The sequence below is a fragment of the Thiomonas sp. FB-Cd genome, assembly GCF_000733775.1.
Taxonomy (GTDB): Bacteria; Pseudomonadota; Gammaproteobacteria; order Burkholderiales; family Burkholderiaceae_C; genus Thiomonas_A.
The window spans coordinates 626948-739538 of sequence record NZ_JPOE01000002.1; the positions used below are offsets into that span (position 1 = coordinate 626948).

General features: G+C 64.2%; 115 protein-coding genes and 5 pseudogenes (2 of these 120 cut by a window edge). 40 read left to right on the forward strand and 80 right to left on the reverse strand.

What is annotated here, in order from left to right; translation table 11 throughout:
• The 4 genes from CD04_RS0103045 to CD04_RS0103060 form a co-directional block, all read left to right on the forward strand.
• Window positions 1-182 carry the final stretch of an alpha-ketoacid dehydrogenase subunit beta gene (locus CD04_RS0103045; RefSeq protein WP_031404326.1) on the forward strand. 859 nt of this gene lie to the left of the window's left edge, so only the last 182 of its 1041 coding nucleotides appear in the window; its start codon lies beyond the left edge, outside the window; the stop codon is at window positions 180-182.
• The gene (locus CD04_RS0103050; protein WP_031404327.1) at window positions 179-430 is read left to right on the forward strand and encodes a lipoyl domain-containing protein; all 252 of its coding nucleotides are present in this window, start codon (window positions 179-181) and stop codon (window positions 428-430) included. Before CD04_RS0103045 ends, CD04_RS0103050 begins: the two co-directional genes overlap by 4 nt.
• Before the next feature lie 70 nt (window positions 431-500).
• Entirely contained in the window at window positions 501-1229 is a 729-nt protein-coding gene (locus CD04_RS0103055; protein ID WP_031404328.1) for a hypothetical protein, read from the forward strand.
• 110 nt (window positions 1230-1339) lie between these two features.
• Window positions 1340-3316 carry a sigma-54-dependent Fis family transcriptional regulator gene (locus CD04_RS0103060; RefSeq protein ID WP_081857770.1) on the forward strand — a complete coding sequence of 659 codons (1977 nt, stop codon included), beginning with the start codon at window positions 1340-1342 and terminating at the stop codon, window positions 3314-3316.
• A 507-nt stretch (window positions 3317-3823) separates the two neighbouring features.
• On the opposite strand, the gene CD04_RS0103070 is transcribed toward CD04_RS0103060, so the two are convergent.
• The 8 genes from CD04_RS0103070 to CD04_RS0103105 all read right to left on the reverse strand — a co-directional run bounded on the left by CD04_RS0103070 (window position 3824) and on the right by CD04_RS0103105 (window position 12675).
• The gene (locus CD04_RS0103070) at window positions 3824-4807 is read right to left on the reverse strand and encodes a zinc-dependent alcohol dehydrogenase family protein (protein ID WP_031404330.1); all 984 of its coding nucleotides are present in this window, start codon (window positions 4805-4807) and stop codon (window positions 3824-3826) included.
• 77 nt (window positions 4808-4884) lie between these two features.
• A complete protein-coding gene (locus CD04_RS0103075; protein WP_031404331.1) occupies window positions 4885-5349 on the reverse strand; it encodes a cyclic nucleotide-binding/CBS domain-containing protein in 465 nt (154 codons plus the stop codon).
• Window positions 5350-5448: 99 nt separating this feature from the next.
• Window positions 5449-6105, reverse strand: coding sequence for a dienelactone hydrolase family protein (locus CD04_RS0103080; protein WP_031404332.1), 657 nt, complete (start codon window positions 6103-6105; stop codon window positions 5449-5451).
• A gap of 41 nt (window positions 6106-6146) precedes the next feature.
• On the reverse strand, window positions 6147-7466 hold the full coding sequence (locus CD04_RS0103085; protein WP_031404333.1) for an erythromycin esterase family protein: 1320 nt from the start codon (window positions 7464-7466) through the stop codon (window positions 6147-6149).
• The gene (locus tag CD04_RS0103090; RefSeq protein ID WP_031404334.1) at window positions 7466-8119 is read right to left on the reverse strand and encodes a phosphoribosyltransferase; all 654 of its coding nucleotides are present in this window, start codon (window positions 8117-8119) and stop codon (window positions 7466-7468) included. The genes CD04_RS0103085 and CD04_RS0103090 overlap by 1 nt, the downstream gene beginning before the upstream one ends.
• 187 nt (window positions 8120-8306) lie before the next feature.
• Window positions 8307-8795: a YcbK family protein gene (locus CD04_RS0103095; protein WP_231480445.1), complete on the reverse strand. Its 489-nt coding sequence runs from the start codon at window positions 8793-8795 to the stop codon at window positions 8307-8309.
• Window positions 8796-8895: 100 nt separating this feature from the next.
• A complete protein-coding gene (locus tag CD04_RS0103100) occupies window positions 8896-9825 on the reverse strand; it encodes a L,D-transpeptidase family protein (protein ID WP_081857772.1) in 930 nt (309 codons plus the stop codon).
• Between the two features lie 30 nt (window positions 9826-9855).
• Complete coding sequence (locus CD04_RS0103105; protein WP_081857956.1) at window positions 9856-12675, reverse strand: AMP-binding protein; 2820 nt, start codon at window positions 12673-12675, stop codon at window positions 9856-9858.
• Between the two features lie 566 nt (window positions 12676-13241).
• Between CD04_RS0103105 and CD04_RS0103110 the strand changes: the two genes are divergently transcribed.
• The 3 genes from CD04_RS0103110 (at window position 13242) to CD04_RS0103120 (ending at window position 16467) form a co-directional block, all read left to right on the forward strand.
• Window positions 13242-14429: an aminoacetone oxidase family FAD-binding enzyme gene (locus CD04_RS0103110; protein ID WP_031404338.1), complete on the forward strand. Its 1188-nt coding sequence runs from the start codon at window positions 13242-13244 to the stop codon at window positions 14427-14429.
• Window positions 14430-14562: 133 nt separating this feature from the next.
• Complete coding sequence (locus tag CD04_RS0103115) at window positions 14563-15561, forward strand: alpha/beta hydrolase (RefSeq protein ID WP_031404339.1); 999 nt, start codon at window positions 14563-14565, stop codon at window positions 15559-15561.
• Between the two features lie 24 nt (window positions 15562-15585).
• On the forward strand, window positions 15586-16467 hold the full coding sequence (locus CD04_RS0103120) for a YbgC/FadM family acyl-CoA thioesterase (RefSeq protein WP_031404340.1): 882 nt from the start codon (window positions 15586-15588) through the stop codon (window positions 16465-16467).
• A gap of 12 nt (window positions 16468-16479) precedes the next feature.
• On the opposite strand, the gene CD04_RS0103125 is transcribed toward CD04_RS0103120, so the two are convergent.
• The 3 genes from CD04_RS0103125 to CD04_RS24335 are packed head-to-tail and all read right to left on the reverse strand — an operon-like array spanning window position 16480 to window position 18264.
• On the reverse strand, window positions 16480-17307 hold the full coding sequence (locus CD04_RS0103125) for an NRDE family protein (protein ID WP_051848881.1): 828 nt from the start codon (window positions 17305-17307) through the stop codon (window positions 16480-16482).
• Window positions 17308-17317: 10 nt separating this feature from the next.
• Window positions 17318-17662, reverse strand: coding sequence for a folate-binding protein YgfZ (locus CD04_RS24330; protein ID WP_051848882.1), 345 nt, complete (start codon window positions 17660-17662; stop codon window positions 17318-17320).
• On the reverse strand, window positions 17656-18264 hold the full coding sequence (locus CD04_RS24335; RefSeq protein ID WP_051848883.1) for a folate-binding protein YgfZ: 609 nt from the start codon (window positions 18262-18264) through the stop codon (window positions 17656-17658). Before CD04_RS24335 ends, CD04_RS24330 begins: the two co-directional genes overlap by 7 nt.
• A gap of 121 nt (window positions 18265-18385) precedes the next feature.
• Here CD04_RS24335 and mltG point away from each other — a divergent pair, with 121 nt between their 5' ends.
• From mltG to CD04_RS0103160, 6 genes are all read left to right on the forward strand, one after another.
• Entirely contained in the window at window positions 18386-19405 is a 1020-nt protein-coding gene (gene mltG, locus CD04_RS0103135) for an endolytic transglycosylase MltG (protein ID WP_031404342.1), read from the forward strand.
• The gene (tmk, locus tag CD04_RS0103140; RefSeq protein WP_031404343.1) at window positions 19402-20040 is read left to right on the forward strand and encodes a dTMP kinase; all 639 of its coding nucleotides are present in this window, start codon (window positions 19402-19404) and stop codon (window positions 20038-20040) included. Before mltG ends, tmk begins: the two co-directional genes overlap by 4 nt.
• Window positions 20033-21043, forward strand: a complete 1011-nt coding sequence (locus CD04_RS0103145) for a hypothetical protein (protein WP_051848884.1) — start codon at window positions 20033-20035, stop codon at window positions 21041-21043. The genes tmk and CD04_RS0103145 overlap by 8 nt, the downstream gene beginning before the upstream one ends.
• A 1-nt stretch (window position 21044) precedes the next feature.
• A complete protein-coding gene (locus CD04_RS0103150) occupies window positions 21045-21428 on the forward strand; it encodes a PilZ domain-containing protein (protein WP_031404345.1) in 384 nt (127 codons plus the stop codon).
• Window positions 21429-21547: 119 nt separating this feature from the next.
• Window positions 21548-22342 (forward strand): TatD family hydrolase, encoded by a 795-nt coding sequence (locus tag CD04_RS0103155; RefSeq protein WP_031404346.1) that lies wholly within the window; start codon window positions 21548-21550, stop codon window positions 22340-22342.
• Between the two features lie 32 nt (window positions 22343-22374).
• A complete protein-coding gene (locus CD04_RS0103160; RefSeq protein WP_231480447.1) occupies window positions 22375-23070 on the forward strand; it encodes an ankyrin repeat domain-containing protein in 696 nt (231 codons plus the stop codon).
• A 205-nt stretch (window positions 23071-23275) separates the two neighbouring features.
• Here the strand turns inward: CD04_RS0103160 and CD04_RS0103165 are convergent, their stop codons facing one another.
• The 3 genes from CD04_RS0103165 to CD04_RS22935 form a co-directional block, all read right to left on the reverse strand.
• A complete protein-coding gene (locus CD04_RS0103165) occupies window positions 23276-23578 on the reverse strand; it encodes a hypothetical protein (RefSeq protein WP_156030058.1) in 303 nt (100 codons plus the stop codon).
• Between the two features lie 237 nt (window positions 23579-23815).
• Window positions 23816-24187, reverse strand: a complete 372-nt coding sequence (locus CD04_RS0103170; RefSeq protein WP_031404349.1) for a hypothetical protein — start codon at window positions 24185-24187, stop codon at window positions 23816-23818.
• Complete coding sequence (locus CD04_RS22935) at window positions 24136-24813, reverse strand: DNA-binding protein (RefSeq protein ID WP_081857958.1); 678 nt, start codon at window positions 24811-24813, stop codon at window positions 24136-24138. Before CD04_RS22935 ends, CD04_RS0103170 begins: the two co-directional genes overlap by 52 nt.
• A gap of 122 nt (window positions 24814-24935) precedes the next feature.
• On the opposite strand from CD04_RS22935, the gene CD04_RS0103180 reads away from it, so the two are divergent.
• Entirely contained in the window at window positions 24936-26108 is a 1173-nt protein-coding gene (locus tag CD04_RS0103180) for a site-specific integrase (RefSeq protein ID WP_051848887.1), read from the forward strand.
• 32 nt (window positions 26109-26140) lie between these two features.
• Here CD04_RS0103180 and merR read toward each other — a convergent pair whose 3' ends face one another.
• Entirely contained in the window at window positions 26141-26557 is a 417-nt protein-coding gene (gene merR / locus CD04_RS0103185; protein ID WP_031404351.1) for an Hg(II)-responsive transcriptional regulator, read from the reverse strand.
• A 94-nt stretch (window positions 26558-26651) separates the two neighbouring features.
• Here merR and CD04_RS0103190 point away from each other — a divergent pair, with 94 nt between their 5' ends.
• The 3 genes and pseudogenes from CD04_RS0103190 to merA form a co-directional block, all read left to right on the forward strand.
• The gene (locus tag CD04_RS0103190; RefSeq protein WP_031404352.1) at window positions 26652-27227 is read left to right on the forward strand and encodes a peroxiredoxin; all 576 of its coding nucleotides are present in this window, start codon (window positions 26652-26654) and stop codon (window positions 27225-27227) included.
• Window positions 27224-27745 carry a hypothetical protein gene (locus CD04_RS0103195; RefSeq protein ID WP_031404353.1) on the forward strand — a complete coding sequence of 174 codons (522 nt, stop codon included), beginning with the start codon at window positions 27224-27226 and terminating at the stop codon, window positions 27743-27745. The genes CD04_RS0103190 and CD04_RS0103195 overlap by 4 nt, the downstream gene beginning before the upstream one ends.
• Before the next feature lie 127 nt (window positions 27746-27872).
• A pseudogene (merA, locus tag CD04_RS0103200) lies at window positions 27873-29261 on the forward strand (mercury(II) reductase); the annotation flags it as partial.
• A gap of 16 nt (window positions 29262-29277) precedes the next feature.
• Here merA and CD04_RS0103205 read toward each other — a convergent pair.
• A complete protein-coding gene (locus tag CD04_RS0103205; RefSeq protein ID WP_031404355.1) occupies window positions 29278-29805 on the reverse strand; it encodes a hypothetical protein in 528 nt (175 codons plus the stop codon).
• A gap of 719 nt (window positions 29806-30524) precedes the next feature.
• Between CD04_RS0103205 and CD04_RS25150 the strand changes: the two are divergent.
• The 9 genes and pseudogenes from CD04_RS25150 to CD04_RS21325 form a co-directional block, all read left to right on the forward strand.
• Window positions 30525-30632 (forward strand): annotated as a pseudogene (locus CD04_RS25150) (integrase core domain-containing protein); the annotation flags it as partial.
• A 44-nt stretch (window positions 30633-30676) separates the two neighbouring features.
• Window positions 30677-31102 (forward strand): annotated as a pseudogene (locus CD04_RS24340) (AAA family ATPase); the annotation flags it as partial.
• Between the two features lie 124 nt (window positions 31103-31226).
• Window positions 31227-31895 (forward strand): metalloregulator ArsR/SmtB family transcription factor, encoded by a 669-nt coding sequence (locus tag CD04_RS0103220; RefSeq protein ID WP_031404357.1) that lies wholly within the window; start codon window positions 31227-31229, stop codon window positions 31893-31895.
• Window positions 31896-31910: 15 nt separating this feature from the next.
• On the forward strand, window positions 31911-32261 hold the full coding sequence (locus tag CD04_RS0103225; protein ID WP_031404358.1) for a DsrE/DsrF/TusD sulfur relay family protein: 351 nt from the start codon (window positions 31911-31913) through the stop codon (window positions 32259-32261).
• A 27-nt stretch (window positions 32262-32288) separates the two neighbouring features.
• On the forward strand, window positions 32289-33020 hold the full coding sequence (locus tag CD04_RS0103230; protein WP_031404359.1) for an MBL fold metallo-hydrolase: 732 nt from the start codon (window positions 32289-32291) through the stop codon (window positions 33018-33020).
• Entirely contained in the window at window positions 33017-34345 is a 1329-nt protein-coding gene (locus CD04_RS0103235; protein WP_031404360.1) for an MFS transporter, read from the forward strand. The genes CD04_RS0103230 and CD04_RS0103235 overlap by 4 nt, the downstream gene beginning before the upstream one ends.
• Window positions 34342-35469 (forward strand): YeeE/YedE family protein, encoded by a 1128-nt coding sequence (locus tag CD04_RS0103240; RefSeq protein WP_031404361.1) that lies wholly within the window; start codon window positions 34342-34344, stop codon window positions 35467-35469. The genes CD04_RS0103235 and CD04_RS0103240 overlap by 4 nt, the downstream gene beginning before the upstream one ends.
• 214 nt (window positions 35470-35683) lie before the next feature.
• The gene (locus tag CD04_RS0103245; RefSeq protein ID WP_156030062.1) at window positions 35684-36016 is read left to right on the forward strand and encodes a hypothetical protein; all 333 of its coding nucleotides are present in this window, start codon (window positions 35684-35686) and stop codon (window positions 36014-36016) included.
• Window positions 35952-36536, forward strand: a complete 585-nt coding sequence (locus tag CD04_RS21325) for a TlpA disulfide reductase family protein (RefSeq protein WP_231480448.1) — start codon at window positions 35952-35954, stop codon at window positions 36534-36536. The genes CD04_RS0103245 and CD04_RS21325 overlap by 65 nt, the downstream gene beginning before the upstream one ends.
• Before the next feature lie 67 nt (window positions 36537-36603).
• Here the strand turns inward: CD04_RS21325 and CD04_RS0103255 are convergent, their stop codons facing one another.
• The 16 genes from CD04_RS0103255 to CD04_RS0103320 form a co-directional block, all read right to left on the reverse strand.
• Window positions 36604-37155: a multicopper oxidase domain-containing protein gene (locus tag CD04_RS0103255; protein WP_231480449.1), complete on the reverse strand. Its 552-nt coding sequence runs from the start codon at window positions 37153-37155 to the stop codon at window positions 36604-36606.
• Between the two features lie 32 nt (window positions 37156-37187).
• Window positions 37188-38192: a copper resistance protein B gene (locus CD04_RS0103260; RefSeq protein WP_031404365.1), complete on the reverse strand. Its 1005-nt coding sequence runs from the start codon at window positions 38190-38192 to the stop codon at window positions 37188-37190.
• Window positions 38193-38202: 10 nt separating this feature from the next.
• On the reverse strand, window positions 38203-39933 hold the full coding sequence (locus tag CD04_RS0103265; RefSeq protein ID WP_031404366.1) for a copper resistance system multicopper oxidase: 1731 nt from the start codon (window positions 39931-39933) through the stop codon (window positions 38203-38205).
• A 177-nt stretch (window positions 39934-40110) separates the two neighbouring features.
• Window positions 40111-41688: a cytochrome c biogenesis protein CcdA gene (locus tag CD04_RS0103270; protein ID WP_231480450.1), complete on the reverse strand. Its 1578-nt coding sequence runs from the start codon at window positions 41686-41688 to the stop codon at window positions 40111-40113.
• A gap of 2 nt (window positions 41689-41690) precedes the next feature.
• Window positions 41691-42200 (reverse strand): TlpA disulfide reductase family protein, encoded by a 510-nt coding sequence (locus tag CD04_RS0103275; protein WP_031404368.1) that lies wholly within the window; start codon window positions 42198-42200, stop codon window positions 41691-41693.
• A 110-nt stretch (window positions 42201-42310) separates the two neighbouring features.
• Window positions 42311-42694, reverse strand: a complete 384-nt coding sequence (locus CD04_RS22390; RefSeq protein ID WP_051848888.1) for a hypothetical protein — start codon at window positions 42692-42694, stop codon at window positions 42311-42313.
• 60 nt (window positions 42695-42754) lie between these two features.
• Window positions 42755-43012 carry a hypothetical protein gene (locus tag CD04_RS22395; RefSeq protein ID WP_051848889.1) on the reverse strand — a complete coding sequence of 86 codons (258 nt, stop codon included), beginning with the start codon at window positions 43010-43012 and terminating at the stop codon, window positions 42755-42757.
• 9 nt (window positions 43013-43021) lie between these two features.
• Window positions 43022-43597, reverse strand: coding sequence for a hypothetical protein (locus CD04_RS0103285; protein ID WP_031404369.1), 576 nt, complete (start codon window positions 43595-43597; stop codon window positions 43022-43024).
• Window positions 43598-43920: 323 nt separating this feature from the next.
• Window positions 43921-44349, reverse strand: coding sequence for a hypothetical protein (locus tag CD04_RS24345; RefSeq protein ID WP_231480451.1), 429 nt, complete (start codon window positions 44347-44349; stop codon window positions 43921-43923).
• Between the two features lie 16 nt (window positions 44350-44365).
• Window positions 44366-45559, reverse strand: a complete 1194-nt coding sequence (locus CD04_RS0103295) for an MFS transporter (RefSeq protein WP_051848890.1) — start codon at window positions 45557-45559, stop codon at window positions 44366-44368.
• A 90-nt stretch (window positions 45560-45649) separates the two neighbouring features.
• A complete protein-coding gene (locus CD04_RS21335) occupies window positions 45650-45868 on the reverse strand; it encodes a YHS domain-containing protein (protein ID WP_038167460.1) in 219 nt (72 codons plus the stop codon).
• A gap of 101 nt (window positions 45869-45969) precedes the next feature.
• Entirely contained in the window at window positions 45970-46326 is a 357-nt protein-coding gene (locus CD04_RS0103305) for a hypothetical protein (protein ID WP_038167939.1), read from the reverse strand.
• A 190-nt stretch (window positions 46327-46516) separates the two neighbouring features.
• On the reverse strand, window positions 46517-46759 hold the full coding sequence (locus CD04_RS23525; protein ID WP_051848892.1) for a multicopper oxidase domain-containing protein: 243 nt from the start codon (window positions 46757-46759) through the stop codon (window positions 46517-46519).
• A 26-nt stretch (window positions 46760-46785) separates the two neighbouring features.
• Window positions 46786-47325, reverse strand: coding sequence for a hypothetical protein (locus CD04_RS23530; protein ID WP_051848893.1), 540 nt, complete (start codon window positions 47323-47325; stop codon window positions 46786-46788).
• A 512-nt stretch (window positions 47326-47837) separates the two neighbouring features.
• A complete protein-coding gene (locus CD04_RS0103315; RefSeq protein WP_031404373.1) occupies window positions 47838-48233 on the reverse strand; it encodes a DUF302 domain-containing protein in 396 nt (131 codons plus the stop codon).
• Window positions 48234-48295: 62 nt separating this feature from the next.
• A complete protein-coding gene (locus CD04_RS0103320) occupies window positions 48296-50533 on the reverse strand; it encodes a copper-translocating P-type ATPase (RefSeq protein WP_051849206.1) in 2238 nt (745 codons plus the stop codon).
• 440 nt (window positions 50534-50973) lie between these two features.
• Between CD04_RS0103320 and CD04_RS0103325 the strand changes: the two genes are divergently transcribed.
• Window positions 50974-51642, forward strand: a complete 669-nt coding sequence (locus CD04_RS0103325; protein ID WP_038167462.1) for a thiol:disulfide interchange protein DsbA/DsbL — start codon at window positions 50974-50976, stop codon at window positions 51640-51642.
• Between the two features lie 48 nt (window positions 51643-51690).
• Here the strand turns inward: CD04_RS0103325 and CD04_RS0103330 are convergent, their stop codons facing one another.
• From CD04_RS0103330 to CD04_RS0103350, 6 genes are all read right to left on the reverse strand, one after another.
• Entirely contained in the window at window positions 51691-52146 is a 456-nt protein-coding gene (locus CD04_RS0103330) for a hypothetical protein (RefSeq protein WP_031404376.1), read from the reverse strand.
• A 166-nt stretch (window positions 52147-52312) separates the two neighbouring features.
• Window positions 52313-53017: a hypothetical protein gene (locus tag CD04_RS22410; protein ID WP_156030064.1), complete on the reverse strand. Its 705-nt coding sequence runs from the start codon at window positions 53015-53017 to the stop codon at window positions 52313-52315.
• Between the two features lie 123 nt (window positions 53018-53140).
• Window positions 53141-53557 (reverse strand): Spy/CpxP family protein refolding chaperone, encoded by a 417-nt coding sequence (locus tag CD04_RS24035; RefSeq protein ID WP_197033003.1) that lies wholly within the window; start codon window positions 53555-53557, stop codon window positions 53141-53143.
• Entirely contained in the window at window positions 53554-53835 is a 282-nt protein-coding gene (locus tag CD04_RS24040) for a hypothetical protein (protein ID WP_051848896.1), read from the reverse strand. The genes CD04_RS24035 and CD04_RS24040 overlap by 4 nt, the downstream gene beginning before the upstream one ends.
• A 31-nt stretch (window positions 53836-53866) precedes the next feature.
• Window positions 53867-54130, reverse strand: a complete 264-nt coding sequence (locus CD04_RS0103345) for an SHOCT domain-containing protein (protein WP_031404379.1) — start codon at window positions 54128-54130, stop codon at window positions 53867-53869.
• 107 nt (window positions 54131-54237) lie between these two features.
• Window positions 54238-55275: an IS630 family transposase gene (locus tag CD04_RS0103350; protein WP_031404380.1), complete on the reverse strand. Its 1038-nt coding sequence runs from the start codon at window positions 55273-55275 to the stop codon at window positions 54238-54240.
• A 169-nt stretch (window positions 55276-55444) separates the two neighbouring features.
• Here CD04_RS0103350 and CD04_RS0103355 point away from each other — a divergent pair, with 169 nt between their 5' ends.
• The 3 genes from CD04_RS0103355 (at window position 55445) to CD04_RS0103365 (ending at window position 58697) form a co-directional block, all read left to right on the forward strand.
• A complete protein-coding gene (locus CD04_RS0103355) occupies window positions 55445-56131 on the forward strand; it encodes a heavy metal response regulator transcription factor (protein WP_031404381.1) in 687 nt (228 codons plus the stop codon).
• Window positions 56118-57554 (forward strand): heavy metal sensor histidine kinase, encoded by a 1437-nt coding sequence (locus CD04_RS0103360; protein ID WP_051848897.1) that lies wholly within the window; start codon window positions 56118-56120, stop codon window positions 57552-57554. The genes CD04_RS0103355 and CD04_RS0103360 overlap by 14 nt, the downstream gene beginning before the upstream one ends.
• Window positions 57555-58088: 534 nt before the next feature.
• The gene (locus CD04_RS0103365) at window positions 58089-58697 is read left to right on the forward strand and encodes a hypothetical protein (RefSeq protein WP_031404383.1); all 609 of its coding nucleotides are present in this window, start codon (window positions 58089-58091) and stop codon (window positions 58695-58697) included.
• Here CD04_RS0103365 and CD04_RS24350 read toward each other — a convergent pair.
• The 5 genes and pseudogenes from CD04_RS24350 to CD04_RS0103385 form a co-directional block, all read right to left on the reverse strand.
• Window positions 58694-59083 carry a sensor histidine kinase KdpD gene (locus CD04_RS24350; RefSeq protein ID WP_051848898.1) on the reverse strand — a complete coding sequence of 130 codons (390 nt, stop codon included), beginning with the start codon at window positions 59081-59083 and terminating at the stop codon, window positions 58694-58696. The genes CD04_RS0103365 and CD04_RS24350 overlap by 4 nt on opposite strands.
• Window positions 58999-60006, reverse strand: a complete 1008-nt coding sequence (locus CD04_RS21350) for a histidine kinase dimerization/phospho-acceptor domain-containing protein (protein WP_051848899.1) — start codon at window positions 60004-60006, stop codon at window positions 58999-59001. The genes CD04_RS24350 and CD04_RS21350 overlap by 85 nt, the downstream gene beginning before the upstream one ends.
• A complete protein-coding gene (locus tag CD04_RS0103375; protein WP_031404384.1) occupies window positions 60003-60665 on the reverse strand; it encodes a response regulator transcription factor in 663 nt (220 codons plus the stop codon). Before CD04_RS0103375 ends, CD04_RS21350 begins: the two co-directional genes overlap by 4 nt.
• A gap of 17 nt (window positions 60666-60682) precedes the next feature.
• A pseudogene (locus CD04_RS21355) lies at window positions 60683-61443 on the reverse strand (hypothetical protein).
• A 61-nt stretch (window positions 61444-61504) separates the two neighbouring features.
• Window positions 61505-61819, reverse strand: coding sequence for a PepSY domain-containing protein (locus CD04_RS0103385; protein ID WP_031404385.1), 315 nt, complete (start codon window positions 61817-61819; stop codon window positions 61505-61507).
• Window positions 61820-62038: 219 nt separating this feature from the next.
• Here CD04_RS0103385 and CD04_RS0103390 point away from each other — a divergent pair, with 219 nt between their 5' ends.
• Both CD04_RS0103390 and CD04_RS0103395 read left to right on the forward strand, forming a co-directional pair.
• Window positions 62039-62641 carry an undecaprenyl-diphosphatase gene (locus tag CD04_RS0103390; protein ID WP_031404386.1) on the forward strand — a complete coding sequence of 201 codons (603 nt, stop codon included), beginning with the start codon at window positions 62039-62041 and terminating at the stop codon, window positions 62639-62641.
• Between the two features lie 105 nt (window positions 62642-62746).
• On the forward strand, window positions 62747-65932 hold the full coding sequence (locus CD04_RS0103395; RefSeq protein WP_197033004.1) for an HAD-IC family P-type ATPase: 3186 nt from the start codon (window positions 62747-62749) through the stop codon (window positions 65930-65932).
• Window positions 65933-66140: 208 nt separating this feature from the next.
• Here CD04_RS0103395 and CD04_RS0103400 read toward each other — a convergent pair whose 3' ends face one another.
• From CD04_RS0103400 to CD04_RS0103455, 12 genes and pseudogenes are all read right to left on the reverse strand, one after another.
• Entirely contained in the window at window positions 66141-67505 is a 1365-nt protein-coding gene (locus tag CD04_RS0103400; RefSeq protein ID WP_031404388.1) for a TolC family protein, read from the reverse strand.
• Window positions 67502-70575, reverse strand: a pseudogene (locus CD04_RS25155) (efflux RND transporter permease subunit). Before CD04_RS25155 ends, CD04_RS0103400 begins: the two are co-directional and overlap by 4 nt.
• A 6-nt stretch (window positions 70576-70581) precedes the next feature.
• Window positions 70582-71643: an efflux RND transporter periplasmic adaptor subunit gene (locus CD04_RS0103410; protein ID WP_197033005.1), complete on the reverse strand. Its 1062-nt coding sequence runs from the start codon at window positions 71641-71643 to the stop codon at window positions 70582-70584.
• The gene (locus CD04_RS0103415) at window positions 71643-72539 is read right to left on the reverse strand and encodes a M56 family metallopeptidase (RefSeq protein ID WP_031404390.1); all 897 of its coding nucleotides are present in this window, start codon (window positions 72537-72539) and stop codon (window positions 71643-71645) included. The genes CD04_RS0103410 and CD04_RS0103415 overlap by 1 nt, the downstream gene beginning before the upstream one ends.
• On the reverse strand, window positions 72529-72924 hold the full coding sequence (locus tag CD04_RS0103420; RefSeq protein WP_031404391.1) for a BlaI/MecI/CopY family transcriptional regulator: 396 nt from the start codon (window positions 72922-72924) through the stop codon (window positions 72529-72531). The genes CD04_RS0103415 and CD04_RS0103420 overlap by 11 nt, the downstream gene beginning before the upstream one ends.
• Before the next feature lie 75 nt (window positions 72925-72999).
• On the reverse strand, window positions 73000-73224 hold the full coding sequence (locus CD04_RS22430) for a hypothetical protein (protein ID WP_051848901.1): 225 nt from the start codon (window positions 73222-73224) through the stop codon (window positions 73000-73002).
• Window positions 73225-73480: 256 nt separating this feature from the next.
• Window positions 73481-73636 carry a hypothetical protein gene (locus CD04_RS23540; RefSeq protein ID WP_156030068.1) on the reverse strand — a complete coding sequence of 52 codons (156 nt, stop codon included), beginning with the start codon at window positions 73634-73636 and terminating at the stop codon, window positions 73481-73483.
• 1666 nt (window positions 73637-75302) lie between these two features.
• Window positions 75303-76280: an ATP-binding protein gene (locus CD04_RS0103435; RefSeq protein WP_038167464.1), complete on the reverse strand. Its 978-nt coding sequence runs from the start codon at window positions 76278-76280 to the stop codon at window positions 75303-75305.
• Window positions 76281-76291: 11 nt separating this feature from the next.
• Entirely contained in the window at window positions 76292-78361 is a 2070-nt protein-coding gene (locus tag CD04_RS0103440) for a hypothetical protein (protein WP_156030070.1), read from the reverse strand.
• Between the two features lie 6 nt (window positions 78362-78367).
• Window positions 78368-79054, reverse strand: coding sequence for a hypothetical protein (locus tag CD04_RS22435; RefSeq protein ID WP_197033006.1), 687 nt, complete (start codon window positions 79052-79054; stop codon window positions 78368-78370).
• 525 nt (window positions 79055-79579) lie between these two features.
• Window positions 79580-79954: a PaaI family thioesterase gene (locus CD04_RS0103450; RefSeq protein ID WP_031404396.1), complete on the reverse strand. Its 375-nt coding sequence runs from the start codon at window positions 79952-79954 to the stop codon at window positions 79580-79582.
• A gap of 16 nt (window positions 79955-79970) precedes the next feature.
• Window positions 79971-80261 (reverse strand): hypothetical protein, encoded by a 291-nt coding sequence (locus CD04_RS0103455; RefSeq protein ID WP_031404397.1) that lies wholly within the window; start codon window positions 80259-80261, stop codon window positions 79971-79973.
• A gap of 719 nt (window positions 80262-80980) precedes the next feature.
• Between CD04_RS0103455 and CD04_RS0103460 the strand changes: the two genes are divergently transcribed.
• The 3 genes from CD04_RS0103460 to CD04_RS0103475 all read left to right on the forward strand — a co-directional run bounded on the left by CD04_RS0103460 (window position 80981) and on the right by CD04_RS0103475 (window position 82979).
• Window positions 80981-81661 (forward strand): Bax inhibitor-1 family protein, encoded by a 681-nt coding sequence (locus CD04_RS0103460; protein ID WP_031404398.1) that lies wholly within the window; start codon window positions 80981-80983, stop codon window positions 81659-81661.
• A 305-nt stretch (window positions 81662-81966) separates the two neighbouring features.
• Entirely contained in the window at window positions 81967-82347 is a 381-nt protein-coding gene (locus CD04_RS24045) for a YchJ family protein (protein ID WP_031404399.1), read from the forward strand.
• 239 nt (window positions 82348-82586) lie between these two features.
• Window positions 82587-82979, forward strand: coding sequence for a hypothetical protein (locus CD04_RS0103475; RefSeq protein WP_231480454.1), 393 nt, complete (start codon window positions 82587-82589; stop codon window positions 82977-82979).
• Window positions 82980-83082: 103 nt separating this feature from the next.
• On the opposite strand, the gene CD04_RS0103480 is transcribed toward CD04_RS0103475, so the two are convergent.
• From CD04_RS0103480 to CD04_RS0103500, 5 genes are all read right to left on the reverse strand, one after another.
• Window positions 83083-84300 (reverse strand): CapA family protein, encoded by a 1218-nt coding sequence (locus CD04_RS0103480; protein WP_081857780.1) that lies wholly within the window; start codon window positions 84298-84300, stop codon window positions 83083-83085.
• 375 nt (window positions 84301-84675) lie between these two features.
• Entirely contained in the window at window positions 84676-84858 is a 183-nt protein-coding gene (locus tag CD04_RS0103485; protein WP_031404402.1) for a hypothetical protein, read from the reverse strand.
• Window positions 84859-87996: an HAD-IC family P-type ATPase gene (locus CD04_RS0103490; protein WP_197033007.1), complete on the reverse strand. Its 3138-nt coding sequence runs from the start codon at window positions 87994-87996 to the stop codon at window positions 84859-84861.
• A gap of 308 nt (window positions 87997-88304) precedes the next feature.
• Window positions 88305-89681, reverse strand: a complete 1377-nt coding sequence (locus CD04_RS0103495) for a TolC family protein (RefSeq protein ID WP_051848905.1) — start codon at window positions 89679-89681, stop codon at window positions 88305-88307.
• The gene (locus tag CD04_RS0103500; RefSeq protein ID WP_081857782.1) at window positions 89678-90571 is read right to left on the reverse strand and encodes an efflux RND transporter permease subunit; all 894 of its coding nucleotides are present in this window, start codon (window positions 90569-90571) and stop codon (window positions 89678-89680) included. Before CD04_RS0103500 ends, CD04_RS0103495 begins: the two co-directional genes overlap by 4 nt.
• Window positions 90572-90603: 32 nt before the next feature.
• On the opposite strand from CD04_RS0103500, the gene CD04_RS0103505 reads away from it, so the two are divergent.
• Complete coding sequence (locus CD04_RS0103505) at window positions 90604-91641, forward strand: IS630 family transposase (RefSeq protein WP_031404406.1); 1038 nt, start codon at window positions 90604-90606, stop codon at window positions 91639-91641.
• Here the strand turns inward: CD04_RS0103505 and CD04_RS0103510 are convergent.
• The 8 genes from CD04_RS0103510 to CD04_RS0103545 all read right to left on the reverse strand — a co-directional run bounded on the left by CD04_RS0103510 (window position 91543) and on the right by CD04_RS0103545 (window position 97571).
• Entirely contained in the window at window positions 91543-93864 is a 2322-nt protein-coding gene (locus tag CD04_RS0103510) for an efflux RND transporter permease subunit (RefSeq protein ID WP_081857783.1), read from the reverse strand. The genes CD04_RS0103505 and CD04_RS0103510 overlap by 99 nt on opposite strands.
• A 3-nt stretch (window positions 93865-93867) precedes the next feature.
• Complete coding sequence (locus CD04_RS0103515) at window positions 93868-94956, reverse strand: efflux RND transporter periplasmic adaptor subunit (protein WP_031404408.1); 1089 nt, start codon at window positions 94954-94956, stop codon at window positions 93868-93870.
• Window positions 94944-95840 carry a M56 family metallopeptidase gene (locus CD04_RS24050; protein ID WP_031404409.1) on the reverse strand — a complete coding sequence of 299 codons (897 nt, stop codon included), beginning with the start codon at window positions 95838-95840 and terminating at the stop codon, window positions 94944-94946. The genes CD04_RS0103515 and CD04_RS24050 overlap by 13 nt, the downstream gene beginning before the upstream one ends.
• Window positions 95830-96225, reverse strand: coding sequence for a BlaI/MecI/CopY family transcriptional regulator (locus CD04_RS0103525; protein ID WP_031404410.1), 396 nt, complete (start codon window positions 96223-96225; stop codon window positions 95830-95832). Before CD04_RS0103525 ends, CD04_RS24050 begins: the two co-directional genes overlap by 11 nt.
• Window positions 96226-96382: 157 nt before the next feature.
• Window positions 96383-96772: a transposase gene (locus CD04_RS24365; protein ID WP_231480456.1), complete on the reverse strand. Its 390-nt coding sequence runs from the start codon at window positions 96770-96772 to the stop codon at window positions 96383-96385.
• Window positions 96773-96807: 35 nt separating this feature from the next.
• The gene (locus CD04_RS24370; RefSeq protein WP_031404412.1) at window positions 96808-97056 is read right to left on the reverse strand and encodes a hypothetical protein; all 249 of its coding nucleotides are present in this window, start codon (window positions 97054-97056) and stop codon (window positions 96808-96810) included.
• A 45-nt stretch (window positions 97057-97101) separates the two neighbouring features.
• Window positions 97102-97248 (reverse strand): hypothetical protein, encoded by a 147-nt coding sequence (locus CD04_RS24375; protein WP_231480457.1) that lies wholly within the window; start codon window positions 97246-97248, stop codon window positions 97102-97104.
• Entirely contained in the window at window positions 97245-97571 is a 327-nt protein-coding gene (locus CD04_RS0103545; RefSeq protein WP_031404413.1) for a hypothetical protein, read from the reverse strand. The genes CD04_RS24375 and CD04_RS0103545 overlap by 4 nt, the downstream gene beginning before the upstream one ends.
• 131 nt (window positions 97572-97702) lie before the next feature.
• On the opposite strand from CD04_RS0103545, the gene CD04_RS0103550 reads away from it, so the two are divergent.
• The 3 genes from CD04_RS0103550 to CD04_RS0103555 are packed head-to-tail and all read left to right on the forward strand — an operon-like array spanning window position 97703 to window position 99468.
• The gene (locus tag CD04_RS0103550; RefSeq protein ID WP_197033008.1) at window positions 97703-98179 is read left to right on the forward strand and encodes a rubrerythrin family protein; all 477 of its coding nucleotides are present in this window, start codon (window positions 97703-97705) and stop codon (window positions 98177-98179) included.
• Window positions 98180-98182: 3 nt separating this feature from the next.
• Window positions 98183-98344, forward strand: coding sequence for a rubredoxin (locus CD04_RS22970; RefSeq protein ID WP_081857785.1), 162 nt, complete (start codon window positions 98183-98185; stop codon window positions 98342-98344).
• Window positions 98344-99468, forward strand: a complete 1125-nt coding sequence (locus CD04_RS0103555) for an NAD(P)/FAD-dependent oxidoreductase (protein WP_031404415.1) — start codon at window positions 98344-98346, stop codon at window positions 99466-99468. The genes CD04_RS22970 and CD04_RS0103555 overlap by 1 nt, the downstream gene beginning before the upstream one ends.
• A gap of 156 nt (window positions 99469-99624) precedes the next feature.
• Here CD04_RS0103555 and CD04_RS0103560 read toward each other — a convergent pair whose 3' ends face one another.
• Window positions 99625-99963 (reverse strand): hypothetical protein, encoded by a 339-nt coding sequence (locus tag CD04_RS0103560; RefSeq protein WP_051848906.1) that lies wholly within the window; start codon window positions 99961-99963, stop codon window positions 99625-99627.
• A gap of 328 nt (window positions 99964-100291) precedes the next feature.
• Here CD04_RS0103560 and CD04_RS0103565 point away from each other — a divergent pair, with 328 nt between their 5' ends.
• Window positions 100292-101185, forward strand: coding sequence for an NAD(P)-dependent oxidoreductase (locus CD04_RS0103565; protein ID WP_031404417.1), 894 nt, complete (start codon window positions 100292-100294; stop codon window positions 101183-101185).
• A gap of 21 nt (window positions 101186-101206) precedes the next feature.
• On the opposite strand, the gene CD04_RS0103570 is transcribed toward CD04_RS0103565, so the two are convergent.
• From CD04_RS0103570 to CD04_RS0103625, 11 genes are all read right to left on the reverse strand, one after another.
• Window positions 101207-101845, reverse strand: a complete 639-nt coding sequence (locus tag CD04_RS0103570; RefSeq protein ID WP_031404418.1) for a LysE family translocator — start codon at window positions 101843-101845, stop codon at window positions 101207-101209.
• Window positions 101846-102046: 201 nt separating this feature from the next.
• Complete coding sequence (locus tag CD04_RS0103575) at window positions 102047-102706, reverse strand: peroxiredoxin (RefSeq protein WP_031404419.1); 660 nt, start codon at window positions 102704-102706, stop codon at window positions 102047-102049.
• Window positions 102707-102991: 285 nt separating this feature from the next.
• Entirely contained in the window at window positions 102992-103720 is a 729-nt protein-coding gene (locus CD04_RS0103580; protein ID WP_031404420.1) for a hypothetical protein, read from the reverse strand.
• A gap of 476 nt (window positions 103721-104196) precedes the next feature.
• Window positions 104197-105366, reverse strand: a complete 1170-nt coding sequence (locus tag CD04_RS0103585) for an ABC transporter substrate-binding protein (RefSeq protein ID WP_031404421.1) — start codon at window positions 105364-105366, stop codon at window positions 104197-104199.
• 54 nt (window positions 105367-105420) lie between these two features.
• Window positions 105421-106128, reverse strand: coding sequence for an ABC transporter ATP-binding protein (locus tag CD04_RS0103590; protein WP_031404422.1), 708 nt, complete (start codon window positions 106126-106128; stop codon window positions 105421-105423).
• Window positions 106115-106879, reverse strand: coding sequence for an ABC transporter ATP-binding protein (locus CD04_RS0103595; protein WP_031404423.1), 765 nt, complete (start codon window positions 106877-106879; stop codon window positions 106115-106117). Before CD04_RS0103595 ends, CD04_RS0103590 begins: the two co-directional genes overlap by 14 nt.
• The gene (locus CD04_RS0103600) at window positions 106872-107900 is read right to left on the reverse strand and encodes a branched-chain amino acid ABC transporter permease (protein ID WP_051848907.1); all 1029 of its coding nucleotides are present in this window, start codon (window positions 107898-107900) and stop codon (window positions 106872-106874) included. Before CD04_RS0103600 ends, CD04_RS0103595 begins: the two co-directional genes overlap by 8 nt.
• Before the next feature lies 1 nt (window position 107901).
• The gene (locus CD04_RS0103605) at window positions 107902-108765 is read right to left on the reverse strand and encodes a branched-chain amino acid ABC transporter permease (RefSeq protein ID WP_031404425.1); all 864 of its coding nucleotides are present in this window, start codon (window positions 108763-108765) and stop codon (window positions 107902-107904) included.
• A gap of 182 nt (window positions 108766-108947) precedes the next feature.
• Window positions 108948-110621, reverse strand: a complete 1674-nt coding sequence (locus CD04_RS0103610) for a long-chain fatty acid--CoA ligase (protein ID WP_031404426.1) — start codon at window positions 110619-110621, stop codon at window positions 108948-108950.
• A 264-nt stretch (window positions 110622-110885) separates the two neighbouring features.
• Window positions 110886-112112 carry an acyl-CoA dehydrogenase family protein gene (locus CD04_RS0103620; protein ID WP_031404428.1) on the reverse strand — a complete coding sequence of 409 codons (1227 nt, stop codon included), beginning with the start codon at window positions 112110-112112 and terminating at the stop codon, window positions 110886-110888.
• 30 nt (window positions 112113-112142) lie between these two features.
• Window positions 112143-112591, reverse strand: partial view of a phosphotransferase gene (locus CD04_RS0103625; protein WP_031404429.1) — the final stretch only. 610 nt of this gene lie beyond the right edge of the window; the window shows 449 of its 1059 coding nt (coding positions 611-1059); its start codon lies beyond the right edge, outside the window; its stop codon occupies window positions 112143-112145.

A 112591-nucleotide genomic window follows, 5' to 3' on the forward strand; every position in this document is an offset into this window, starting at 1 on the left:
TGGTGGCGGAAAATCTCGATTCCGTGCGATTGAAGGCTCCAGTCAAGCGCTTGGCAGTGCCCGACGTGCCAATACCCTATAGCCGACCACTGGAGCAGTTCGTCATCCCGCAAGTCGACGCCATCGTGAGGGCATGCTCAGACTTGATAAAGGCTGGCAAACCTGAGGCGGTGGTTGCATGATTGAGATCAAACTTGACCCGGAACTCTGGAAGGATATTGATCCAGGAACCGAGGGGCTTGTTGACGCGTGGCGTGTCAAGGAGGGAGAGCGTGTGCAGGCTGGCCAGGCCTTGGTGACGGTGATTCTGGTGAAGACGACCCAGGAGTTGGTCGCTCCACGTGCCGGCACCGTGACGCAGATCCTCGTTCCCGCTGAAGCCAACTTCAAGCAGGGGCAGACCTTGGCCCTGCTGGAGGAGAGCATTTGACGCAGGCGCGCCAGACTTTCAGGGTGAGGTTCTACAGCAGGAGGCGCGTGCGCCTCACGTCGGACTGGGCATGACGCCGACGCTGCTGACCGTTTCCGCGTTGGTTGAGCAGGGGTGGAACGATCGGGTCCTTCTGGACCCGATCGTCACGCCTGTCTGGCGGCTTTGGACCTATGCACAGCCAGCGGTTGTTCTGGGGCTGGCACAGCGTGGGATGCAACTGCCCGTGAGGCCTGACGCAGTTTTGCCGGTTATGGTTCGAAGTTCGGGCGGGGGTGCGGTGTTGGTCGGGCCGTGGATGCTTAGCATTTCGGTGGCGCTTCCAGTGGAGCACCCACTCGTGAGCGATGGCGTGGTTGCCAGCTATGGATGGCTCGGGCGCGGCATTGCGCAGGCATTGGAAAGTGTTGGCGTGCACGCTCAGGTCCTGTCGCCCGAGCAACTTCACGCCCGCCGCGCGGACCGGCCGGTACCGACGCTCGACTGGGCATGCTTTGGAGACGTCTCACCGTGGGAAGTGCTCGCCCACGAGCGCAAGCTTGTTGGGTTGGCGCAGATCAGGCGGCGCAACGGTGTACTGTTGACGGCCGGCATCCTTCTTCGGTCATGCCCTTGGGAAACGCTATGCGAACGCCTGGGCAGGTCACGCAGCGACGCTGAACGCCTGCGGCAGTGCACCATCAGTTGTGAGGAATTTGTGGGTACAGCGCTGCAAGCGCAGGCGCTGGTGCGTTCCCTGCATGCGATGCTGGGCACGGAATGTTCGCCGGGCGATCAGGGCGCCAGGGCTCCGGAGTAGATCGTTGGCCACCGCCATGCCTGGTGGCTACGAGCGACCTTTCGTGCTACACAATGGCGGAGTACGATTCACGCAAGCTGCGAAGACGGCACCATCTTGGAGGCATGCCAATGACGTCTGTCCTTGCTTCGCCCGCTGGCGCGACACCGCGGTGGGCGACAGTTCCAGAGCCTGACGGCGCCGAGCCGCTGATTACGCGGTCATGGCAGCGCTCGATCCAGTTGCATGGGCTCGACCGCGCACAAAACCGCCCACGTGTGCTGACGCAGTCCGCACTGCGCGAACGCCGACAGGCGCTGGAGCCATTGCTCAGTCTTGCGCGCAGTGGGTTGGAATCCTTGTTTCAGGAAATCTATGGCGCTGGCTACATCGTCCTGCTCACCGATGCGGAGGGAGTCGCGGTTGACTTCATTCCCAACCCATCGATTGAGGTTGAGGCGCGCCGCGCCGGTTTGGCGATGGGGGCTTGCTGGACCGAAGGCGAAGAGGGCGCTTGCGCCGTGGGGATTGCGCTTGCTGAAAAACTGCCGATCACGGTTCACCGCACTGAGCATTTTCTCGCGGCAAACAGCGAACTGACGTGCAGTGCCGTGCCGATTTTCGATACCGATGGGCGCACGTTGGCGATCCTGGACGTCTCCGCGCTGGACTCCCCGCAAGACCGGCAAAGCCAACACCTGGTGCTGAAGATGCTCCAGGCGACCGCGCGCTCAATCGAGGACGCTTATTTCTTGAGGCAGTTTGAGCAGCAGGTGGTGTTGCGCACCGGGTGCCGCCGTGAGTTTCTGGAAGTGTGTACTGACGGGCTCGTGGCGCTCGATGAGGATGGCACCATCCTTGCGGCCAACCAGCGATTCGTGCGAAGTTTGGACCTTTCGCCTGAGACGGTGCGGGGGGCGCATCTGGCGGATATTTTCGAACTCACCCGTGATGAACTGCTCAGTGCCTTGAATCGCTCGGGGGCGGAGCGATTTGCGTGGCGTGTCCGGCGGACGACGGACTTGCACTTTGCGCAAGTACGCCAGCCGCGCCAGGGTGTGTCTCGTCTTGCCGCCTCGAACGGTGCGCGCGCGAGCATGGCCCCCGAGTCGCGGCTGCGAGCCGATTCGCAGCACGAGGCGCTAGAAGTCCTTGGTGGTGCCGACTCACGCATGCAGGCCAATGTCAATCGTGCACGACGAATCCTCGACAAAGAGATCGCCGTGCTGCTGCTGGGGGAGTCAGGTACGGGCAAGGAGCTTTTCGCCAGAGCCATGCATGCCGCCAGCGGCCGCGCGTGCCGACCCTTCATTGCGATCAATTGCGCTGCCATTCCCGAAACTCTCCTCGAGAGCGAACTCTTCGGCTATAGCGCCGGTGCCTTCACCGGTGCCCGCGCCAAGGGAGTGCGAGGGAAAATCATGCAGGCGCATGGCGGCACATTGTTTCTTGACGAAATTGGAGATATGCCCTTGGCCATGCAAACCAGGCTGCTACGCGTTCTCGCTGAGCGTGAAGTCAGCCCGCTTGGAGCGGAGCACGCGGTTCCAGTTGACGTGCAGGTCATCAGTGCCACGCATCAGGCGCTGGAGGATCTCGTTGCCTCGGAACGATTCCGTCTCGATCTCTATTACCGCATCAATGGTCTGAGCTTGACGCTGCCGCCGCTGCGCGAACGCGAAGATCGGCATCAGCTCATCGAAGATATTCTGGCCGAGGAGGCGCGACGGGCTGGGCGTCCGGCATTGCAGTTGTCCGTTGATGCGCTGGAAATTCTCGACAAGCAACGCTGGCCGGGTAATCTGCGGCAGCTTCGTCATGCACTGCAGCTTGCTGTGGCGCTTTGTGACGGCAATGTGGTCCGTCTTGAGCATCTACCTGACGATCTGGTCCAGCGCCAAGCCGGCGAGCCGGAGGGCGGTTGGGCAGCAGCCTCGGCTCGAGCCATTAACGAGTCAAATGGACCGCAAATGCTTGTCGAGGCGCTGCAGGGATGTCAATGGAATATCACCATTGCGGCACGCAAACTGGGCATTAGCCGGTCCACACTGTATAGGCAGATGTCCCGCTTCAACATCATCGAGCCAAACCGGCGCGAGCCGCGATAAATGCGCTTGATGTGCATGGCGCAGATGCGGTGGTTCGGACATGGAATCCGCCCCGCGAGGCCGGAAATCGTGCTACCTTTTCATCGTGTGGCCTAGAAATCGGGCAACGATCCATTTGGAGATTCTTATGACGCAGCACGCGAAAGGGCAACCCCAGAAACCAGGTCAGCCCGAACAGCATCGACCGCTCCCCACCGAAGACGTCAACAAGCCCAAGGAAAGGGCTGAACAGGAAGAGGTTGCCGGGCGGCACAAAAATAGCGGGCAGAAGGATCACAAAGGCGCCCGCTGAGCGAACACCGCACGCAGCTGCGCGAAAGCCCTTCGCCGGCACGGGGTCGGCGCCGCCAGCTCAAATCGATGTTTTGGGGCGCGGAGCCCCAAGACACCCAGGCCCGGGCGTCCGCGCGGCTGGTTGGTACGGGGCGTGTGCTGCAATCAGCGAGGACGAAATCCTGTTCAGGCCTTCTCACGCACGTGCGATGGATGGCCTTATGGCAGATTCGTTCACACGACCAAGACGGCGGCTCCGTTGAATTGACCAGCACGCAGATCCGCTAGCGCTTGGTTGGCCTGCCTCAGGGGGTAGCGAGTGATGGTTGTTTTGAGGCCGATTTGCGGTGCCAAGCGCAGGAAATCGACTCCATCGCGGCGCGTCAGGTTCGCCACGGAGACCAACTGACGCTCTTGCCACATGAGTTGATATGGGAAACTCGGGATGTCACTCATATGGATCCCGGCACAAACAACCCGCCCGCCTTTACGCACCGCCTTGAGCGCTCGCGGAATCAGCCCGCCAACGGGCGCGAAAATAATTGCAGCGTCGAGTTCGGCCGGAGGGATTTCATCAGATCCGCCCGCCCACGCGGCACCAAGGTTGCGCGCAAATTCCTGGCCTTCCACGTCACCCGGTCGCGTGAACGCAAAGACCGACCGCGCTTGCCAGTCTGCAATCTGCGCAACGATATGCGCCGCCGCTCCGAAACCGAAAAGGCCGAGTTTGTTGCCGTCACCCGCGATAACAAGCGAACGCCAGCCGATGAGCCCCGCACAAAGCCATGGCGCGATAGAGGCATCATCCCCGACCTCACCCAAGGCAAAGGCATAACGCGCATCGGCAATGGTGGCTGTGGCAAAGCCTCCGTCGCGTGTGTAGCCCGTGAACAGCGGGTGGTCGCAAAGGTTCTCGTGGCCCGCCGTGCAATACGGGCAAGTGCCACAGGTATAGCCAAGCCAGGGAACGCCAACGCGCTCGCCGATGCGCAGCCCCTCCACGCCGGCGCCGATCGCATCGACTCGGCCAACGATCTCATGTCCCGGAATGATCGGTAGCTTCAGAGCGGGCAAGTCGCCGTCAACGACATGAAGGTCAGTGCGACAGACGCCGCAGGCCGTGACCTGAAGCCGAATTTGCCCTGCGCCCGGCTGGCGTTCCGGGAGCTGCACCCACTCAAGCGGGCTACCCGGCTTCTTGAGCACCATCGCGTCCATGGTTGCGCCGCGGCTTCAGAAGAAACGGGCAATACCGGAGCGGATCGCTTGCCCGACTTCGGGTGTTCCAACGCAGATCATGGGTGTAGCGGTGACTGAACGCTTCCCGTCCGCTCGCGCTGTTGTTCGCTGCGCAGGATGCTTGTCAACAAGACCCAATCGCGACCGAGTGCCTCGATGACATCATCGAGTGCGAGCAGGCCAAGCACCGTTTCATCGTCCTCAGTCACAACCAATCGCCTCACGCCATGGCTGAACATGGCTTGCATCGCATCAGTAAGCTCAGCGGAGCGGCTGATCGTGACGGCCCCTGGCGTCATGACCTCGGCGACCAGGGTGCTAAGCGGGGATGCCCCATTGGCAATGGCCTTGAGCACCATGTCTCGATCCGTAATGATGCCCAGCGTGCCCCGCTCGCTCATCCCGTCCGTGACAATGAGCGCGCCGACATGCTGCTTGCGCATTTGCACAGCCGCTTCCTGCAGATTGCAGGATTGGGGAATGTGAACCGCGCCTGGGGTATAGATTTCGTGTACTTTCATGAACAACTCCTGATTGCATGAGAAAGAGACCTGATGGAATCGGTTTTGGAATGGCCATCCGACCAGGGCCAACGGGTTGCAAAAAATCAGATCAGCGATTCACCCGCTTGCTGCGGTTAGATGGGTGCCAAACCACGCCGCAGCTAATCGGGAAACTTCATCAAGCTTGCCTGGCTCCTCGAAAAGATGTGTCGCCTCGGGGATGATGATCGTGCGGTGTTCGCAGCTCAGTTTCTTCGCTGCCTGTTCGTTCAAGGCAATGACCTCGGTATCCCAGCCGCCCACAATGAGCAGGGTCGGGGCCAGCACGCGATGGAGGGCCTCGCCAGCAAGATCGGGCCGTCCACCTCGGGAGACGACAGCACCCACCCGTCGTGGCCGTTCTGCAGCGGCGATCAGAGCTGCTGCGGCTCCCGTACTGGCACCGAACAGACCGATCCCCAACGCTCGCGTTTGTGCCTGTATGGCGAGCCAGTCGATTGCATCAGTCAGTCGGCGTGCGAGCAGTGGGATATCAAAGCGGAATTCGGCAGTGAACTCATCAACGCTGTTTTCTCCCTGGGTCAGGAGATCGAACAGCAAGGTTCCCAAGAGGGCTTGGTTGAGGTATTGCGCAACGCGCTGGTTGCGACGGCTGAATCTGCTGCTGCCGCTCCCATGCGCGAAAGCAACGATTCCCTTGGCCTGGGCTGGCAGCGCGAAGGTGCCATGAAGCGTGGCGTCACGGACGGTAATCGCCACCTCGGCGGATTGCATGTCGCTCATGGAACAGCGCCTGGTCGGGTTGCCCAACGCGGTTAGGCCACCGGCGCGACCGTGTCAGGCCGCCGATGCCATTGCGAAGAGGCATCAAGCGGCTCAAGTGCTGCGGTTTCGTCGAGATGGAACACGGCATCGAACTGTTGGGCCAGGGATGCTTCAAAATAGTGGCTGGCGCGCTCAGTCTGAGGAAGGTAGAGGACGCCAATTGCCCGCTGCAGCATTGGCTCGCGAAGCGCTTCGGCGCCTGCGATGCTCAGCGGTAAAAAGAAGCGGTCGAGCCCTGTCGTGTGAAACAGGTGCTCATAGCTGTCGCGCAGAGCCGGGCGCACCCATTTATGCTCTGCCTCACCGTCCCATTCCGAGGCGGCAGAAACGTAGCCCGTGTATGTCGTGAAACCGACGAGCAACGTCTTCGCGCCGGTTTCTTGCCGCATGAGCTGACCGAGATTCCATTCGCCTCGCCAATGCGATTCCGTCGCACGCGCATCACCAAGATGCGAGTTGTGCGCCCAGACCACAATGCGTCCGGTGCCACCTCGACGCGCGCGGTATTCGGCGAGCGCCAGCAACGTGTCACGCATATGTGCGTCGCGCAAGTTCCACGTGTTGACCCGACCTCCAAACATGGCACGGTAATACGTCTCGGCATTGACCACGACCTGGGCATTGCGCTCGGCAAAGAAATGCGCGTCAATTGCGGTGAGGCCGTTGCGCTCGAGGTACCCTTCGGCTTCAGTGCGCAGTTGCAGCAACTGTGCAACTGCGCCCTCATGTGCAGCGGGTCGTTGACCAAAAGCCGCTTGATAGCCATACACTTGGGGCTCGCGCACGTGGTCAAGCGCGGCATAGCGCCTCCGCGCGATCTGGGCTTCATCGGCATCCACCTGTTCCAGATACTGGATCACGGCGTCGGCAGAGCGGTACAGGCTATAAAGGTCCAGGCCGTAGAAGCCGACGCGCTCTGGGATGTCACTGCGCGCATTGAAGTGGTGTAGCCATGTGATGAACTCCAAGACCTCGCGGTTGCGCCACATCCATTGTGGAAACCGCGCGAAATCCCCCAGCGCAGATGCCGGGTCATCCGCGCTGTCACCCTGCACAAATCGATTGACACGCCAGGCATCTGGCCAATCGCCTTCGATGGCAACGGCATCGAATCCCTGTTCGGCAATGAGACGACGCGTGATATCAGCACGCATGCGATAGAAATCCTGCGTGCCGTGGGTGGCCTCGCCCAACAGCACGAAACGCTTGCCCTCTGCCATGGCAAGCAGCGCGTCGTAATCTGTGGTCTTCCCGTCAAGCCGGCTCGCCAAATCGCGTGCTGCAAGAAAGGGCGTCTTTGCAGGATGCATCACCGTGTCTCCGCGCGCGACCTGTCCAGAAGCGCGCGCACTTCCTCGTCGCTTGTCTGGTCGAAGCGTTCATAGAACTGGCCTACGGCATAGAAGGGCTCGGGTGTCATGACGCTGATAAATACGTCAGTCGCCGCTCCTAATCGCTCCTGCGTTTGCGCGGGGGCAACTGGAACTGCAACGATGATGCGCGCCGGATGCTTCGACCGCAGGGCCAAAAGAGCAGCGTGCATGGAGGCCCCCGTCGCGATTCCGTCGTCCACCACAATGACCGTGCGTCCTTCCACACGTACGTCTGGACGCGATCCGCGATACAGCAATTCGCGGCGGGCCAATTCCTCGCGCTCAGCTTTCAGGACGGATTCAATCTCGGCTTTCGTCACGCCCGTCAAGGCAATGAGATCGCGATTCAGGTACAACGCGTCGCCTGAGCTGATGGCACCCAAGGCCAATTCGGGTTGGTGAGGGACACCGAGCTTGCGCACGATGAGCACATCGAGCTCGGCCCCGAGCGCTCGGGCAACCTCGAACGCGACCGGAACTCCCCCGCGTGGCAACGCCAAGACAAGGAGGTCGCGCTGCGCGGCGTAAGCCTGCAAAGCCCGCGCCAGTGCGCGTCCAGCGGCAAATCGGTCTTCAAAACGCGAATCCATTGCCATTGCGCTACTCCCAACGTTTTTTAGGTTAGGAGCATCTGGACCGGGCGGCTTTGATGTGGATCAGCATGTCGAAGGGGAGTTGCCGGCCCGATTGGGCTTGGCGCTTCGCCCATCGCTGGCGGAGTGCAATACGGACTGAGCGCATTGAGCGCGCAGCCGGCGTCCCAGACGCAGCGGATGACTAGACTCCCGTCCAGTGACGGACCTGCCCGACGTCGACATGCACGAAGTCCGAATGCGGATAAAACCCGACGCCGCCAGCCCGCAAGGTCATCGCGGCGTTCCGTAGTTGCACCAGATTGTGGCCGGGGATGCGGATATCGGCGGCCATGCCATCCATGTGCAGGCTGTGCTTGGCGACCTCGGAACTGCGTGCATGCAACCGCGCATTGGTTGCTCGAGAGCGGTATCCGGAGATCAACTGGATCGGCTGGCTGGTGCCCAAGCGGCCGGTAATCGTGTACAGGAGATCCAGTAGGTCGGGGGCAATGGCTTTGCTTTCATTCGTGCGGAAATCGCGCAAAATATGGTCAATTTCCGCCAGGGACTCGGGGAGATATTGTCCGTCCGCCCAGTAGACCGTGCGCAGGCGCTCACCGGTGTGGAGGTTATCAAGCGCCAGGGCGCGTGGTGTCGTTGGCGCCGTGCTGGCGAAGGCTTTCCGAGACATGACGCTAATCCCCGCGGCCATGGCGCCCGGTCCAAGCGCGAGAATCCGACGGCGTCCTTTTGACGGGAATGAATGCAATGGTGGCTCCTATGGGGCGGGTTTACGGTGAAGGCGATTCCCGCGGAACATTGCCAAGGGGCGGAAACTGTCGATCAACCCTTGTGGCAACCCCTTCTTGCAGCGCGACGACCTGAGCAGCACGCTGCCAGTCGATGCGCGCAGTGAGTCCATGTTCAGCAGCCAGCGATTGCAGGAGAGCCCAAGCATCGCCCGCTTGGTGGTAGATGTCTGGGTTTACCTCAAGTTCGATGGACTGGTCAGGTAGTTCGGCAAGCAAAACAGGTTGATAGACGATTTGTCCGCGCATGCCGATGTTCACCTGCGCGAACAATTGTTCGGCATCGCTTGGGTGAAGGCGGATGCAGCCATGGGACTGGAAATGATAAACGCTGGGCGGAGCGTTGGTGCCGTGGATGCCGTACCCGGCGATGCTTAGCCCAATCCACTCCTTGCCCAGAGGGTTGTCGGGGCCGGGCGCGACATGGGTCTGAATGGCCTTGCCTTCCCGCCGCATTTCCTCCTGGATCGAGTGGGGAACGTTCCAGGTGGGGTCTTTGCGCAACTCCGTGATTCGGAACGTGCCTGCGGGGGTGGGCCATGTGGGCTTTCCGAGGCCGACGGGGTGTGCGCCATCGAGACGACCATCACGGAAGATAAAAAGCATGCGCTGCGGCAGGTTGATCAGCACACCGTTGTCCACCCCAGGCGGAACAATATGTCGATTGTCGATCGAGATGCGTTGGCCGGGATGGATGACATCGTTTGCGTTGAGTCCGTTGCGCCTGGCAATCGCGGCGACGGACTCGCCCGCGCGCGCACCGATAGCCGTCAGGCTGTCTCCAGATCGGATCACATATTCCGAGACTCTGCCGACTAATGCATGGGCCACATCCGTCGTTTGCGCGAATCCCGGTGCGGCAACCCCCAAGAAGAGGCTCAGGCTGAAGATCAAAGTTGCCGTTCGCTTCATGCGGTCCGCGTGGATGTCTATCGGGTTTCTTTAGAGTGTGGGCACAGCGGCATCCGTTTCATCGATCTTCTGAAGGATGAAGGCCCTTGCTTGGTCCCGGAGCAAAACAGCGGACAAAAAATGATCCGCCGGCCCATCGGGCGCAGCAATGGTATCGCCGAACGTTACGGTGACTGGAAATCGGCGGGGCAACCACTTCTCATCGGCGAGGACCGATCGGGTGCCGCGGATCGCCACCGGAAGAATTGGAACATGGGCCCGCACTGCCGTGGAGAACGCTCCCAGGTGAAAGGCCAAAAGTCCTGGCGCCCGTCTGAAGGTTCCTTCGGGAAAGATGCACAGCGGAGCCCCGTCACTTGCGATCGCTGCAAGACGATCCGCATCGGCGACGCTTTGCTGGGCGACAGAACGCTCGACAAAGACGCTACCAAGGCGTTGGAGGTAAACCCGCGCCATCCAGTTCCCGAGCAATTCACGCTTCGCAATGAAACGATGAGGCCGGCGCATCACGGCGAGCAGGATCAGGCTATCCAGATAGCTTGCGTGATTCGGAACGAGGATGTGGCCACCGCGGCGCGGGTCTGGCATACGACCATTCACTCGCACTGAAATTCCGGAGACCCGGATAAACAGCTTTGCCATCCAGTGGCTGAAGCACCAAGCCCACGAAGGGACGACCAGGACGGCAGTGACGAGCCAGACTATCGGGGCAAGGACGAGGAAGAGACCGACGACATAGATTCCATACAAGAATCGGCCCATTGAAGTCAGTCTTTCCCGCGCTTGGGTGGCCACGGCCATCCAGCCAAGTCGGGCGAGTTGCCACCAGAGCGAGCGTGACGGTGAACCCACTTGGCCGGCCTCATACACAGCGCGTGTTGCGGCGCGACGGATTTTTCCGCTGGACGTCTTGAGCACCGTATGAGGCGGCGCGAGGATCACGTCGTCTGGGGGCTCGCCCAGCAGGTCGGTGATGCCGCGAATGATTGCTGCGTGCAGGGACTCGCGTGCAGCACGATCCGTCTCACGTGTTTCCGCCAGAACGACTAGGCGCTCCGTGCCCAGCGACGGATCCTGGCTGCCGAATGCCGCCACACATCCCTTGCGTACGCCACCGATGGCACCGACGGCCTCTTCGATTTCGTGGGGATACAGGTGATGCCCGCCACGAATGATGATGTCCTTGACACGACCGGTGATGTAAACCTCGCCTGCAGCGACGTAGGCACGGTCGGCTGTGTCCAGCCAGGCGCCATGAATCAGGCGATCGGTTTCTTCAGGGTTACGAAAATAACCAGCAGTGGCCGAAGGCCCCCGGAACTCCAGCCGGCCCTCCATCCGTTCGCCAACCTCGAAGCCGGCATCGTCGACGAGCCGGACATGGTGACCTGGAATCGGTTTTCCGCAAGCGACGAAGCGAAGCGGATTCGGATCGCCGGGGGATGCAATTTGCGCCTGGCGATCGCGCATGAAGGCATTTCGGTCGACGAGATCCACCAAAGGCCCGCGGCCGAGCGGCGGTACCAACAGCGCAACCGTGGACTCGGCCAAACCGTAAACCGGGGTCATCGCTGTTTGCGGAAAACCGTAGGCCCGAAATCGTGCCGCAAAGCGAGCGATTGTGTCCGGACTCACGGCTTCCGAGCCGTTGGCTGCAACGCGTAGGTGGCTGAGGTCCAGCCCCTGAATTTGCTGGTCCTTGATATGCCGGAGGCAAAGCTCGTAGGCGAAATTGGGGGCTGCCGTGAGCGTGCCGCGGTGGCGATGAATCGCCCAAAGCCAGCTTTCCGGGCGTGCCAGAAAAGCCATGGGCGACATCACCACCAAGGGGTTACCAAAATACAAGCTTGCCAGCCAGGCTGCGATAAGTCCCATGTCGTGGTACAGCGGGAGCCAGCTCACAAAAACGTCATCGGGCGTGATCTGAATCGCTTCCCCGATGCACCGGATGTTGGCGAGCAAATTGGCATGCGTGAGTACCACACCCTTGGGATTTCCGGTGCTTCCGGACGTGTATTGCAGGAAGGCAATGTCTGTGCCTTGAACTGCAACCTCCTGGCGCGTCGCATGGGGACCGGGCCGGTCTATGACCGAGACGACCCTTCGCAAGCCTGGCACGACCGCTTCAAGCAGGTGCGCCACAGCCATGGCCTCGGGTACGGTGACGAGCACCGCCGCCTGCGCGTTGGAAAGGATGAACGCATGGCGTTTGACGTGTTCCTCGATCTGGGAGGGACGAGCTGGCGGGTAGATGGGAACCGGGATGGCTCCGGAAAGAAGAATGCCGAAATAGGTATAGAAATACGCGGGGCAGGTCGGCAGCATGATCGCGACGGCCTGCCTGGCCAGTACGCCCAGGTGCTGAAGCCATGATGCGACCGCCTGCGCCTCCCGCATCAAGGCCGCGTATGAGATTTCTTCCTCACCGGCATCGGATAGCACGACGATTTGGCCACGGTTGGGGTGGCGTTGAAGATGCCAATCGAGAACGTCGAGAAGCGTGGATGCGTCCAGAGGTTGGCCTTGATCAGGCTCGGATCGGTTGCGCTCAAGAACAACCGCTGGGGCGAGAGACGTCACCTTGCCTGCGGCTTTCACAGCATTCAGAAGATCGCGTGGTGTCTCCGCAAGTGCGAGCGTGTTCTCCGGTAGCCGGACGCTGAAGGCATTCTCGATGCGCAGGATCAACTCAACGCGTGCGAGGCTGTCAAAGCCAAGATCGCGATCCAACGAACTATCCAGGCGAAAATCAGTCGCGGATGCCGGGCGCTGGTTGAGGTCCTGATACGCTTGGCGTATGACCTCAAACAACGTCGATTCGATTTCAGGCGGGGCGCGATCTTGGCTCATGCCAGTCCCCAGATCACAAAGCGACGCCTTCGCCATGCGCCGCAGTGACAACCCATCTCGAGCCGTCATCAATGGGTATCGAAGAATTCGTGAATTGCATGATCAGGCGGTAAGCCAATAGCCCATGTCTGGTGGTCCCGCAGCATCGAAGGGTTGCAACAGTGGGCGCGGTCTGGGGTGGTTGCCGCGCGGCGTTCCTTGGTAACGCATGCGCGTGGAAATATCAAGTACCAAGCGCGCTGCCCATGCGCTGAGCCGGTCCTTTCGCGTCGGTAGCGGGTCTCACGCGCTCAGGGCATCTCCAGTGCAGTCCAAGAACACAAGTTTAGGGCGCAATTGCGCACGCGTCGGGTGCCTTTGTACGACGAGGCGATCCGTCGAACGATGGAATGCGGGGCGTACTTGCCAAAACGCAGCACGTTGTGGGAACAGCGAGCGCGCATGGGAAAATCGGCTCCCGACCCGTACCGACGATGCGCGGGATTTGGGGGGAAGACGGACTTCCAGGTCGAGCATTCGGTCAAGCCTATCGTCCAACATTTCAACGTTTCAACGTTTCAAACGCAATGCACCCAGACAGCCATGACGTGGCAATCATCGGCGCAGGCGCTGCGGGCATGATGTGCGCCGCCGTCGCTGGGCAACGCGGGCGGCGAGTCGTGCTCATTGAACACTCCGTTCACGTGGGGGAGAAGATCCGGATTTCCGGCGGTGGGCGCTGCAATTTCACCAACACGCAAGCCGAGCTCAAACATTACATAGGGTGTCATCCACGGTTTGCCCGTCAAACCCTGGCGGGGTATACGCCACGCGACTTCATCGCCCTGGTACGCAAGCACCGCATCGGGTTTCACGAGAAGCATAAGGGCCAACTGTTCTGCGACGACAGCAGCCAGCGCATCATTGACATGCTGCGTGGCGAATGCTCGCAGGGTCGCGTGCAGTGGATGCAGCCAGCCAAGGTGCATGAGGTGCGCAGGCAGGGCAAGGGTTTTGCATTGACCACCAGCCAAGGTAACGTGCATGCGGAGCGGTTGGTTGTGGCCACGGGCGGACTTCCCGTACCCAAGATCGGAGCTACGGATTACGGCCTGCGCCTGGCTCAGCGGTTTGGCCTGCACGTGGTTCCTCCGAAGCCGGCACTGGTGCCGCTGACGTTTGCGCCCGAGTCTTGGAAGCCTTATGCCGAACTCGCGGGGGTGGCAGGCGCGGTACGGGTGCGGTGCGGGGAGCAGTCCTTCGACGAAGATCTGCTGTTTACGCATCGGGGCCTTTCCGGTCCAGCCATTTTGCAGATATCCAGTTTTTGGAACCCAGGTGACAGTCTCACAATCGACCTTGCGCCGGGGCGGGATATCGGAGTCCTACTTCGCCAAGCCAAAGCGCAGTCCCGCCAATCGGTGCTGAATGTGCTTGCGCAGACCTTGCCGCGGCGGCTCGCGCAGACCTGGGTACAGAACCTTGGTTTGGCAGGCGAGCGGCGGATTGCAGAACTGCCGGATGCAAAACTGGCAGCGCTGGGTGCCGCGCTCGCAGGTTGGACGGTGCAGCCCACCGGAACCGAAGGTTGGCGAAAGGCGGAGGTCATGCGCGGTGGCGTGGATACGGCGGAAGTGCATCCCGTGACCCTTGAAGCCCGCCAGGTTCCCGGCCTGCACTTCATCGGCGAAGTCTTGGACGTGACGGGCTGGCTGGGCGGCTACAACTTTCAATGGGCTTGGGCAAGTGGTTATGCGGCGGGCATGGCCGTTTGATACACGGCGATGCCGCACCTGGTCAGCATAAGGTTTGCTTGTCCTCTATGCTGAGGGTGCGCAACTCCGATGGCGGGCTAAGGCATCCTTGCAAGCCCGCTTCTCAGCCAAGCCTCCAATCATGTCCAAGCCCATGACCACATCCTCCAGCCGCCCCTTGGACGCGGGGCCGAGCCCCGAGATGCAGAATCTGCTCCAACGCATCGCTCGCGCCGGGCGCCCGGCCTTGTGGGACCTGGGAGTCGAACAAGCTAGGCAAGCGTACGCGGCTTCGTCGGATGTGCTTGACATCCCACCACCAAAACTGACCGAGGTCCTGGACCTTGATTGCGAAGCACGTGATGGCGTGCGGTTGCGCGTACGCCGTTATCGGAATGACGTCGAGCGCAGCACGGCGGGAGAGGCCTTGCCAGCCTTGCTGTATCTGCACGGGGGCGGTTTCGTCATCGGCAGCGTCGAGACGCATGACATTTTGTGCCGGCAATTGGCACTGTACGCCGGGTGTGCGGTATTTGCGCTTGACTATCGCCTCGCACCGGAATACCCGTTTCCGACTGCGGTGAACGATGCGTGGGACGCTCTGGTCTGGCTGCGCGAGAACGGTCCAATGCTCGGTGTGGACCCACAGAGCATCGCCATTGGCGGCGATAGCGCGGGAGGAACTCTGGCTACGGTAGGCGCAATCATGGCACGCGACGAAGGCTGGAGGCTGGCCTTGCAACTCCTGTTTTACCCAGGTACCGCCGGCTGGGCGCAAACGGCTTCCGCATTGCATTACGGCCACGGCTACCTTCTCGAGCGGGAACATCTTGACTGGTTTTTTGGGCGCTATCTGCGCGATCCTGCGCAGCGAAATGACTGGCGGTTCGCGCCGATGTTCGCGCCCGATCTGCGCGGCGTCGCGCCTGCATGGATGGGTCTTGCTGGGTGCGACTTGTTGCACGATGAAGGCGTGCTGTACGCCGAGCGGCTGAGGCACGCTGGCGTGCCCGTGACCTTGCGCGAGTGGCCGGGCGTCACACATGATTTCATCCGTATGGGCCGCGCCTTACCCCAAGCTGGGCAGGCGATCCGTTCGGCGGCAGATGCCTTGCTGCAAGCATTCAGCGGCGCATCGGCGAAGGCGGCTTGATTCGCCCTGGAACGCACCCTCACCATGACATCGAGACAACGTCACGCATTTGGTTTTTTCCACCGGTTACAGGTGCGCTGGGCCGAGGTGGACATGCAGCAAGTGGTATTCAACGGTCACTACCTGCTGTATTTCGACACGGCCATGAGCGCCTACTGGAAAGCGCTCGGCCTGCCTTACATGGAGGCATTGCAGCTGCTCCGCGGTGACTTTTACGTCAAGAAGGCAAGCCTCACCTACCACAGCCCCGCGCGGCTCGATGACTGGATCGACGTCGGCATCGAGCCGGCGCACCTGGGACGAAGCAGCATGACCCTGCGTACTGCCATGTACGTGCAGGATCGCCTGCTTGTAGATGGGGAGATTGTGTATGTTTTTACGACGTTGGGCCCGCGTGCAAAGGCACAGACCTTGCCACCCAGCTTGCGGGAGTTGTTGCAAGCCCACGCGCACGGCGAGTCGATGCTGCAGGTGCAGCTCGGCACCTGGGCTGAACTGGGAGGGCTTGCGGCGGCGGTGCGTACGGCCGTGTTTGTGCATGAGCAGGGCATCCCGGCTGAGCTTGAGTGGGACGCTTTCGATACCAACTGCCTGCATGCAGTGGTCCGCAATCGGCTAGGGCAAGCCGTGGCCTGCGGCAGGCTTTTGCCTGACGGGCATATCGGTCGCGTGGCTGTGGTCCAAGCGCTGCGTGGAAGCCAAGCGGGTCGTCTGGTGATGAAGTCCTTGATGGGTGAGGCGCGTGCGGCCGGCCATGCCCATGTCGAAATCTCGGCTCAATCGGCCGTCGCCGGCTTTTACCGCAAGCTCGGTTTCGTTAGCTATGGCGAGCCGTATGACGATGCTGGCATCCCGCATATTCGGATGCGCGCAGCCCTGCTGCAGGAGATCGAGGCTATAGGCTGAGCCTTGCCTGGTTCAGTCTTCCTCGTGCCAGTTCCAGATGAAGTCTGCGGGTTCGGCAGGCGCGGGTTGGTGCTGGATTTCGCGCACATGTATGCGTGAATTGCTATCTGTGCGCAGCAGTGTGGAGCAGCGTGTACCGTAACCGGGGTCGCCGGGCACGCGGATGAAGGCGGCTGACAATGCCCGCTCCCATGCCGGGGTCACGCCTGTGCTCGGCAATTGGGCGTCGGGTGCCGTATTGCTGTCGGTCAATGCTGCCTGCAACGCGGCAAACTGCCCCGCGGCCGGTCGCCGGGCTTGCTGTGCGAGGGCCGTCTGCAGCGCACGCACCTTGGGCCACGGCGTATCCAGCGCGGCGTTTGACAGACCATGCACGCCGGGCTCCACACGACACAAACGTGCCGGATGATTGGAAAGCCAGATCAGTTCACTGCGCGCCATATCGCCAAGCAAAAGGTTGAAGCCCGCATATTCATGCGCAACAAATTGCGCCGCCTCAGCATATTGGGAAGGCGCGCAGTCGGGCATGGGTGTGCCGTCCTTGGGTTGCTGCGCAAGCAAAAAGCGCAACGCCAGCAGGCCACGCGAGGGGGCGAGCGGACGCTCGAGCGCCGGGTCGCGCACGTTGGTGATGGCGGCAAAGCGCCCGCTACGTGTGACTCCAAGCCAGATACCCCCGCTGCGCAGGTCTCTGCCGCTCAAAATCTCAGTGGGCTTTGTTGGGTGGGGCCGCCACCAGCGCATGGACAGAGTGGGGCGGTCCAGCCACTCGTCACGGTTCGCCGCAAGCAGCAAGGGTTGTTCCGTCCCGGGTTGCCAGTTCCAGGCGATCAGGCACATGGCGGCGAGCTTAATCCTGTGGCGGCAGCGCGTAGGGCAGGGTGGCCAGGGAAAGCGCGGGGCCATCAATTGATCGAGCATGCAACGTGCCAGGCGTGGCGGTTGCAGCGATTTTGAGTTCGGCCAGAGCCTCCCAATCCCTCGTGGCTGGCGCTGCTGCCACCACCATGCCGCAAGGCTGGTTCGGGTCGTCGCTTTGGAAAATCTCATCGCCCGCAGCCAAGGGTCCGGGACCGACGAGCCGATAGGTGCGCCGCTTGATGGTGCCACGGTACTGTGTGCGGGCCACGATTTCCTGGCCGGGATAACAGCCTTTCTTGAAGTCGACCGCGCCCAGCGCTTCGTAGTTCAGCATTTGGGCACAAATTGCTGAGTCGTGGCCTCCGTGACATGGCCAATCCCGGCACGAACCTCGGCAAGCATCCATTCCTCCTTCGTGCCTTCCGCGATTTGGGTGCGCAGTCCTTCGATGTCGCGGAGCCCGAATGGACTTTCGGACACAAGCAGCAGCCGGCGCGTACCTGGGGCGTCGGGCAGACGGATCAGCACGATTCCTTCGCGTCGCTGCATGGACCATGGCTCGGCGGGGCAAGACCACCCATCCGGCCCCAACACGTCGTCCTCGCCCGGCGATTGCAGAACGCCATACAACGTCTGCTCAGCGCTGGCGTCATCGACCTTGCATTGCAGACGGAGAATGAACATGCGTAGGCGCCTGAGGGTGGCATCCGCCAGCGAGGAGTCCAGGGCCATGGCAATGTCACCGGCACTTGTCTTCCACAGCAAGAAATCGGCCAGCATGCGGCCCTGAGGCGTGCAAAACGCCGCCATGCGCGCTGTGTCCGCTGGCCAGTGATGCACTTCCTGGGTGAACTGTGCCTGGAGCAAATCGGCGGCTTGGGGGCCATGCGCGAGAAGCACGCTCAGGTGAGATAGAGGGGTGAGGGTGGCAGGCATGCGTGGACGATGTGTGAAACCAAGGGGCGGGGCGCACGATGCAGCACTCGCGTCGCGTTGGCACGCGACAATGGGATTTGCGCGATGCTCGGCTAGTATAGAAAGTTGACGCATTTGTTTGGTGAGCTCGTTTTTGAAACCCCGCTGGCCTGTTCGTTTTCTTGCACTCGGCGTGGCCGTGGGGCTGGCCATGGTCGCCGCCTTCGCTTGGTGGGCGCTGGCACCAATACGGCTGCACGCATCGCCGCTGGATTTCTCGGTCAAGCCCGGTAGCACAGCGCGCACTGCTGCCGTGCAGGTGCGTGCACAAGGGACCGAGATTTCACCTCGGCTGTTTTATTGGCTGGCGCGCATCACCGGCAAAGGTACCGAGATCAAGGCAGGGAGCTATGAGATCGAGGCGGGAACCAGCCCCTGGGATCTGTTGCAGAAAATGGCGCGGGGCGACCAGTCCCTGCTCGCCATCACGGTTCCAGAGGGATGGACCTTCGCGCAGTTCGTTCATGCACTCAATGCGGCACCGGGCCTGGACCATGACGCCCAAGGGCTGAGCGGCGCGCAAATTATGGATCGCATCGGCGCGCCACCGGGCACACCACCCGAAGGCTGGTTTTTCCCGGACACCTACCTTTATGCGCGCGACTCATCCGAACTGGCTGTGCTAAGGCGCGCTTACCAGGCCATGCAAAGGCAGCTCAGCGGCGCATGGGCTGCGCGCCAGCCGGGTTTGCCATTGCACACGCCCTACCAAGCTCTGATCCTGGCGTCGGTGGTCGAAAAGGAAACAGGACTGCCCAGTGACCGGCGCAAGATCGCGGCCGTGTTCCTCAACCGCTTGCGCGCCGGTATGCCCCTCCAAAGCGACCCCACGGTCATCTATGCGTTGGGCAGTCGTTACTCGGGCGCGCTGACGCGCAAGAACCTGCAGGTGGCATCGTCATACAACACCTATGTCAACAGCGGGTTGCCACCAACGCCCATTGCCCTTCCCGGCGATGCTTCGATGCAAGCCGTGCTGCACCCCGCGAACACCCGCGCCCTATATTTTGTCGCTCGCGGCGATGGCAGCAGCGTCTTTTCGGATACTCTTGGCGAGCACAATGCAGCCGTGGATCGCTATATCTTGAAGAGGTCTCCTTGAATCAGTCGAGCAATCGTGGCTTGTTCATCACGCTGGAAGGTATCGACGGCGCCGGTAAAACGACGCAGTTCGATGCGGTCGTACGCACGCTGCGCGGGGCCGGACGCCATGTGACGGCCACGCGCGAGCCCGGGGGGACGCCTCTGGGCGAACGCATACGCGAGTTGCTGCTTCACGAGACTATGACGACGTCCACCGAGGTCTTGTTGATGTTCGCGGCGCGCCAGGAGCATGTGCTGCGCGTGATCGAACCCGCGCTTCTGCGGGGGCATGATGTTGTGTGCGACCGGTTTACGGACGCCACGCTGGCGTACCAGGGCGCGGGCAAAGGGATTCCGCAGGATCGCCTGCAGACACTGGCGCGCTGGGTCCATCCGGGGCTGCAGCCGGATTTCACCCTGTTGATTGATGTACCTGTTGAACTTGCTGTTCAGCGCCTGCATGCGCAGCAGCGCGAGACGGATCGATTTGAACGCGAGTCAGCCGAATTTTTCGCCCGCGTGCGCCAGCACTACTTGGGCATGGCGGCCGCTGAACCCGAGCGTTGGAGGGTGATCGATGGTGAGCGCAATGTTGACTTGGTGCGTGACGATGTAATATTTAACATTAAAAAAATCATCCAACATATTGAATAAAAACAAAGATATCCAAGCAGTTCTCCTGCACGGTGCAGTCGGTTTGGGGATCTGGGAGGCACTGTACGATGCAGCGCGTGCCGTGCTTTGCGAAGCTCCGGTTGCTGCAGCATCGCCCCAATTGGGCGTCTCGCAGGACGTGGGCCTGAAGGCCTGTGGCCATTGCGCGGCATGCCGCTTGATGGCGGCCGGTACCCATCCCGATCTGATGGTCCTCGTGCCCGACGCGCTGTTGCCCGAATTAGGGGTCGGCACCCAGGAATCGACTGAAGTGCCCGTGGCGAGCGAAAAACGCGCACCGAGCAAGGAAATTGGAATCGACGCCATTCGTGGCCTTGTGGTATGGGCCCACGGCACCAGTCACCGTGGGGGCTCGAAAGTCGCGGTGATCTATCCGCTCGACGCCATGGCATTGCCAGCGGCGAACGCAATGTTGAAAACACTTGAAGAACCACCTCCAGGCCTTTATTTGTACATGGGAACCCATCGGCAGGATCGCGTGTTACCGACCATACGCAGTCGCTGTCGCCTCATGACGATGCCGCGCCCGGGCCGGGCCGAGGCCATGCAGCTTTTGCAATCACGGGAATTGGCCAGCGCGGAGCAAATCGCCGATTGGTGCCGCAATGCCGTGCATGACATTGAGCCGCAGCGCGGCATGGAATGGGCGCGCAAAATGCTCGCAGCAGTGGCGTCGGGTCAGGGCAGTGTGACTGCTGGCGAAGTGGGGCCAGTCCCGGTAATGCCAGCGGCTGTTGCAGCGTTGCAGAAAATCAGTGTGGATTTAATGCGTGTGCGCCTTGGTCTTGATCCGGTCTACATGCCAAGCGAAAAGGCTGCCCTGCAGCGGCTTGCCACGATGGCTGAAGCGCGCCCGCTGCAGGCCTTCTGGCAGCGTCTCACGACATTAAGCAGCACGGCCAGCTTCCCTTTGCATGCGGCGCTTGCTTCGGAAAGTTTGGTCCTAGAATTCAAGCAACTTTTCATGCGAAGTACGCATTGATATGGCTACCAACTCTCCTGCTGCTGTCAATGCTTCGTCTAGCGCACGACCGAGCGTCATTCAGCTCGCAATCAAGGAAAGGGCGGCGCTTTACGATGCGTTCATTCCCTTTTTCGCCGAAGGCGGAATCTTCGTCCCCACCTCGCGTAGCTACCGGCTTGGTGACGAGGTTTATCTTCTGCTGACCATCATGGACAACCCGCAGCGGTTTCCCGTGGCTGGAAGGGTTGCATGGATTACTCCCGCCAACGCCGCCGGTAACAAGCCTCAAGGCATCGGGGTGCGCTTTCCTTCAGACGAGAAAGCGAAACAATTGCGCCATGTAATTGAAGATATTTTGGGCCCAGCCGCAGAGGCGGCGAGTCGCCCGACCCACACGCTTTAACCCAAGGGCCAACGATTGTGCCGGTGCCGAGGCAGGGCGTGGCCGTCCGCCTGATGTGAGGCACATTGCGCGCTTTCCTTGCCTGCGTCAAATACGCCAACCTAGCGGCACTCAACCCCATGGCCCTCACTGACTCCCACTGTCACCTCAATTTCCCGGGTCTGCGCGAAAAGCTCGATGATGTTCTAGCGTCCATGCATGAACTTGGCGTTGCGCGAGCCGTCAACATCTGCACCCAGATCGAAGAGTTTGATGACGTGCTCGCCTGCGCCGTGCAACATCCCCATATCTGGGCGACGGTCGGTGTCCATCCGGACCAGGAAGGTCTGACCGAGCCGAGCGTCGAGGATCTGGCGCAACGGGCTCGCCACCCACGCGTGGTGGCAATTGGCGAGACTGGGCTGGACTACTACCGACTCGAAGGCAGGACCGTTGCCGACATGGAATGGCAGCGCGAGCGCTTTCGTGCTCACATCAAGGCTGCGCGCGAGGTCGGTAAGCCACTCGTCATCCATACCCGCGCGGCTGCGGACGACACCTTGGCTATTCTGAAAGAGCAGGGTGCGGATACGATCGGAGGCGTATTCCATTGCTTTACAGAGACCTGGGATGTGGCGCGGCGTGCGCTTGATCTGGGCTTCTACATCTCGCTTTCTGGCATCCTGACATTCAAGAATGCCGAGCACTTGCGCGAGATTGCAAAGAAATTGCCTGATGATCGCATTCTGGTGGAAACCGATAGTCCGTACCTCGCGCCAGTTCCCCACCGGGGCAAAACCAATCAGCCTGCCTATACCCGATACGTCGCTCGTTGTCTTGCGGACATTCGCGGGTGCTCGGAGCAGGACGTCGAAGCCTTTACGGAAGAGAATTTTGAGTGTCTATTCAAACAGGTACGAGCGACAGCGAATTGAAGTTCGAGCTTCATGTTGCGCGTTGATTGGGATTGCTCGTCGACCACGTCCACTTCATGTTCATGTTAAAGAAAATATCGTATAGAACGGTTTTTATTGGAATAATTTTTCTTGCGGCCTTGGCTGCGCACGCCGGTTCCTACACGGATTTTTTCCGTGCCATTGATGTTGATGACGTGAGCGCCGTGCAGTCTTTGCTGCAGGAGGGATTCGATCCCAACGCTGTCAATGGCAAGGGAAATTCGGCTCTGTACATGGCTTTGCGTGATAAATCACTCAAGGTTGCCAAGCTGTTGATCGAGCAGCCGAAGATCAATCTCAACCAGCTCAATCCAAGTGGCGAAAACGCGTTGATGATCGCGTGTTTGCAGGGCGATCTTGGGTTAGTCAAACGCATGGTTGAGCGCGGCGCTGAAATCAACAAACCGGGCTGGACCCCTTTGGCTTACGCAGCGACCAACGGCCACACGGCGATCGTCAAATTTCTGCTCGATCATGCCGCATATATCGACGCGGCGGCACCGAATGGGACAACCCCCTTGATGATGGCTGCGTATTTCGGCCAATCTGCAACCGTGCAGTTGCTTCTTGATGAGGGCGCGGATCCGAATTTGAAGAATGCCATGGGGTTCACGGCCCTTGAGCTGGCCGTGCATCGGGGACACAAGCTGGAAGCGCAGATGATTGCGAGCCACATGACCAAGGACAGGCCGAAGGGGCACTGGTGAGGTGCCCAGGCCGGCTTGGTCAAAACACTGGGGCTTGTGCGTTCATGTTCGCTCCAAAACGGAGCATATTTGCATTATGTTAAATAACGGTTTTAGTTGATAGACGGACTGGAGATCGAAGTTAGTCGGCAGTTGGCCTTCCGGCGAAGTAAATGTGTACGAAGTGCGCGAAGTAAAAGTGGTTCACCGAGCTCGCCTGGAGCTTTCAGCCTGCGACTTCCAGGAGGTCCCCCACTCGAATGCCGCTGGGGTCGCGCGATCGCTGCCCAGGCCGTAGATTGGCAACTCGGTACGCCCTGCGTGCCCCCTGGTTGCCTAGGTAGACAACATCACCATCGGTCAACCCGGGATGCGAGGTCACAAGCATCAACCCCCCGTTCGCAGACGCTCTGACCTTGGCAATCACCGTGTCGTCGTCAGGGCGTTCGAAGACCTTCAGATGGCCACGGCGCTGCGCTACGGAAAAGTCTTGCTTCGCTTCATCCACGGCCATCGTAGCTGCCCTCATCAGTCCTATCCCGAAGAAATCCTAGGCACGATTGGACTCCGACGCGTCCAACAAATTCACGGTTCATGCGAAAGTTGAGGCCGGAGTCCGTGGCCCCGTTTCACGAGCGTGACGGGCCCGCCAGGGACCGAGCCTGCTCTCCAAGGGGTTGATCGCCGTGTTCGGAAGCGGCATGCCGGCGCAACTCTCCGAAAGCCGTGGACGCGGCACCAGGGTCCTGGAGCAGGGCTGAAGGCCTCAACGCGTGCGCGCAAGCGACGGTGTGCTTGGCGCACGCTTGCGCGCGGCCGGAGTGGTTTTTCGCGTGGCCAATTCGGCCAAGGTCGCCAAGCGATCCAGCGACGCTTGCAGTGTGGCGATCTGCGCGCGCGCCGCCGCCGCGTCCGCGGCACTGGCCTCAAGGGCGGCTCGCAGGTCCGCGATGCGCTCGCGCTCCAGCGTCAGTTCGGCAGCGGCTGCCGCATGGAAGGTGGCCTGCGCCTGCTCGCGGTCACGTGCGGCATTCAGCAGCGCTTGCGCTTGCTCCCCAGCGGCCAAGGTCGCTTGGCGCTCGGCGCTCAGGGCGCGCTGAAGCGCCTCCACCTGGCGTTCGGCCTTGGCACGCGCCATGCGCTCGCGCTCGAGTTCCAGCGCGACGCGCCGATCCGCGGCGTCGGCGCGCTGGAGTGCCGCTTCGAGTTGCCGCCTGAGCTCGGCCATTTCGACGGTCGCCTTGCCTTGGTGCTCCCGAAGGGTGCTGGACGCCGTGTCCAGTGCGACCCGGGCCCCTCGAGACGCGCGCGCTCCGCGGCGAGGTCCTGGTGGGCGGCGTCGAGTTGGTGGCCCCGCTGCGTCAACTGCTGCTCGAGCCGCGCGGCTGTCGCCTGGGCTTCGCGCGCAGCTGCTACCGCTTGCTCGGCTCGCTCCTTTTCCGCCTCGACGTTGGCGGCCGCTGTCGCGAGGCCGTCGCGCAGTCGCGCATCAAAGTCGGCGCGCGTGTGCGCAAGCGCCGTCTCCCAGAAATGCTGCGCGGCCTGGAGGATGGGCTCGGGCACGTCGGGCGGCGCGGCAAAGGCGCCGGGATCCTGCAGGCGTCGCCCGAGCCCTTTGAACCAGGCGTCCAGCATGGGGCTGACGGTGTTGGGCGAGCCGCGCCCGATGCTCTGGCGCACCCGATCGATGGTCGGACGCGCGCCCGCGAGCAGCAGCGCGTCGCAGGCGGCGAAGACATCGTGCTCGGTGATACCGCGTGCCATGCTGAGATTTCCTGGATCGGCGCCCTGCTTTGCGCCATAATAAGTCACGATAATGGATAGTTATCGCGATCTATGCGCTAATTGCGTTAGACATCTTACATGCACAATACGATTTCAAACTTATGGCTACCCGTCGCCTGATCGCCCCCGTCGAGCTGCCGCTGGTCGAGGTCGGTACGCTGGACCCCAGTGTGCTTGCGCCCTTCACGTCCGCCGCGGTCGAGGCGCTGCTGGCCGAGGGCGAATCCGCCCACACCGTGCGCAGCTACCAGGCCGCGCTGCGCTATTGGGCTGCCTGGTACTGGATGCGCTACCGGAAGGCCATCGCCCTGCCCGTTCCGGTCGCCGCCGTGCAGCAGTTCCTCGTCGACCACCTGGAGCGCAAGACGCCAGCCGGCCTGGCCTGCGAAATGCCGCCCGCGCTCGACCAGGCGCTCGTCGAAGGCGGTTTCAAGGCCAAGCCGGGGGCGCCGGCACTGGCCACCGTCCTGCACCGCCTGAGCGTACTGTCCAAGGCCCACCAGCTCCAGGGAGGCTCCAACCCGGTGCAGCACGCCCACGTGCGCGAACTCGTCGCCAGGGCCCGTCGAGCCTACGCCAAACGAGGCATGCGGCCGGACAAAAAGGCGGCGATCACGCTGGAGCCCTTGCAGGCGATGTTGGCCACCTGCGACGAATCGCTGCGCGGCGTGCGCGACCGCGCCCTCCTCCTCTTCGCCTGGGCCAGCGGCGGGCGCCGGCGCTCGGAGGTCACGGACGCGACTTTCGAGAACACGCGCAAGGTTGGGCCTCGCGCTTATTCGTTCACGCTGCTGCGATCCAAGACCAACCAGGCGGGCGATCTGCGCCCCGACAGCGAAAAGCCCATCCTCGACGAGGCTGCCGATGCGCTGGAGGCGTGGATTCGGCGCAGTGGGCTGACGCAAGGGGCGATCTTCCGGCGGATACGGCGCGGCGACTCGGTCGGCGAGGCGCTTGCGCCGGCGGCCGTGCGCGACATCGTCAGGGCGCGCGCGGCGCTGGCGGGCTTGCCCGACACCTTCGCGGCGCACTCGTTGCGCTCGGGCTTCGTGACCGAGGCCGCACGCCAGAACGTGCCTCTGGGCGAGACCATGGCGCTGACCGGGCATACCTCAGCCGCTTCGCTCATCGGGTACTTCCGCGCGGCGGAGTCGGCGCGCAGCGCGGGGGCCAGAATGTTGTCGACAGGCACTACTGCCGGATCGACGGGAAACGCCCGGGACCATGAACATGGATCAAGCGATGGGCCACGGCAGCGTGACCCTCCAAGCTGACACAGCGGTTTGTTCTACCTCGGACACCTGCGTCATGGGCGATCGTCCTGCTGGAGCGTTGCGATGAGGGGGCACGAAACCCTGCCTGAAGCGCCATGGCAGGCGTGCACCAGTTCCGACAGGACGCTCTCGATGCCCTGCAGGTCCCGCAGGCGCTCGCGCACATCGGCCAGGCGCGACTCGGCCACTGCGGCGGCTTCGTCGCACTGGGTGCCGTCGTCCAGCCGGAGCAGTTGCCCGGCCTCGTCCAGGCTGAACCCCAGGCGCTGCGCCGCCTTGATAAAGCGCACCCGTGCTACGTCGGCGGCAACGTAGCGCCGGATACCCTGCGCGGGGCGACCCGGCACGCGCAGCAAACCCTTGAGTTGGTAGAAGCGGATCGTCTCCACGTGCACACCGGCTGCCTTCGCCAGTGCCCCGATGCTCAAAGCTGCAGACGCCTGTTCCATGGGACTTGACTCCGTAGTTGACTACGGGAATAAGGTAGCAGCCATCGCGCCGCTTCCGCAGGGCGTTGTCTGTTCCGACAAGGAGTCCTTCCCCATGGTCCCCGTTTCCACGCCGCGCGTGATCGCCCAGGCCGGGCTGATCGCATCCCTCCTGCTGGCAGGCAGCGCAGCTCATGCCGTGGCTGTCGCCGCCACGGTCGCGCACCCCGCGTCACCCGTGGCTACGCTCGGCCAGCTTGCACCCGATGCGCCGTTCACGACGGTGAACGGCAAGGTCGTCCAGCTGGACGCTTACAAGGGGCATCCCGTCATCGTGTGGCAGGTCACGACCTGGTGCCCGAGCTGCGCCGCCGGGCTGCGCACCTTCGCCGATCACCAGGCCCAGATCGACCACTCGGACATCACGGTACTGGTGCTTCGCGACTACCAGAACGGCGGATATCCGGGCCCGGGAATGCGCGACTTCGCCAAGTCGATCGCCGCCCCGCTGCTGGAGGACCCGCACTTCGTCTTCGGCGAAGACACCAAAGCGCTGTTCGACCGCTACAACCCACGCAAGTTCGTCGACATCTACCAGGTCATCGCAGCCGATGGCCGCGTGCGACTGGCGTCCTCGTCGCCGTCCGCGACCTTCGGCAAGATCGAAGCCTTCATCCAGCCCAGGCCATGACCGTGACCTGGCCTGCAGCAGCCGAAACGCTGTGGCGCGCCCTGGGCCTGGCTCTTGCGAGCAGCCGCGCCAGGCTCGCAACCCTGGGCCTGTTCCTCGCGTCCCTGCTCTTCTACGCGTTGTTGCTGCCGGCCACCAGCACCGGCGGAACGCTGGGGCTCATCTCGCTTCGCTTCCTCACCCTCGGCGAGTTCCTCATCGCCTCGGTCATGGCTGCGTTACTGTCCTTGACCATGGCGCTCGGCGTGTATGCCCTGAGGCAGGGTCAGCGGTTGAACCCAACCGGCACGCTGCTCGGGGCCGTTCTGGCCATGGCTCCGTCGCTGCTGTGCTGCACGCCGGCACTACCCCTGGCCATCACCGCGATAGCTTCGCTCCTGCCCGCGGCCGGCCATTTCGGCGTGCCGATCCAGGGCTGGATCGCCACCCACGAAGGAACCCTCTACGCGTTGGCCATCGCCGCGATGGCCTGGGGACTGCACGGCAGCGCCCGGCGCGTGCTGTCGTGTGCCTGCTGATGGCTTACTCACCCCCCGGCTCCGGTGTATGCAGGGGCCGCTTCCCGATCCATCCCAACCCCTTCCATCCATGACCCCATTCACAAATTGCAAACCGGATGGCTCGTGCGTGCCCGGCCCCACGCCGCACGTCGCCGTGATCGGCAGCGGTGGAGCCGCCATGGCGGCGGCACTGAAGGCCGCCGAACGAGGCGCGCGGGTGACACTGATCGAGCGCGGAACCCTCGGTGGCACCTGTGTCAATATCGGCTGCGTGCCATCCAAGATCATGATCCGCGCCGCGCACATCGCGCACCTGCGTCGCGAAAGTCCGTTTGACGGCGGCATCCAGGCGACCACGCCCGCGATCCTGCGCGAACGCCTGCTGGAGCAGCAGCAGGGCCGCATCGACGCGCTGCGCCAGGCCAAGTACCAGAACGTGCTAGACGCTCAACCAGCCATCACCGTGGTGCACGGCGAAGCCCGCTTTCAGGACGCCCGCACTCTGTCGGCCCGACTCCACGATGGAGACGAGCGCACGATCACGTTCGACCGCTGCCTTATCGCTACCGGGGCGAGCGCGACGGTACCGTCGATCCCGGGGCTCGCGGACACGCCCTACTGGACGTCGACCGAGGCGCTGGTGAGCGACACCATCCCCCGGCGCCTGGCCGTCATCGGCTCTTCGGTGGTGGCGGTGGAGCTGGCGCAGGCTTTCGCGCGGCTCGGCGCCAAGGTCACGATCCTGGCGCGCAACACCCTGTTGTCTCGCGAAGATCCGGCCATCGGCGAGGCCATCACGGCGGTGTTCCGGGCGGAGGGTATCGAGGTGCTGGAGCATACGCAGGCCAGCCAGGTCGCGCACGTGGACGGCGAGTTCGTGCTGGCGACCCGCCGCGGCGAGCTGCGTGCCGACCGCTTGCTGGTAGCCATAGGCCGCAGGCCCGATACGCGTGGTCTTGGTCTCGAAGCGTCCGGAGTGGCGGTGACCCCGCAAGGGGCCATCGAAATCGATTCTGGAATGCGTACCAGCGCGGCGCATATCTACGCCGCCGGCGACTGCACCACGCAGCCGCAATTCGTCTACGTGGCGGCTGCCGCGGGCTCGCGTGCCGCGATCAACATGACGGGCGGCGACGCGACGCTGGATCTGAGTGCCATGCCGGCGGTGGTATTCACCGACCCGCAGGTCGCCACTGTCGGCTTGACCGAGCAACAGGCGCGCCACGCTGGCATGCGGGTCGAGAGCCGCACCCTGAGCCTCGACAACGTGCCACGCGCGCTCGTGGATTTCGACACCCGGGGCTTCATCAAGATCGTCGTCGAGCAGGACAGTGAGCGTCTACTCGGCGTGCAGGCGGTCGCGCCGCAAGCTGGCGAGTTGATCCAGACCGCGGCGCTGGCGATCCGCGCCCGCATGACGGCGCAGGACCTGGCCGACCAGCTGTTCCCCTACCTGACGATGGTCGAGGGCCTGAAGCTCGCCGCGCAGACCTTCCGCAAGGACTTGAGGCAGTTGTCATGCTGCGCGGCCTAGGCGGCGTCCTCGAGGTTCACATCATGTTGCGCATCATCGCCGGCATGCCTTCCTGGACGAAGCGGTCGAGCTCGCGCGCGTGCGCCTTGATGACTCGGACCATTGCGGGATTGGCGGAGGTCTCGGTCACGGCTACACCGTCGGGCAGCAGCTCGAGCTTGCGCTGATATCCCGTCGGGTCGGCGAACATCTGCGGCACGCTGTTGCTCATGGGGTACGCAAACGGGCGGTTCTCATCCAAGCGCCTGTACATGTCCGCCACATGCTCCTGGATCAGCGCTGCCGTGGCGGGATCGTCCGAAACGGTGACGCTGCGCACGCCATCTGTGAGTTCGGTGACATGGCGCTGCATCAATCGGTGGCGCTCGAACAATTCCATGCCGGTACGCATCGGCCCGCGCATGTTCTCGGGCGACATCATCTCGCCCATCATCGCGTCCATCGTGGTCCCAGCACGGGCTGCCGTCGAACGGCGACCGAGCAAGTAGGCGGACAAGGTTCCCGCGAGGCTCGCGGCGAGGCTCAATAAGGATCGACGTTTCATGATCAACTTTCCATGAGGTTCAAAGGGGTGGAGCCTGGCAACGGAATTTCGGCCCGATGGCCGCTCGCTCCAGGTCGCCAGACCGGTGGGGCGTTCGTGACGCACGTGCACAGTAGCCCGGCGTGGATTGCGCAGCCCAGCTGCATCGGCGGGCTCCCACAGCGACGCTGGAAGGCGAGCGAGGGGTCAGGCGCGAGGCGGGCGGTACGGCAGCTCTCGCGGAGTCATGGGCAGTCGACGAACGTGGGGCTGCGACGCGTGGTCCGCGCTCGTGGGTACGAAGGCCCAGCCCGGCGCCCCAGGGAGGGCAAGGACCAGACAGCCCACCAAGTGGCACGCCGCCTGTCCCATGCGGCAAGCGCCTGCGCCGCGCATCGGCGCCGCAGGCTGGCCGGCCCCCGGGAGCGACATCACCTGTTGTCCACACAGGGACCGGGGCGAACCTGTCGGCGCTGCGCCGCTGCCCCCTGCGCGGGCGCCTCCGACCCCTATGGCCGAGGAGCCTGCAGTCGCGCAGCAACCGACCGCGCCCAGCATGGCGCTCGCGGTGGATGGGCTTGCCGCGGCCCCGCTACCCAAGGCCAGGATGAGCAGCAGCGCCCAAATGTCAAAGTGGCGAACGAGAGTCATGGGTCGGGAGGTCGAGACACGCAACTCTTCACGCGAGCCGGGGGTGAGCATAACCCGAGTGATCCCGATGCGCGCTGCGCGGCGTGCCGATGCCGGTCGTACCCCTCTGCTCGTCAGCAGTTGCAACGCCACCGACTGTTGCGCGACGGCGTTATAACGAGGAACGGCCGCACAGCAGTCTCGGCTACCGGACCCCGAATGAGTTCGTGCAGCAAGGATGTTCACCTGTAAAATGGGCAGCACTCGAAGCTCCCATTCCGCGCTTCATCAGTACATCCGCGTCGCGAAAGGCCTGACAGCCCCGGCCCAGGGATGGATTATTTCTGCGCGCCGAGAGCTTCTTCAACGTAGCCACCGAGATCTAGGCCCTGGACTCGGAGCCGGCTTCCGGCCTCAGGGTGATCGACTCCTACGGCGGCCGGGCGCTGCATGAGCAGTCCCATGGCGAGTCCATTGTCGCCCTCATGATGCATCTCTTCGGCGGCAAAGGCATCTACATCCTGGACGAGCCTGGAGCCGCGCTGTCGCCCAGCGGCAACTCGCCGTTCTGTCCCGCATGCACGACCTCGTCTGCGACGACTCGCAATTCATCATCGCCACCTATTCCCCGATTCTCATGGCGGACAAGGACGCCTGGATCTACGCCTGTTCGGAATCCGGGCTGTCCCAGGCCATCCAACTCTTGTGCTTAGCGATCAGCCGCTCCGCAGCACACGAATTGGCCGGCGCGCCCAATCGCCCCGTGAAAGCACCTAGTAAATCATCATTCGCTTATGCGATAGACTGTTCGCATGAAACCGCGCGAGATCAAGGATCATCTTTACGCCCAGGTGGCGCGCATGGGGGCTGCCTTGTCCAGTCCCAAGCGCCTGGAGCTGCTGGAGCTTCTGGCGCAAGGCGAGAAGTCGGTCGAAGCCCTGGCGCAAGGGGCTGACATCGACGTCAAGCTGGCCAGCGCACACCTTCGCGTGCTGCGCGATGCGCAATTGGTGGAGGCCAGGCGCGATGGCAAGAACCGCATCCACCGGCTCAGCGGACCCGATGTGTCGGACTTGTGGGTGAGCCTGCGCGAGCTGGCCGAGTCGCACCTGGCCGAACTGCAGCTTGCCATGGCCCGCCTGGTCGCCGAGCCCGAGCGACTCACGCCCGAGACGGCCCAGTCGTTGCTGGACAAGGTGCGCTCCGGCGACGTGGTGCTGCTGGACGTTCGCCCCGCGGCCGAGTTCCGTGTCGCGCACATCCCTGGCGCGCGATCGGTTCCGCTGGAGGAATTGCAGGCGCGAATTCGGGAATTGCCCCGCGACAAGGACATCGTTGCGTATTGCCGCGGCCCGTTCTGCCTGATGTCGGAGTCCGCCGTGGCTCTGCTGAAAAACCACGGCTTTCGAGCTCGCAAGTCCGCGGAGGGTGTGCCCGAGTGGCGCGCTGCCGGGATGCCCGTGGACTGCGTGGCGGCCTGAACCTGGGAGAGCAGCATGGCCGACGTCTTGTTCATCCTCAACGAAGCTCCATACGGCAGCGAGCGAACCTACAACGCGCTGCGCCTTGCCGTCACGTTGTCGGCGCAGCCGGAGCAGCGCGTGCGCATGTTCCTCATGGGCGACGCCGTGCTGTCGGCCAAGGCTGGACAAAGGGTTCCTGCCGGCTACTACAACGTCGAGACCATGCTCCACAAGGTCGCGCAGCGTGGCGAGGTCGCCTTGTGCGGCACCTGCCTGGAAGCCCGCGGGCTCCAGGACGAAGATCTCCTGGCAGATTGCAGGCGCTCGACCATGGTCGAACTCGGACGCTGGACAAGTGAAGCCGAGAAAGTCCTGGTGTTCTGAACCATCCAACAAGGGCAGCCTCCCATCATGTTCTTCAAGCAACTCCCCACCCGGGACGCCAGCCTGTCGTACCTGTTCGGCTGCGCCGGACTCGGCAAGGCAGTCGCCGTCGACGTGGTCGCCGGCGATGAGGACTGGTTCGTCGAGCAGGCGCAGCAGGCCGGGGCGCGGATCACTCACGTGATCGACACCCACGTGCACGCCGACCACCTCAGTGGCGGCAGGAGCCTCGCGCGCAGGGTGGATGCGCCCTACTGCCTGCACGAGGCGGCGCGCGAGTTCGTGCGCTTCGACTTCGAGGCCCTGCGCGACGAGCAGCTGATCGAGGTCGGCAACGTCAGCGTGCGCGTGCTGCACACTCCCGGGCACACGCCCGACAGCATGTGCCTGCTGGTCACCGACCGTCGCCGCGGCGACGCGCCGTGGTTCGTGCTCACCGGCGACACCCTGTTCGTCGGCGCCGTCGGCCGCCCCGACCTGGCCGGGCGCGAGCGCGAGATGGCGGGCACCCTGTACGACTCGCTGCACGGGCGCCTGCTGAGCCTGCCCGCAGAGCTGGAGATCTACCCCGGGCACCAGGCGGGCAGCGCCTGCGGCGCCGGACTGTCGGGCAAGCCGGCGTCGACCCTGGCCTTCGAGAAACGCTTCAACCCGCTGCTCGGACTGTCACGCACGGCCTTCGTCGAGCAACTGTGCGCCGACATCCCGCCGCGCCCGGCCGACATGGAGCGCATTATCGCGGCGAACGTCTTGCCATGAACGGGCAGGCCACCGCGACCGCATCGCCCCACGACGCCTACCTGCGGGGCATTCGCGTCAACCTGCACCAGTTCGTCTGGCAGGCGGTGCAGGTGTTCCTGGTCGGACTGGTCATCGGCATGGAGCGTACCGTGCTGCCGGTGGTCGCGGCGCGCGACTTCGGCGTGCCCAGGTCCTCGTTTTTGTACCTGCTGAGCTTCGTCATCTCCTTCGGCCTGGTCAAGGGCGCTCTGAACTTCGTCGCCGGGCGGCTGTCCGAGCGCATCGGGCGCAAGACCGTGCTGGTGCTCGGCTGGCTGGCCGCCATCCCCATCCCGCTTCTGATCTTTTCCGCGCAATCGTGGTGGTGGATCGTCGCCGCCAACCTGTTCCTGGGCGTCAACCAGGGATTCGCGTGGAGCATGACCGTCACCAGCAAGGTGGACATCACGCGCGCCGAGCAGCGCGGCCTGGCCACCGGAATCAACGAGTTCGCCGGCTACGCCGCCGTCGGGCTGGCGGGCCTGGCCACCGCCTGGCTGGCGCAGCGCTACGGGCCGCGCGTGGCCTTGCTGGGTTTCGCCAGCGTGGTGATTGCCATCGCGCTGCTGACGGCGCTGCTGTTCGTGCGCGAGACCCTGCCGTGGGCACGGGCCGAACGCCATCGCCATGCCAGCGGCACCCACTCCGGGCCGCGCCCGCGCTTCGCCGACGGCCTGAGCGAGCACCCGAGCTCGCGCCAGGTGTTCGCCTACGTGTCCTTCGGGCACCCGACCTTCTCGGCGCTTTGCCAGGCCGGCGTCGCCAACAAGGTCGCCGACACCCTGCTGTGGGTGCTGTTCCCGCTGTACCTGCACGGCCACGGCCTGAGCCTGGTGCAGGTCGGCTGGGTCACCGGCGTGTACGGGCTGAGCTGGGGCGCCTCGCAGCTGTGGACCGGGCCGCTGTCGGACCGCATCGGCCGCCGCTCGCCGGTGGTGGCCGGCCTGTGGCTGCTCGCCGCCGGCGTGGCCTGCGCGGTGCTGGTGCGGGGCTTCGCGGCCTGGCTGGCCAGCGCCGTGGTCATGGGCGCGGGCATGGCGCTGCTCTACCCGAACCTGATCGCCGCGGTGGCCGACATCGCCCACCCGAGCTGGCGCAGCTCGGCACTGGGCACCTACCGCTACTGGCGTGACACCGGCTACGCCATCGGCGCGTTGGTGCTCGGGCTGGTGGCGCAGGCGCGCGGCGCCATCGAGCCGGCATTCTGGGTCACCACGGTCTGGCTGCTGGCCTCCGGCGCCTGGGTGCTGATGCGCGTGCAGGAAACCCATCCGGGCCACCCTCCGAAGGAACCACGCCCTTGAACTCGATCGTGCAGTTGCTCGCGGGCGGCTTCCTCGTCTCGCTGGTGCTCGGCGGCGCTGCGCAGGCATCGCAGTTCTGTCCACAAGGAGGACTGCGGGAGGCCGTGCTCGAGGGTCGGCCGCAGCGCCTGGCGGCCTACTTCGCCGCCACCGGCTTCGCCCTGCTCGCCGTGGCGGGGCTGCAATGGCTGCTGCACCAAGGTCTGCAGCCCTCGCACCCACCGTATCTGTCGCCGCAGTTCCCCTGGGGGCGCTACGTGCTCGGTGGCTTGCTGTTCGGCTCGGGTATGGTGCTTGCGCGCGGCTGCCCGCTGCGCACGCTCGTGCTCAGCGCGCAAGGCAGTGTGCCGGCCCTGTTGTCGCTGGGCGCGATGAGCGTCGCCGCCTTCGCGATGACCAGCGGCTTCGTGTTCAACGACTGGATCGCGCCTTGGATCCTGCGGCTCAACCTGGACCTGGGCCGCTGGGGATGGCAGAGCCAGGGACTCGATGCGCTGCTGGGCCTGCATGGCTGGCAGGCCCGCGCGCTGCTCGGCCTTGCCCTGGGCGCGCTGGTGCTGGTGCTGGCCGCGCGCGCATCGGCAGGCGAGACGCGTCGCATGCGCTGGGCAGGCTCGGCACTGATCGGCTTGATGGTGGCCGACGGCTACTGGCTGACCGCCGGCCCGCTCGGAACACGCGCGGCGAACGACGCTGCGTTCATGAGCCAGCCTCCGGACGGCATGGGCGTGCAATCCTTCAGCTTCGCCGGCCCCTTGAGTGATCTGGCGCATTTCGCCATGCATGCCCACGCGCAGACTTTCACCTTCGGCGTGGTGCTGGTTCTCGGCACCTTCCTCGGCGCGGCGATCTCGGCCCTCGTGCGCCGGGAATTCCGCGTGCAGCTGCCGCGCGGGCCGCGCGATCTGGCACGGCGTCTGCTGGGCGCCTTGATGACCGGAGCAGGCGCCGTGCTCGGCCTGGGCTGCACGGTCGGCCATGGACTCAGCGGACTGTCCGTGCTGTCGCTGGGCTCGGCGCTCGGACTGGCCTGCATTTTCGCGGGCGCTCTGGGCACGATCTGGATCGAATCGCGCTGTGGCGCCAAGGCCTCGGTCGGGCTTCGTGCGCAATGGGAGAGTTGAGCGTGCTGCGCTGCATCTTGCTGATGAATCTGATGGTCCTTGCCTCCTGGCAAACCGCTGAAGCGGCAACCGCGACCAGCGTCCCGCCGACCTGGCAGAGCCAGGGTGCCCGGTTCAGCGTGCAATTGACGCCGCTGGACGGCGAGCAGGCGCAGGCTTTTTTCGAGAACATGGGATACCCCAAGGCGCGGTACGCGAGGTCGCCGCGGTGTGCGTGTTCGGCACGACCATCCGCAATTCCGCGGGGCAGCCCGTGCGCTATGACGTCAGCCGGTGGCGCGCTGTCGCGACGGATGGCAAGCGGCACCGCCTGATCACCAAGACCGATTGGCTGGCGCGCTGGAAGGCCTTCGGCCTCGCCGCAGACTGGTCCATCCTGCCGCCGCGCCAGACCCTGCAACCGGGCGACTGGGCGCAGGGTTTCACCACGGTCGACCTGCCTGCCGGAACCCGTTTCAACCTGAACTACGAGTGGAAGCAAGATGCCATCGAACACCATGCCGTGGTGCGCGGCGCCCAATGCGCACCCCGCAATTCGCGGCCTTGATCGCGTCAGACACCTGGCGGCCGCCGGCCTGGTCGCGCTGGCAGGCTTTGGCGCCTCGGCGCATGGCGCGGCCCCGTTCATGACCCCGGTGGAGCCTGCACGCGCAGCCCCGTCCTTCACGCTGAAGGACATCGACGGCAAGACTCACACCCTGGCCGAATACCGCGGCAAGGTCGTGCTGGTGAACTTCTGGGCCACCTGGTGCCCGCCGTGCCGCGCCGAGATGCCGTCGATCGAGAGGCTCTACGCGTCGATGAAGGGCAAGCCCTTCGTTGTGCTCGCGCTGGACCAGGGCAAAAGCGTTGACAGCGTGTTCGCCTTCATGGGACAACTTTCTCCCTCGCCCACCTTCCCGGTACTGCTGGACGGCAAGAGCCAGGCGGCCCATGCCTTCGGCGTCATGGGGATCCCCTCGACCTACCTGATCGACAAGCAGGGGAACATCGTTGCCCAAGCCATCGGCGGGCGCGACTACGACTCGGCGGCCATGCGCACGCTGCTGGATCGCCTCATGAAGTGAACCATCGGGCCTATCGCGGTGCCCATCGCCCGGGCAGCGTGCCGCCCGGCCGTCGAGCCCACCGCGTTCAGTCGACGATGAATCGCCCGATCATTCCCTGCTGCATATGTCCGGGCATGGTGCAGGCGAACGGCACCGTGCCGGGCTGTCCGAAGCGCCAGATCAGTTCGCCCTGACCCTGCGGCGCCACGGCCACCATGTTGGGCTCCTTGCCATTGGGCATGTCCGGCATCGCGGCCATCATCTTCGCGTGCTCCTCGAGCTCCGACTGGACGCCGATGGTGAGTTCATGGCGCGCCTGGCCCTGGTTGACGACGACGATGCGAACGGTCTCGCCCGGCTTGACATGCACCACGTCAGGCGAGAAGCGCATCCTGTCGTCGGCCAAGATGCGAATCGTCCGGCTCACCGCGGAGGCCGTGCCCGGCCCACCCACGCTCACCGGGTTCCCGGGAACCGCGGGCTGCGGCATTGCCTGACCCTGGGACATGGAAGCCATGCCGGGCATCGAACCCATGCCCGGCATCGAGGCCATCGGCGCGGCGGCGGGGGTGGACCAGGCGCTGGCGCAAAGGCCGCCAAGCGCCAGCGTCGCCAGGACATTCTTGATCTTGAACATGCAGTGCATCCAGAAGGTGGGTTGAAGGAACATCAGAACCAGAAATGCACACCGGCGACCACGTCGGTGGTGTCGCGGCGCTCGCCTGCCGCCTGGGCGTAGTCACCGGTGCGCCCGAAGCGCCCGCTCCACTCCACGCCGATGTAGGGCGAGAACTGGCGCGAGATGTCATAGCGCAGGCGCAGCCCGGCGGTGGCGTCGGACAGGCCGCTGCCGATGCCGCGCGCCGGATCGTCCTTGCCGTAGGCGTTGAGCTCGAGCTGCGGCTGCAACACCACGCGCTGGGTCAGCAGCAGTTCATAGCTGGCGCTCAGGCGCAAGGCGCTGCGTCCCTGGTCGCCCAGGTAGCCGGTGGCCTCGACGTTGAACCAGTACGGCGCCAGGCCCTGCACGCCGAAGGCCAGCCAGTTGCGGTCGGGGCCTCCGCCGTTGTCGTGGCGCACACCGAGTTGCGAGTCCCAGTACGCGGCGATGGCGTGGCCCCACAGCAGTTCGGTACGCGCATCCTGCAGACGCCCCTGCGAGGCCTGCCCCTCTGCCTTGAGCACCAGGCGGTTGAAGTCGCGCCCGTACCAGGCCTGCACGTCGTAGGTGGTCCAGTTGCCGGAGTCGTGGCTGTAGGCGCGCTCCAGGCGGTCCACCAGCACCGAGCCGAAGCTCTCCTGGTCCGCCAGGCGTGGCGACCTTACACCGGCCGGGATGTACGGCCCGGTGGTGAGCGTGTAGCCGCCCGAATCGGCGTCGGCCGTGCGAGGCGCTGTCTGCGCGGAAGCCGGGGTCGCGCTCGCGGACATCGCCATGCCCGGCATGGCGTTCGACGCCGCCCCCGGGCCGGGCGAGGCCTTTGCGGGGGCCGACGCCGGCTTCGCGGACATGTCCATGCCCTGCATCGCAGTGGAGGCCATCGCAGCGGCGGCGGGGCTGGCCGGCATGGTCATGCCCTGCATGTCCATCGCCTGCGCCGACGCCGGAATCGCGGCCGCGATGGCTGCCGCGAGGAGGCTCGCATGGAAGGTCGTGTGGATCGTCTTGTGCATGTTCGTTCCCTCAGGCCACCAGGATTTCGCGGAACATTCCCGCATCCATGTGCATCATCATGTGGCAATGCCAGGCCCAGCGCCCCACAGCATCGGCCGTGACGAGGTAGCTGACCTGCTGCGCCGGCTGCACTGGCACGGTGTGCTTGCGCACCAGGAACCGGCCCTTCGCGTCCTCGACCTCGCTCCACATGCCGTGCATGTGCATCGGATGGGTCATCATCGTGTCGTTGACCAGCGTGACGCGCAGGCGCTCGCCGTGGTGGAACAGGATCGGCGCGGAGTCGCCGAAGGTCACCCCGTCGATGGACCAGACGTAACGCTCCATGTTGCCGGTGAGGTGGAACTCCAGCGTGCGCCCCGGCTCGCGCGCATCGAGCGGGCCGCCCACGGTGTGCAGGTCGGCCAGCGTGAGCACACGCCGTCCGTTGCCACGCAACCCCACGCCGGGGTCGTCCAGGTTGGTACGCGGATGGTCGACGCGGGCGTCCACGCCGGGACCGTACTCGGTGGGTGCGTGACGCGCCGCGGGCGAGGAACCCATGTCCATGCCCGGCATGGAACCCATTCCCGCCATGCCGGACATCGACGACATACCCATGTCCAGCATGGTCAGGTTCTGGCGCGGATCCATCGCCGGCACAGGGGCGCTCAGCCCCGGGCGGGCCGCCAGCGTGCCGCGTGCGTAGCCGGTACGGTCCATGCTTTGCGCGAAGATCGTGTACGCATCGTCGGTCGGGCGCACCAGCACGTCATAGGTCTCGCCAGGGCCGAAGCGGAATTCGTCCACCGTCACCGGCTCCACGTCCTGGCCGTCGGTGGACACCACGGTGAGTTTCAGGCCCGGGATGCGCACGTCGTAGAAAGTGTTCCCGGCGCCGTTGATGAAGCGCAGGCGCGCCACCTTGCCGGGCTTCACCTGCGCCGTCCAGTTGCCGGCCGGCGTGGTGCCGTTGGCCAGGTAGGTGAGCGTGGCGCCCGACAGATCGGACAGGTCGCCCCAGCTCATGCGCATCTGCTGCCACATGGCGCGCTTGTCCAGCGCTGCGCGCAGGCCGTTGCGCCTGACGTCCTCGAAAAAGTCCCCCGCGGTGGGTTGGTGGTAGTTGTCGAAGCCGCTGTCGGCCTTGAGCTTGGCCAGCACCCGCATGGGATCTGCATCCATCCAGTCCGAAAGCAACACCACGTGGTCGCTGTCGGCCTGTACCGTGTGTCCGTGGGCGGGGTCGATGACGATCGCGCCGTACAGCCCGGTCTGCTCCTGCATGCCAGCGTGCGAGTGGTACCAGAAAGTGCCCGACTGGCGCACGCGGAAACGGTAGACGAAGGTCTGGCCGGGGGCGATGCCGGCGAAGCTCAGGCCCGGGACCCCATCCATCTGGTAGGGCAGCAGCATGCCGTGCCAGTGGATCGACGTCATGCGGGCCATGCGGTTGGTGACGCGAATGCTCACCGTGTCGCCTTCGCGCCAGCGCAGCGTGGGCCCAGGCAGCGAGCCGTTGACGGTGGTGGCCATGCGCGCATGGCCGGTGAAGTTCACCGGGGTCTCGGCGATCACCAGGTCGAATTCGGTGCCGCGAAGCTCCGGGGCGCCGCCCGTGTGCGTGGCTGCGGGGAGGCCCTGCGCATGAGCAGCCAGCGTGGGCAGGCCGAACAGCACGCCGCCGGCGGCCAAGCCCTGGACGAAGCGGCGCCGGGCGATTCCAGCCCCACGAAGCGCATCTGGGTATGAACGTTGCATGGATTCCTCGATTCCTGAGGGAATTCTCCGCGCGGCGGGTTCATGCCGCGCGGACCGTTGTGGAGTGGACGCTGTCCACTCCGAGCAACGCATGCTAGAAACGCCATACTTTCCGGAGCATGACCGTCAGATGACGGTTTTGTCATCTGCGGCCCCACGGATGTCATCCAGCTCGGATCACCCCGCCGGAGGTCTCGCCACGATGGTCGCCGGCGGCAGGCACAAGCCCGAATCCTTGCAGGCTTGCACCCGCACGCGCACTTGCACCGCGCGCAAGTCGGTCAGCCCCGGCAGACCGATCCTCACCCCGTTCTCATAGACCAGGATGGTCTGGCGTGCAATGCGCATACCGATGTCCTGGCCCGGCGGATAGCGAGGAGTGATCGACAGCGCGTGTCCCGCGCGAAAGGCCGTCACGCTGGCCGGGATCAGGTACCGAGTGGAGGGCGGGTTGGAATACACGTGCCACCCTCGCGCGATGTCCAGCGTCACCACGGCCCCTGCCGGCGTCGAGGCCATGCGGGCGCCCACCTCATCCGCCGAGTCGCGCGGTGCGCCGGCGTCGGTGGACACGATCGAGGTGGGCAACTCGTGCAGGCGGCCGATCAACGCGCCAGCGGTGAACAGCCCCGAGAAATGCCCGACCTCCCGGCCCCTGCTGTCGAGTACGGCAAGAAACGGCAGCCCCGCTCCGCCGTAGCGTGTGAGCAGTGTCTGCAATGCCGGGTCGGGGCGGGTCAGGTCGGCCTGAAGCGCGATCGCACCGGACTCACGCACGGCCTTCAACACCTCGGGGTCGCGGTAGACCGTGCGTTCCATGACCCTGCAGTTCAGGCACCATGCCGCGGTGAACTCGACCAGCGCCGGCCTGTGCAGCCCGGAGATCTGCGCCACGGCGTCGGCGTGAAGCGGCTGCCACGGCATACCCTGCCCCACCACGGGCCAGACTCCGGAGCCGAAGTAGGCAAGCACCAATGCCGGCAAGGCCGCGAGCACTGCCGCCCAGCGACTGCGTTGGTCGCGGGCACGCATCGCGACGAACACGACCCACAACGCCAGCGCAGCGAGCCAGACCAGCCACAGCGCGTTGCCGAGCCAGCCTGGCAGCAGGCTTTGCGCGAAGAACAGCGCGGCCGCGAACAGCAGCCAGCCGAAACTTCGCCGAACCACCTCGGTCCACGCTCCGGCCCGCGGCAGGCGCTGCAACCAGGAAGGACGAAGCAGCAAGAGCACGTATGGCAAGGCCATGCCCAGGCCGATGGCGACAAACAGGGTGACGATGTCGAGCGTGGGTCGGGTCAGCGCAAAAACCAGCACGCCCCCCAATAGCGGACCGGTGCATGGCGTCGATAGGATGCCCCCAGCCATGCCCGAAGCGAAGGGCTCGAAATACCGTGCGCCACCCAGCTGTGCAAGGGCGCCGGGGATCGGAAGCGAGCGCCTGCTGAAGCTGGCCGCTGCGAGCAGCACAAGTATCAGGATCAGCCCCGTGAGCACCCAACGCGACTGGAACAGCACGCCCCATTGCAGGTGCGCGAGCGCCGTGAGCAGTCCGAGAGCCGCGAAGAACGAAACCGAACCCAGGGTGAACAAGGTCGCCGACAACGCCCGCGAGCCAGCCGTTTCGCCCGCCTCGCGCAAGATGGTGCGTACCTTGATGGGGACCGCCGGAAGCACGCATGGCGTAAGGTTGAGCAGCGCGCCGGCGAACATTGCAAGCCCGGCCTCGATCAAGAAGGAAGGATTCATCATCATGCTCACGCCGGGCGCGCCAATTCATCGCGGATCAGGGCATCCAGCGTCGCGAAATCCGGACGCCCGAGAATTCGCTTGACCACATGGCCCTGCTTGTCCACCAGGAAGGTCGTGGGGGTCATGCGTACGTCGTAGAACGCCCTAGCGACCTGACCGCTTCCGTCCAATGCGACCTGGAACGGTAGATGCCGCGTGCGGCTGTAATCTGCCACGTAGTTGGCAGGGTCGTAGCTCATCGCCACGGCGATGAAATCAAAGTCCTTGCCACGAAAGCGCTCGTAGGTCTGGATCATCTGCGGCATCTCCGCGATGCACGTGGCACAGCTCGTGGCCCAGAAGTCCACCAAGTAGACCTTGCCACGCAGTTGCCCCGTACTCAGCGTACGCCCGGAGAGCAGGGAAAATGTCGCGCGCGGTGCACGAGGGCTGTCGGTCAGGAAAAAGTAAGACGCGGCTGCAGCCATGGCCACCACCATGACGCCAGCAGCCGCCCAACGCATCGGCATACGCATAGGACCACCTCCATCGGTTGTCGTCCGGGAGCCCGCGGGCGCGGAGTCCCTGGTCATCGGCGATTGGCGATGGGCACAAGGCTCCATCGCCGTGTTCGGGGAACGCCGATTCAGGCCCTGGGAGGACGATAGAGAGTGTCGATGCGCCCCGCCACCAGCCAACGTACAACGCTTGGGCGCAAGCTACCATCCCCCTTCGGCACGACCAGTCGCATCGGGACGGGCGCGGCGCCCAACGTGAGGGTGCCGGATGCGTGGCACGCGTGCTGCACCACGTCATCCCCCGCAATCCCCGATCTGTGGATGCCGATGCGGGCGCCGGCCTTGAACAGCACCGGACGCTCAGCGCGCGGCGCGAACGTCGCCGCGCTTGGCGCGGCGCCGGCCCGCGGGCAAGCATGTCCTGGTAGGGCAGCCGCTGCGAACGCGCCGCCGCCACCCGTCGACACAGCGACGAGCATCAGGGCCAGCAGGAGGTCACGCAGCAGCTTCATGGGATCAAGGCACACTCGACTGGAATTCTATCCAAGACCGGTGTGGCAGCGAAGGCTTCGTTACACCCTGGGTTCGTCGTGCACAGAGTGCGGCCCCTTGGAACCGGAACCGCCGGCTTTCCGGCCTGTGAGTTCGATACGCCATTGCTGCAGTTCATCGCGCATGGCTGCCACGTCGCAGTGCAAGGCGTGCCGGGCGAGCGATTCCGCCTGGCCCACGAATAGCGCCGCAATTCCGCCCGTGATCAGCGAGAACACGGCGTAGCCGACCACCACGTCGAGCGCGGCCAGGACCTTGGCAGCTGCCCTGGTCGGCACGATGTCGCCTTAGCCGACGGTGGCCGCCGTCGTGAAGGCCAGCCATACGGCTTGTCTATAACTGTGCACGGTAGGTTCGATGCGGCAGAACCCCACTGCTGCCAGCGGCACGGCACCGAGACCCAGCAACGTGGCAAAGGGGATGACGTTCCGGGAGAACGCGGCGCGCACATGCCTGAGCAGCCAGGCGAACACAAGGGCGACGTAGATCAGCTGCAGCAGGTGCGCAACCGGCGTCGCATGAACCCTTGCGCCCCACAGCACCAGGCCCGACGATGCGACGATGAGGAGCTTGAGCCAGTTTGCCAGCAGGTAGCGTGCCGGCTTGCGACACAGTGCCAGCATGAATGCCGTCTCGAGCACGAAGGCGGCGAGAATGAAGCCATCGATGCGGAGCCCCCACAGCGCAGGTGCGGCGCTGCGTTGAAGGTCCTCCAGGTAGAACGAGATCACGGCCAGCAACGCGATGCCTGCCATCCACGGAGCCGTTGCGCGTCCCAGTGCCCGCACCGCCATGCGCTCTCCGGTGGGCACCTCGTTGAATCCGATCCACGAGCGCCGGGCTTTCACGATATCTCTGGGCATGCTATGCCGCCTCACTGTTCGCGCCATTGCGGTGGGTTCGCCTCGCGGGCGCGGGGGCCTTGCCGACAGCAGCTCCGGCCTTCGTTACGGTCGGACCGAACCAGGCCACGAAACTTCGGTCCGGAAGGGCATGGTCGAGGGTGTCGGCGGCAGACGGCACGCGCGCGGCGGGAGCCGCATGCGCAGGGACCGCAGGTACCGCGGGTGCCGTGCGCGCAGGGATCGCGGGTACCGTGGCAGCCATATGGGGCCGGCTAGCGGGCGCCGCACGGCGAGGTATCTTCGGGCGCGTGGTGTCTGGCATGACGAGGGGGCAGCCGGCTTCAGCCAGCCACAACGGACGAGAAGTAGTTGTACAGGGGTCCGAAGATCAGAGCGACGTACCAGCCGTAAGCCAGGCTCTCGAGCACCCCGAGCAGGAAGCTGCTCCAACTGAGCCAGGTAAAGCCCGGCAGCAGCGGCATCCAGACCCTGGCCATGGCTTGGGCGGGAAACAACAGGTCGAAGCCTACGCAGGCCACAAAGGTCAGCACCAGGAACAGCCCGAGGCTCATGCCCAGCCCAATCACGGGCAGGCGTGCAGGCCGTGCAGCATCGCCCCGGGCGCTCGGGCCCGTTGCGCCGAGGGACGCCGCGGGCATGTCGAGCGCCGGATCCTTGCGACTTCGGCCCATCACATGGCCTCCGCAGCCGAAGCGCATGAGCAGCACGAAGATCCCTGCCACCAGCAGGAAATACAACCAGGATTCCATGATGGCCTCACTCCTTTCACGAGACCTCGGCGCGCGCGGGCGTGCAAGGTCTCCAGTACAGCCATGCGCCCGCGGATCCGCACAGCAGCAAAAGCGCGGCCAGCACGAAGGGAGCTTCCGGACGCAACGAAAACAGGCCACCTGAGACGAAGGCCCCGAGCGCCTGCCCAAGGTTGCCCGCAGCGGCCAGGCGTCCGAGCTTGGCGCCCTTCGCGCCGGCGTCATGGTCCAGCAGGGCGTAGGCCAGCGACGGCGCGACCAACCCAATGCTGAGCGCCACGGCCGCGACCGTCATGCCCAGCGACAGCATGTCTGGCGAGCGCGGCGCCGACAGCATGAACCCAGCGCCGAGTGCCAACACCGCGGCCATCCACCGACGCTCGAAGCGCTCGCGCAGCGGGCGCCAGGCAAGCAGCCCCTGGGCCACCAGCATGAAGCCGCTGCACACGACGAACAACAAGGCGATCGCTCCGACGGCTGCCCCCAGGCGTAACGCCCCCAGCAGGTTGAAGGCAGTCTCAAAACTGCCGACCGCGTAGGCGGCCAGGCCTGCCAGGATCATGCTCACCCCTGCGAAGCGCCGGTCGCGGATCGCCGGCATGGCACCGGCATCGTCGATGGCCTGCGGAGCCGGCGCGTGCAGGCTCCATGCCAGCATGGGCAGGAGCATGACCCCTAGCGCGGCCACGACCGCGAGAGGCAGCTTCACCATCCAGGGCATGGCCTGCGTGCTCATGCGCATCACCGGCCCGGCCAGCCAGGTTCCGAGCAGCGGGCCGGTGACGAAACCGATGAAGCTGGCGCTGGCCAGCAGCGCGAATCGGCGGTTGCGTGCGGGACGGTCACTGACGTCGGCCAGATAGGCCTGCGCCGCCGGGATCACCGCGGCGGCGCCGACGCCGGACAAGATGCGAGCCGCGTAGGCCTGCGCCAGGCTCGCGGCCAGGGCGGAGCCGAACATGCCCACGAGATAGGCGGTAAATCCCGCCATCAGCACCAGACGCCGACCATGCCGGTCCGAAAGGCGTCCCCACCATGCAGCGCTGGCGAACAAGGCCAGCGTATAGGCCCCGCTCAGCAGTCCCACGTTGCTTGCAATCTCCGCGGTGCTTCCGGGCGCAACGTAGCTGTGCAGATAAAGGGGCAGTAGCGGCATCCATGCGCTGTATCCGAGCGCCTGCACAAATGCGGCAGCCAGCAGCACGGCCACGGCCCTGCGCGGCGTGCCGTGGCCCGTGGCTTGCCGGGGGCGCCCTCGGAAGCGGCGCCGGCACGGATCGTAGGGTTTGTCATCGCGGGCCTACTTGCAGCAGCCGTGCCCAGCATGTTCGGCGTGCCTGCATCCGCCCGAGTGCGGGGCCGCAGGCTGCGCCGCCTGCGCGTAGCGTGCAGGATCCTGGCGGAATTTGACGCGGCATGCGGCCGAGCACAGGTAGTAGGTCTGGCCGCCGTGGTTCTCGGCGGCGAAGGCCGCGGCGGAATCGATGTCCATGCCGCAAATCGGATCCTTGGTTTTCATGTTGTACTCCTTGGTGAGTTCATGGATTGCGCCTGCTGGCCGGCGCCCGCCGTGACCCGCCCGGGCGTGCCCGCCGCCTGGCGCAGCTCCCTTCTGATGCCTTAGCAACCGCCGTGGCGGTGAGACTGGGGCTTCTGGGCCTGCGTCAGCGCGAACTGTCCGGGAGCGGCCTCGAAGCGGTCGCGGTTCTCGCGCGATTCAAAGTACACGGGCAGGCCGCGATACACCGTGCTGATTGCGGTGGAAGGGTCCACCCGGCGCCCGCTCACCGGGTCGATAGCCTGCGCCGGCATCGGTGCCTGGCCATGATCGTGCGACGAAGCGCCGTCAGCGCTCCCGCCCTGCCCTCTGCGCATGCCACCGCCCATGCCGCAGCCCATGCCGCCACTGCGCATCATGAAGAAGATCACCCCCGCGCCAAGCAGCACAAAGAGCCAGTTCTGTTCAAGCCATTGCATTTCGACCTCCATCCGGTTCTAGCGTTCTGGACGCACCCGGAGGGCATCCAACGCGTGTCTGACGTTCTTGCGATCCACTCTAGGCCGCGGCTGCGCACACGACGATGACGCGCGAGTTACGTTGCGGTCATCTCCGTCCTCAGCCGCGCTTGGGCGCACGCGGACTCGACGCCGCCCCGCGCGCCCGGCCTCAGTCCACCGTGAACTGCCCCATCATTCCGTTGCCCTCGTGCTCCAGAATGTGGCAGTGGCACATAAAGGGGTGCGCCTCGTCGGCCCGCGGCGTAAAGCGCATGGCCAGGCGCACGCGCTGGTTGATCAGGTTCATTTGCATGAATTGATCGTTGATCGAGAACAGATCCTGTCCGCCAATACCGGGGCTCATGCCGCCCGGGCCCGAGTCGACCAGGGCGCCGCGGTCCGCGTTGCCCAACGCATCATCGAACCCATGCGCATGGCCTACAGCGCGAAGCGCCTCACTCTGGCTGCTGCGAGAGGAACAGGATCTATTTCGACCAGTTTGGCGGGAACACCGGACCTCGCGCAGTTCGGCGCGCCCACGCGCAGTTGCAGCAAGTCAATGGTGCGCCGCTCCCAGGCGTCGGCGTCCATGGGCGATCCGTTGAGGATGTCGATCACTTTGGCGGAACGGCTTTGCAGCACGAGTTGCCTTCCTTGATCGCCGGATAAATCGACGACGATCTCGGCCCGCTCTCCCGGCGCGAGCACCGGGCGGCGGATCGTCGCGGGACGGACCAGCAGTCCTACATCCGACGCGATGACCTGGAAGGCTCGCCCGTCGTCGAAGGCGAAGTTGTAGATGCGGGCGTTCGAGCCGTTGCGCAGGTTCAGGCGAACGTGTTGCGCCGGCGCCGCGGCATAGCGCTGCCCACGCCCGTTGACCAGGAAGCGATCGCCTTTCATTCCCCTCAGGTCGTGCATGCGGGTCATGTAAAGCAGCGTGCCGTCGGTCGCGATGCGGAGGTCCTGAACGATCACCCGGATGTCGTCGATTCCCCAGGTGCGCGTTTCGGGGTGGGGATGAATCTACGGCGTCGCGCCGGGTTGATCGAGCCTGAAGTGAATCCGCCTCGTTCGCCCCGTTGGGATGTTCGATCCGCCTCGGTCCTTGCGGACGCGCGGCGCGCGTGAACAGGGATGAAGCGGCTGGCGTGGCCGATGCCAGCAGCAGCGTGCGGTGCCGTGCATCGAGAATGTCTGCCCGCGGGGCCTGAATACTCGCGCTCCTCGCGCGGCGCACCGATTTCCAGAATTCCATGAGACCAGACCTTTGCGTGCAGGACTGGGATCGTGTCGGTCATGATGCGCGCCGTGCGCAGATCCGACCCGCGAAACCAGCCTACCTATCCGGTGCTGTCGGCTCGATGACGGCTGCGTGAGATTGCTGTCATCTTCAAGCCGCATCCGCGCGGTACCTGCCGCGCCCGCGATTCAACGTGCGACCTGCCAGGCCTCGCTGCTTCCGGGCTGGCAAGGCTCGATCGAGGGCATCAGCGGCGCAGCGACGCGGCCACACGCTGCAACCTGGAACGAACCTCCCGTCCCAGGCTTTCGATCTCCGGCCGGGCGACCATGCCCAGCACGGGCTGCGGGTCCATGAACACGACATGAACCCTGCCATCGGCATCCTCGCGCACGACCACGTTGCAGGGAAGCAGGGCACCGATGTCCGGGTCGGCCTGCAAAGCCTGGTGCGCGAACTGGGGGTTGCAGGCCCCCAGAATCGTGTACGGGCGCTGCTCGACGCCCAGCTTGGCCTTGAGCGTGGCCTGCACGTCGATCGTCGTCAGCACGCCGAAGCCCTCCTGCTTGAGCGCCTCGGTGACGGCCTGCACGGTGGCCTCGAAGCCCTTCGGGCTCTGCACACTGAAAACATACGAACTCATGACTCTCTCCTCGTATGAGTTGGGATGGGCGCATTCATCTTGCCGTTTCGCGACTCGCGCCTCTACACCTTCGCGCGCCGCAGGCGCAGCGCGTTGGCCACCACCGAGACTGAACTAAAGGACATCGCGGCGGCGGCGATCACCGGCGACAGCAGCACGCCGAAGAAGGGGTACAGGATGCCGGCTGCCACCGGAACGCCCAGGCTGTTGTAGACAAAGGCGAAGAACAGGTTCTGGCGGATATTGCCCAGCGTGGCGCGGCTCAGGTGGCGCGCGCGCACGATGCCCCGCAGATCGCCCTGGATCAGAGTCACGCCCGCGCTTTCCATGGCGACGTCGGTGCCGGTGCCCATCGCGATGCCCACCTGCGCCTGGGCCAGCGCCGGCGCGTCGTTGATGCCGTCGCCGGCCATCGCCACGAAACGCCCCTCGGCCTGCAGGCGCTTGACGTGCTGTGCCTTCTGGTCGGGAAGCACGCCGGCGATCACGTCGTCGATGCCCAGGTCACGGGCCACGGCCTTGGCCGTGGTCTCGTTGTCTCCGGTGAGCATGACGATGCGCAAGCCGTCCTCGTGCAATTCGCGGATCGCCTGCGGCGTGGTGGTCTTGACCGGGTCGGCCACCGCCACCAGACCGGCCGGCTGGCCGTCCACGGCCAGGAACATGGCCGTGCGCCCCTGCGTGCGCTGTACCTCGGCCGGCGCGGCCAGCGCCGAGATGCCGATGCCGTGCCCCGACAGCAGCGCGGCGTTGCCCAGCAACACCTCACGCCCGCCGATGCGCCCGCTGACGCCCTTGCCCGCCGCGGCCTGGAAGTCCGTCGGAGCCTCCAACGCGAGCTCGCGCTGCTGCGCGCCCTGCACGATCGCCGCCGCCAGCGGGTGCTCGCTGCCCCGCTCAAGGCTGGCCGCCAGGCGCAGCACCTCGTCGGCGTCCCAGCCCTGGATCGGCACCACCTCCTGCAGGCGCGGCTTGCCTTCGGTGAGGGTTCCGGTCTTGTCCACCACCAGAGTGTCGACCTTGCGCAGGGTCTCGATGGCCTCGGCGTTCTTGAACAGCACGCCCATCGTGGCACCTTTGCCCGTGGCCACCATGATGGACATCGGAGTGGCCAGGCCCAGTGCACAGGGGCAGGCGATGATCAACACAGCCACGGCGTTGATCACGGCATAGGCCATGGAAGGCGCCGGGCCTAGCCACGCCCACAGCGCGAACGTGAGCAGCGCCACCGCGACCACGATGGGCACGAACCAGGCGGCCGCGATGTCGGCCAGGCGCTGGATGGGGGCGCGGCTGCGCGAGGCCTCCGAAACCATGTGGACGATCTGCGCCAGCAGCGTGTCCGCGCCCACGCGCCGGGCCTCGATGACCAGCGAGCCGCTGCCGTTGACGGTCGCGCCCACCACTTTGTCACCGGCCGTTTTTTCGGCCGGAATGGGCTCGCCGGTGATCATCGACTCGTCCACCGACGAAGCGCCTTCCAGCACCACGCCGTCCACCGGGATCTTCTCGCCCGGGCGCACGCGCAGGCGATCGCCCACCTGCACCTGCTCCAGCGGAACGTCCGACTCCGAGCCGTCGGCCACGATGCGCCGAGCCATCTTCGGCGCCATGCCCAGCAGCGCGCGGATCGCCGCGTTGGTGTTGCTGCGCGCGCGCAGTTCCAGAACCTGACCCAGCAGCACCAGGGTCACGATCACCGCGGCCGCCTCGAAATACACGTCCACCGCACCGGTGGCCGGATCGCGGAACGCCGGGGGAAAGATCTGCGGCGCCAGCTGCGCCACCATGCTGTACAGGTAGGCCACGCCGACACCGAGGGCGATCAGCGTGAACATGTTCAGGTTGCGCGTGCGCAGCGAATCCCAGCCCTTAACGAAAAACGGCCAGCCGCCCCACAGCACCACCGGAGACGCCAGCGCGAACTCGGCCCACGAGAATCCCACCTGATGGGGCCCGAGCACGCCCGCCAGACCGGGAACGTCATGGCCCATCGCAAGCGCCAGCACGGGAATGGCGAGCATGAGACTGGCCCAGAAACGCCGGGTCATCGAATCGAGCTCCGGGTTGCGCTCCGGCTCCGTGGCCACGCTGCGCGGCTCCAGCGCCATGCCGCACTTCGGACAGGAACCCGGAGCATCGCGCACGATCTCCGGGTGCATCGGGCACACCCACTGCGTGCGCGACGCCGGTGCCGCCGGCATCACGGGCTCCAGCGCCATGCCGCACTTAGGGCACGCGCCCGGAGAATCGCTGACGACTTCCGGGTGCATCGGGCAGGTGTAGCGCGTGGCGGGCATAGTGCCCGCATGCGCAGCCTGCATCGAGCCAACATCTTCATGCTGGTGTCCGTGTCCGTGCACATGTTGTTGGCCATGATCGTGTTCGTGCGAGCGCACCGGCGCTTGCATTGTCGGCTGCTCGTGCCTTCGGTCGTCCATCGTGCTCCCTCCTGATCGTTATCACGTCGCCCGGCGCCCATCCAAGTGCCGCGAGCACCGCGCTCGCAGGCTCGCGCGAAGCCTCGACTCCTTCGCTGGTCGTTTACAGTTTAGGCATTCATTTGCGTCGAGCACATGACCGCCCAATGACGATCCTGTCATGATTGAGGGCGCGCCGGCTCAGGGTTGGCCTGACATCGATTCCGGCTGCTCCAAGTCAAGGACCCTCCGGTCGACCACAGCTACGGTTTGCTGCGGCGGGCCGATGCCGAACGCCTCACCGAATCGAGAACACAATCATGAATGAACATCCGATACAACGCCTCCTCGCCCTGCTTGCAATGCTTCTCGCGATCGCCGCGGGCTCCACGATTACGCAAGCCGCCGCACCCTTCCAGAAGGGCACGGGCTACAACGAGTTGTCCGCCCGGCAGCCGGTGGGGCACCCAGGCAAGGTCGTGGTCACGGAGTTCTTCTGGTACAACTGCCCGCACTGCAATGCACTCGAGCCCGAACTCGACGCGTGGGTGCGCACGCAGCCGTCCTACGTGGTGGTCGAACGCGTTCCGGTGGCCTTCACGGCGCAGTTCATCCCGCAGCAAAAGCTCTACTACACGCTGCTGGCACTGGGCAAGGTCGACAGCCTGCAGGGCGCCGTTTTCCAGGCCATCCATGAACAGCACATCGCGCTGAACACTCCGGACCAGATGGCCACATGGCTGGCCGCGCACGGCATTGCCAGGCAAACTTTTCTTGCGACCTTCAACTCCTTCGGCGTAGCCATGCAGGCCCGACGCGCCACGCAGATGATGAAGGACTATGGCATCGACGGCGTTCCGACCATGGCGGTAGAAGGCACCTACGAGGTCTCGGGCGATCTTCCGCAGACCCCGACCGACGAACGCATCCTGAAAGCCGTCGATTACCTCGTGGGCCAGGTCCACGCGCAGCAGGCCAGCGCGAGGTAACCTCGGCCGTCGGGCCGCCGGGGCCTCGGCGAGGGGACCGCGCGGCTGCTACGCTGCTTCCGTGCGCGCCGTGATCCATGTGCCTGAAAGGCCCGTAACCGTAACACGCTGCCCCGGTTCGAGGCAGGGATGCTGCATCATCGCGTGGGTATGAACCACCACGATGCGCATGCCGTTGTCAAGGTCGATCCCGTTGTGGCAATGGCTCAGGCCACGAGCGTCGGGCGCGCAGTTCGTGTCGCTGGTCACGGTCCCGCGCAGCGTCGCTCCGCGCGGCAGCGCGATGCCGCCGATGATCTGCAGCAGGGACAGGCCCCCTTGGCCATTGTCGGCCCAGCTTCCTATCGGTGCACCGGCAGGAATGCGAGGCTCACCGGGCACCGCGAACTGCGTGGCGTGAGCATGGGACACCCAGAACAGCGCTCCCCCCACCGTGCCGGCGAGTGCCAACGTAGCGGCGACACGCCGAACCGAGGCGAGGGAAAGGCTTCGTGAGGCTTGCATGGTCGTCGATCTCCGTGCGAATCAGGGATGGGGACAGGCGCGTTGCGCCTGCGTTGCCAACCATGATCGCGCTCCGTTCCCGACACGCCGATGACTGTGCGATGACAATTCCGTCAGGTTCGCGCGGCACCTGCCGTACCGGGCCCGCGCAACCCGCGTGTAGGCGTCACCGGATGATGAACCGGCCGACCATGCCCTTCTCGGCGTGCTCCGGTGTCGGACATACATACCAGTACGTTCCCGGCTCGCCAGCGACGAAGCTGGTGGAAAGCGCCGCGTAGCTTGCAGCCCGCAGACGGCTGTCGCTGCGCCACGGCAGCAAAGGCTCGAGCTGCACCAGCCCCGGTCCGGTCGCCATCATGGCCATGTAGGGATAGGGCGGCGGAACCGCAGTGATGATCAACCCGTGCTCCATGTTGCGGCCGTAGTCCATGTTGACCAGGTCGATGCGCACGGTGGCACCGCGAGGAACCACCAGCGTCGGGTTGGTCAATCCGGCCACCTCGAAGGTCTGGTCCGGGTGGCCGGGCTGCACCGCGACCATCGCGATGCGCACGTCACGGCCGCTGAAGGTCACCGTATGGGTGCGGGCATCCACCCGGGCGCCCTGCGTGCTGCCTGCCAGAAAGTCACGCACCTGCGCGTAATCCAGCACCGCTCCGCCCCAGCCGGGCTCGACGGGACGGTCGGACTGGGCGAAGCCCATCATGCCGCCGCCCATCATGCCTCCCCCCATCATGCCGCCGTAACCTCCGTAGGCTCCGTCGCCTCCACCGGGCATTTGCGCCTGGGCGCTGGGGCCCCAGGCCGCGACCAGCAGGGCCGCCATCACGACGGTGCTACGCGTGCGGCGCCTGATCGTCAGTTTCATCGCATGCTCCTGTTTGGCGAGTTCCGTCACGCGCCCCGAAGGACACCGGGGCTCGACAAGGTTCCGCCGGGCCGGCAGGCGGGGGACCTTGCCCCGTCAGGCGCCGCCCCGGCAGGACAAGGCTCAAGGCGCCTCGACGAGGCTTTCACGCTGCTGCGGCGTCAGCACCGCGTCGACCTGACGGGCCGCCTCCAGGCGATTGCGCAGCATCTGCAGGCGCAAGCTCGACAGCGCGGTGGCCCGCTTCATGATCCCCTCGACATCGAGCTTGTTGCCGGCTGGCGCCCCCCAGGACTCGAACATGACCTTCTGCATGGACTGCATCAGCGGCCACTGCTTGTCGAACAAGGCCTTCTCGATGCCCGCGAACTTCATGCGCTGAGCGTCACTGAGCTGGGGATTCACGCCCCATCCTCCGTAGGCGCCGAAGCCTCCCATCATGCCGGGGCCGAAGCCGCCGTAGCCAGCCATCATCCCCGGACCGAAACCGCCATAGCCTCCCATCATCCCCGGACCGAAGCCGCCATAGCCTCCCATCATGCCGGGACCGTAGCCCCGTAGCCGCCACGTGCCCAGCCCGGCGCGTGCGCACCCACGGATCCACGCTGCCAGGCACCGCCCGCATAGCCCGGACCATAGCCGCCCATCATGCCCGGGCCCATACCGTAGCCGTAGCCCGGGCCGTAGGCGTCGGACTGGGCCGTCGTCGCTGGAGCGCTGGCCGTGCCTGCCGCCAGGGCAGGAAGCGCAGCCGCGCCGAGGATCATCACGGGCGCGGCCACCAGGCCGAGCGCCAGACGCTTGTTCCACTTGATCATGATTCGCTCCTTTGCGAACAGAAAATCCGATTCAATGCAGGTCCAGGTCGGCGCGCCGGCGTTTGTACTCATCGGCGTCGATCTCGCCCCGCGCATAACGCTCGTCCAGGATGGCCCGCGCGGAGGACCCGGGAGCCCTCGACGCGCCGTGATGTCCACGCATGCCGACGAACACGTCGCGCAGCAGTCCCACCACGAGCGCCACCACCACGATGACCAGCAGCAGCATGAAGACCCATCCGAAGCCGCCCATCATCCCGTAGCCCCATCCACCCGGTTGTCCGTACCACATCATGTCGTTCTCCTTTCGGTCGGTTCGCGTCTCACGGTCGCGGCAAGTCGCCTTGCGCGCAGCCACCGGATGCTTGATACCAACCTTATTGATTCGGCCCGCAAACAGATTCAAGCTGCATAGCGGACGTAGGGATCCTGGAAGTAGGCTTTGACGCGCTCGGGTTCGCGGGTGATAACGGCCATGTGCTCCTCGGTGACGGCCTGCAGGCGTGCCTTGGTGCGCACCGGCACCTTCTTGCGCATGACGTGCTTCAAGTCGGCGTTCAGCCGCTCCTCGGGGTTGAGCTCCGGGCTGTAGCTGGGCAGATAGAACACCTCGATTGCCTCGTTGTGCTGGGCCAGCCACTGCTTCACGGGTTTGCAGTGATGCACGCTGAGGTTGTCCAGAATGAGGAAGACCTTGCCGCGGGCATCCTTCACCAGCGCTTCAAAGAACTCGATCAGGCGCTCATGGTTGAACGCCCCGTCGATGATCATCCAGCGCGCCTTGCCCTGGTTGGTGACGCTGGCGATCATCGACAGCTTCTGGCGCGTGCCGCCCACGGCCATCGCCACAGGTGTCTTGCCCCTGGGCGCAAAGCTGCGGCCACGCGCATCGGTGTTGACCAGCGCCGTCTCGTCACCCCAATGGATTTCACCCTTCTCGGCCTTGGCGCGCTCGGCAAGGGCTGGGTACTCCGTCTCCAGCCAGGCCCGTACCGCAGCAGGGGACTGCTCATAGGCGCGGCGGATGGGCTTTTGCGGGGTGAACCCCCAGCGCGCCAGGTACTTGCCTACCGAGCGCACCTGCAAGGCCATGCCGCATTCACGTTCGATGAGTTGCATCACGGCAGCCCGGCTCCACAGGGCAAAGTCCATTTTGAGTTGCTCAGGACGGTGATCACAGATCATGTGCTGGATGTGCGCTTCCTGTTCCGCACTGAGCACACGCTGCTCCCCCGTGCGGCGGCCTCGGCGCCGGGGAGCCAGCGCCGCCATGCCGCCGGCTTCATAGCGGTCAATCGTCTTGCTCACCGCCGTGTAGCTCAGTCCCACGTCGGCGGCAATCTGCGTGCGTGTGCGCCCACGTTTGTGCGCCCGTATGACCTGCCTGCGCCGCTCATGTTGCTCGGCTGGCGTCAGCCGTCTTGCATCGTCTTTGTCCATGCAAACTCCGACTCGCACTTGCCCCGAAAGTTCAATCTATTTATGGGCCTAATCTATAGTATCCGGCGCCTGTCCCTCGAATGACCCGTCGATTACATTGATGTCATCTTGCGGTCATGCTTGCGCAACCATGCGCGGGCTAGAGTGTGCGGGTAAGGACGGTGTATCGATGAAACTGCTCGTGGTCGAAGACGAGGCGAAGACGGCCGACTACCTGCGCCAGGGTCTGAGCGAAGCCGGCTTCGTCGTCGATCTCGCGCGCAACGGTCTGGACGGACACCACTTGGCGATGACCGGCGACCACGAGTTGATCGTGCTCGACGTGATGCTGCCCGACGTCGACGGCTGGCGCATCCTGCGCGCGCTGCGCGAGGCCGGGCGCGACGTGCCCGTGCTGTTCCTGACCGCGCGCGACAGCGTGGAGGACCGCGTCAAGGGGCTGGAGCTCGGCGCCGACGACTACCTGGTCAAGCCCTTCGCCTTCACCGAGTTGCTGGCGCGCGTGCGCACGTTGCTGCGCCGCGGTCGCAATCCGGCGCTGGCCGAAAAGCTTCAGGTGGCCGACCTGGTTCTCGACCTGCCTCGGCGGCGAGCCAGCCGCGGCGGCACGCGCATCAATTTGAGCAACAAGGAGTTCGCGCTGCTCGAGCTGCTGGTGCGGCGCCAGGGCGAGGTGCTGCCACGTTCGCTGATCGCCTCGCAGGTCTGGGACATGAACTTCGACAGCGACACGAACGTGATCGACGTGGCCATCCGGCGCCTGCGCGCGAAGGTCGACGACGCCTTCTCGCCCAAGCTGATCCGCACCGTGCGCGGCATGGGCTACACCCTGGACCTGCCCGATGCCGACGATTGAGCCGGGCGCGCCCCGCATCGGACGCCGCGCACGCCGCCCGGCGTCGCTGGCATTGCGCGTGACCGCGTGGGTCGGCCTCGCCACCACGCTGACCTTCCTGGTCGCCGCGTGGGCGATCGAGGTCGCGATCGAGGCGCACTTCGCGGGCCAGGACCTGGGGCAGCTTCGTCCGGTGGCGCAGACCCTGCGCCTGGCCCTCGACGATGCGGCCGCCGGCGCCGGGGGCGAGGCCCTGCAACAGCGTTTCGCGCAGACCATCGCGGACCATCACGAGGTGTACTTCCGGGTCGAGAGGGCGGACGGACGCCTGCTGTACGACGCCACGCCCCCGGGACTTGCCGCGAGGGCGCATGCCGACCCGGCCGTGCAGCAGCTGGACGCTGGCGCGCTGCGTATCTGGAGCACCGGCGGGCGCAGCTACCGCGGCGCGGTGCTGCGCATCGGCCGCGACACCGTGATTCTGGCGACCGCCATCGACTACCACCTGCGCTTCCTGGCGGCGCTGCGGCGTGCGCTGTGGCTGGGCACGCTGCTCGCCAGTGCCTTCAGCGTGCTCGTGGCCTGGCTGGCGGTCCGTCAGGGACATGCGCCGATCCGGCGTATCGGCGCGCGCATGCGCGAGGTCAGATCGGAACGCCTGGATGTCCGCCTCGACCCGGACAAGGTGCCGGTGGAGCTGGCCGGGCTCGTCGCCTCGTTCAACGCGATGCTCGAACGCATCGGTCAGAGTTTCGTGCGTCTGTCCAATTTTTCCGCCGACATCGCGCATGAGCTGCGAACACCCGTCACCAACCTGCGCACCCAGACCCAGGTCGCGCTCTCCCGCGCACGCAGTGCCGACGATTACCGCGAGGTCCTTTACTCCAACCTCGAGGAGTACGAGCGCATGAGCGCGATGATCGGCGACATGCTGTTCCTGGCCCAGGCCGAGCACCAGTTGATCCGGCCCGAACAGGCCGAGGTGGATCTGGGTGCCGAGGTCGGGGAGCTGTTCGAGTATTTCGAGGCCTGGGCCGAGGAGCGCGGCGTCCGGCTGCAATCCGTCGGCGAGGCCCCACGGATCCGTGGCGACCGCGCGATGCTGCGACGAGCACTGTCGAACCTGCTGTCCAACGCCATTCGCCACACCGCGGCGGGAGCCACGGTCACCGTGCGATTCGAAAGCGATCCCACCGGCTGGCTGAAGGTCTGCGTCGAGAACCCGGGCGCCGATATTGCCGCCGAGCACCTGCCTCATCTGTTTGACCGCTTCTACCGCGTCGACCCTTCGCGCCAGCGCAACGGCGAGGGCGCCGGTCTGGGACTCGCGATCGTCAAATCGATCGCCGAAACCCACGGTGGAAGTGTGGGCGCCATGTCCACCGGCGGCCAGGCGCGCTTCTGCATGCGTCTGCCAGCGCCCGCTTCGAAAACGTGGCATTGACGTTTCAAGGTGCTTCGCAGCTACGGTCCTTCTTCAAGTGGATAGCTCAAGCAGCAGCGATTTCCTGCCTGAATACTCCGGTTCGGGATAGCAACAATAGCCTGCGACGCGCATTGGACTTCGAGGGTCGCGCGCGCACTTTGCGCCGAATCTCCGAGAGTCGCAGCTGCCCGAGGGTAGCCCGCCATCGCCGCAGCGACACCGTTATTGCGATGACTGCTGGCAGATGGAAGGGGCCACGGGGTGCAAGCGCCGCTGATCGGACGGGGCGCTAGCGCGGGCTTGTCTCGGTCCCGGTCGAGTAGCTAGGCCATTACCGTTGTCTCCGCGACGGCAATTCTCTGATCGCCGGCTATTGGGTAGGCGTCATCCGACGATCGCATCGAAGCGCAGAGTGACTTCAGGACAACGGGCAAATCGACGCTGCGACTGACGCGCCCAGCGCGCGCCGGCCACCGCAGCCCTCATGCACCGCTAAGAGAACGTTGCTACGTTCGGTAATTCAAGTCGAGCGAGCACTCCACAGGACCTGCGATGCGTACACCGAGTCTGGGCAAGATCCCCGCAATCGGCATATCGTTCTGGTCGCTCAAGGTTCTCGCCACCACACTGGGGGACCTGTTGGGCGATCTCCTGTCCCTCGCCCTGCACCTCGGCTATCGGCTGGCACTCTCAGCCAGTGTGCTGGCCATGCTGGCCCTGCTGGTCGCGCAGCTTCGATCGGAGCGACGGCGGCCATGGCTGTTCTGGGCCTTGATGCTGGCCAGCTCGGCGGTCGGCGCGGAGGTCTCGGATGCCCTGGCCCGGGCCCTCGGCTGGGGTACGGCGACCACCGCGCTCGTGCTGCTCGGGGGACTCGTTGTCATCTTGCTGTCGTGGGCCATGTGCCGAGGTCTGCCGGCACCGGGGTTCATCGGCAACCGGCGTGATGAAGGCTGGTTCTGGGCAGCCGCGCTCACAGGCAATGGTCTCGGCTCGGTGCTCGGGGATCTGCTGGGAGACCACTGGGGCCTGGGGCTGGCGGCAAGCAGCGGTCTATACGCCGCCATGCTCGCCGTGCTCTGGGGGCTGGGACGTGCGACGTGGATCGACCGACGCGTGATCTTCTGGGCGGCCTTCGTGCCGAGCCGGATCCCGTTCTAGGACTCGTTCACACCGATTGCGCGCACGCCGGGCAGGTCGACGCGCACGACCAGCCCCTTGCGCCGGTCCGCGCGATCGTGCAACGAGATCTGTGCGCCGATGCGCCGCGCTGCTTCGCGTGCAATGGCCAATCCGAGACCCGTACCCCCGATCTCCTGGCCCGCCAGGCGGTGGAAGGGCTTGAAGGCCTCGGCCCGCTCGCTCGGCTCCACTCCGGGGCCGCTGTCGATGATCTCGCAGCGCGCACCATCGCCGAGCGCCACGATGCGCAGCGTGACCTCGCCGCCGGCAGGGGTGTACTTCAGCGCATTGTCGATCGCATTGCCGAGGATGGTGCGCAGCAGCCGCGCGGAGCTGAGCACCGACGGCACGTCGCCGGCCTCCATGCCCAGGTCGATTCCGCTCTGTTCGGCGACCGGGAAATGCATCGCCAGCAGCTCGCGCCCCAGGGCCACGAGGTCGACGCTTTCGCGTGGCGCATCAGCGCTTTCGATGCGCGCCAGGTCCAGCAACTGCTCGCTGAGCTTGCGCGCGCGCTCGATGCCCTGCTCGAGGGCATCAGGCGAAGCCGGGCCTCGTCGAGGGATTTCGCGTGACGCAGGTTGCGCGCCTGCAGGGCCAGCGCCGTTAACGGCGAACGCAGTTCATGGGCGGCGTCGGCCACGAAGCGCTGCTGCTGGCGCATCAGCTCGCGCGTGCGTCCGAGCAACCCTTCGATGGCGTCGACAAAGGGCTGAATCTCGGCCGGCATGTCCCGCAACTCCAGGGAGGGCTCCGGCACGGTCTCGAGCGCCTCCAGGCGCCTTGCGGCGCGCACCACGGGCTCGAACTCCCGGCGCACGCCGCGGCCGATCAGCCCGATCAGCAAGGGCACCAGCAGCAACGATGGCAGCAACGCTCGCAACGCCCCGTTCCAGGCCAGTTCGTCGCGCGCGTCGGTGGCCTGCGCGACCACCGCGGTGTAGGGCCCCTGTCGCTGGACGAGCACCCGCATGCGGCCGGCACGGGTGTCGAGCGTGCGCAGCCCCGGGGTCATGGCCGATCCCAGCCATGCCGGTGCCGGATCGATGGGCAGCATCGCCAGGTGGATGCGTGAGTCGTGGTCGTCGAGGCCCCCGCGCCCCGGGGCGGACATCTCATGCCCGGGGTGCCGCAGCGCGAGCGCGGCGACCTGGCGCAGCATGTCGTCCTGCGACTCGCGCAGCTCGCGCCAGGCGAGCACGAACTGGGCCGCGGCCGCCAGCAGGCCGAGGCCGACCACGGCGACCCCCAGGTGCAGCACCAGCCGACGCTGGAAGGAACGGGTCATCGCGCCTTGTCCACCATCCATCCCGCCCCGCGCACGTTCTTGATCACATCGGCCCCGAGCTTCCTGCGCACGCCGTGGATCAGAAAGTCGACCGCGCTGCTCTCGACCTCTTCGTTCCAGCCGTACAGCCGGTCCTCGAGCTGGGCGCGGGTGAGGATGGTTCCCGGGCGCAGCAGCAGCGCGTGCAGCAGCGCGAATTCGCGCGCGGTCAACACCACGCGCAGATCGCCGCGCCGGGCCTCGCGAGTGGCGGGATCGAGCCGCACGTCGCCGTTGCCCAGTTCGGCGGCCGCCTGGCCGGACTGGCGGCGCACGACCGCGCGCATGCGCGCCAGCAGTTCGTCCATGTCGAAGGGCTTGACCACGTAGTCGTCGGCGCCGAGGTCGAGCCCGCGCACCCGGTCGGCGGCCGCGTCGCGGGCCGTGATCAGCAGCACGGGCACGCGGTCGCCCCGCTCGCGCAGGCGCTGCAGCACACTGAGGCCGTCGCGCCCGGGAAGCCCGATGTCGAGCAGAACGATCTGATGCTGGCCGTCGCGCAGCACGCGGTCGGCGGTTTCGCCGTCGCGCACGAGGTCGACCGCGTAGGCGGCGTCGCGCAACGCGACTTCGATCGCCGCCGCGATCATCGGATCGTCCTCGATCAGCAGCGCGCGCATCGGGCTTGCCCCGCGGCTCAGTGCGCGACGGCCGCGGCGCGCTGCGGCAGCAGGCGAAGCGCGATCACCATGCCCCCGAGCAGCACGGCCGAAGCCGCGAACCGGCTGAGCTCGAGCCCGCCGGAGGCGATCGGCTTGTCGAGGAAATCCCCAGCACGGCGCCCAGCGGGCGCGTCAGGATGAAGGCGGCCCAGAACAGCGCGGTGCGCGATGCGGCGGTGCGCCAGTACAGCAACGCGACCACGGCCAGCGCCGAGCCGAACACCACGGCAGCGCCCTGGTAGCCCAGTCCCGCCGTGTCGGCGCTCCAGTCGCCCAGCGCGGTACCGAGGGTCTGCGAGAACATGATGGTCACCCAGTAGAACACTTCGGCCTTGCCCGATTGCACACTGCCCACCGCGACACTGCCGGTGGAGCGCTGCCACAGCAGCAGCGAGGCGCCGAGCAGGGCCAGCAGCAGGCTGGTTCCGCCAGCGTAGCCGATGCCCAGCGAGCGGTCGGCGAAATCGGCCAGGGTCGTGCCCACCGTGGTCGTGGCGATGATGGTCGACCAGTACAAAGCGGGGTGAAAGCGCATGGCGCGCATCTGCGCGAAGACCAGTGCGGCGAACAGGGCCGCGAAAACTCCCGTGGCCGCCAGGTAGCCCAGGTGCAGGGACATGGAGACCGCGTCCCCGGCCGTCTCACCGAGGGTCGTGGCGGCGATCTTGACCAGCCAGAAGCCCATCGTGGCTTCGGGGACCTTGGCAAGGACGGATTCAACGCTTGTGGTTTTCATGGGTCCGCGGGTGATGGAGGCAGGCGCAGGGCCCCGGCGTTCGCCGGGGCCCTGCCGGGGCTCAGTCCTTGTTCGCTCCCTCGACGCTGTCCTCAAGCACCTCGCCCGTCCTGGCGTCGACTCCGAGTTCCCGTTCCCCCTGGGGAGTCTTCAGGTCGAAGGAATAGCGCAGTCCGCTACCACCCTTTTCGCGTTCGAGTTCGCGATCGGTGATGGTCGCGCCGGGAACGGCCTTGAGGGCGATCTGCGAAGCCTGCTCCATGGTGACGGCCGCGTCCTTGGCGTACTTCTGGCCGTCGTAGGCATGCGCCGCGGTGGCGGCGATCAAGGCTGCACCCGCGGCGCCGACGATGACCAGGGTCTTGTGCAACTTCATGGAAACACTCCTGAGGATGATGGGCCCGACGGCCAGGTGGCCGTGGGCAGCGCCGATGCAGCGCATGAGCAGGAGTGTGCTGGGGGAGATTTAGCCCACATTTAGCGCGGGGTGCGCCGAGATGCGCCCCGGCCCTTTTTCATGGCCGCGCGCAGCGCCTGCTATGTCGACGCTAAGAATGGGCGGGAATACTCGGCGAGTCTCATACCCTGCCTGACGATGCACGCGATCCAGAATCTCAATCACACCCTGTTCCTGCTGGTCAATGCCGGCGCGACCACGCCACGCTGGTGGATCGACCTGGCGGTCTTCGTCGCCAATGACCTCGTCTACGGTGTACCGGTGCTGCTGATCGGACTGTGGCTTGCAGGTGGTTCGTCGCGTCGCGGTGCCGCACTCCTGGCCTTTGCGATCGCCATGATCGCGCTCGGAGCCAATCAGCTCATCGGACTCGCCTGGTACCAGCCTCGCCCCTTCGTGATCGGGCTGGGCCACACCTGGGCGTCCCATGTGCCTGACGCATCGCTTCCCAGCGACCATCTGACGCTTTTCACCTCCATCGGGCTGGGGCTGCTCTTGGGCGGGCTCAAACGAGTCGGCGCGGCGACCCTCGTCGTCGGACTGCTCGTAGGCTGGGCGCGGGTCTACGTCGGGCTGCACTTCCCGCTGGACATGGCGGGGTCGTTGCTTGTGGCCGCGGCGTGCAGCGCGGTCCTGGTGCCGCTGTGGCGCCACGTTGGGGCCGCCGTGACCACCCGGGCCGAGGCAACCTATCGATGGCTGCTCGCGCGCCCCATCACCCGGGGAATTCTTCGCGCCTGATCAAGGCGTTGCCGCAAGGGGCCGGGGCACAATGCCACGGGAGAGCATGATCTCGCGCCATCGCCGGGTGATCGAGGGGTGCTCGATTCCAGGCGAGAGCACATCATGTCGGCACAATCGGATGAGGCGCCCATCCCGGGCGGATTGAGCGACGCGCAAGTCGCCGAGCGGATTGCGCGCGGGCAAGTCAACCGCACGCGCTCGCGGCCCAGTCGAACGCTGCGGCAGATCGTCGCCGTGCATGTGTACACCCGCTTCAACGCTCTGCTGGGTGCGCTGTGGTTGCTGGTCATCGCGGTGGGAACCTGGAAGGACGCCCTGTTCGGCGGGGTCATCGTGGCCAACGCCGCCATCGGCATCGCGCAGGAACTGCGCGCCAAGCGCACCCTGGATCGCCTGGCCCTGCAGTCGGCGGCGCGCGCTCGCGTGTTGCGCGCCGGCGCCATGGTCGATCTTGCTCCCGAGGACATCGTGCAGGACGACCTGCTCGAACTGGGCGCGGGGGATCCGGTTCCCGTCGACTGCGCGGTGCTCGACGCCACGGATCTGGAGCTCGACGAATCGCCGCTCAGCGGCGAAGCGCATGCGGTGTCCCACCGCGCCGGCGACACGCTGCGCTCGGGCAGCCTGGTGGTTGGCGGGCGCGCCCGTTGTCGTGCCACCGCGGTGGGCGAGGCGGCATGGATCCAGGGCCTGCAGCGGCAGGCGAGGCGTTTCAGCCTCGCCCATTCCGAGTTGCGCGCGGGAATCGACCGCATCCTGCGCGTCGTGGGCTGGGCGCTGTTGCCCACCGCCACCTTGCTGTTCGTCACCCAGTTCACGCTCGGACTGCCCGCCGGCGCGGCGCTGTTGTACGGGGCGGCCGGGGTGGTCGCCATGGTGCCCCAGGGGCTGGTGCTGCTGACCAGCCTGGCGCTGGCGGTGGGGGCGGTGCGGCTGTCGCGTCGCCGCGCGCTGGTGCAGGACCTGGCCGCCACCGAGGCGCTGGCCCGGGTGGACGTGATCTGCCTGGACAAGACCGGCACCTTGACCGAGCGCGACTTGCGCGTGGCCCGCATCCAGATGCTCGCCCAGGAGCCATCGGCCTTGACCGCGCTGGCCGCATTGGCCGCTGCCGAGCCGCGGCCGAATACCACGCTGCAGGCCATCGCCCAGCGCTGGCCCGGGCAACCCGGCGGGCCGGCGGTGGTGCGCAGTGTCGCGTTCTCCTCGGCACGCAAATGGAGCGGCGGCGTGCTCGAAGGGCTCGGCACCTGGCTGCTTGGCGCTCCCGACGTGTTGCTGGCGAAGCACGGGTCGGTCGATTCGGTTCATCCCGCCCTGGCTCAAACGGCCCAATGGGCATCGGAGGGCTTTCGGGTGCTCTTGCTCGCGCGCGCTGCAGGTGAACCGGACGCGAGCCATCCGCCCATGGAGGTCCGGCCGGTGGCGCTGATCCTTCTGTCCGAACAGATCCGCCCCGACGCTCGATCGACGCTGGACGACCTTGCCGGACAAGGTGTCGCGGTACGGCTGATCTCCGGAGATCATCCGGCAACGGTCGGCGGCGTCGCACGCGAGCTGGGCATCGGCGACGCCTCCCAGGTCGTCGACGCTTTCGGGCTCAGTGACGCCGAGCTTGTCGCGCGGGTGTCTGCGCGCAGCGTGTTCGCGCGCACCTCGCCACGGCAGAAGGAGTTGATCGTCGGCGCCCTGCAGTCCGCGGGCCACGCGGTGGCCATGGTCGGCGACGGGGTCAACGACATCCCCGCGCTCAAGCGCGCCGACGTCGGCGTGGCCATGGGCGCGGGCACCGCCGCGTCGCGCGCCGTGGCGCAACTGGTGCTGCTGGACAACCGCTTTGCCAGCATGCCGGCGGTGATGGCCGAGGGTCGCCGGGTGGTGGGCAACATCGAACGCGTGGCCGTGCTGTTCCTGACCAAGAGCGTCTACGCCATGCTGCTGGCGCTTGCGGTGGGAGTGGCCGGAGTGGCCTTTCCCTTCCTGCCCAGGAATATCTCCCTGGTCGACGCGCTGACCCTGGGCGTACCCGCGTTCCTGCTTTCGCTGGAGCCCAACGGGCAGCGTCTGCGCCCGGGCTTTGTCGAGCGGGTGCTGCGATTCGCGATTCCAGCCGGGCTGTTCGTGGCCGCCGCGGCCTTCGCGGCCTTCGCCCTGGTGCGCGTGCAGGGCGGGGGGGCTCTGCCACAAGCGCGCAGCGCGGCCACGCTGGTGCTGTTCGCGACCGCGCTGTGGGTGCTGGCACTGGCGGCAGCGCCCTTGCATGCCCGACGGGCATGGCTGGTCGTCGCCATGGTCTTGTCGTTCCTGCCGACGCTGCTGGTGCCCCAGCTTCGGGAGTTCTTTGCGCTGCGCAGCCTGTCGAACACCGCATGGCTGCAATGCGCGGCGATCGCCGCAGCCGCGATGATTGCGTTGCATTGGAGCCGCGCCGTCGCGCTGGCCGTGCCCGAGGGCCGCGCACGCAACCGCCGCTGGGGTCGGCATGAACTGTCGCGCTGGCTCATCGGCGCCGACAGCCCGAAGGTGTTCCTCGCGGTATCGGCGCTGCTGGTGATCGGCGGTGCCTGGTTGTTCTTCGGCGTGCTGGAGGATGTGGTCAGCCATGATCCCCTGGTGCTGGTGGATGTGCAGGTCTTCCACCTTGCGCAGGCGCTGCGCGGCCCGACCACGGATCACCTGATGGTGGGCATCACCGAACTCGGCGACGCCGCCGTGCTGCTACCGTTGATCGTGGCCGCGCTCGCCTGGTTCGTCGCGCGCAGGCTGTGGCTGAGCGCGGCTTACTGGGTGGGCGCGGTCGGCGTGACCCAACTCCTGGCCCAGGTCATCAAGCTGGCGCTGCACAGGCCACGGCCGATGCCGCTGTACGCGGGCGCCCAGGCGTTTTCCTTTCCCAGCGACCACGCCGTCATGAGCGCCGTGGTGTACGGACTGCTGGCCTGGCTGCTGCTGCGGCGGGCCTCCCCGCATTGGCAGCGCGTGGGCGGTGCCGCAGCCATGGCGCTGATCCTGCTGATCGGGTTGTCGAGGGTCTATCTGGGAGCGCACTGGCTTTCTGACGTGCTGGGTGGCCTGGCCTTCGGGGTCGCCTGGGTCGCCCTGGTGGCGATGGCCTACACCTACCATTGCCGCGAGCGATTGCAGGAACGCTGGCTGGCGATACTGCTGCTCGGAGTTTTCCTGGTGGCGGCCATCGCGCATGGGTTGCTGGACCATCGCCGGGATATGCAGCGTTATGCTGCAAGCGCTGCGCCTGTCGCCCGCCCGCTACTACAGCCCCCGACTTGAGGCAGCTACGCACCATGCACGAGACAATCCCGCAATGGGCCGAGGGATAGCAGCGCGGCGGCTGGCAGCTAGCCGAGCAGGCCAGCTGGGGCTCGGCGGCCGAAGAACGTGAGCCGGCCAGGCGCGGTCAGGAGAGGTAGTGGGGATACCGGCATTGCAAATACCGCCGCACCCGGATGCCACGCATTGGCCAGATGCCGTTAGAGGCCTAGCGGGACGCGGTCGGGCTGAACACGCCGCTTCCGGTCAGCAGCTGCAGCGCCACCGTTTGCTGGGCGGTCTGCTGCTCATTGGCAAGCAGCGCCAGTCGCTGGTCGAGCCAGGCGCGGCGCTGCGCCTGCGCCTGCGGCAACGTCATGTCGCCCCGACGCAGAGCAGCATCGGCGGCAAGCGCAGCTGAGCGAAGCGGCGCCAGCGCTGATCGCAAGTCCCTCCGCTGGCTGCGCAGCAGGCGAAGGTCCACCAGCAATTGGGCGACCTGTTCGTGGGTCTGCTTCAGGCGCAGCACATATTCATCGTAGAGCTTGGCTCGGGTCGCCCGTTGCACGGCGATGGCGCCGCGGCTCCCGTTGAGCAGCGGCAGGTTCAGGGTGACACCGAAGCCCAGCGTGTTCACGTCCGAAGTATCGCGCGCGCGGGAGATGCCGACGCTCACCGACGGAAACTGTGACAGCACGGCCTCCCGCAGGCGCTGCTCCTGGCTCGCATAGCCCGCGCGCAAGGCCAGCAGGTCGGGTCGGATGGCAGCGAGCCGCGGCAGGTTGCTCGCTGCGTCGGCGACCGCGGCAGGCTCGTACTGCGGCAGCCCGGCCAGGCGCAGCGGCGTGCCGGGGCGCAATCCCAGCAACGCGTCGAGCGCGCCCAGCGCCGACGCCTGCTGGCGCGCGTCGGCGCCGAGCCGGCCGCGCAGCGACTGCAGCTCGACCAGGTCGGCGTCCGCGGTGGTGCGCGGCTCGATTCCTGCGGCCTGCGCCGCACGATCGCGCCGTAGCCTCCGAGCCGCGGCGCTGAGCTGTTCGCGCAGCAATGCGTCGCGCTCGCGCAAGCCCGCCAACTCGACGGAGTCGCGCTCGGCCGCCGCCGCGGTCTGCCACTCCTGCCACAGCAGCTGCAAGTCGACCTGGCGCAGGTGGGCACGCCCAGCGGCCACCGCGGCACCACGCGTGATCAGGCTGCCGAGATCGAACTGCAACCCGAGCTTGTAGGCCGTGCTGGTGGCTCCGCCACCGCTGCCTTGCGGGACTTCGCGCGATGCGCTGAAGGTGGGATCCGGCAGGAGGCCTGCAGCGAAGGCCTGCGCCTGCGCCACGCCCAGGCGGGCCCGAGCGGCTTGCAAGCGCGGATCGTTGAGCACCGCCAGCGCAGCGACTCCCTGCAGGGTCAGCGGCGCGTCGGGGTCGATGGACTGCGAGGCCAGCGCCGGAAGCGCGATGCGCCGCGCGTCCACGCGAAGCCGTACGGGCTGCTGCCAGCTCACCGCGTCGGGCAGGGGTCGGGGTGCGTAGCCGGCGCAGGCGGCAAGGCCCGCGCACAGCGCCACGGCGAGGGCGGCACGCAGGGGACGCCGGCTCATGCCGAAACCCCGGGCGAGGCCTGCCGCGCCAGCTGCTTGCGGCGCCAGTGCAGATACAGCGCCGGGATCAGGTTGGTCGAGCGCAGCGCGCTCCACAGCAGGCCGCCCAGGATCACCACCGCCAGGCCCTGCTCGGGTGCTGCGCCCTCACCTAGACCCAGCGCGGTCGGCAGCATGCCGAGCATCGCGGTGACCGCGGTCAGCACGATGGGCCGGAAGCGCACCTGGATGGCCTCGCGCACCGCTTGCTCCAGTGGCATGCCGGCGTTCTCGTTGGCGCGTGCGCGGTCGAGCAGCACGATGGAGTGACGCAGGCCGATGCCCACCAGAGTCAAGAACCCGATCATGCCAGTGGCGTTGAGCCCGACGCCGCTGAGCACCAGCGCCACCGTGCCGCCAGTCAATGCCAGCGGGATCTCCAGCAGCAAGATCCCGGGAATCAGCAGCCCGTCGAACTGCAGCAGCAGGATGCCCACCATGATGGCGAAAGCGGCCAGGGTCGCCACCAGCAGGCCGAGCGCGGCTCGCTCGAGCTCGGCGACGAGCCCGCCGAAGGCGATGCGGTAGCCGGCTGGAAGCTTCAGGCCGCGTAACGCCTTGCGCGCCTGTGCCTCGGTACTGCCCAGCGGCCCCGTGGGCGTGGCCAGGATGTCCAGCGCGCGCGCACCCGCGATGTGCCGGATCTGGTTGGGCGTCGGCTCGAGCTGCAGACGCGCCAGCTGACCCAGTGGCGTCCACGCGCTCTCACCGGTGCGGATGGGCAGCGCCGCAAGCTGGCCGAGCGTGCGCCGCGGGGCATCGGCCAGGCGTATGTACAGCGGAAGCGGCACGTTGCCGTCGGGCACGCGGCTGATGACCTTACCTCCGATGAGGGGATCGATCTGCCGGTACAGAGAGCGCGGAGTTAACCCATGCACGGCCAGCGCCGCTGCCGAGGGCTCGATGCTCAGCTGAGTGACTGGGTAGCCGTCGTTGTCGAACACGTCCGCCAGCGCCGGAACCCGGCGCAGGCGCGCAGTGATCTGTTCCGCAATGGTGCGCAGCTCGGGCACGCGGGCGCCGAACACGTGGATCACGAAGGGCTGCGGCAGGCCCGACAGGCTCTCGCCCAGGCGCTCGATGGTCGGTGTATCCACCGCCAGCTGCACCCCCGGCAGCGCGGACTCGCGCTGGATGCGCTGCCCGATGGCGTCGAGCGCGTTGACGCTCACTCCAGGCTTGAGCGCCACCTGGATCTCGCCGGCGTAGGCAGGCTCGGTGTAGGTAGTCGATGCCGAGGATCCGATGCGCGCGTAGACATGCGCCACCGCGGGGTCGCGCAGCAGGCGCTGTGAGATGTGACGCACTGCCGCGCGGGTATCCAGCAGCGAGGCCCCGGGTGGCAGCGTGAAGGACTCCAGCAGTGCGCCTTCGTTGGGCAGCGGCAGGAAGTTGATCGGCACCAGCACCAGGCCAACCAGGCTGAGCAGCAGCACGGCGAAGGTCAGCGCCAGGCTGGTGCGCGGGGCGCGGGCGACCCAGTCGAACAGGTGTTCGTTGCCTCGCTGCATCCACTCCATAAGGCGCCGGCCGCTGCCCGCCCCGCCCCCGGCGCGCGCGCCGAGAAAGCCCAGCCCCAGCGGAATCAGGGTCAGCGACACCAGCAGCGAGGCCAGCAATGCCAGAATCATCGCCAGCGAGAAGGGGATGAAAAACAGCCCCACGATGCCCCGACGAAGAGCAGGGGCACGTAGATGGCGACATTCGTCAGCGTGCCGGTGATGTCGGGCACCACGATGCCGCGCAGCCCAGCCCACACGCCCTGCCAGTGCGCATCGCCTGCTTCCCAGCGGTGGTGGATGCTCTCCAGCACGATGATCGCGTCGTCGGCCAGCAAGCCGACCGCCACCGTCAAGGCCCCGAAGGTCATCAGGTTCAGGCTTTGACCGAAGGCATGCAGTGCGGCGATGGCGATGGCCAGCGACAATGGAATGCTCAGGGCCAGCACGAACACGCCCCGACCGGCGCCCAGCACCCAAAACAGCATCGCCACGGCCAGAAGCGCGCCAATCAGCAGGTTGCGGCCGAGATCCGTGCCGACGATGCCCACCAGGTGCCCCTGGTCGTAGGTGCGGACCCAGCGGACGCCCGGCGGCAGCTCGTGCACGCTTCGCTGCAGCGCAGCCTGCACTGCGCGCGTCACCACACGCGTGGAAGCTCCCGGCTGCTTGATGACGGTGACGGCTACGCTGGGTTGGCCGTCCAGGCTGACCGCGTTGTGCGTGGGCATGGCCGCGCGCTCGACGCGCGCCAGCGCGCGCAGTGGAATCGGGCTGCGCGGCGTAGCCACGGTCACGGCCTCGAGTTGCGCGATGTGCACCGGCAGCTTGCGCGCCTCGATCAGCACGTCGTTGTGACCCAGCGTCAGGTAGCCGGCCGGCGCGAGCAGCACCTGCTCCTTCACCGCCCGCTCGATGGCCTCGACGCCAATGTCGTAGCGGCGCATCGCGCCGAGCTCGGGCTGAATCCACAGCGCCTCTTCGCCGGCGCCGTACACGTGCACGAACTGCACACCGGGGATCGCGCGCAGCGCCGGCGCGATTTCCGCCTGCACCAGACGCTGCACCCGGGCCGGTGCGATGCCGGCGGGAATGTGTGCGGTGTAGTCGGCGACCTCGTTGATGGCATTGCCCATGATCTGCGCCACCGGATGCGCCTGCGACGGCAGGCGCGCGCGTGCGCGGTCGATGGCGCTGTTGACGGCCAGCAGGTCCGCCTGGGCCTGGCTGCCCTGGCGAAACCGCACATCGATCTCGACCGTGCCGTTGCCCATCACCGAGCGCACGCTGCGCAGGCCGGTGAGGGTCAGGATCTGGCCCTCCAGCGGCTGCACCACCAGGTGCTCGAGCTCAGTGGCGGTGGTGCCGGGCAGATGCGCGGTGACGCTGATCTGCGGGAAATCGAAGCTGGGCAGCACTTCCACTGGCGTATGCACGAAGGCGTCGATGGCCCAGGCCAGAACCACGCCGAGCACCAGCAGCCACAGCACCCTGCGCCGCAACAGGCGCGGTACGGACAAATCGGATGCCATCGTTCTTCAGTCCGGCGGCGTGTAGTGGCTGGCAATGCCGCGGTGGTAGTCGAGCAGGGCGTCGGTGACTACCACTTGCTGTCCGGCCGACAGGCCGGAGGCGATCGCGGTCCACCATCCTTGCGCCGGCCCGGGAACGACCTGCCGCGGCTGCTCGCCCGCTGGCGTGTGCACCAATACCCACCAGCGCCCCCGGTCGAGGATCAGCGCTTGCGTGGGTACCAGCACCATGCGCTGCGCCGGGCCCTCGAGTACCAACGATCCCCACTGCCCATTGATCCACCAGGCCGGTGGCTTTGGGGTGGTCGGCAACACCCCGATGCGCGTGCCGCCGTCGGCAGCCAAAGCGGGCGAGATCGCCGCGACCCTGACGGCGACCGCAGCCCCCTCTCCCGAGGGCTTGAACAGCCCCGTCATGCCGACGTGCAGGCGCTGCGCATCGGTGCCGTACACCGCTGCGCGAACCCACAGCCTGCCGGCAGGCTGCAGCGTCGCGATGGCCTGGCCGGCGCCGAGCTGCTCGCCGTCCGCGGCCTGCACCGAGAGAATGCTTCCTGACGTAGGCGCGCGGACGGTCTGCAGGCTGCGCGCCTCCTGCAGCGCGGCCTCCGCGGTTCGCACCGCGGCGTGCGCCGACGCCTGGTTTGCCCGCGCCGCATCCAGCGCTTGCTGAGTGGAGAGCTGGGCGTCAAACTGGCGCAGCTCGATGGCCAGGGCGTTCCCGGCCGCCGACTCGCGTGCCCGGGCGGCCAGCAGTTGCTGCTCCCGTGCCACGAGCAGCGCGCGCATGCGAGGCCCGGCGATGCGCGCCAGGACTTCTCCGGCCTTGACCGCACTGCCAGCAACGATGCGCAAGCCACCCAGCGTGCCAGCGTCGGCCGCGCGCAACTGTACCGTGGCAATCGGCTTGACCTGGCCGTAGGCCTGCAGCGTCTGTGGCACCGACTGCTGTTGCGCAGCGACGTAGGGCTCGGCGCCCGCCCAGGCATGAACTGAAACCCCCGCGAGCACCAGCGCGGCCGCAAGCGCCGACACCGAGCGCAGGCCTCGCGAAGGGCGCTTGTGCATCAGACGTTCCATGTCCACAACAGGAAAGGATGAAGAATATCGTTGCCATATGCGGCGCCCCACGCGAGCGCGGCGCCCAGCAACACAAACGCCAGCATCAGGGCAGCGGCGGCCCGCCACGCCGACAGCTCATACGGTTGGTGGAAGTCGGGCATCGGCGCCAGCAGTCGGTCCACTCGCACGACCAGCGCGCGTGCATCACCCAACAAGCCAGCTTGGGCGCCAAACACAAACTCCCCACGCGTTGCACGAGGTGTACTGCGCGCGTGGCGAGCGGTGGCTACGACCGCCGCGGCGAGATTGGTGCCGGAGGCTCCGCGATTGCGGGCCTCGTCATCACGGGCATGTTCGAGGAGCTCCAGCCAAGCCTGAAATCGCCTGTGCGCCCACGGCCAGGGCCATTGCAGGTCCGTGGCCAGCTGCGCCAACCAGATGCGCAAGGGATCTCGATGTCGGGCATGCGCCCGCTCGTGTTCCAGCGCGGCGTGCATCGGCCCGTCGTCCATCACTCGTGCAAGATAAGGGTCGAACACTACGCGCGGCTGCACGAGGCCGACAGTGCACACGGGCAGCTCCACCGGCCGACGCAGCAGCACCCAGATCGCGCGCAGCGCCGCACGCAGCGCGACAACTAGGAAAGGCAGACTGGCGCCGACGATCATGCCGTGATCGAAACGCGTCGTCACCGGGTCGGGCTCGCGCAGGGCCCAACCGCACAGCCACACACCCACCACCAGCACCGGCAGCACCGGTAGCCACAGCCGTCGCCACGCCCTTCGCTCGGCCACGACGGGCGAAGCGTCAAGTGACGCGCGCGATGGCAGCAGAGCCAGCGGTTGCATCACGAGACCACCGAACAGCATGACCAGCAGGGTCAACAGAGTCTCACGCCCCATGATCGCCCCTCTTCCTGGCCTGAATCGCGCGCTCGAGCGCATCGAGCAGCGCAGGGTCGATGTCGCCCGCCGCTTCGACCAGCGCTGCCACAGCCGAGTGTGGGCCAGGCCCCAGGAAACGTCCCATCAGCTGTCGCGCCCTGGCGCGCTCGACCACGTCTCGCTCGACAAGCGGCGCATAGGCGAAGGCTCCGCCTTGCCGGCTGCGCTCGATCAGCCCTTTGTCGCGCAGTCGGTCCACGACCTTGGCCGTTGTTGTGTAGACCAAGCCTTCCGGCGCACCGATACGGTCATGCAAGTCCCGGACAGACGCCTTGCGCAGCTCCCACAGGCCACGCAACACCGCGTATTCAAGATCGTCGGCGGGAAGTCGAAAATTCAGCATGGGCAAAGTCTACGACGGACGTCGTACGACAGTCAAATCAAACTACCTTGATTGGTGCTTCGCGCTCGTCTTGCCTCAAGATTCGGTTCTGTCGACGATGGCGATCGTCAGCCTGGCGCCCGCGAGGATGTCCAGGCTCTCGCTGGACCGGCAGAAGCGCCCGCGCTTCAACCTTGGCACCTCCAGGCTCAGCGCCGCATTCTTCTGCGTCTGGCGCTTGAACTCGCCGGACAACTCCTCGATGAAACGGCGCGCGTAAAGCGCCGCCGGGTCGTCGCCCAGCGCGAAGCTTGTCATCATCGATCGCCTCCGCCATCCCCGCCAAACTCGCGCGCGTGCACGAGCGAGCCAAGGTGCACTTGCCCCGATGGACAGCCTTCAGATCACCCGGATCGCCTGGGCCTGCGCGGCCGCCGTCATGCACTGCCAGGGCAGGCCGGCTACGAGCAACTCCCATTGCTGGGCGTTCAGTCGCACCGTGGCCGTCTCGTCCTTCGGCCAGGCTCCGCCTCTCCGACGTCGTCGAGCCCTGACGTTGGCCGGCGTCGTGTTGGAGCTAGCACCCCAAGTTGGACGGCACCTGCGCCGTGCAACCGACCTCAGCTGTGAATTCGATCGCCGTCCACTGCGACGGGTACTCGCCGCGAGCCACGGCAATCATACGCGCGGCGCGTTCTCGAACCTCGGAGCTGGACTTCGGCGACTTCTTCATGGCCCCATCTTCTCAGAAGCTGGACCCGAACAAAACCCGGCGCGGTGACGTTCCCCGAGCGACGCGGCCGCTACGCATTAGCCAGCCCCTTCGCCACGCAAGAGTAGCGCGCTGGATTGCTTAACGCGCAATCTCGGAAATAATCGCCAATTGCCGAGCGTAATGCCCCGCGCCATCACGCATACCTGGTCGGCTTATTGTATCCTTCCGTGGAAACATGAAAAGCCTGATGGGTTGCGACTTGCTACCACGCCCAACGCTCACCCAGCAAGAATCACCCGGGCCGTCGATCCATTCCCGCGCCCAATTGATCGGTTCGCTCGCACCACGCCGTAGCTCCTCATCCAGGGTGACATCAAAGACGTTCATGAGATCGCAGCCAAGTACATGCTCTATCAGCCAGGCCTGCACCACCCGCGAGAACGAAGCGGCCCCGATCGGCGCAGACGCCATCCAAGCCACCAATCCTAGGGGCGGGCTACTCGGCGCGTTCAAGAAGTCCGAAAGGCGTATTGCCGATTCCCATCGCAATCTCCAACGCAGGAACGCAACAGCTACAGGGCAAAACGGCGGAGTCTGACTTCCAACAATCGGCCACCACATCCGCTCGCAGGCTGCCCAAACACACCTGTGATGAGGTCGCACGACGGTGCGCCACAGATGGCGCCTCACGCATCGGTACAGCGCAGCAGCCCGACAAAGCCCCAGGTCCGATGGAGACACCAGGTGATCCGGCCATCCGGCGGCCGACAGGGTCGCTGGACTCCCACGCGCTTTTGCTGAATACGCATGTCCCTCGACGTAGGTATAGGACGGTTCGCATTGATTCCAGTCCATCTGCGAACGCGTTTCCAAGGAGGCAAGAACCCGCATCACGAAAGATCTGAACTCCTCCTCACTAACCCGATCGTTCGGCGAAGATACTCGGACATCCACTGCATTCGTAGAGCGCACATTTTCAACGGCGCGAGCAACAACTGTCGGAAGTCCATCGCAAAATCGGAGTAGAGCAGCCCGACGATTTAAAGTTTCTATATCAGCGCTTGCCAAGCCCTTGCGAACTCCTTCCCGTATGGGGGAAGCAAGATCGTGCTTGCAAACCGGACAACAGAACAGAGGCACCCGCACCGCGGTTAGCAGGCGATACGGAAGATTAGATCGACAGCGTGGACAGCGATGCTCCAGCGCACGCCCATGCGCCGGACAATCGTGTATCATCGGCAATTGAAACATCGGGGCATGATACCCAGCTTTCGCGCACTCGGGGCACCAACGCAAATTCGGATAGGCGCGCCAACCGCTCGTAGGGAATGCCTCATTTACGAAGCTCAAACGTATGACGTCGAATGAAAGCCGGACAGCAGCGGCAAATGACGCAAGCTTGAAGTTCTTCACGTCGTGCAGATCGACACTGGGAGCCTGCAAGCGGTCGAAACTCGCAGGCCGAGGAGCGTCGACGAATGCAGCTCTCACCTGTTTTCCGCCCACCGCATTGAGCGCCTGGAACTGACCGAGTAAGCTGTACACGGACTCCCCGCCTTGCACCCAGTCGTCGCGCCAACACCATTCGGGTCGAGCCACCTTGGGTTCGTCGAGACAAACGCGCAAAGTACGCTCAATGCCTCGCGCCTTTCGCGCCGCCAAATGACGAGTGATGGCCATCGTCTCAATCGTCAATTTCCGGGTTGAGCCGCAACTCCTCCACTGCCGCAACGTACCTTGCGTCGAGGACCGCCTGCTCCCACATGGCCGAAGTCAATGAGAAGCCTTCGGCGTCGCGATCGCAGTGATCAGTCAACGCAATTTCCACGGCACGAGAGAAGTACTGCATCGGAATGTCAATCGCAAAGCGAAAACCTGCAGATGCATGGGCCGAAAGAAAAGCCGACCAAACGTTTGCTGCTTGATCCACAAGGCGAAATTTTGACTCAAACGCTAGCGGAAGAAAAAAGCGAGTGTAGCTCCAATCCGAATCGACTGGATAGCAAGCATCATCATAGGCATTCAAACACGTCGCCGCCTCATCGGCGGTTCGCACTCCATGAAACGGCAATTCATCAATCATGAACCGCCCAATGATTTGCGTCTCGCCTTGCAGTCGCAAGGCATTCTTCTGGTTTATTAGCTTTTGTTGCCCGATCAGAAAGGTGATCATGCGGATGCCGCGTCGTTCCAGCTGATCGTGCACGTCCCGCAGCCACTCATACTCCTCCATCGATAGACGTTGAGCCTCGTCAAAAAACAATACCAAGAGATTCTGTCGGGATCGAGTCACCAACTCCGTTAAGCGCTCGATCAACCTACGTCTCTTCGCACTATTGGTGCCCGACTGAATCTCTTTATGCCCAGCGGCTTCCAGTAGACTCTCGAAGAACGCTGACTCCACGGGAGTTTTTTTCTTTTCACTACCTACGGAAATTACCACCAGTTTTGGATACTCGTCCTTAAGTTGTCGGCTGATGTAGCGAGCACAGTATGTTTTTCCGAATCTTGATTGACCGACAAGCAAGGCTCCGGGGATTCGATGCCTGATACAACGCTTGACCTGCACGTATGCATCATCGATCGAAACAGTCGGTACGATGTAGGTCTGTTGGACCAATGGATGCTGGTCCATCTCGATCGGACGAGGAAGAAGCATCATGAAGTTTCCACCTAATAATTCAAGGTGCGGCGTATCGACAATGGCTTCGGTCTTGGCTTTTCGTTTGCCTGATCGCTGGCTCTGCTCTGGCCGTTGCCCCCAGTCACAGGCTTTGAAACCGACGCAACTGTCATAGCGGGAGCAGTGTCATCCGATCCGGTAGCTTCGCGTACCTCGCCCGGCGCACCTACAGAAGCACTGTTCTGCGCAGCTGCTGCGTATTTTTGTGTCGCGATCAACTCGGCGAGCATTGTCGCCTCCTTCTTGTTCCGCATGGCATGCTTTCGCTTGTGTGATGCGTAAACTTCAATCGCGTCCTCATCTGAACGATATCGGAGCTTCCCCTGTCGCACCAGACGCTTGATTTCGCACCGTTGGCGCAATGAATGCGGAGTTCTGCTCCAGGGGCGTGAGGGTACGAGAATCCCCAGCCCGGAGCCGTCCATGGCGTAGGCATGCAACTGACGGATGTCCTGAGTGTTGAAATAAACACGCACGCGCTGGCCTTTGAGATGAGCTTTGTCGCGCAGCACGTCAGATGTGTATCGCTCATCGCCGAAGTTGATATACAATGACGCTTGTCCGCGCACTGTAACGATTCTCGCTTCTTGAAGAAAAATCAAGTCCCGGCGCTTTGCGATGGGCAGCCGTCTGATTTGAACGCCCGGCTTGCATAGCCAATAGGACATAGCCTCCAGCGGCGTGCGCCCACCCAAACCGCCATGGGCTTCGCCGTTGTAATCGCCAAGAAGCACCTCCACCACTTGGGTCAACTCATCTACGGTCATCATCAAGTGCAAATTGCGGCCGACTTCCCCTAGTTGCTTGACTGCGTCGTCAGAAGATGAACCGGTTGTGCCAGGCACCTGATGCAACCCAGAGCGCGCCAGCACGGCGAAAAATCGCTCGATAAACGGTCGGTCGTTGGGTGAACCCAATCGTCCGGCATGCACATAGCAGCCGGTGATTTCCGAGAGACGTTCGAGAGTTGCATTCGCGAGGTTGGCTTTTGCATTGTCATACTGGAACCATTGCCAGCCAGGGTACTGCGCCTCTTCGAAATATTGTGACGGGAATCCTCCGCCTTCGCGCACACGCAGCGCTGGAATGGTCATGACCGGCGACTTATGCGGTCCGAAGCAGGCCTGCAGCGCCATAGCAACGTCATCGCTGTCGTACTCCGGCGAGATAGCAATGTGATAGCCAAGGGCAGCGCGGGTCGCCACGTCGAGACACACCAGGATGAATAGGCGTACAAGCTCGAACACTGTCTCCAGGCCAAATGGATCGACAAATCGCAGTGTCAGGCGAAGATCGATTTTGTGACCATCGAACTGGACAGCATCAAAGGGAAGCAGAGCCGGCGGGGGGCACTCCTCGGGTGCCGCCATGTCGTCTGCATCTACCCCTCCAGCGGGCTCAGAGTCCAAGCGACCGCGGATCATCGCCCTCTTCGAGTCTTTATGGGCATAGATAAATGCTTGAATGGATCGGTAACCGCGCTGGTCGCGATTGAACGGCCATTCGTCAAGACGAACGCCAGCCGCGCGACAGCGATCCAGAAACTGCTTATGAAGGCGACGTAGCGTCTTGCGCACTTCTCTGAGTTCGCCAGGCCGCAGCGGTCGATGGCGTTCGGCGGCCTGCCGCTCAAGCCAATCGCGCAGGACTGGATACATCTCAAGCAAACGACCAAGCGCCCCGGCAGCCCCTCCTCGTCCTCGTGGCCCAGTTGCCCGAACCTCAGCGGTACGCTCGTAGGGTTTGAGATGTTTGTTGGGCAATAGGCCCCGAAACCCTTGAATCCGACCATCCTCGCTCCTGGTGAGGCAGCGGCTGAGTAATCGATAAAGCTGCGAAGGTTGCACTCTCGTGCGCCGTGCGATCTCAGCGAGGGAAACATCGGGCGCCTCAACGAACAAAGAGACCGCCTCCTGTCGTTGCCGAAATTGCTCGCGCTGAGGAATTTCTAGAGCCGATGGGTCCACGGTCGGCCAGCGAGACAAGTCTGCGAGAAACTCAGGAATCGCCGAGCGCTTGATGGGCACATCGCCCCAGAGAATGACACGAGACCTACTCATGGCGAGCTAGCAAGGCTCGACTTCAAGGCCGTCGTGCAAGCGCGCTGTTCCAAGTGCGGGAATCCGCGCTCGTCCACGGCGAACGAGATCGTAGATCGCAGCGCGCAGGATCTCATCGGCGTCCTCGCTGGCAACGCCTCCCCCAACACACTTGATCAAGCGCGCGATGGGCGTCGGGGCAACTAGCAACAGCTCGATACGCTCCAGGCAATCTGCGGTCAGACTGCTCTGGTAGCTTCTGCAGTACTGCAACATCAAGGTCCAATTCTCGACCGCGTGTCCTGCTTCTTCCTCTGCAACGACTTCCTCGATCGTGCATCCGGCATCTGCAGCCCAGATCCGGAACGCGGCCAGTTGCTCAGCCCGCTTCGCCTCGGCCGCCGAACCGAGCTTGCGGACTAGTAGGATGAGGCGATTGGCGCCGTTGCTCCTTGCCCAAAAGTCAACTACTCGGCGTGGTTGGCAGTCGGGGAGGACCAATGGCCGCTCGCACAACTGCGTGACCGCCGGGTCTACCTCAAGTTGGATCCAAAGACCCAGCGGCCCTCGGCCGAACAAGGTCAGCTGCCGCCCAGCCTTGATGCTATACACATCGAATCGGTGAGCGCCGTACGGTCGGCGCCCTTCGGCCGACTGGCTGTAGGGCGGCCGGACTGCGCTGGCCGGGACCGAAAGATTCGGAGGGCTCATCACGTGGACTGGCTGCTTGAGGGACGAGAACGCGCCAATGCTGCACCCAGCCCACCCTTGCGGTCAAGTCGCGCCCTCTTCCCGCGGAATGGCATCGCCGATCGCACGGAGGCTTTGCGCATTCGACCAATATTACTTCGCGTTCATGCAGACCAGAAATGGATGCACGATGCGAGTTATTCCTTATTTATCAATAAGTTACGCCATTCAAGGACGCTCCATGCCGGAACATGGGAAATTGCGATCCGCGGGTTCGCAGATTTACTTCGCAAGTTTGCCGTTTAACATTTTTACTTCTTTCGCAGCGCGAAGAGAAAAGTACAAGCCGACGTTGCTGCGCCACTCTGAACGGGCGCTCGCGATGGCAGTCGAAAATTACTTCGCCGGACGTTGGCCGACACGATATCCCCTTACCAAACGCCCAATCATGCCAGCCCTTGGCCACCCAATCCGACCCGAGGTTTCCCTTCAGCCGGCTAGACGCGTTGTTTACCCGTTGCATGCACTTTGCGATCCAGGGCATCCTGGCTATTGGGACAGAACATGGCTGGTCGTTACGTCGGCGATGAGCTTGCCATCAGTGCCTGACACCACCGTTCTCACGACGCTCACCGACTTACCTTTCTTGACGAATAACGAGACCGCCCGGAAAGTGCCTTCCTTTTGGTTGCCCAACAGATTTGCGTTGAGAGAGATCGCCAAAGGAAAGCCTTTCATGCCTTCTGACGCGGAGTCAGAGTTCATTGCCAGCACTGTTGCAGCCACATCAGCGAACCAAAGAATTGCGCCAGCGTGAACGGTTCCAAAAGGATTTTTGATACCGCTAATGATCGGCATTTCGGCGATGACGCGCTCGTCTGAACGCTCAGTGATTGAGAAGTCAATTTGACCTTGTACACGCATACTTGTCCTTCAGAGCCTAAAGAATAGCCATGTCTCGTGTTTGCGAAAAACCTAACGTGGATTCGACTGCAGCACGGGATGGGGGCTGCTGTTTCTCGTGGCAGTCCTGCGGAAAAATGTGGTGGATGTCCAGAGCGATCTCTTCCTGGTCGAGTTCCTGGATGATGCCTTTTTCGGCTGCACATGGGCGTGATGCAAGGCGATCCAGACGATTCGGATTGAATGTGGCGTCCTGCACCCGCACCGTGGGGTGCTTGGGGCCACCGCGCAAGATCCAGTGCAACAGGTTATCCACGTCGTTGGCCATCCGCGTTTATCTCGGAGGTTTCGACAATATTGGCGCCGACGTCGATGGCTACATTACGCAATAACCTGCCCAATCCACTCCGGACCATGGGCAGCCGGCAAGTGGCCGCAGACGGTCGCATTTCCGGCGTTCCCATCGTAAGCCCAACTGGATCGGAAAATCGACACAGCGTAGCCACCACTGCCGCGTCGCGCGAAACGTTGAAATTGTATGAAACGGATTGCCGAAGATTCGAAGATGAGTGGAGCGCGCGATCAAAAGTTGGCGCCGGCACCGCCATACGTGGGGCAATACGGCAGGCAAAATTACCCTGGCTTTATTGATTGTTCGGTGACGGGCGGACTCGACTGACTACCGGAAGGGATATCTTGTCGCGATGAAGTTAGGTAGCCTTTTGCCGTCCCATAGCAGGCACACTGTATCCCCTCCCCTAGCCCATCTTCTTCTCCGTAGCGTGGCGAACTCAGAAAGGGGAAATTCTGTCGGCCAAGTATGGTCGGCTGCGCACCCGCGAGCAACAACGCGTCACAGGCGCGCCAAACATCCTCTTGCGTGATTTCCCTGGCATAGGCACTCGTGATGATTTGGGCGCTAGGATTCGGTAACCAACCAACAATAAGTGTTGTGCATTAAGGGCAAGCATGATGAACGCCACATAAGCTTGCTCCCTCGTGTTGCGGTATCTAGGCACAGAGCACAGCGCGTAGTGGAGTCAGATCATGCCTCGACCACCCTATTTGCCCGAGTTTCCGGGCTCCATAGCCCCCACGGCTATCAATGAGCTGGTGCGCAAAACCTACGTTCTCTTGGCGGAAACGATGGTGGTGACTGCGGTGGCCGCCATGTTCGGCATGAACATGGCCTTCCCCTATCAGCACCCCTTTATTCTGATGCTCTTGGCATTTGGCGCGCTGTTCGCCATTCTGTTCGCGGGTGCAAAGCACGGCCCGATCGCCCTCCCGCTGGTCTTTGTCTTCACTGGCCTCATGGGGCTTTCCTTGGGGCCCATATTGGAAGTTACCGTTCAATTGCCGAATGGCCCCTTGGTCGTGGCCGAGTCGGCAATCGGCACCGCTGCAATTTTTGGCGGGTTATCGCTTTATGCCTGGATCTCCAAACGCGATTTCAGTTTCATGGGCGGCTTCCTGTTCGTCGGCTTGATCATCGTGATTCTTGCGGGCCTCGCCAATATCTTCTTGCAAATGCCCGCACTGCAACTGACCGTAGCCAGTGCGGCGCTGTTTATTTTCAGTGGCTACACCCTGGTTGATACGAGCCGCCTGGTGCGTGGCGGTGAGACCAATCCGATTTTCATCACGGTTTCGCTCTATCTCGACGTGCTCAATATTTTTCTATCCCTATTGCAACTCCTGTCTTTTCTGCAGGGCCGACGCCGCTGAGGGTGCGGGACGGGTTGTGACGCGGTCCACCTTTCACGTTTATCGAATTGAGGAATGGATCGAGTATTTCCTCGCTCAGGAAATCCAGCGAGATGCTCTCTGGAGCGCCTACCGCGCGAGCGGCTTTGTCCTTGGCCGAATTGGAGATCGTGACGGTCAGGCTGCATTTCGGCCGAAACGTAGTGTCACCGCAGCACGGGTGGCCCGAGGGCTTTTTCGCAGGCTGCATCGCACGCTGCGCGCAAGCAGACAATCGGCTCCAATTTGGATAGGCTAGACGGGATTCGATGAAATACCGTGACTAAATGAACAGATGTCCGTGTGGTAGCGGCGAGTCTCTTGATAGCTGCTGCGGGGCTTTTCTGGCAGGCGCTGTTCCCGCGCCGACGGCCGAGGCGCTGATGCGGTCACGCTACGTGGCCTACGCGCTAGGACTGGAACCTTATTTGCTAACGACTTGGCACGCCTCGACCCGGCCCGCATGCCTCTCGCTTGAAACGGAGCCCCGACCTCGCTGGATCGGGCTCACAATCCAGCGCTGCGAATCGCATGGCGAGGAGCAAGGTACTGTCGAATTCGTTGCGCGTTATCGAATTGGCGGCCGCGCATATCGGATGCGCGAAACGAGCCAATTTGTTCGCGAGGATGGTCGTTGGTTTTACGTCGATGGCGCCATCAGGGAATAGCTAGCCCAATCCCCTGCGCATAATGGGAAGCCTGCTAGTCATGTCATGATCGACGCCAGCCGCCCGACCGGCGATTGGCGCGATCCTGACGACCCTTGGATGCAGCGGATAGCATGCGCTGGATGTCATTCACTGGATCAAGGCGGCGCTGAGTCCGCAGCGGCGCCGAACACTCGAATCAGCCAGTTCGTGAATCCCGCTAACGCCCCGATCACCTCGTCTGACTAGGAGTCCGCGTCGTGCGCCGTCTGTCGCTCACCGTTGCTGCCATGTGTCTTGCAGTCTCCGCCTGTGGCACCCTTCCGCCCACAGAAGCCGATATGGCCAAAGTTCCAGTCATCACCTTTGGCCAGCCGATTCCGAAGGGTGACAACTTCGTCCTGCATTTCCCGGCTGACACGGCGCTGCGGGTTTGCACGGTGGTGGAAGGCAACCTGTTCACGCACACCGCAACATCAACGGCAACGGTGGTGCTCAAGCACGACATCTACGCCTATCGCCATTTCGTCAGCTTCGACAACAAGCACTGGGTGCTCGGGCACAAGCTGCTTGACAGCAGCCTGACGGTTGCGATCCCTGGCGAGGATGGCAAGGATGCCGGGGTGCTGCACCTGCAGTTGAACGAAAAGTAGGCCATGTCCACCGAGTCACTCGATCCCCTGCTGCACCAACCGTTGGGCACCCTGCTTACCACCTAGTCGTGCTGCCGGCTGGGCCCTGCAAAGGGCTCAAATGTCATTGCCATTGCGCATTCAGAACGCCATCTTGGCCCATCGCGATGTGGGTGCCAAATGGTTTGCTTTCCCTGTCCAGTGTCTGTGCTAACCAGGCCTGATCTCGATCATTGGCCTGCCTGAGTTGGAAATTCCTGATCTGGAACGGCATGAGGGAAAGCATTTCGAGATCACCCGTTGTGGTGGAGCATTGCGCAAGATATGCGACAGCGAGATCGCCCCGGATTGGCGCTAGCCCCTTGATGCCTTCATAGTCGTTCAGAAAATCTCCGCACCCATAGAGGATGAGCTTGCCGCGGTAAACCTCGATCCCTTTTGGGTGATGGCTGGAGTGCCCGTGGACGATGTCGAAGCCCGCTGTGTCGATCAGGTCATGAGCAAGCGACATCTGATCAACTGGGATGTCATAACCCCAGTTACTGCCCCAGTGGATCGACGCAATGAGAAGATCACCGGCGAGCCTGCGGGATCTGACCTCATCCGCAATGCAAGTGATCGCTTTGGCAGAGGTGCCATCGAGTACATTGACCCCTCCCCTAGCCCGTCCCGCGGCCCATTTTTTCGGTATGCCGCTCGTGGTAAGGCCGAAGCCGAACACCAGCACCCTGCCTTGACCCTTGGTCCTGAGAACGGCGGGTGAAGCTGCCTCAGCATGTGCGCGGCCAGCGCCAGCGTAGGCGATTTTTGCCCCTTCCAAGCTTTCGAGTGTCTCTAGCAGGCCGGCTTGCGACCAGTCAAGGACGTGGTTGTTCGCAAGCACGCAGCAATCGATGCGCATGGCCTTGAGACAGGCCACGTTCCCGGGGTTCATCCGATAGTTAATGCCCTTTGGGTCATGCAGGCTGCATTTTGTGATGCTGGTTTCGAGATTTACGATGCGCACATCGGGAGCACGCAGTGCCAGTGCGAGGGCCGCATCACCCCACACATATCCGAAGTCAACGGGCGACGGGATCGGACCGTTGACACGCTCGGCGAGTGCCACGTAGTCCTTCGCCGAGGTGATGAAAGATTCGTAAAGACGTGGATCGGAGGGGCTCGGAAGGATCTGATCGATGCCCCGCCCAAGCATCACGTCGCCGCTGAGAAATAGCGTGAGATGCCCTCCTTCCGGGGGATTGGAGGCGGCCGTACCGCTGCCAATGCTCGTCTTCTCGGCGCCCCCCGCAGCTCCTGCCCCGATTGGGAGTGCAGGAGCAGCCTGCTGCGTTCCGCGCATTGCATGATTCCTTGATGACTCTTCTCGTGAGGTTATGCTCTTTGCGCCGGTTCCCTACTGATTTAAGTCACGTCTGATGATGGCCAGGCTTCGGGCAACATCGCGGCTGCGAACAAGGAGCCGAAGTGCGTCTTTCTGTTTGCGCCGAACGAAATTTGAGCAGTGAAGGATGTGCCCTCGCAAAGTCGCCCCGGGTGTTCAAACTAACCTGCTGCCTCGTGAGGCACAGGAGCAGACTCTTGCCTTGGGCACGCCCCACACGCCGCCACCCGCGCAGTCGCTGTGGCACTTCCGGGCACATCGCTTGGCAATTCTTGCGTTCCTTGCACCGCTCGATCCGAAAGGTCATGCGCTGGCAGTCGCCGTCGCCTCCTTTCAGCGAGCGACGCCGCTCGCGCGAAGCCTTGGGCCGTAGACCGCCGACACTGCCATCTGGTGTGAGCGGTCGGCTGGGGCCGCGATCAGCAGCGACACTTCCGCAGGGCTGATCGCCACGAGCAGCGTAGCGGGCAGGCCCACCCGTTCCGTTGTGGCCATCAACTCGGCGTCGCCGGTCATCTATTTTGTGACTCCAACGGGCGTGTAGCGCACCAAATCGGCCTCAAGGCTGGTTGCAATGTGGACGAACGCCGCGACGCCGAACACAGCGAGCATCACCACGCTCAGTGCGCGTGCGCGCAGGCGCTCCCGCGATTGGTAAGCGTAGGCCATCGCCAACAGCGCCACCCATGCCACGGCAAAAGCCAATCCCCCGAGCACGTCGGACAGCCAGTGCGCGCCAAGGTACAGGCGCGAGAATCCGATTAGGGTAACCAGCGAAACAGCCATGGCAGACCCCGTATGGCGCCACGCTACACGCGCACGCCGCAGCAGCAAGTAAGCCAGAAACCCATAGACCACCGTGCTCATCACCGCGTGGCCACTTGGAAATGAGAACTGCGCGGCGCCCGTGTAGAGCAGTTGCGGGCGCGGCCGGTGCAAGGCCAGCTTGATCACTTCAGCCAGCAGTTCGGCGGTTCCCACTGCGGCGATCCAATACGCCGCTGTCAACCACAGACGTTGTACGACGAACCAGGCTAAGGCGGCGACAATGACTGGCAGCAGCACCTGCACATCCCCGATCTCGGTGATGGCGACCATCGCCCGATCGAGAAGTCCGTTGTGCAAGGCCTGCAGCATGCGAAACACTTCGACGTCGACGAGCACCAGCGGATCGCGACTGATGACGTCCTCCATGACGCCGAAAAACAGCCATGCACCGCCAACAACCAACACCGCACCAACCAGCAGAAAAACCTTTGGACTGTCGGCACCGATCAGCCAATGCGTGAGTTCGCGCCGCTCCCAACGGCGATTGGGCGCACGTCGCGGCGGCGTGCTCGCTGCAACTGCGCGGCTCCAGTGAAGCGCGACGATCGCAGCGGTCGCGACCGCTGTGCACTCCACCCAAGCCCCGAGCGGCAGGGCCCGCAGAGCGACAAATCCACGCAACGAGGGCACGGTGATGGTCGCAATGAACAGCGCGACCATCGCCCCGACCAGCAGCGCGCGACGCCGGCTCGTCGGAGCAGAAGCCAGTGTCAGCACCGCGGTCGCTACAGCGAACAGCGTCAGGGTCGCCGCGCTTCGCGCCTGAGCCAGGCCCCACTGGGTGTGCACCAGCGCGTAGGCGGCAAAGGAAGACGCGGCCACGAACAGCCCGGCCGGCGCGGCGAAATGCAAGACCCGTTCGACGAATCCGGGCCGCAGCCTTTCTCCATTGGGTTCCAAGGACAGCAGGAAGGCTGGCAGCCCGATCGTTAGCGCGTCGACCAGCGAGATATGTCGGGGCAGGAAGGGAAACGCCACTCCGGCCAACCCCACCGCCAGCGCCAGTAGCATCGCGTACACGCTCTTGGTCAGAAACAGCACGGCGACGCGTTCGATGTTGCCGACCACCCTGCGGCCCTCGGCCATAATCGCGGGCATGCTGGCGAAGCGGTTGTCCAGTAGCACGAGCTGCGCGACCGCGCGAGCTGCAGCAGTACCCGCACCCATCGCGACCCCGACGTCGGCGCGCTTGAGAGCCGGAATATCGTTGACGCCGTCGCCCACCATCGCCACCGCGTGTCCGGCCGACTGCAGTGCCGAGACGATCACTTCCTTTTGTCGCGGCGCGGTGCGTCCAAACACCATGGCGCTGCCCGCCCGTAGGATCAATTCTTGCTCCGAAAGCGTCGATGCGTCCACGGGTTGGTCGGCACCAGCGATGCCCAGTTCCCGCGCGATGCCCGCGACCGTCGCCGGGTGATCTCCGGAGATCACCCGGACCGCAATCCCGCATGCCGCCAGATCTCGTAAGGTCGTCTTCGCGTCGGCGCGAACCTGTTCCGACAGTAGCACCAATGCGACGGGATCCAGTTGCTCGGGTCGGTGTTCGGCGACGAGTGTGGTCGTCGAACGCGCCAGCAACAGTACGCGAAATCCGGAATTTGCGAGTTCGCGCGCTCGCCCCAAGGTCGGCTGCGACCGATCCGCTAGCAGGATGTCGGGGGCGCCGAGTACCCAGGTCCCAAGTCCTTCGAGCGTGGCCCCGCTCCATTTGCGCGCAGACGAGAAGGCCACCGTCTCCCCTACTGTCGGCCCGTCTGCTTGCTTTGGCCATGCCCGGGCGACGGCCAGCAGCGTGGCGTTGGGATGCGACTCCGCGGCGGCCAGCGCGGCCAGCGCGCGCGTCGCATCAGGTTCCGCCCTCAGCGGTTCGAGGCGCTCGACACGAAGCTCGCGCTCGGTCAGCGTGCCCGTCTTGTCCAGGCAAATCACGTCCACACGGGCCAAGGCCTCGGTAGCCGCGAGGTCTTGTACCAAGGCGCGGTGGCGCGCAAGGCGCATGGCACCAATGGCCAGCGCCACGCTGGTCAGCAGAACAAGGCCCTGCGGCACCATGGCGACGACACCGGCTGCGCCATAAAGCAGGGCACCGCCCGGCGGGATACCCAAGGCGAACTGGCTTAGGAACAGCAGCGTGCCAGTTGGCACGAGTGCCCACCCGACCACCCGGAGGATGCGATCGATTCCGGTGCGCAGTTCCGAGTGTGCCAAGTTGAAACGTCGCGCTTCGTGGTCGAGGCGGTGGATCCAAGCGGCTTTCCCAACAGCGGTGACTCTGCAGCGTCCGGCTCCGGCGACCACCAGACTGCCCGAGCGCAGCGCATCGCCTGGGTGGCGCGCCACCGCGTCGGATTCACCCGTAAGCAACGATTCGTCAAGCTCCAGGCCCGTCCCGGCCAGTACGACGGCATCAACGGGAACTGGCTCGCCCGCAGCCAATTCCAGGATGTCATCGAGCACCACATCCTCGCTGTTTACCTCCACCGCCCGTCCGCTGCGAATGACCCGCGGGCGCGACGCTGCCTGCAGCGCCAAGCGATCGAGGATTCGTTTGGCGTGCAGTTCCTGCGCAATGCCGATCAGCGCGTTGACCAGAATGACGCCGCCGAACAGTGTGTCCTGCCATGACCCAACAGCGACGACAATCACCCAAAGCGCACCCAGCAGCGCGTTGAAGCGTGTCAATACATGGACCTGAAGGATCTGCCACGTCGTGCGGCTGGCCGGTGTAGTCGTGCGATTGACCTGACCCTGCGCTACACGCGCGCGGACTTCGGCGTCGGCAAGACCTTCAATCAGCTCTAGCGGGTTCGACTCGGTTATCAAGGTTGATGAGTTTCCACGCTGCCAATGGCACATTTGCGCCTCGAAGGGCGCGCGGCCACCCTAACTCCATTGTGCGCGCACACGCAGCGGTTCCTGATGCGCACCGGGCTACCTCTTCGATCGCCGCGTCAATGATCCATTTTGGCGAGCAGGGGCGGCATTGCTCTGCAGAAATATTGCATGGTTGCGTGTCCGGATCGCGTTCATCCGAGTGATCTTCGAATCCAGGTCATCGGGGGCGGGACTGCGACCACCGCCGGACTGCAAGCCCCAACAGGGTGCAAACATTCGGCGCAGCGGGTCCCGTTTCATTGCGCGCCGGCTGGCGCGAACACTCCGCGTCCGGTCAGCAACTGCAGCGCCACCGTCTGCTGGACAATCTGCTGCGCATTGGCCTGCAACGCCAGGCGTTGGCCCAGCAAAGCCCGGCGCTGGGCCTGTGCCTGGGGCAGCGTGACATCGCCTTGCCGCAATGCCGCCTCAGTGGCCTGTGCGGCGGCGCGCAGCGCCGGTAGCGCGGCGCGCAGCGTGGCATGCTGCTGACGCAGCAGACGGATGTCGGCCAAAAGCTGCTCGACTTCGGCGCGGGACTGGCGCAAGCGCAACGCGTAGCCGTCATAAAGCGCCTGGCGCGTGGCGGTCTGCACCGCGATGGCGCCACGGCTGCCGTTGAGTATCGGCAACCTGAACGTGACGCCGAAGCCGACGGTGTTGACGTCCGAGGTGTCGCGGGCGCGCGAAATACTGATCCCCACCGACGGGAACTGCGACAGCACCGCCTCGCGCAGCTTCTGCTCTTGGCTCTGGTAGCCGGCCTGCAAGGCCAACAGATCCGGGCGGATCGTACCCAGATGGTGCAATGCGGCAGCGGCGGCACGCAGTGCCGCGGGGTCCAAGCGCGGCAGGCCTGCAAGTAGCAGTGGTGTACCCGGGCGCAGCCCAAGCAGGGCATCGAGTTCGGCGAGTCGAGCTTGGCGCTGCCGGGCATCGGCGGCAAGCTGTTGCTGCAGGGCCTGCAGCTCCACCAGATCGGCATCTGCCGTGGTGCGCGGCTCGATGCCAGCCTTCTGCTCGCTGCGGTCGCGGCGCAAGCGCTTGAAAACCGCGTCGAGCTGCGCTCGCAGCAGGGCGCCACGCTCACGCAGTCCGACTGCGGCGACGTAGTCCGCTTCGGCCGCCGCGGCTGTCTGCCATTCCTGCCAGAGAATCTGCAGATTGACCTGGCGCACATGCGCCCTGCCCGCCGCTACGGCGGCGCCACGCGTGATCAGGCTGCTTACGCTCAGGCTCAACCCGAGCTTGTACGCCGTGGTTGTCGGGCTGCCGGAATTGCCTTGGGGAATCTGGCGCGATGCGCTGAACTGCGGATCCGGCAGCAGCCCGGCCGCAAAGGCCTGGGCGCGGGCCACGCCCACCTCGTCACGCGCATCGCGCAACGCCGGACTGTTGAGCACAGCCAGCGCGGCGACGGCCTGCATGGTCCATGGCGCGTCCAGGTCGATGCGCTGCGCGGCCAGCGCCGGTAACGCGATGTCACGCGCATCGACGCGCAACTGTGCCCGATCACTCCATTGCACCTCGGTCGGCAGCGGCTTCGGGCGATAGCTCGCGCAGGCGAATAGCAGGCCACACAGACCTAGGGAGGTCGCGCCGCGCGCCAGGCGGCTGGTGATCGATGTTTTCATGGCGCTTGCTCTGCCGAAGCTTGGCGCACGAGTTGCTTGCGCCGCCAGTACAGATACAGCGCCGGGATCAGGTTCGTCGAGCGCAGCGCGCTCCACACCAGTCCGCCCAGGATCACCACCGCCAGTCCCTGCTCGGGAGCTGCACCTGCGCCCAGGCCCAGAGCGGTGGGCAGCATGCCCAAGATCGCGGTGACTGCGGTGAGCACGATGGGACGAAAGCGGACTTGGATGGCCTCGCGCACTGCCTCCTCGACGGACATGCCTGCGTTCTCGTTGCTGCGGGCGCGGTCCAGCAACACGATGGAGTGGCGCAAGCCGATGCCCACCAGGGTCAGAAAGCCGATCATGCCGGTGGCATTCAGGCCGACGCCGCTGAGCACCAGCGCCACCGTGCCGCCGGTCAGCGCCAGCGGGATCTCGAGCATCAGGATGCCCGGGATCAGCAGTCCGTCGAACTGCAGCAGCAGGATGCCGACCATGATCGCGAAGGCCGCCAGGGTCGCCAGCAGCAGGCCGATGGCTGCCTGTTCAAGCTCGGCGGCCAGGCCGCCGAAGGCAATGCGGTAGCCGGCAGCCAATTGCAGCCCGGCCAGTGCGCGCCGCGCCGCCGCCTCGGTACTGCCCAGCGGCCCGGTCGGCGTGGCCAGGATGTCCAGGGCGCGCGCTCCGGCGATGTGACGGATCTGGTTTGGAGTCTGCACCAGCTGCAGGGTTGCGAGCTGGCCCAACGGGGTCCAGCCGCGTGGCGTGCGGATCGGCAGCGCGCCCAGTTGCGCGATCGAGCGCTGGGGCGCATCGGCCAGGCGTATGTAAAGGTCCAGCGGCACGTTGCCCTCGGGTACGCGGCTGAGGATCTTGCCGTCGATTATAGATAAGGCCCAATAAAATATGAACTTTCAGCAAGTTTTTTGATCCATTGATGATGGAAAAAGAAAACGCAAGGAAGCAAACACTGGAGCAACTTCACGAGCGGCGCAAGCAAGTCGTGAGGTTGCACAAGCGGGGCGTCAAGATCATGCAGATCGTGGACATGACGGGGCTGAGCTACCCGCCCGTTCGAGCGGCCATTGACTTGTACGAGGCTGGCGGCTGGAGCGCCATCCGACCGACTCGGCGGGGACGCGCCAGAGGCGACGGTCGGGTGCTCAGTCAAGCGCAAGAAGAGACGATCCAGCGCCTGATCATTGACACGCGTCCCGAGCAACTCAAGATGGACTTTCACCTGTGGAGCCGCGCTGCAGTGATGCAGCTCATTGAACAGGAGTTCGACATCAAACTGCAGGTGCGCAGCGTTGGAAAGTACCTCACCCGCTGGGGCTTTACGCCACAAAAGCCGATCAAGCGAGCCTATGAGCAAAGCCCCGCGGCGGTGCAGGCTTGGCTGGAGGGGGAATACCCCGCCATTGAGCAGCGCGCCAGGGCTGAGGGCGGGGAAATTCACTGGGGAGACGAAACCGCGCTGGTCAACACGGACGTGCGCGGCAGAAGCTTTGCCCCTGCGGGCAAAACCCCCGTGGCGATGGCGGTGGGCGGCACGCGCCAGAAGCTCTCGATGATCGCCACGGTGACCAACCAGGGCAAGACCCGCTGGATGATCATCGACGAGGCGTTTGACGCCGACAAGCTGATCGAGTTCTTGCAGGCGTTGATCAAGGATGCAGGCAGGAAGGTATTCCTGATTCTGGACAACCTGAGGGTGCATCACAGCAAGTTGGTGAAGGCGTGGGTCGCCTTGCACAACGCGCAGATCGAGCTGTTTTACCTGCCCAGTTACAGCCCCCAACTCAACCCTGAGGAGAGGCTCAACGCCGATCTCAAACAGGAAATGGGCAAACGCGTGCCGGTGCGAACCAAGGCCAAATTACGCGAAGCTGCGAACGACCATATGGCGAGGCTGGAACAAAACCCGCAACGTGTGATGAGCTACTTCCAGGACCGGCGCGTTCGCTACGCAGCTTAATACTTCACAGGGCCGGAGCAATAGTGGCGCGAGTTGCGCGTACAGAGCCGCTGGGGTCAGGGCCTGCACCGCAAGAGCTTGCGCCCGGGGCTCGATCTGCAGTTGCGTGACCGGATAGCCATCATTGTTGAACACATCTGCTAGGGCCGGAATGCGGCGCAGACGTGCAGTGATCTGCTCGGCTATCGCGCGCATCTCGGTAACCCTGGCGCCGAACACGTGGATCACGAAGGGTTGTGGCAGGCCAGACAGGCTCTCGCCGACGCGCTCGATGGTCGGCGTGTCCACCGCGAGTTGCACACCGGGAAGCCGGGATTCGCTCTGGATGCGCTGACCAATCGCGTCCAGAGCGTTGACGCTGACGCCGCGCTTGAGCGCCACCTGGATCTCGCCGGCGTAGGCAGGCTCGGTGTAGGCGGTCGACGAGGCCGAGCCGATGCGCGCGTAGACGTGGGCGACCGCCGGATCGCGCAACAGACGCTCGGAAATCTGCTGGACCGCTGCGCGGGTGTCGAGCAGCGAGGCCCCTGGTGGTAGCGTGAACGACTCCAGCAGCGCACCTTCATTGGGAAGGGGCAGGAAATTGATCGGCACCAGCACCAGGCCGACCAGGCTGATGAGCAGCACGGCGAAAGTGATGGCCAGGCTGGTCCGCGGCGCGCGTGCGACCCAGTCAAACAGGCGTTCGTTGCCGCGCTGCAACCAGTGCAGCAGGCGTTGGCCGCTGCTCGTTCCCGGGCTCGGTCGAGCGTTGATGAAACCCAAGCCGAGCGGAATCAGGGTGAGCGACACCAGTAGCGACGCCAGCAGCGCCAGAATCATCGCCAGCGAGAAAGGGATGAAGAACAGACCGACCAGACCGCCCACGAACAGCAACGGCACGTAGATCGCGATGTTGGTCAGGGTGCCGGTGATGTCCGGGATCACGATGCTCTTGACGCCTTCCCAGATGCCTTGCCAATGCGAGTCGCCGCTTTCCCAACGGTGGTAGATGCTCTCGAGCACGATGATCGCGTCGTCTGCCAGCAAGCCTACAGCGACGGTCAACGCGCCGAAGGTCATCAGGTTCAGGGTCTGCCCCAGTGTATGCAATGCAGCGATGCCCAGCGCCAGCGACAGAGGAATGCTCAAGGCCAGGACGACGATGCCGCGTCCCGCTCCCAGCACCCAGAACAGCAAGAGCACCGCAAGCACCGCACCAATCAGCAGGTTGCGCCCTAGGTCCGTGCCGACGATGCCGACGAGGTGCCCCTGATCGTAGATCCGCACCCAGTGCACGCCGCCGGGCAGCTGCGACAGCGTCTGGTCTAGCGTTGCCTGCACGGACCGCGTCACGGCCAAGGTCGATGCACCGGGCTGCTTGATCACCGTCAGCGCCACGCTGGGACGACCATCGAGCGCTATGGCATTGTGGGTCGGAACGGCCGAGCGCTGGATGCGCGCCAGGGCACGCAGCGGAATAGGGCCCTCGGGTGTGGCAACCGACAGCGCGTCGAGCTGGTCGACGTGCACCGGCAGGCTGCGGGCCTCAATCAGCACGTCGTTATGTCCCAGGGTGAGGTAGCCCGCCGGAGCGAGCAGGATCTGGGATCTCACCGCTTGCTCGATGGCCTCGACGCCGACGTTATAGCGTCGCATCGCGCTCAGATCAGGCTGGATCCACAGGGCTTCCTGACCCGCGCCGTAGACGTTGACAAACTGCACTCCAGGTATCGCGCGAAGCGCCGGTGCAATGTCGGCCTGCACCGCGCGCTGCACGAGGGCCGGTGCGATTCCGGGCGGAATCTGCGCGGTGTAGTCAGCCACCTCGTTGATCGCGTTGCCCATGATCTGAGCCAGCGGGTGGGCCTGCGCAGGCAACTGCGCGCGTGCACGGTCGATTGCGCCGTTGACCGCCTGGAGGTCAGACTGCGCGCTGGTTGTCGGGTCAAAACGCACGTCAACCTGGACCGTCCCGTTGCCCATCACCGAGCGCACGCTGCGCAGGTGAGTCAGGGTCAGGATCTGGCTTTCCATCGGATACACCACCAGCTGCTCAAGTTCCGTCGCGGTCGTGCCTGGCAGATGCGCGGTGACGCTGATTTGCGGATAGTTGAACTGCGGCAGTACCTCGACCGGCGTGTGCACGAAGGCGTTCACGGCCCACAACAGCGCCGCTGCGAGCACGAGTAGCCACAGTACCCGGCGCCGCAACAGGCGCGGTATGGAAACGTCGGCGTCCATGACTCAATCGGGAGGGGTGTAGGACCGAGCAATGCCGCGGTGGTACCGCAGGAAGGCGTCGGTCACGACGACCTGCTGTCCGGGAAGCAGGCCCGAGGCGATCGAGGTCTCCCAGCCGTGCGCCGGCCCGGGGACCACCTGCTGCGGTTTGTCACCCTGAGCTGTGTGCACCAGCACCCACCACCGACCGCGGTCGAGGATGAGCGCGCTGGTTGGCACCGCAACCATGTGGCGGGACGGCCCATCGATGCTGAGTGTTCCCCATTCGCCGGCCATCCATGCGGCGGAGGCGATGGGCGATGTGGGCGTAAGGCCGACGCGCAAGCCCCCGTCGGACGTGAGGGCCGAGAAGATGGCGGTCAGCCTGACGGCGATCGGCCTACCACCGGCGACCGGCTGGTAGCGTCCCTGCACGCCTACATGCAGCAAAGCGGCGTCGGACCCGTAGTACTGGGCGCGAACCCAGAGCTTGCCATCGGGCTGCAGGGTCAGGACGGTCTCGCCGGACGTAGCCTGTTCGCCATCGGCCGCGCGCAGGGCGATCACTTTGCCCGCCACCGGGGCGCGCACGGTCTGCAGATCCTGGGCTTCGCGAAACTGCGCCTCCGCTGTGTGGACGGCGGCGCGCGCAGCCGCCAGCTCGCTTTGGGCCGCATCAAGCAGCTGCTGGGTAGCCAGCTGATCTGCGTATTGGCGGCGAGCGATGTCCAGAGCGCGGCTGGCGGCCTCCTCACGCGCTTTGGAACTGCGCAGGCGCTGCTCGCGCGCGGTGAGCAGAACCTGCATTCTCGGGCCACCAAGGCGGGCCAGTACCTGGCCTGCACGTACAACACTGCCCGGCACCACATCGAGGCCCCCCACCGTTCCCGGCTCGACGGCGCGCACCCGGACCACAGAGATCGGCTCGACCTGGCCATAGGCGCTCAGGGACTGCGTCAGGGTTTGGGCCCGCGCGGTGGCGAAGTCGCCTTGGTCCGCGGCGGCCGCGATTGCCTGCGTTGACCCGGCATCGAAAATGCAGCACGCGGCAAGAAGCAGAGTAACGGCCAAGCGTCGTCCCTGCGGTTCACGCGTGGCGATCAGACAGTCCATGTCCAGACGAGGAAGGGGTGAAGAATTGAGTTGCCGTACGCAGCACCCAGGGCAACAACGATCCCGAGCGTGGCGCAAGCCATGCCAAGCAAAGCGGGATCGCTGAGACGCATCCAGAGCGTGGCACCGGCCGGCTCTGGCAACGGAGCAAGCAACCTGGCAACGCGCGTTTGCAACCATCGGGCTTCGCCAAGCAGGGCAACGTCGATGGACGTGCTCCACCGAGAGCGTCGCGGCTGAGAGGTCGGCGAGGAGCGGCGAGCCGTGGCGACGATGGCTGCCGCGAGGTCGACACCGCAGGCACCGCGGCTGCGGGCCTCATCGTCACGGGCGCATTCCAGAACTTCCAGCCAGGATTCGAAACGCCTGCGAACCCAAGGCCAGGGCCATTGGAGGTCGGTGGCAATTTGAGCGAGCCATATGCGCAGGGGATCATGGTGCCGCACATGTGCCTGCTCGTGCGCCCAAGCCGCCCGGACCTGCCCCTCGTCCAGAGTCCGTGCGTGAAATGGGGAGAATAGGATCTGCGGGCGCAAGAGTCCGACGGTACAAATCGGCAGTTGCGTCGGTTCGCGCACCATCACCCAGATGGCTCTGAAAGTGGCGCGCAAAGCGACCAAGGCGAACGGCATGCTCGCAGCGATCAACATACCGTGATCGAAGCGCGCGCGCACGGGATCGGGTTCCCGCAAGGCCCATCCGCACAGCCATGCGGTCACGACCAGCGTGGGGGCGACCGGCAGCCATAGCTGCAACCAAGCGCGACGCTCGGCAATGCGCGGATCCTCCTCGGGAAACGGTCTGCGAGAAATCAACGCCAGCGGTTGCGCGGCCAATCCGCCAAACAGAAGCAGCAATATTGTCAGAAGGGTTTCACGTCCCATGACTGAATCTCCTCTTGTCCCGGATCGCGCACTCGAGTTGCTCGAGAAGATCAGGATTAATCTCGTCAACGGCTTCGACTAACGCTGCGACTGCCGCATGGGGGCTGGGCCCCAGGAAGCGGTTTACGAGATGACGAGCACGCGCCCGCTCCACTGTTTCGCGCTCGACCGCAGGGGCGTAGACAAAGGCAGCCCCCTCCCGGCGTCGCTCGACCAGTCCCTTGTCGCGCAGGCGGTCAATAACCTTCGCGGTTGTTGTATAGACCAAGCCGTCTGGCGCGCCAACGCGCTCATGCAAGTCGCGCACGGAGGCGGTACGCAGGTCCCACAAGGCGGTGAGCACTGCATATTCAAGGTCATCAGCGGGTAGGCGGAACTGAAGCACACGAACATCCTACGACGACAGTCGTAGATGGGCAATTGATGAACATGAAAACTTTTGAAGCAAGCCAAAGGCGAGTTGCCTGTGGCGGGGATGTGCTGCAAGCACTGCATCCTCCGGCTGTGGGCTGTTGCCGCAGGCTGCAATCGTTATTCGGGACCTAAAAGACGCCGACCATCCCCTCCCCTGCCCATTCGTCATGGACTCTCCTGCCACTAGCCGATGAATCGGCTGTCGTGGCGGTTTGGAGCGTCAAAGACTTCGACTTGCCCCGTTGCGGGGACAGAGATTTCGGTCTCGCCGCCACGCCCGTTCCAGGCGTGTCCCGAAAAGAGATTTGCTGCGCTGCGTGCGCGTCGATGAGAGCCGCCAACGCGCTGCTGCGGTCCCGCGGCATGACGTGCTCCCAGTGCGGGCAGATGTGCATGCGCTCGGCAAGCGTCTTGGGCACGAGTGCCCAACAGGCCGAGCAGCGCTGCGACGGCTTGAGCTGGCGTGTGTCGTTCAGATGCAGCTGCGTACCAGCTTCTTTCGCTTTGTACGCGAGCATCTGATGCGCCATGCCGAACCCCGCCGAGAGAATCGCTAGGCGTCCAACCCGAAGCGCTGACGGCCGCGCGCCCGGATGGGCATGGCGGCTTCGCCACTGCCGAAGCGCAGTGTGGCGTCGCTCTTGCCATGCTGCATGAGCTTCCATCCAGCGGAATCGGGATACGCGAAGCCCGAGAACCGCTTCGCGGATTTGAAGCGTGGGACGCCACGCGTCGGCCCCGTCTTGACGCGGCCAAACAACGTGGCAAACGCCAGATTGAGCCGCCGCGGCGTCTGCTGCAAGGCATGATTGCCGAGCGCGATGAGCTTGGGCCGATCCGCCTTGATCTACGGCAGGACGTTCTGCTGGTCGTAGTCGGAGATGGACTTCCTGGCCTTGCGCAAGGCATCAATGCGCTCTTCGAGCGCCGCGTTGTACAGCTCGCAGTGCAGTCGCGCCCGCGCCAGTCGCACCATCTGCGCAGGGATGCTCATGTGTCCGGCTCGCTGCTCGGCTTCAGGCGTGGCCAGTTGAGCAGTTCCGCCAGCCTTGTGACGACCCACATGGCTTCCTTTGGATTCACCCCGGAGTCCTCCGCAAGAAGCCCGCGGTGAATGCGCACGAGAACGTCCTCTTCAGTGACCTTGAGATCCCCTTTGACGTCTGCGGCATGCTCGGTGAGCATCGTCGCCAAATCTTCGCAGAACTCATAGCGCGCGGCGATCACATCGCGCGTGGCATGGGGCTTGGTGCGACCCGGCTCCAGGTACAGGGCGATAAATGATGGCGGAATCTCGAATTGCGATTCAGGTGGCATGGATGACGTGGGCGGGGACTGCGGAGATGATCGATGCACGTTAGCTATCGACGTGTTGAAATAAATTCATTTGTTTTATCTAGTCTGCACTTTTACGCTTCTCCCATCGCAATGTTGAACTGGAGTTATTCATGATGCAACAGTCAGTCACGCTGAAAAACCTCGAGGGTGCATTTGCTGGCGAATCGATGGCGCATGCCAAGTACCGCTACTTTGCCAAGATCTGCCGCGAACTCGGCGACGAGGACACTGCTCGTCGATTCGAGGAGACTGCAGCGCAGGAAGTGCTGCACGCGCAGGGCCATCTTGAGCTTCTCTATCCGAAGGAGAAGCTGACCGTCGCCGACTGCTTGAAGTTGGCAATTGACGGCGAGACCTACGAGTACACCGAGATGTACCCGTCCTTTCGGCATGCCGCAGTCGCAGAAGGCAATGCGGCCGCCGTGCAGGAATTTGACGAACAGATCGCGGAGTCAAAGGACCATGCGAGGCAATTTTCCGCGATGCTCATCAAAGCTGCCAAGCGGTTCGATGCCTTGACCCGCGTCGAAAAGCGCCACGCCGAGGCCTACACCGCCCAACTCACCAAAATCACGTCTGAGGCTTAAATCATGGCACAACAACATGTTTGCATCGTCTGTGGCTACACCTATGACCCTGTAAAGGGAGCCCCCGAGCATGGGATTGCCCCAGGAACGCCATTTGAAGACATTCCTGAGGATTTCCTGTGCCCCGATTGCGGAGTGGCCAAAGCTGACTTCGAGGCGATCTGATGGATCGCAGCCCGATCGTCATTGTCGGAGGGGGGTTGGCTGGATTCGCGGTTGCGCGCGAGCTCAAACAGCGCGGTAATACGCGTGATGTGTTGATGCTTACTGCCGATGAGGGGCGGTTTTATGCGAAGCCTCTTTTGTCGCATGGGCTCTCCCGTGCGACGCCTGCGGCGGCCTTGCTGATGTCGCCGGAGAAGGCGGCGTCAGCCAATCAGGTTCGCGTTTTGCCACGCACCGAGGTCGTCCGCGCTGACTTCGAGGCCACGACTGTCCATGCGGCGGATGGTCGGGCGTTTCGTTACGGTGACCTCGTTGTCGCAACGGGGGCTAGGCCATTGGACTTCTGGCATGGCGATCGCATTTTTTCGGTCAATTCGGCATCGGACATGAGCCGACTGGAGCCGGTGCTCGAAGGCGCCAAGAGGATCTTGATCGCGGGCGCCGGGTTCGTTGGTCTGGAGTTTGCCAATGACTGGGCCAAGGCGGGCAAGCAAGTAACGGTCGTGTCCCTGGATGGGCCGCTGCGTCCTCTCGTGCCCCAAAGCGTCAGCGGATGGGTCGAAGCTAACCTGACCCGCGCAGGCGTGCGCTTTGTTCGAGGCCGTCTGACGCCGGTGCATGAGGGCGCCGACCTTTGCGCGGAGGTCGACGGCAAGCGACTCACTGCGCGCTTCGACCTGATGCTATCGGCCGTGGGGCTTGGGCCCGATGTTGCCCTGTGGAATCAAGCGGGATTGGTCACCGGCCGTCATGGGCTCGTCGTCAACGCTCGTTTCCAGACCAATGTCGCTCACGTTTACGCAGTGGGCGATGTCATGGAATTCCAAGGCCAGGCGTGGCGATTTGTGACCGCGCTGAATCACGCTGCAAAGGTCATTGCTTCGAACCTTCAAGGCGAGGAGAGTTGCGAAAATTTCGGGGCCTTGCCTATTTCGTTGAAATGCCCCGATTCTCCGCTCGCGATGGCGTTGCCCCGAGTCCAGGGGTCAGGATCGTGGGAGGTTAAAGCGGGCGACGCGGATCTCGAAGCGACCTACCGCCAGGACGGAAAGCTCAGGGGATTCGTGCTCGGAGGCACTGCGGCCCACCGAAGAAGGCAGTTCGAGGATGAATTGGCGGCCTGAACGGGCCTCAATTTGTCGATGACGAGTTTATCGAGGCGCAATTTCACCAACGCTGACATGCCCTTGATGGGCATGTCAGCGTCGATGTCGACACGAATCGACTTGGCGTTCACGCTTGTGGACACCAAGCGCCCTGCTCGCCAAAGCGCATGCACTTCAAGCGTCTGCACGGCGTGCGGCATCGCGCAGGACTTGCTTCGTCAGCAATTCTGTCCTCGCAGAGTATTCCAAGGGTGAGCGGCACAGCCCCGCCCACTCATAGCTGAGATTTTCGTAGATCTCAGCCGCTGCGGGAAATGCAGTTAAGACCGCGTCGAGTTGCGGATCAAAGCGCATGGTCGCAAGCTCGTTTTGGATCCGTTGAACAAGCAGGCGATATTGGTCCGCGCTGGCGGTGAGCGGCTGTTTTTCCAGTCGATCCAAAAGATGCGCCAAGGCGATGAGTGCATCAAGTCGCCGTGGTCGTAATGGATTGATTACGGGGTGCTCTTGCATAACAATCTTCAGGGAAGAAACGCTTCATCACTGCTTGGCTAGCTGAGGGCCAAAGGGAAATTTTCAAGGTGCTGGCTGGCGGTGGGCGAGGACTCCACTGGCGCCGCCAAGGGTGCGAGTGCTGCAGCAGGTGCCCAAAGGCCATGCCGCTGGGGTGTGGATCAGCCTGGGTTCGAGTTACCTGGTACGAATGATCAACCGGTGGAGCGCAGTTGCACAATAGCCCGATCGGCCCAATCAATGCCGCAGTTGCGGTGGCCACCGACTGTGGCTTCCATGGTCTGCAAACACCCTCCTCCCCCTGTTGCCCCTACGCCGGAGAACATTGATGGCACAAACTGCAGTTGCTTTTGTCGGTCTTGGGGCCATGGGCGAGCCCATGGCCCATAACGTGCTGCGCAGTGGCGTTGCGCTCACGGTCTACAACCGCTCCAAGTCCCGGGCGCAATCTTTGGCGGCAGCGGGTGCAAAGGTTGCCGACACGGCGGCCATGGCCGTGAGCCCAGGCGGCGTGGTGGTCACGATGCTGGCCAATGACGCGGCGCTTGAGGCCGTGACGTTAGGTCCCGATGGTTTCATGGGCCGATTGGACTCCGGTGGCCTGCATATTTCGATGAGCACGGTTTCCCCGGAAACATCGCGTCGGCTGGCTCGAGAACATGCCAAACGAGGCAGCTTCTACGTTGCCGCACCCGTGTTTGGGCGCCCGGAAGCAGCTGCTGCGCGGAAGCTTTGGATTGGCCAGTCAGGACCAGCCGAAGCCAAGGCCCGTGCCAAGCCTATTCTCGACGCCATGGGGCAAGGCATTCACGATTTTGGCGAGGATCCCGGCGCCGCGAATGTGGTGAAACTATCGGGAAATTTCTTGATCCTGTCGGCCGTGGAGGCGCTTGCCGAAGCGCTCGCCCTCTCCGAAAAGAATGGAATTGACCGGCACGTCTTGGCAGGGTTTCTTGGGCAGACGATCTTCAATTGCCCGATTTACCAGAACTACGGTCGCATTCTCGCGGACCAGAAGTATGAGCCGGCTGGCTTCAAATTGGAACTTGGCATGAAGGACGTGCGTTTGGTGCGCGACGTGGCAGAAAGCGTCACCGCCACCATGCCGCTGGCCGACTTGCTTCATGCACGGCTGCTGACGAGTTTGGCCAAAGGTCGCGGCGAAATGGACTGGACCGCCATTGCCATGCTTAGCGCGGAAGAAGCCGGTATCGGCTGCTGAGTTTCCGACAACGATTACCGCCTATCGATGAAGGCGCAGAAGCCCGAGTCCAAAGGCGCAAAACACGCCTCCTGAAGCGCGCTGCGGCCAACCTGATGAAAACCAGGCGCGCAGGCGCTTTCGTGTGAGCACGGCAAATCCGGCGTATATGCTCAACGCGCCTAGCGAGATGACCATGAATGTGCCCGTAAGCGTGGCGTATTGCGGGGTCATCGGACGGGATGGGCTCAGGAACTGAGGGAACAGGGCTGCAATGAAGGCGATGGCCTTCGGGTTGGTCAGCGCCACGGCCAGTCCCTTCGCGTAGAGGGCGCGGGGGCGGCGCTCTGGCGCCGGCGCGCCCGAAGACGTTGCCGGCAGTGGCCTTGCGCCGCGACTGGCGCCACGCCACTGCTGTACGCCAAGCCAGATGAGATAGATTGCTCCCGTGACCTTGAGCGCGTTGAAAGCGAGCGCGGACGCATGAAGAATGGCGTTGACGCCGAGTGCACTGAGTAATGTCAGCACCAGGAGGCCCGATACGTTGCCGAGGGACGACCATAGCGCGCGGCGCCAGCCGTAATGCATGGCATTGTGAATCGACAGCATGACCGCGGGTCCCGGTGTGAACGAGGCAGCCAGGGCAAAGCCAACGAAAAGCCAATAGGAGGTGGTGGGCATGACGGGGGGCAATGTGATTGAAGCGTTGTCGGTGGTCTGCTCGCGCTGAGGACAAGCCGCGTCCTGCGACCTGACACGACTACGCAGGTCCCGATCCCTTAGAAAGGGTCAACGCCCGACTGTCAAATTCTAGAGCCGGCCGGGCTTTTTCAAGCTCTCGGCGCCCCAGACCGCGCTCGGGCCCGGGGCTTGGGGTGACCCTTATTTCGGCTGAGGGACCACCCGAAGGTACGGCTTCAGTGCTTTCCAACCCCCGGGGAACTTCTGTTTGGCAACTTCATCGGTAATCGATGTGGGGATGACGACATCGTCTCCAGGGTGCCAATTTGCGGGTGTCGCCACACCATGCTTGGCCGTCAGCTGCAGCGCGTCCAGAAGGCGCAGGACCTCCGTGAAGTCGCGTCCGTTGCTCATCGGGTAGACAAGCATGGCTTTGACCTTTTTATCCGGTCCGATGAAGAACACGGATCGCACGGTGGCATTGTCGGCTGCGGTGCGCCCGTCGGAGGCGCCGGTCTGGTCGGCCGGAAGCATGTCATAGAGTTTCGCCACCTCGAGTTTCGTGTCGCCGATGATCGGGTAATTGGGTGCCGTTCCTTGCGTTTCAGCGATATCTTTGGCCCACACGTGGTGTTCGGCGACAGGGTCGACGGACAAGCCAATGAGTTTGCAGTTGCGTTTATCGAACTCGGGCTTGAGCCTTGCCACGGTTCCCAGTTCCGTGGTGCAGATGGGCGTGAAATCCTTCGGGTGCGAAAACAGCAAGGCCCAACTGCTTCCAATCCAGTCGTGAAATCGGATAGTCCCCTCGGTCGTTTCGGCCGTGAAATCCGGGGCTATGTCTCCAAGTCGCAAACTCATCGTGAACTCCTTTGTTTTTGCCGACCGCATGTCGGGTCAAGGTCAAGCCTAGGCCCTGCCCGGCCGCATGCCAACGAAGGGTTCGTTATACCGTCATGCCAGAATGGACTTTCGTCACACCAACGGCCCATCACTGACCGGTCTCCCCCACACCAAGGCAACTCTGCCTCGAAAGAGACGGGGTGACGCAGGCAAAGGACGCGGCTGCCGCAAGATCGACCAGGATTTCGGGGGCCGCCTGCCAGCGGCACCAAGCGTCTGGACCGTCGAGAGTTCAGATCGTTGTCACTGGGGAGTTATCGTCAGGTTGACGGTCACCAAAGGGCCGTTTTCATTGAGCGTTTGTTCCCCGCTCTCCGACACAAATGTGTAATTCCCAGCCGTATCAATGACATAGTTGTCCTGGGCTCTGGAAACCTGGACGTTCGAGAGATCGAAAGACGTGTCAATGAGCGAAACCGTTGCCGTTGAAAGCGATGGGCCGGGCGCAACGGCAAAGCTCAAGGACTCACTCCCGGTCAGCGTCGATTTGGTGTTGTCCGTGTAGCAGTTGTACGAGACAATGGGGCCAGTTTGGCCAATGGTCACGGTCGATGGATAAGAGCCCGCCGCAGCCGCCACGCAGTACTGTCCATTGCCTGCATAGCCCAGGGGCGCGTAAGTCGGCGACAAAAAACCTTGCGTACTCGAATCGATTGAAAGTGGCTGGCTATTTACCGTGATGCTGCCAGCAACCGAGGTTGTCGCGACCAAGGCATCCTGCCCCTCAAAAGTTGTCGGATTGGCGGCAGGTGTGAGCGTAAGCGTCACTATGCCGGATACCGGGATTGAAAGTCCCGATACAAGCGCCGTGCCGCTGACCACTGCGGTTTTCTGGTACCCCGTGCTGTACAGGTTTACAACCGCGGTCTGAAGCGGGAACGACAAGGTTGTTCCCCCGCCGCCACCACCGCCACATGCGCTGAGGCTCGCGCTCAAAGCCATGATCAGCAGCGCCTTGTTATATGTTCCCATCACGTCTCTCCTTGGCAAACCACTTCCGTTTCTGCTTCATGCACCAGTTCACGACCGGTCTAGCGGCTGTCGCCTCGGTGACGAAGCAGCGGTCAACGCTCAGCACCCGTCGTGGCAACCCCCGACATTGAGGGTATTTTTAAACGAAGCGACACGTTTTGACACAGATCATGGTCTCGCTGACGGGCGATCGCCATTGCATGCGTTTGGGAATGGGACCGTGATGCGCCCAGGCTCAGCGTGTTAGGCGAGCCAGCTCCGGGAGTGTGCATCATGGCCATGCGCCGCCGCGACAGTCTCGAGTGTGATTTCCGCTGTGCAGTCGTTTGCTGCGCAGACATGGTCGCCCGAGCGACCCAATCCGAAGCGCAAACGCCGCTCCGCGCCGCGGGCACGGTCTGAGTGCTCAGGCTGCAACGAAGGGAAGTGGCATCCCCGGCGTGTGCCGGAGGTGCCGGGCCACTACGGCAATCGCATCACTTCGCCAGTTCGCTGATCTTGGCCTGGCGCAACTTGCCATCCTGGATCAATGCAAGGAACGCATCGGACTCGGTGCCGCCGTTGCTGTCGATTCCGGTAAAGTCTTGGGGATTCTGCGACGCGGGCAAGGCCTTGAGGGCGGCGGACATGTCGGCCCGAATTGCGGTGGCGTCGGTGGCGCTTCCGGCCATCTTCATGGCTGCGGCCAGCGCATGCACCATGGTGTAATTAAAAGCCATTTCAGATGTCGGAACCGTTCCGCCATGGCCCTTGGCATAGGCGGCAACGTATGCCTTCATGGCGGGACGGGCATCCGAAACCAGGGGCAGCACACCGATCGATCCGTCCATCGGGGGGTAGCCGCCCAGAACCTTGGCCATCTCGTCGAACTTGGCTTGGTCCATCACGGCAAATCCACCCTTGAAACCGAGGTCACGCGCCTGCTTGACCACGAGCGCCGTTGGTTCGGACGGTCCCCCCACGAACATCACGTCAGGCTTCGCCGCCAGCACACGGCTCACTCCGCTGTAAAAGTCCGCTGATTTGTTGTACGAGATGGGGTTGTCGGCGACCACCTTGCCGCCTGCCTTTTCCCAGCCTTCGCGGAAAATCTTTGACCAAGCCTTGCCGTAGTCGGTGTCCGACGGTGCGAGCGCGACGGACTTGCCGAAAAGCTTCATCTCCGTGTGTGCATAGGCGGGCACGTAGCTTGCAAAGGATGGCGGGATGCGAATGGTCAGCTTGTTGCCTGCCTGCGTGATGCTCGGCACGCTGGAGTACGCCATCAGCAGAAAATTGGCTTGCGTGTTGAATGTCTGCAGGGCGAAGATGCCCCCGGCATGGGGACAAAAAATGACTGGCGTTTTGTCCTGTTCGACGAGGCGTCTGCCGTTGATGGCCGCCTGCGCCGGGTTGTACTGATCATCCAGTGCGATGACTTTGAACGTGTACGTTTTTCCCTTGATGGTCACGCCACCGGCGGCGTTGACCTCGTCGACTCCCATCTCGATGCCTGACAGCACGTTTTTGCCGTACTGTGCCGCTCCGCCACTCAGCGGCCCGGTGTAGCCGATATTGATCACATCCTGCCCGTGAGCGGCCGCGCCGAAGGCCGCGGCCGTGGCTACGGCCAGTGAGAGTTTTTTCAGGGTTGTGAATGCACGCATGCTTGTCTCCTTTGGATTTGGAATCAACCAATCGGCATGGAATCCGAGGGATTCCTAGGTGCCGATATACGCTTTGCGTATGCTTTCGTCGTGCAACAGCGCTGTGGCGTTGCCCTCCATGACTACCCTGCCCTGTTCGATGACGTACGCGCGGTTTGCGATACGCAACGCTGCATGGGCGTTTTGTTCGGCAAGCAGGACCGTGGTCCCGGCTTTGTTGATCGCTTGGATGACCTCGAACATCTGCTTGACCACTAGCGGCGCAAGCCCAAGCGAAGGCTCGTCGAGAAGCAGCAACTTGGGTTGGCCCATCAAAGCGCGTCCGATCGCCACCATCTGCTGTTGACCGCCACTGAGGGAACCGGCTGGTTTGTCGCGCTTTTCCGCAAGGTCGGGAAAAAGCGCGAACACCTGATCCAAGCGATCTTGCAAGGCAGCCTTCTCGCGGCGGTGCACATAGGCACCGAGTTGCAGGTTTTTCAATACGGAAAGCTGCCCGAAGAGCTTGCGACCTTCCGGACAGTGGACGAGTCCATGCGCGACGATTTGCGGTGCGCGCAGGTGGGCAAGGTCCAGTTCCCCCCACCGCACCTGCCCAGAGCGAATGCGCAGCAAACCACTAAGGGCATGGAACAAGCTGCTTTTTCCAGCGCCGTTCGCACCGAGCAGCACCACCAATTCGCCTTCGTGCACCTGCATGTCGACGCCCTGTAAGGCAAGAAAAGCGTCGTAACCTACCGTCACTCCCTCAAGCCTCAGCATCGGGCACTCCCAGGTAGGCATGAATGACATGAGGATTTTCGCGGATGGCCTCCGGCGCGCCTTCCGCGATTTTCTTGCCATGGTTGAGAACGATTACGGTATCGGCCAAACGCATGACCATGTCCATTTTGTGCTCCACCAGGCAGACCGTCAGGCCGCTCAAGGCAAGCTTGCGAATGAGGTCGGCCAATCGCGCGGTTTCCTCCGGATTGATGCCCCCCGCGGGCTCATCAAGAAGGATGAGCTTCGGCTCGGTCGCTAGTGCCAGTGCAATGGCGACGCGCTTGCGCTGCTCTTGCGTGATATCGCCGGCCAGGCGGTGCGCCACATCACGCAAACCGACGAATTCGAGAGCGCCTTGCGCTTTGGCGCGGCACAGCGCCTCCTCGCGGCGCAGCCGCGAGGAGCCCAACAGTGCATCCCACAAGCCTGCTCGAGTGCGCAGGCGGTGGCCGATGATCAGGTTGTCCAGGACGCTGGCATGGTCGAAGAGTTGGCAACTTTGAAAGGTCCGTGCAATGCCGAGCCGCGCCATATGGTCAGGACGCGATCCCGTGACGGCTTGCCCCTCGAGGCGAATGGACCCGCAGCTGGGCTTGCAGACTCCGCTGATGAGATTGAAAAAGGTTGTTTTGCCGGCGCCGTTCGGCCCGATGATGGCTGTGATGCTGCCTCGGGCGATACGCGTGCTGACGCCGTCGACAGCAGCCAGCCCCCCGAAACGCACACCCAAGTCATGGATTTCAAGCATGGCCGTGTCTTTGTGCCGCGGCGGCTCTGTGTTCGTGCGCGGGTGCCGCATCAGGTTGTGCGACGGCCAAGGCCTGCGAGTCACGCCGGGCGCGCCAGTTGCGAAGGGTGCCGACCATGCCGGCAGGCAGGAAAATGAGGAGCACGACCAGCAGCGGGCCGAATACGATCATGCGGTAGTCCTGCATGAACTGCAAGTATTGCGTGATCCAGGGCAGGACCAATGAGCCGACTATCGGTCCGGCAACCGTACCCAGCCCACCGATGAGCATGGCCGTGACCATGTCGAAGGTGTGAGCGATGTTGGCCACATCCGGGCCCAGGAAACGAATGGTCCCCGCATACAGTCCACCGGCCAACCCGGCGTAAAACACGGAAAGTACGAAGGCCAGCAGTTTGGTGCGCATGAGAGGAATGCCCAGAGCTTCGGCTAACGGCTCGCTGTTTCGCACGGCCATGAAGCTGCGCCCAACCAGGGAGCGCACGATGCGCTGCATCATCCACGTCATCATGACAAGTGCACCGAGTGCCAGGTAGTACTGGGCGCGTGGCGTGGAGAATTGCACGGGGCCAAAGCCTGGAGGTGCCGGAATGCCGATGATGCCGCTCACACCGTGGGTAAGACCATCCCACTTTTCGATGACCAGATTAATGATCGTGCCCACGCAGAGCGTGAATATCGCGAAGTAATACCCGCGCAGGCGCAGCGACAGCCAGCCAATGGGCATGCCCAATACGGCTGGAACCACTCCCGACAACATGAAGGCCCACCAGAACGGAACTCCATGGTCAACCGTGAGGATGCCCACCGTGTAGGCTCCAATGGCCATGAAGCCGGCGTGTGCCAAGTTGAGCTGCCCCGTATAACCCGTGATGAGATTCAGACCCAGCGTCGCGATGGCATAGATGAAAGCCAGCGCAAGCACGGACAAGACGTAGTCGTTGCCGCCGGCAAGCCACGGCAACGCGATCCCGAGCGCCAGCGGCGCGATCCATATGGCCGAGCGCCGGAACGCTCCCATGTCAGCGAGCACCCTGTGTCAACAAGCCTTGCGGCCGCACCGAGAGAACGACCACGAGCAGCACGAAGGCGATGATGTCCTTGTAGTCGGTGGAGACGTAAAAGCCGCCGAAGCTCTCGGCCATGCCAATGATCAGCCCCCCGAGGATGGCTCCCGGAAAGCTTCCCATGCCGCCGAGAATGATGATCACGAATGCCTTGACGATCACCAGACCGCCCATCGTCGGGTACAAGAGGTTAATGGGCGCGTACAGCACCGCGGCCACGGCAGCGAGCGCACCGGAGATGGCAAACACGAGGTACGTCACCCATCGTGCATCGATGCCGACGAGCGCGGCACCCTGCGGGTCCTGCGCCAAGGCGAGAATGGTGGATCCCGTGATCGTGCGGGTCAGAAACAGGTGCAAGACGATCACCAAGACGAAAGCGGCCGCGATGATGAGAACCCGTTGCAGGGGAAACGGCATGCCTGCGATCTGCAGAACCTGGCCGTACGGGGTGGGCAGGCGATGGAACCCCGCGCCCCAAATGAGTTGGGCAGCAGATTCGAGAAACAGCATGACACCGATGGCACCGATCATGTCGTAAAGCTCAGGCGCCTTGCGCAGCGGCGCAAACACCAGTGCTTGCATCAGCATGCCCAGCAGCGCCACGGTCGTTCCCGCGCCCAGCATGGCCCACCAATAGCCAAGCCCCAGCTTGCTGATCAGCGTATAGGCCACATAACCGCCGACCATGTACAGCGCCCCATGTGCAAAGTTCGGTATATGCAGCACGCCGTAGACCATCGTCAGGCCGAGCGCCACCAGTCCATAAATGGCACCGAGGGTTAGGCCGTTGAACAGCAATTGGACGATCTGGTCCATGGACTCGAAGGGCGTGGCCGCATCCAGATGTAAACAGATGCTGATTGAAACCGCGGGGCCATGCACTGTCAATAGGTGGAATCCTATTCCGCACAGCGGTACAAAAGCAGCCGGGCTTGGCGCGTCGCAACGACGGAGCGAGGCGCACCTTGCGCCCCGATCACTTCACCGATGCCATGCGCTCAAGGCGCCGCTTGCTGGCGTTGGGCCTCGCGCTCTTGCAAAGCACGCCATTGCACTTTGCCCGTGCCCGACTTGGGAAGGCTGTCGACAAATTCGACGATGCGTGGGCTCTTGTACGCCGCCATGTGTTCGTGCGCCCAATCCACAATGGATTGCTCGCTGACTTCGCCTCGAGCCTGCGGCTTGAGGACAACGTAGGCCTTGACCGTCTCCCCGCGCTTGGCATCGACGGCACCCACCACGCAGGCTTCGGCAATGTCCGGATGCTGGTACATCATGGACTCGACCTCTGCGGGCCAGACCTTGTAGCCGGAGGCGTTGATCATGCGCTTGAGACGGTCGACCATGAAAAAATAGCCTTCCTCGTCGACACGACCAAGGTCACCCGTGCGTAAGAAGCGCTTGCCATCCTGGGTGACGAACGCCTCCTCGGTCGCCGTGGGCTGACCCCAGTAACCCTGCATCACCTGGGGACCGTGCACGACAATTTCGCCGACCTCGCCAGCAGGCAAGACGCGCAAGGTTTGCGGGTCAATGACGCGGGCATCCACATCGAAGATCGGGATGCCAAGGCACTGGCGTTTGGGCCGGTCCAGCGGGTTGATGTGGGAGGGAGCCATGGTTTCGGTCATGCCATAGCCCTCCATATAGGTGATTCCGCACAGATCATGGAGCTTCTGCGCCACCGCTTCGGGCATCGCCGCACCACCGCCACCCATGTTCCATACGCTCGAGAGGTCATAGTCGGCGATACGCGGGTTCATCAGGAAGTCCACAACCATGGTGGAGATGGCCTGCCAGGACCCCACTTTGTAGCGCTGTACGCATGCAGCTGCAGCATCGCGGTCCCAGCGGGGTAGCAGGACGACAGTATTGCCGTTGTACAGGGGCCCGTTCATGCTCATTTGCATGCCGGTGACATGGAAGAACGGCAGGACGGCGAGCACCACGGTGTCCTGCGGCATCCGCACCCATTCGATACCACCGACTGCGGTGCTCATGACGCTGTGGTGGGTGTGCATGCAGCCCTTGGGCCTACCGGTGGTGCCGGAGGTGTATGGCATGACGCACAGATCGCTTGGGCCGGTGCTCAAGTGTCCGGGCGCGTGTTGTTCCGCGAGCATGTCCACCCACAGCGTGACATTGGGCTCCGTAAGGTTCTCCCGCGCAGCCGCAACGAACGACGGCACTGCGATGTGGGGGCACTCGGCGACGTAGTCGCTGTACGCAGCCACGATGATGTGCTTCAGGCCTTCGCCCAGAAGTGGGCGCATCTGGGCGAACAGCTCCTGCCCGACAAAGGCCGCCTTGGCCCCGCTGTCGTTCACGTAGTGAGCAAGTTCGAGCGTGAGGTTCATCGGGTTGACCGGAACCACAACGCCGCCCGCACGCAAGATGCCATAGTAGGCAAGCACGAACTGCGGGCTGTTTTGCATGTCAAGCAGGACACGGTCGCCCGCTTGAATTCCGCAGCGTCTTTGCAGGAAGCCAGCAATCGCTTCAGCCTCGCGCTTGAAGGCGCCAAAGCTCAATGTGCCATCGTAGAAAATCAGGAATGGCTTGTCCGGGAACCGCGCTGCCGCCACCTCCACATTGAAGAACAGGTTGGTTTGCGGAATGTGCAAATGTTGCGGCAGGACTTTGGGCCAAACATCCAGATGGCGTGAATTCATGCTCTGTCTCCTTTGTCTTTTCTGTCGACCCAGTCTGCTCTGGTGCGTTGCAGGAACGGTCCCATCTGGGCATTGACCTGCGCCGCATGCGTCGGATTGCTGGCATGTCCGGCTCCCGCGATGACCGCCATGCGGCCGTGACAAAACACCAGCGCTGGACCAGGCCCGCCCGAGTCCCGGAAATTGACACGTTGGCCGTTGACCGGGGCGCGGGGCATCGTGGTCGGACCTGTACGCGAAACGACGATGAATCGCGCTTGACGCTCAACGCTTGGGGCGATACCGCTCCAGCTCGAGTCTTGCGATTTGGTCGCGGTGCACTTCATCGGGGCCGTCGGCAAAGCGCAACGTCCGGGCCTGGGCGTACGCATAAGCCAAGCCGAAATCGTCGCTGACGCCGCCCCCACCATGCGCTTGCAGTGCCCAGTCGATGACTTGGCAGGCCATTGTGGGCGCGGCAACTTTGATCATCGCAATTTCTCTGCGGGCAGCCTTGTTCCCGGCACGATCCATCATATCGGCAGCCTTGAACACCAGCAGTCGGGCTTGGTCGATCAGCAGGCGCGCGTTGGCGATGCGCTCACGTGTCACACCATGGTCGGCAATCGGTCGGCCGAACGCTGTGCGCGCCAGAGCGCGCTTGCACATGGCTTCGAGGGCGCGCTCAGCCAGACCGATCAGGCGCATGCAGTGGTGGATGCGGCCGGGGCCGAGACGTCCCTGGGCGATCTCGAAGCCTCGCCCTTCGCCCAGAAGCATATTGGTGAGCGGCACGCGCACATCGTTGAATGCAATCTCGGCATGGCCATGCGGCGCGTCGTCGTATCCGAAGACCGGAAGATGGCGCAGCACCTGCACGCCGGGTGTGTCCATGGGCACCAGGATCATGGATTGCTGGCGGTACCGGTCCGGATTTTCGGCATCGGTCTTTCCCATGAAAATCAGCACCTTGCAGCGCGGATCGTTGGCTCCGGAGGTCCACCACTTGCGGCCATTGACCACATAGTGCTCGCCGTCACGGCGGATGCTGGCCTGGATGTTGGTGGCGTCGCTGGACGCCACGCCGGGCTCCGTCATTGCAAATCCCGAGCGGATTTCACCTCGGAGCAGAGGGTCGAGCCACTGCGCCTTCTGCTCGGGTGTGCCGTAGCGCTCAAGGACTTCCATATTGCCGGTGTCGGGTGCCGAGCAATTGAATGTCTCCGGTGCAATATGGGAGCGGCCCATGATTTCGCACAGGGGCGCGTATTCAAGATTGGTGAGTCCGGCGCCGCGCTCGGACTCGGGAAGAAACAGGTTCCACAGCCCGGCCTCGCGCGCGCGAGCCTTGAGTTCCTCAATGACCGTGGTCGGCAGCCAGGCATTGCCGGCCTTGCGGTTGGCCTCGACCTCCGCGAAAAATCGTGCCTCGTTGGGATAGACGTGTGCGTCCATAAATGCGGTGACGCGCTCTTGCAGGGCACGCACCTTGTCGCTGTGTGTGAAGTCCATGATGGTTCCTCGAGGGTGAAAAATCCGTTTTCAGGTTGCGTGGGTTGCCTGCACCTGCGCCCAAGCAGCTTCGGCCAGGGGTCTTGCGCGCCGGCCAGCTTCCAGCGCCTGGCTGCTTGACGCGTTCCCCTGCAGAGCGCGCGCCAGTACGCCTTGCAGGATGGCGGCGAGGCGGAACATGTTGAAGGCGGCGTAGTACTCCCAATCAGCCTGCGAAATCGGCGGGCGTTGCGTGCGTGCGCAGTAGCGGGCCACGTACTCGCTTTCGCTCGGAATGCCCAAGGCCGCCAGATCACCGCCGATCAAGCCACGAAACTGGCCGGGTGATAAACGCCAAGCCATGCAGTGGTAGGCAAAATCGGCCAGCGGATGACCCAGGGTGGAGAGTTCCCAGTCAAGCACGGCCAGGATGCGCGGCTCGGTGGGGTGGAAGATCACGTTGTCCAGACGATAGTCGCCGTGCACGATGGCCGTTTCGT

Coding starts and splice junctions, on each gene's coding strand:
- CD04_RS0103420 (WP_031404391.1), bottom strand. CDS start 72,924: ATGCTGAATTTTCGACTTCCCGCCGACGATCTTGAATACGCGGTGTTG.
- CD04_RS0103515 (WP_031404408.1), bottom strand. CDS start 94,956: ATGGACTGTCTGATCGCCACGCGTGAACCGCAGGGACGACGCTTGGCC.
- CD04_RS0103385 (WP_031404385.1), bottom strand. CDS start 61,819: ATGAAGTTGCACAAGACCCTGGTCATCGTCGGCGCCGCGGGTGCAGCC.
- CD04_RS0103575 (WP_031404419.1), bottom strand. CDS start 102,706: ATGAGTTTGCGACTTGGAGACATAGCCCCGGATTTCACGGCCGAAACG.
- CD04_RS0103595 (WP_031404423.1), bottom strand. CDS start 106,879: ATGCTTGAAATCCATGACTTGGGTGTGCGTTTCGGGGGGCTGGCTGCT.
- CD04_RS22935 (WP_081857958.1), bottom strand. CDS start 24,813: ATGGCACGCGGTATCACCGAGCACGATGTCTTCGCCGCCTGCGACGCG.
- CD04_RS0103390 (WP_031404386.1), top strand. CDS start 62,039: ATGCACGCGATCCAGAATCTCAATCACACCCTGTTCCTGCTGGTCAAT.
- CD04_RS0103590 (WP_031404422.1), bottom strand. CDS start 106,128: ATGCTGAGGCTTGAGGGAGTGACGGTAGGTTACGACGCTTTTCTTGCC.
- CD04_RS0103375 (WP_031404384.1), bottom strand. CDS start 60,665: ATGCGCGCGCTGCTGATCGAGGACGATCCGATGATCGCGGCGGCGATC.
- CD04_RS0103395 (WP_197033004.1), top strand. CDS start 62,747: ATGTCGGCACAATCGGATGAGGCGCCCATCCCGGGCGGATTGAGCGAC.
- CD04_RS0103070 (WP_031404330.1), bottom strand. CDS start 4,807: ATGGACGCGATGGTGCTCAAGAAGCCGGGTAGCCCGCTTGAGTGGGTG.
- CD04_RS0103460 (WP_031404398.1), top strand. CDS start 80,981: ATGCCTCGACCACCCTATTTGCCCGAGTTTCCGGGCTCCATAGCCCCC.
- CD04_RS0103190 (WP_031404352.1), top strand. CDS start 26,652: ATGGTCCCCGTTTCCACGCCGCGCGTGATCGCCCAGGCCGGGCTGATC.
- CD04_RS24050 (WP_031404409.1), bottom strand. CDS start 95,840: ATGGGACGTGAAACCCTTCTGACAATATTGCTGCTTCTGTTTGGCGGA.
- CD04_RS0103325 (WP_038167462.1), top strand. CDS start 50,974: ATGAATGAACATCCGATACAACGCCTCCTCGCCCTGCTTGCAATGCTT.
- merR (WP_031404351.1), bottom strand. CDS start 26,557: ATGGAACAGGCGTCTGCAGCTTTGAGCATCGGGGCACTGGCGAAGGCA.
- CD04_RS24375 (WP_231480457.1), bottom strand. CDS start 97,248: ATGAGCATCCCTGCGCAGATGGTGCGACTGGCGCGGGCGCGACTGCAC.
- CD04_RS0103450 (WP_031404396.1), bottom strand. CDS start 79,954: ATGCGTGTACAAGGTCAAATTGACTTCTCAATCACTGAGCGTTCAGAC.
- CD04_RS24365 (WP_231480456.1), bottom strand. CDS start 96,772: ATGCTCGCGTACAAAGCGAAAGAAGCTGGTACGCAGCTGCATCTGAAC.
- CD04_RS0103505 (WP_031404406.1), top strand. CDS start 90,604: ATGGAAAAAGAAAACGCAAGGAAGCAAACACTGGAGCAACTTCACGAG.
- CD04_RS0103580 (WP_031404420.1), bottom strand. CDS start 103,720: ATGGGAACATATAACAAGGCGCTGCTGATCATGGCTTTGAGCGCGAGC.
- CD04_RS0103275 (WP_031404368.1), bottom strand. CDS start 42,200: ATGCGTATGCCGATGCGTTGGGCGGCTGCTGGCGTCATGGTGGTGGCC.
- CD04_RS0103105 (WP_081857956.1), bottom strand. CDS start 12,675: ATGAGCCAAGATCGCGCCCCGCCTGAAATCGAATCGACGTTGTTTGAG.
- CD04_RS0103055 (WP_031404328.1), top strand. CDS start 501: ATGACGCCGACGCTGCTGACCGTTTCCGCGTTGGTTGAGCAGGGGTGG.
- CD04_RS0103150 (WP_031404345.1), top strand. CDS start 21,045: ATGGCTACCAACTCTCCTGCTGCTGTCAATGCTTCGTCTAGCGCACGA.
- CD04_RS0103330 (WP_031404376.1), bottom strand. CDS start 52,146: ATGCAAGCCTCACGAAGCCTTTCCCTCGCCTCGGTTCGGCGTGTCGCC.
- CD04_RS0103095 (WP_231480445.1), bottom strand. CDS start 8,795: ATGTCTCGGAAAGCCTTCGCCAGCACGGCGCCAACGACACCACGCGCC.
- CD04_RS24040 (WP_051848896.1), bottom strand. CDS start 53,835: ATGATCAAGTGGAACAAGCGTCTGGCGCTCGGCCTGGTGGCCGCGCCC.
- CD04_RS0103600 (WP_051848907.1), bottom strand. CDS start 107,900: ATGGGAGCGTTCCGGCGCTCGGCCATATGGATCGCGCCGCTGGCGCTC.
- CD04_RS0103545 (WP_031404413.1), bottom strand. CDS start 97,571: ATGCCACCTGAATCGCAATTCGAGATTCCGCCATCATTTATCGCCCTG.
- CD04_RS0103225 (WP_031404358.1), top strand. CDS start 31,911: ATGGCCGACGTCTTGTTCATCCTCAACGAAGCTCCATACGGCAGCGAG.
- CD04_RS0103350 (WP_031404380.1), bottom strand. CDS start 55,275: ATGGACAAAGACGATGCAAGACGGCTGACGCCAGCCGAGCAACATGAG.
- CD04_RS0103195 (WP_031404353.1), top strand. CDS start 27,224: ATGACCGTGACCTGGCCTGCAGCAGCCGAAACGCTGTGGCGCGCCCTG.
- CD04_RS0103440 (WP_156030070.1), bottom strand. CDS start 78,361: ATGAGTAGGTCTCGTGTCATTCTCTGGGGCGATGTGCCCATCAAGCGC.
- CD04_RS0103455 (WP_031404397.1), bottom strand. CDS start 80,261: ATGGCCAACGACGTGGATAACCTGTTGCACTGGATCTTGCGCGGTGGC.
- CD04_RS23540 (WP_156030068.1), bottom strand. CDS start 73,636: ATGAAGAAGTCGCCGAAGTCCAGCTCCGAGGTTCGAGAACGCGCCGCG.
- CD04_RS21350 (WP_051848899.1), bottom strand. CDS start 60,006: ATGACCCGTTCCTTCCAGCGTCGGCTGGTGCTGCACCTGGGGGTCGCC.
- CD04_RS0103610 (WP_031404426.1), bottom strand. CDS start 110,621: ATGAATTCACGCCATCTGGATGTTTGGCCCAAAGTCCTGCCGCAACAT.
- CD04_RS0103265 (WP_031404366.1), bottom strand. CDS start 39,933: ATGCAACGTTCATACCCAGATGCGCTTCGTGGGGCTGGAATCGCCCGG.
- CD04_RS0103400 (WP_031404388.1), bottom strand. CDS start 67,505: ATGAGCCGGCGTCCCCTGCGTGCCGCCCTCGCCGTGGCGCTGTGCGCG.
- CD04_RS0103305 (WP_038167939.1), bottom strand. CDS start 46,326: ATGCAATGGCTTGAACAGAACTGGCTCTTTGTGCTGCTTGGCGCGGGG.
- CD04_RS24345 (WP_231480451.1), bottom strand. CDS start 44,349: ATGGAATCCTGGTTGTATTTCCTGCTGGTGGCAGGGATCTTCGTGCTG.
- CD04_RS0103180 (WP_051848887.1), top strand. CDS start 24,936: ATGGCTACCCGTCGCCTGATCGCCCCCGTCGAGCTGCCGCTGGTCGAG.
- CD04_RS0103550 (WP_197033008.1), top strand. CDS start 97,703: ATGATGCAACAGTCAGTCACGCTGAAAAACCTCGAGGGTGCATTTGCT.
- CD04_RS24350 (WP_051848898.1), bottom strand. CDS start 59,083: ATGGAGGCCGGCGACGTGCCGTCGGTGCTCAGCTCCGCGCGGCTGCTG.
- CD04_RS0103555 (WP_031404415.1), top strand. CDS start 98,344: ATGGATCGCAGCCCGATCGTCATTGTCGGAGGGGGGTTGGCTGGATTC.
- CD04_RS24330 (WP_051848882.1), bottom strand. CDS start 17,662: ATGCTGAACTACGAAGCGCTGGGCGCGGTCGACTTCAAGAAAGGCTGT.
- CD04_RS21325 (WP_231480448.1), top strand. CDS start 35,952: ATGCCATCGAACACCATGCCGTGGTGCGCGGCGCCCAATGCGCACCCC.
- CD04_RS0103565 (WP_031404417.1), top strand. CDS start 100,292: ATGGCACAAACTGCAGTTGCTTTTGTCGGTCTTGGGGCCATGGGCGAG.
- CD04_RS0103480 (WP_081857780.1), bottom strand. CDS start 84,300: ATGCGCGGAACGCAGCAGGCTGCTCCTGCACTCCCAATCGGGGCAGGA.
- CD04_RS0103110 (WP_031404338.1), top strand. CDS start 13,242: ATGCACCCAGACAGCCATGACGTGGCAATCATCGGCGCAGGCGCTGCG.
- CD04_RS0103090 (WP_031404334.1), bottom strand. CDS start 8,119: ATGGATTCGCGTTTTGAAGACCGATTTGCCGCTGGACGCGCACTGGCG.
- CD04_RS0103205 (WP_031404355.1), bottom strand. CDS start 29,805: ATGAAACGTCGATCCTTATTGAGCCTCGCCGCGAGCCTCGCGGGAACC.
- CD04_RS0103320 (WP_051849206.1), bottom strand. CDS start 50,533: ATGCCCGCCACGCGCTACACCTGCCCGATGCACCCGGAAGTCGTCAGC.
- CD04_RS24035 (WP_197033003.1), bottom strand. CDS start 53,557: ATGATGGGAGGCTATGGCGGCTTCGGTCCGGGGATGATGGGAGGCTAT.
- CD04_RS0103605 (WP_031404425.1), bottom strand. CDS start 108,765: ATGGACCAGATCGTCCAATTGCTGTTCAACGGCCTAACCCTCGGTGCC.
- CD04_RS0103315 (WP_031404373.1), bottom strand. CDS start 48,233: ATGAGTTCGTATGTTTTCAGTGTGCAGAGCCCGAAGGGCTTCGAGGCC.
- CD04_RS0103230 (WP_031404359.1), top strand. CDS start 32,289: ATGTTCTTCAAGCAACTCCCCACCCGGGACGCCAGCCTGTCGTACCTG.
- CD04_RS0103285 (WP_031404369.1), bottom strand. CDS start 43,597: ATGCCCAGAGATATCGTGAAAGCCCGGCGCTCGTGGATCGGATTCAAC.
- CD04_RS0103115 (WP_031404339.1), top strand. CDS start 14,563: ATGACCACATCCTCCAGCCGCCCCTTGGACGCGGGGCCGAGCCCCGAG.
- CD04_RS0103255 (WP_231480449.1), bottom strand. CDS start 37,155: ATGTTCAAGATCAAGAATGTCCTGGCGACGCTGGCGCTTGGCGGCCTT.
- CD04_RS0103415 (WP_031404390.1), bottom strand. CDS start 72,539: ATGGGGCGTGAGACTCTGTTGACCCTGCTGGTCATGCTGTTCGGTGGT.
- CD04_RS0103120 (WP_031404340.1), top strand. CDS start 15,586: ATGACATCGAGACAACGTCACGCATTTGGTTTTTTCCACCGGTTACAG.
- CD04_RS0103570 (WP_031404418.1), bottom strand. CDS start 101,845: ATGCCCACCACCTCCTATTGGCTTTTCGTTGGCTTTGCCCTGGCTGCC.
- CD04_RS0103365 (WP_031404383.1), top strand. CDS start 58,089: ATGCGTACACCGAGTCTGGGCAAGATCCCCGCAATCGGCATATCGTTC.
- CD04_RS21335 (WP_038167460.1), bottom strand. CDS start 45,868: ATGAAAACCAAGGATCCGATTTGCGGCATGGACATCGATTCCGCCGCG.
- CD04_RS0103060 (WP_081857770.1), top strand. CDS start 1,340: ATGACGTCTGTCCTTGCTTCGCCCGCTGGCGCGACACCGCGGTGGGCG.
- CD04_RS0103510 (WP_081857783.1), bottom strand. CDS start 93,864: ATGGACGCCGACGTTTCCATACCGCGCCTGTTGCGGCGCCGGGTACTG.
- CD04_RS0103170 (WP_031404349.1), bottom strand. CDS start 24,187: ATGGCGCGTGCCAAGGCCGAACGCCAGGTGGAGGCGCTTCAGCGCGCC.
- CD04_RS0103495 (WP_051848905.1), bottom strand. CDS start 89,681: ATGAAAACATCGATCACCAGCCGCCTGGCGCGCGGCGCGACCTCCCTA.
- CD04_RS0103125 (WP_051848881.1), bottom strand. CDS start 17,307: ATGTGCCTGATCGCCTGGAACTGGCAACCCGGGACGGAACAACCCTTG.
- CD04_RS0103260 (WP_031404365.1), bottom strand. CDS start 38,192: ATGCACAAGACGATCCACACGACCTTCCATGCGAGCCTCCTCGCGGCA.
- CD04_RS0103435 (WP_038167464.1), bottom strand. CDS start 76,280: ATGATGCTTCTTCCTCGTCCGATCGAGATGGACCAGCATCCATTGGTC.
- CD04_RS24335 (WP_051848883.1), bottom strand. CDS start 18,264: ATGCCTGCCACCCTCACCCCTCTATCTCACCTGAGCGTGCTTCTCGCG.
- CD04_RS0103075 (WP_031404331.1), bottom strand. CDS start 5,349: ATGAAAGTACACGAAATCTATACCCCAGGCGCGGTTCACATTCCCCAA.
- CD04_RS0103485 (WP_031404402.1), bottom strand. CDS start 84,858: ATGACCGGCGACGCCGAGTTGATGGCCACAACGGAACGGGTGGGCCTG.
- CD04_RS22410 (WP_156030064.1), bottom strand. CDS start 53,017: ATGAAACTGACGATCAGGCGCCGCACGCGTAGCACCGTCGTGATGGCG.
- CD04_RS0103560 (WP_051848906.1), bottom strand. CDS start 99,963: ATGCAAGAGCACCCCGTAATCAATCCATTACGACCACGGCGACTTGAT.
- CD04_RS0103235 (WP_031404360.1), top strand. CDS start 33,017: ATGAACGGGCAGGCCACCGCGACCGCATCGCCCCACGACGCCTACCTG.
- CD04_RS0103410 (WP_197033005.1), bottom strand. CDS start 71,643: ATGCACAAGCGCCCTTCGCGAGGCCTGCGCTCGGTGTCGGCGCTTGCG.
- CD04_RS0103155 (WP_031404346.1), top strand. CDS start 21,548: ATGGCCCTCACTGACTCCCACTGTCACCTCAATTTCCCGGGTCTGCGC.
- CD04_RS0103585 (WP_031404421.1), bottom strand. CDS start 105,366: ATGCGTGCATTCACAACCCTGAAAAAACTCTCACTGGCCGTAGCCACG.
- CD04_RS22970 (WP_081857785.1), top strand. CDS start 98,183: ATGGCACAACAACATGTTTGCATCGTCTGTGGCTACACCTATGACCCT.
- CD04_RS0103080 (WP_031404332.1), bottom strand. CDS start 6,105: ATGCAATCCGCCGAGGTGGCGATTACCGTCCGTGACGCCACGCTTCAT.
- CD04_RS0103050 (WP_031404327.1), top strand. CDS start 179: ATGATTGAGATCAAACTTGACCCGGAACTCTGGAAGGATATTGATCCA.
- CD04_RS0103360 (WP_051848897.1), top strand. CDS start 56,118: ATGCCGACGATTGAGCCGGGCGCGCCCCGCATCGGACGCCGCGCACGC.
- CD04_RS0103100 (WP_081857772.1), bottom strand. CDS start 9,825: ATGAAGCGAACGGCAACTTTGATCTTCAGCCTGAGCCTCTTCTTGGGG.
- CD04_RS0103345 (WP_031404379.1), bottom strand. CDS start 54,130: ATGATGTGGTACGGACAACCGGGTGGATGGGGCTACGGGATGATGGGC.
- CD04_RS0103220 (WP_031404357.1), top strand. CDS start 31,227: ATGAAACCGCGCGAGATCAAGGATCATCTTTACGCCCAGGTGGCGCGC.
- CD04_RS24045 (WP_031404399.1), top strand. CDS start 81,967: ATGAACAGATGTCCGTGTGGTAGCGGCGAGTCTCTTGATAGCTGCTGC.
- CD04_RS0103355 (WP_031404381.1), top strand. CDS start 55,445: ATGAAACTGCTCGTGGTCGAAGACGAGGCGAAGACGGCCGACTACCTG.
- CD04_RS0103270 (WP_231480450.1), bottom strand. CDS start 41,688: ATGATGATGAATCCTTCCTTCTTGATCGAGGCCGGGCTTGCAATGTTC.
- CD04_RS0103085 (WP_031404333.1), bottom strand. CDS start 7,466: ATGCATCCTGCAAAGACGCCCTTTCTTGCAGCACGCGATTTGGCGAGC.
- CD04_RS0103165 (WP_156030058.1), bottom strand. CDS start 23,578: ATGAGGGCAGCTACGATGGCCGTGGATGAAGCGAAGCAAGACTTTTCC.
- CD04_RS0103620 (WP_031404428.1), bottom strand. CDS start 112,112: ATGGACTTCACACACAGCGACAAGGTGCGTGCCCTGCAAGAGCGCGTC.
- CD04_RS22390 (WP_051848888.1), bottom strand. CDS start 42,694: ATGAAGCTGCTGCGTGACCTCCTGCTGGCCCTGATGCTCGTCGCTGTG.
- CD04_RS22430 (WP_051848901.1), bottom strand. CDS start 73,224: ATGATGACAAGCTTCGCGCTGGGCGACGACCCGGCGGCGCTTTACGCG.